At 43.8% G+C, this 115,343-nt stretch carries 97 protein-coding genes (2 of these 97 running past the window's edge); 57 read left to right on the forward strand and 40 right to left on the reverse strand.

Annotated features, from left to right (window positions below; translation table 11 throughout):
- On the forward strand, positions 1-442 hold the final stretch of the coding sequence (locus ACWIB3_RS03705; RefSeq protein ID WP_454290921.1) for a glutaminyl-peptide cyclotransferase. 611 nt of this gene lie to the left of the window's left edge; 442 of the gene's 1,053 nt are visible here — the last part of the coding sequence; the start codon falls outside the window, past its left edge; the stop codon is at positions 440-442.
- Here the strand turns inward: ACWIB3_RS03705 and ACWIB3_RS03710 are convergent.
- Positions 439-1,074 (reverse strand): response regulator transcription factor, encoded by a 636-nt coding sequence (locus tag ACWIB3_RS03710; RefSeq protein ID WP_185218686.1) that lies wholly within the window; start codon positions 1,072-1,074, stop codon positions 439-441. The genes ACWIB3_RS03705 and ACWIB3_RS03710 overlap by 4 nt on opposite strands.
- Before the next feature lie 112 nt (positions 1,075-1,186).
- Positions 1,187-2,407, reverse strand: coding sequence for a peptide deformylase (def, locus tag ACWIB3_RS03715; RefSeq protein WP_454290922.1), 1,221 nt, complete (start codon positions 2,405-2,407; stop codon positions 1,187-1,189).
- Between the two features lie 97 nt (positions 2,408-2,504).
- Here def and ruvX point away from each other — a divergent pair, with 97 nt between their 5' ends.
- Together ruvX and ybeY are read left to right on the forward strand one after the other, a co-directional pair.
- Positions 2,505-2,918 carry a Holliday junction resolvase RuvX gene (ruvX, locus tag ACWIB3_RS03720; RefSeq protein WP_313366834.1) on the forward strand — a complete coding sequence of 138 codons (414 nt, stop codon included), beginning with the start codon at positions 2,505-2,507 and terminating at the stop codon, positions 2,916-2,918.
- 1 nt (position 2,919) lies between these two features.
- Positions 2,920-3,354, forward strand: a complete 435-nt coding sequence (gene ybeY, locus ACWIB3_RS03725; protein WP_175486327.1) for an rRNA maturation RNase YbeY — start codon at positions 2,920-2,922, stop codon at positions 3,352-3,354.
- 18 nt (positions 3,355-3,372) lie between these two features.
- On the opposite strand, the gene ACWIB3_RS03730 is transcribed toward ybeY, so the two are convergent.
- Both ACWIB3_RS03730 and ACWIB3_RS03735 read right to left on the reverse strand, forming a co-directional pair.
- A complete protein-coding gene (locus ACWIB3_RS03730; RefSeq protein WP_454290923.1) occupies positions 3,373-4,407 on the reverse strand; it encodes a DUF6807 domain-containing protein in 1,035 nt (344 codons plus the stop codon).
- 9 nt (positions 4,408-4,416) lie between these two features.
- Positions 4,417-5,769: a Gfo/Idh/MocA family protein gene (locus ACWIB3_RS03735; RefSeq protein WP_454290924.1), complete on the reverse strand. Its 1,353-nt coding sequence runs from the start codon at positions 5,767-5,769 to the stop codon at positions 4,417-4,419.
- Positions 5,770-5,963: 194 nt separating this feature from the next.
- On the opposite strand from ACWIB3_RS03735, the gene ACWIB3_RS03740 reads away from it, so the two are divergent.
- Positions 5,964-7,901: a gamma-glutamyltransferase family protein gene (locus ACWIB3_RS03740; RefSeq protein ID WP_454290925.1), complete on the forward strand. Its 1,938-nt coding sequence runs from the start codon at positions 5,964-5,966 to the stop codon at positions 7,899-7,901.
- A gap of 93 nt (positions 7,902-7,994) precedes the next feature.
- The gene (locus ACWIB3_RS03745; protein ID WP_454290926.1) at positions 7,995-9,827 is read left to right on the forward strand and encodes a Xaa-Pro dipeptidyl-peptidase; all 1,833 of its coding nucleotides are present in this window, start codon (positions 7,995-7,997) and stop codon (positions 9,825-9,827) included.
- A gap of 92 nt (positions 9,828-9,919) precedes the next feature.
- On the opposite strand, the gene ACWIB3_RS03750 is transcribed toward ACWIB3_RS03745, so the two are convergent.
- Complete coding sequence (locus ACWIB3_RS03750) at positions 9,920-10,735, reverse strand: IS110 family transposase (RefSeq protein ID WP_454290927.1); 816 nt, start codon at positions 10,733-10,735, stop codon at positions 9,920-9,922.
- A 1,135-nt stretch (positions 10,736-11,870) separates the two neighbouring features.
- On the opposite strand from ACWIB3_RS03750, the gene ACWIB3_RS03755 reads away from it, so the two are divergent.
- From ACWIB3_RS03755 to ACWIB3_RS03780, 6 genes are all read left to right on the forward strand, one after another.
- Entirely contained in the window at positions 11,871-12,323 is a 453-nt protein-coding gene (locus ACWIB3_RS03755) for a lysozyme (protein ID WP_454290928.1), read from the forward strand.
- Positions 12,324-12,327: 4 nt separating this feature from the next.
- Entirely contained in the window at positions 12,328-12,666 is a 339-nt protein-coding gene (locus ACWIB3_RS03760; RefSeq protein ID WP_454290929.1) for a hypothetical protein, read from the forward strand.
- Positions 12,663-12,830 carry a hypothetical protein gene (locus ACWIB3_RS03765; protein WP_454290930.1) on the forward strand — a complete coding sequence of 56 codons (168 nt, stop codon included), beginning with the start codon at positions 12,663-12,665 and terminating at the stop codon, positions 12,828-12,830. The genes ACWIB3_RS03760 and ACWIB3_RS03765 overlap by 4 nt, the downstream gene beginning before the upstream one ends.
- The gene (locus tag ACWIB3_RS03770) at positions 12,827-13,351 is read left to right on the forward strand and encodes a hypothetical protein (protein ID WP_454290931.1); all 525 of its coding nucleotides are present in this window, start codon (positions 12,827-12,829) and stop codon (positions 13,349-13,351) included. Before ACWIB3_RS03765 ends, ACWIB3_RS03770 begins: the two co-directional genes overlap by 4 nt.
- A 74-nt stretch (positions 13,352-13,425) precedes the next feature.
- Entirely contained in the window at positions 13,426-14,346 is a 921-nt protein-coding gene (locus ACWIB3_RS03775; RefSeq protein ID WP_454290932.1) for a hypothetical protein, read from the forward strand.
- Positions 14,347-14,642: 296 nt separating this feature from the next.
- Entirely contained in the window at positions 14,643-14,963 is a 321-nt protein-coding gene (locus tag ACWIB3_RS03780) for a hypothetical protein (protein WP_454290933.1), read from the forward strand.
- Positions 14,964-14,995: 32 nt separating this feature from the next.
- Here the strand turns inward: ACWIB3_RS03780 and ACWIB3_RS03785 are convergent, their stop codons facing one another.
- From ACWIB3_RS03785 to ACWIB3_RS03810, 6 genes are all read right to left on the reverse strand, one after another.
- Positions 14,996-15,286: a hypothetical protein gene (locus ACWIB3_RS03785; RefSeq protein WP_093099387.1), complete on the reverse strand. Its 291-nt coding sequence runs from the start codon at positions 15,284-15,286 to the stop codon at positions 14,996-14,998.
- A gap of 84 nt (positions 15,287-15,370) precedes the next feature.
- Positions 15,371-15,754, reverse strand: a complete 384-nt coding sequence (locus tag ACWIB3_RS03790) for a hypothetical protein (RefSeq protein WP_093099385.1) — start codon at positions 15,752-15,754, stop codon at positions 15,371-15,373.
- Between the two features lie 511 nt (positions 15,755-16,265).
- Complete coding sequence (gene mobC / locus ACWIB3_RS03795; protein WP_093099383.1) at positions 16,266-18,239, reverse strand: conjugal transfer protein MobC; 1,974 nt, start codon at positions 18,237-18,239, stop codon at positions 16,266-16,268.
- A 19-nt stretch (positions 18,240-18,258) separates the two neighbouring features.
- Complete coding sequence (locus tag ACWIB3_RS03800) at positions 18,259-19,347, reverse strand: relaxase/mobilization nuclease domain-containing protein (RefSeq protein ID WP_454290934.1); 1,089 nt, start codon at positions 19,345-19,347, stop codon at positions 18,259-18,261.
- Positions 19,335-19,691: a hypothetical protein gene (locus ACWIB3_RS03805; RefSeq protein WP_454290935.1), complete on the reverse strand. Its 357-nt coding sequence runs from the start codon at positions 19,689-19,691 to the stop codon at positions 19,335-19,337. Before ACWIB3_RS03805 ends, ACWIB3_RS03800 begins: the two co-directional genes overlap by 13 nt.
- Before the next feature lie 18 nt (positions 19,692-19,709).
- Complete coding sequence (locus ACWIB3_RS03810; protein ID WP_454290936.1) at positions 19,710-20,618, reverse strand: toprim domain-containing protein; 909 nt, start codon at positions 20,616-20,618, stop codon at positions 19,710-19,712.
- Positions 20,619-20,920: 302 nt separating this feature from the next.
- Between ACWIB3_RS03810 and ACWIB3_RS03815 the strand changes: the two genes are divergently transcribed.
- From ACWIB3_RS03815 to ACWIB3_RS03870, 12 genes are all read left to right on the forward strand, one after another.
- Positions 20,921-21,367 carry a hypothetical protein gene (locus ACWIB3_RS03815; RefSeq protein ID WP_185213121.1) on the forward strand — a complete coding sequence of 149 codons (447 nt, stop codon included), beginning with the start codon at positions 20,921-20,923 and terminating at the stop codon, positions 21,365-21,367.
- A gap of 190 nt (positions 21,368-21,557) precedes the next feature.
- Positions 21,558-21,839 carry a DUF4134 domain-containing protein gene (locus ACWIB3_RS03820; protein WP_236736539.1) on the forward strand — a complete coding sequence of 94 codons (282 nt, stop codon included), beginning with the start codon at positions 21,558-21,560 and terminating at the stop codon, positions 21,837-21,839.
- A 2-nt stretch (positions 21,840-21,841) separates the two neighbouring features.
- Positions 21,842-22,183: a DUF4133 domain-containing protein gene (locus tag ACWIB3_RS03825; protein WP_454290937.1), complete on the forward strand. Its 342-nt coding sequence runs from the start codon at positions 21,842-21,844 to the stop codon at positions 22,181-22,183.
- Positions 22,174-24,651: a TraG family conjugative transposon ATPase gene (locus tag ACWIB3_RS03830; protein WP_454290938.1), complete on the forward strand. Its 2,478-nt coding sequence runs from the start codon at positions 22,174-22,176 to the stop codon at positions 24,649-24,651. The genes ACWIB3_RS03825 and ACWIB3_RS03830 overlap by 10 nt, the downstream gene beginning before the upstream one ends.
- A 5-nt stretch (positions 24,652-24,656) precedes the next feature.
- On the forward strand, positions 24,657-25,340 hold the full coding sequence (locus ACWIB3_RS03835; protein ID WP_185217456.1) for a conjugal transfer protein TraI: 684 nt from the start codon (positions 24,657-24,659) through the stop codon (positions 25,338-25,340).
- A gap of 5 nt (positions 25,341-25,345) precedes the next feature.
- Complete coding sequence (locus ACWIB3_RS03840) at positions 25,346-26,011, forward strand: hypothetical protein (protein WP_454290939.1); 666 nt, start codon at positions 25,346-25,348, stop codon at positions 26,009-26,011.
- Positions 26,008-26,658 (forward strand): TerB family tellurite resistance protein, encoded by a 651-nt coding sequence (locus tag ACWIB3_RS03845; RefSeq protein ID WP_185213116.1) that lies wholly within the window; start codon positions 26,008-26,010, stop codon positions 26,656-26,658. The genes ACWIB3_RS03840 and ACWIB3_RS03845 overlap by 4 nt, the downstream gene beginning before the upstream one ends.
- A gap of 12 nt (positions 26,659-26,670) precedes the next feature.
- Positions 26,671-27,870, forward strand: a complete 1,200-nt coding sequence (gene traJ, locus ACWIB3_RS03850; RefSeq protein ID WP_312695762.1) for a conjugative transposon protein TraJ — start codon at positions 26,671-26,673, stop codon at positions 27,868-27,870.
- 29 nt (positions 27,871-27,899) lie between these two features.
- Positions 27,900-28,508 carry a conjugative transposon protein TraK gene (traK, locus tag ACWIB3_RS03855; protein ID WP_454290940.1) on the forward strand — a complete coding sequence of 203 codons (609 nt, stop codon included), beginning with the start codon at positions 27,900-27,902 and terminating at the stop codon, positions 28,506-28,508.
- A gap of 388 nt (positions 28,509-28,896) precedes the next feature.
- Positions 28,897-30,201: a conjugative transposon protein TraM gene (gene traM / locus ACWIB3_RS03860; RefSeq protein ID WP_185217451.1), complete on the forward strand. Its 1,305-nt coding sequence runs from the start codon at positions 28,897-28,899 to the stop codon at positions 30,199-30,201.
- Positions 30,202-30,209: 8 nt separating this feature from the next.
- A complete protein-coding gene (traN, locus tag ACWIB3_RS03865) occupies positions 30,210-31,049 on the forward strand; it encodes a conjugative transposon protein TraN (RefSeq protein ID WP_185217450.1) in 840 nt (279 codons plus the stop codon).
- Between the two features lie 13 nt (positions 31,050-31,062).
- Positions 31,063-31,824, forward strand: coding sequence for a hypothetical protein (locus ACWIB3_RS03870; protein WP_454290941.1), 762 nt, complete (start codon positions 31,063-31,065; stop codon positions 31,822-31,824).
- Between the two features lie 720 nt (positions 31,825-32,544).
- Here ACWIB3_RS03870 and ACWIB3_RS03875 read toward each other — a convergent pair.
- The gene (locus ACWIB3_RS03875; protein WP_454290942.1) at positions 32,545-32,847 is read right to left on the reverse strand and encodes a hypothetical protein; all 303 of its coding nucleotides are present in this window, start codon (positions 32,845-32,847) and stop codon (positions 32,545-32,547) included.
- 192 nt (positions 32,848-33,039) lie between these two features.
- Here ACWIB3_RS03875 and ACWIB3_RS03880 point away from each other — a divergent pair, with 192 nt between their 5' ends.
- Complete coding sequence (locus ACWIB3_RS03880) at positions 33,040-33,297, forward strand: hypothetical protein (RefSeq protein ID WP_454290943.1); 258 nt, start codon at positions 33,040-33,042, stop codon at positions 33,295-33,297.
- Between the two features lie 86 nt (positions 33,298-33,383).
- Here ACWIB3_RS03880 and ACWIB3_RS03885 read toward each other — a convergent pair whose 3' ends face one another.
- Together ACWIB3_RS03885 and ACWIB3_RS03890 are read right to left on the reverse strand one after the other, a co-directional pair.
- Positions 33,384-33,803, reverse strand: a complete 420-nt coding sequence (locus ACWIB3_RS03885) for a nucleoside-diphosphate kinase (RefSeq protein WP_185217446.1) — start codon at positions 33,801-33,803, stop codon at positions 33,384-33,386.
- A 348-nt stretch (positions 33,804-34,151) separates the two neighbouring features.
- Positions 34,152-34,343 carry a hypothetical protein gene (locus ACWIB3_RS03890; protein ID WP_454290944.1) on the reverse strand — a complete coding sequence of 64 codons (192 nt, stop codon included), beginning with the start codon at positions 34,341-34,343 and terminating at the stop codon, positions 34,152-34,154.
- A gap of 381 nt (positions 34,344-34,724) precedes the next feature.
- Between ACWIB3_RS03890 and ACWIB3_RS03895 the strand changes: the two genes are divergently transcribed.
- Positions 34,725-35,213, forward strand: coding sequence for a CinA family protein (locus tag ACWIB3_RS03895; protein WP_185213107.1), 489 nt, complete (start codon positions 34,725-34,727; stop codon positions 35,211-35,213).
- A gap of 127 nt (positions 35,214-35,340) precedes the next feature.
- Here the strand turns inward: ACWIB3_RS03895 and ACWIB3_RS03900 are convergent, their stop codons facing one another.
- The 6 genes from ACWIB3_RS03900 to ACWIB3_RS03925 form a co-directional block, all read right to left on the reverse strand.
- Entirely contained in the window at positions 35,341-35,928 is a 588-nt protein-coding gene (locus ACWIB3_RS03900; RefSeq protein ID WP_454290945.1) for a YdeI/OmpD-associated family protein, read from the reverse strand.
- A gap of 11 nt (positions 35,929-35,939) precedes the next feature.
- The gene (locus ACWIB3_RS03905; RefSeq protein ID WP_093099347.1) at positions 35,940-36,323 is read right to left on the reverse strand and encodes a DoxX family protein; all 384 of its coding nucleotides are present in this window, start codon (positions 36,321-36,323) and stop codon (positions 35,940-35,942) included.
- 6 nt (positions 36,324-36,329) lie between these two features.
- Positions 36,330-36,794 carry an SRPBCC family protein gene (locus ACWIB3_RS03910; RefSeq protein WP_093099345.1) on the reverse strand — a complete coding sequence of 155 codons (465 nt, stop codon included), beginning with the start codon at positions 36,792-36,794 and terminating at the stop codon, positions 36,330-36,332.
- Between the two features lie 2 nt (positions 36,795-36,796).
- The gene (locus tag ACWIB3_RS03915; protein ID WP_093099344.1) at positions 36,797-37,117 is read right to left on the reverse strand and encodes an ArsR/SmtB family transcription factor; all 321 of its coding nucleotides are present in this window, start codon (positions 37,115-37,117) and stop codon (positions 36,797-36,799) included.
- A gap of 291 nt (positions 37,118-37,408) precedes the next feature.
- The gene (locus tag ACWIB3_RS03920) at positions 37,409-37,786 is read right to left on the reverse strand and encodes a response regulator (protein WP_093099342.1); all 378 of its coding nucleotides are present in this window, start codon (positions 37,784-37,786) and stop codon (positions 37,409-37,411) included.
- Entirely contained in the window at positions 37,755-40,265 is a 2,511-nt protein-coding gene (locus ACWIB3_RS03925; RefSeq protein WP_454290946.1) for a PAS domain-containing protein, read from the reverse strand. The genes ACWIB3_RS03920 and ACWIB3_RS03925 overlap by 32 nt, the downstream gene beginning before the upstream one ends.
- 240 nt (positions 40,266-40,505) lie before the next feature.
- Between ACWIB3_RS03925 and ACWIB3_RS03930 the strand changes: the two genes are divergently transcribed.
- The 4 genes from ACWIB3_RS03930 to ACWIB3_RS03945 all read left to right on the forward strand — a co-directional run bounded on the left by ACWIB3_RS03930 (position 40,506) and on the right by ACWIB3_RS03945 (position 44,284).
- Complete coding sequence (locus ACWIB3_RS03930) at positions 40,506-40,943, forward strand: hypothetical protein (RefSeq protein WP_093099339.1); 438 nt, start codon at positions 40,506-40,508, stop codon at positions 40,941-40,943.
- Between the two features lie 106 nt (positions 40,944-41,049).
- Positions 41,050-41,898, forward strand: coding sequence for a 4-hydroxy-3-methylbut-2-enyl diphosphate reductase (locus ACWIB3_RS03935; RefSeq protein WP_093099338.1), 849 nt, complete (start codon positions 41,050-41,052; stop codon positions 41,896-41,898).
- Positions 41,899-41,991: 93 nt separating this feature from the next.
- Positions 41,992-43,026: a ferrochelatase gene (hemH, locus tag ACWIB3_RS03940; protein WP_093099336.1), complete on the forward strand. Its 1,035-nt coding sequence runs from the start codon at positions 41,992-41,994 to the stop codon at positions 43,024-43,026.
- A 1-nt stretch (position 43,027) separates the two neighbouring features.
- Positions 43,028-44,284, forward strand: a complete 1,257-nt coding sequence (locus tag ACWIB3_RS03945; protein WP_093099334.1) for a metallophosphoesterase — start codon at positions 43,028-43,030, stop codon at positions 44,282-44,284.
- A gap of 12 nt (positions 44,285-44,296) precedes the next feature.
- Here ACWIB3_RS03945 and ACWIB3_RS03950 read toward each other — a convergent pair whose 3' ends face one another.
- Positions 44,297-45,004 (reverse strand): FadR/GntR family transcriptional regulator, encoded by a 708-nt coding sequence (locus ACWIB3_RS03950; protein WP_093099333.1) that lies wholly within the window; start codon positions 45,002-45,004, stop codon positions 44,297-44,299.
- Positions 45,005-45,132: 128 nt separating this feature from the next.
- Here ACWIB3_RS03950 and ACWIB3_RS03955 point away from each other — a divergent pair, with 128 nt between their 5' ends.
- The 16 genes from ACWIB3_RS03955 (at position 45,133) to ACWIB3_RS04030 (ending at position 69,154) form a co-directional block, all read left to right on the forward strand.
- Positions 45,133-48,420 (forward strand): SusC/RagA family TonB-linked outer membrane protein, encoded by a 3,288-nt coding sequence (locus ACWIB3_RS03955; RefSeq protein ID WP_454290947.1) that lies wholly within the window; start codon positions 45,133-45,135, stop codon positions 48,418-48,420.
- Positions 48,421-48,430: 10 nt separating this feature from the next.
- Complete coding sequence (locus tag ACWIB3_RS03960) at positions 48,431-50,002, forward strand: RagB/SusD family nutrient uptake outer membrane protein (RefSeq protein WP_093099330.1); 1,572 nt, start codon at positions 48,431-48,433, stop codon at positions 50,000-50,002.
- A 66-nt stretch (positions 50,003-50,068) separates the two neighbouring features.
- Complete coding sequence (locus ACWIB3_RS03965) at positions 50,069-50,992, forward strand: dihydrodipicolinate synthase family protein (RefSeq protein ID WP_093099328.1); 924 nt, start codon at positions 50,069-50,071, stop codon at positions 50,990-50,992.
- Positions 50,992-52,113 (forward strand): hypothetical protein, encoded by a 1,122-nt coding sequence (locus ACWIB3_RS03970; RefSeq protein WP_312695773.1) that lies wholly within the window; start codon positions 50,992-50,994, stop codon positions 52,111-52,113. Before ACWIB3_RS03965 ends, ACWIB3_RS03970 begins: the two co-directional genes overlap by 1 nt.
- Before the next feature lie 4 nt (positions 52,114-52,117).
- On the forward strand, positions 52,118-53,344 hold the full coding sequence (locus tag ACWIB3_RS03975) for an MFS transporter (RefSeq protein ID WP_185217439.1): 1,227 nt from the start codon (positions 52,118-52,120) through the stop codon (positions 53,342-53,344).
- Positions 53,328-55,406 carry a GDSL-type esterase/lipase family protein gene (locus ACWIB3_RS03980; RefSeq protein ID WP_454290948.1) on the forward strand — a complete coding sequence of 693 codons (2,079 nt, stop codon included), beginning with the start codon at positions 53,328-53,330 and terminating at the stop codon, positions 55,404-55,406. The genes ACWIB3_RS03975 and ACWIB3_RS03980 overlap by 17 nt, the downstream gene beginning before the upstream one ends.
- A 6-nt stretch (positions 55,407-55,412) precedes the next feature.
- Positions 55,413-56,606 carry an AGE family epimerase/isomerase gene (locus tag ACWIB3_RS03985; RefSeq protein WP_454290949.1) on the forward strand — a complete coding sequence of 398 codons (1,194 nt, stop codon included), beginning with the start codon at positions 55,413-55,415 and terminating at the stop codon, positions 56,604-56,606.
- Complete coding sequence (locus ACWIB3_RS03990) at positions 56,599-58,542, forward strand: family 20 glycosylhydrolase (RefSeq protein WP_454290950.1); 1,944 nt, start codon at positions 56,599-56,601, stop codon at positions 58,540-58,542. The genes ACWIB3_RS03985 and ACWIB3_RS03990 overlap by 8 nt, the downstream gene beginning before the upstream one ends.
- A 19-nt stretch (positions 58,543-58,561) precedes the next feature.
- Entirely contained in the window at positions 58,562-59,719 is a 1,158-nt protein-coding gene (locus ACWIB3_RS03995; protein WP_093099319.1) for a sialidase family protein, read from the forward strand.
- Positions 59,720-59,836: 117 nt separating this feature from the next.
- Positions 59,837-60,943 carry a family 43 glycosylhydrolase gene (locus ACWIB3_RS04000; protein WP_454290951.1) on the forward strand — a complete coding sequence of 369 codons (1,107 nt, stop codon included), beginning with the start codon at positions 59,837-59,839 and terminating at the stop codon, positions 60,941-60,943.
- Between the two features lie 9 nt (positions 60,944-60,952).
- A complete protein-coding gene (locus ACWIB3_RS04005; RefSeq protein ID WP_093099318.1) occupies positions 60,953-62,032 on the forward strand; it encodes a glycoside hydrolase family 43 protein in 1,080 nt (359 codons plus the stop codon).
- A gap of 40 nt (positions 62,033-62,072) precedes the next feature.
- A complete protein-coding gene (locus ACWIB3_RS04010) occupies positions 62,073-63,125 on the forward strand; it encodes a UDP-glucose--hexose-1-phosphate uridylyltransferase (protein ID WP_093099316.1) in 1,053 nt (350 codons plus the stop codon).
- Positions 63,122-64,279, forward strand: a complete 1,158-nt coding sequence (gene galK / locus ACWIB3_RS04015) for a galactokinase (RefSeq protein ID WP_454290952.1) — start codon at positions 63,122-63,124, stop codon at positions 64,277-64,279. The genes ACWIB3_RS04010 and galK overlap by 4 nt, the downstream gene beginning before the upstream one ends.
- 19 nt (positions 64,280-64,298) lie before the next feature.
- Positions 64,299-65,471: an aldose epimerase family protein gene (locus ACWIB3_RS04020; protein ID WP_093099313.1), complete on the forward strand. Its 1,173-nt coding sequence runs from the start codon at positions 64,299-64,301 to the stop codon at positions 65,469-65,471.
- A gap of 5 nt (positions 65,472-65,476) precedes the next feature.
- Positions 65,477-67,135 (forward strand): sodium/sugar symporter, encoded by a 1,659-nt coding sequence (locus ACWIB3_RS04025; protein WP_454290953.1) that lies wholly within the window; start codon positions 65,477-65,479, stop codon positions 67,133-67,135.
- 66 nt (positions 67,136-67,201) lie between these two features.
- Positions 67,202-69,154 (forward strand): glycoside hydrolase family 127 protein, encoded by a 1,953-nt coding sequence (locus ACWIB3_RS04030; RefSeq protein WP_454290954.1) that lies wholly within the window; start codon positions 67,202-67,204, stop codon positions 69,152-69,154.
- A gap of 43 nt (positions 69,155-69,197) precedes the next feature.
- Here the strand turns inward: ACWIB3_RS04030 and ACWIB3_RS04035 are convergent, their stop codons facing one another.
- Positions 69,198-70,385, reverse strand: coding sequence for a trans-sulfuration enzyme family protein (locus ACWIB3_RS04035; RefSeq protein WP_185217430.1), 1,188 nt, complete (start codon positions 70,383-70,385; stop codon positions 69,198-69,200).
- Between the two features lie 113 nt (positions 70,386-70,498).
- Here ACWIB3_RS04035 and ACWIB3_RS04040 point away from each other — a divergent pair, with 113 nt between their 5' ends.
- Positions 70,499-72,994: a M14 family zinc carboxypeptidase gene (locus tag ACWIB3_RS04040; protein WP_454290955.1), complete on the forward strand. Its 2,496-nt coding sequence runs from the start codon at positions 70,499-70,501 to the stop codon at positions 72,992-72,994.
- A gap of 187 nt (positions 72,995-73,181) precedes the next feature.
- On the opposite strand, the gene mfd is transcribed toward ACWIB3_RS04040, so the two are convergent.
- On the reverse strand, positions 73,182-76,517 hold the full coding sequence (gene mfd, locus ACWIB3_RS04045; protein WP_185217428.1) for a transcription-repair coupling factor: 3,336 nt from the start codon (positions 76,515-76,517) through the stop codon (positions 73,182-73,184).
- 57 nt (positions 76,518-76,574) lie between these two features.
- Positions 76,575-77,129, reverse strand: coding sequence for a hypothetical protein (locus tag ACWIB3_RS04050; RefSeq protein ID WP_093099306.1), 555 nt, complete (start codon positions 77,127-77,129; stop codon positions 76,575-76,577).
- 163 nt (positions 77,130-77,292) lie between these two features.
- Here ACWIB3_RS04050 and ACWIB3_RS04055 point away from each other — a divergent pair, with 163 nt between their 5' ends.
- Complete coding sequence (locus tag ACWIB3_RS04055; protein WP_185213085.1) at positions 77,293-78,153, forward strand: helix-turn-helix domain-containing protein; 861 nt, start codon at positions 77,293-77,295, stop codon at positions 78,151-78,153.
- Between the two features lie 8 nt (positions 78,154-78,161).
- Positions 78,162-78,581, forward strand: coding sequence for a DUF983 domain-containing protein (locus tag ACWIB3_RS04060; protein ID WP_454290956.1), 420 nt, complete (start codon positions 78,162-78,164; stop codon positions 78,579-78,581).
- A gap of 185 nt (positions 78,582-78,766) precedes the next feature.
- On the opposite strand, the gene galE is transcribed toward ACWIB3_RS04060, so the two are convergent.
- Complete coding sequence (gene galE, locus ACWIB3_RS04065; RefSeq protein ID WP_185217427.1) at positions 78,767-79,795, reverse strand: UDP-glucose 4-epimerase GalE; 1,029 nt, start codon at positions 79,793-79,795, stop codon at positions 78,767-78,769.
- A gap of 29 nt (positions 79,796-79,824) precedes the next feature.
- Entirely contained in the window at positions 79,825-80,772 is a 948-nt protein-coding gene (locus tag ACWIB3_RS04070; RefSeq protein ID WP_093099301.1) for a UDP-glucuronic acid decarboxylase family protein, read from the reverse strand.
- Positions 80,773-80,828: 56 nt separating this feature from the next.
- Here ACWIB3_RS04070 and ACWIB3_RS04075 point away from each other — a divergent pair, with 56 nt between their 5' ends.
- Complete coding sequence (locus ACWIB3_RS04075; protein ID WP_454290957.1) at positions 80,829-82,076, forward strand: 3-deoxy-D-manno-octulosonic acid transferase; 1,248 nt, start codon at positions 80,829-80,831, stop codon at positions 82,074-82,076.
- A gap of 11 nt (positions 82,077-82,087) precedes the next feature.
- Here ACWIB3_RS04075 and ACWIB3_RS04080 read toward each other — a convergent pair whose 3' ends face one another.
- From ACWIB3_RS04080 to ACWIB3_RS04110, 7 genes are all read right to left on the reverse strand, one after another.
- Positions 82,088-83,137, reverse strand: a complete 1,050-nt coding sequence (locus ACWIB3_RS04080; protein WP_454290958.1) for a ThuA domain-containing protein — start codon at positions 83,135-83,137, stop codon at positions 82,088-82,090.
- 23 nt (positions 83,138-83,160) lie between these two features.
- Complete coding sequence (locus ACWIB3_RS04085) at positions 83,161-84,420, reverse strand: MFS transporter (protein ID WP_093099298.1); 1,260 nt, start codon at positions 84,418-84,420, stop codon at positions 83,161-83,163.
- Positions 84,421-84,481: 61 nt separating this feature from the next.
- The gene (locus tag ACWIB3_RS04090) at positions 84,482-85,336 is read right to left on the reverse strand and encodes a sugar phosphate isomerase/epimerase family protein (protein WP_093099297.1); all 855 of its coding nucleotides are present in this window, start codon (positions 85,334-85,336) and stop codon (positions 84,482-84,484) included.
- Between the two features lie 27 nt (positions 85,337-85,363).
- The gene (locus ACWIB3_RS04095; protein WP_454290959.1) at positions 85,364-88,516 is read right to left on the reverse strand and encodes a PVC-type heme-binding CxxCH protein; all 3,153 of its coding nucleotides are present in this window, start codon (positions 88,514-88,516) and stop codon (positions 85,364-85,366) included.
- Between the two features lie 415 nt (positions 88,517-88,931).
- The gene (locus ACWIB3_RS04100) at positions 88,932-89,864 is read right to left on the reverse strand and encodes a ketopantoate reductase family protein (RefSeq protein ID WP_312695789.1); all 933 of its coding nucleotides are present in this window, start codon (positions 89,862-89,864) and stop codon (positions 88,932-88,934) included.
- A 161-nt stretch (positions 89,865-90,025) separates the two neighbouring features.
- Positions 90,026-90,382 (reverse strand): DUF488 domain-containing protein, encoded by a 357-nt coding sequence (locus tag ACWIB3_RS04105; protein ID WP_185213079.1) that lies wholly within the window; start codon positions 90,380-90,382, stop codon positions 90,026-90,028.
- 411 nt (positions 90,383-90,793) lie between these two features.
- Complete coding sequence (locus ACWIB3_RS04110; RefSeq protein WP_312695790.1) at positions 90,794-92,242, reverse strand: glyceraldehyde-3-phosphate dehydrogenase; 1,449 nt, start codon at positions 92,240-92,242, stop codon at positions 90,794-90,796.
- 430 nt (positions 92,243-92,672) lie between these two features.
- Here ACWIB3_RS04110 and ACWIB3_RS04115 point away from each other — a divergent pair, with 430 nt between their 5' ends.
- On the forward strand, positions 92,673-95,138 hold the full coding sequence (locus ACWIB3_RS04115; RefSeq protein ID WP_454290960.1) for a glutaminase domain-containing protein: 2,466 nt from the start codon (positions 92,673-92,675) through the stop codon (positions 95,136-95,138).
- Positions 95,139-95,197: 59 nt separating this feature from the next.
- On the opposite strand, the gene hemW is transcribed toward ACWIB3_RS04115, so the two are convergent.
- Both hemW and ACWIB3_RS04125 read right to left on the reverse strand, forming a co-directional pair.
- Positions 95,198-96,325 carry a radical SAM family heme chaperone HemW gene (hemW, locus tag ACWIB3_RS04120; RefSeq protein ID WP_312695792.1) on the reverse strand — a complete coding sequence of 376 codons (1,128 nt, stop codon included), beginning with the start codon at positions 96,323-96,325 and terminating at the stop codon, positions 95,198-95,200.
- Positions 96,326-97,532: 1,207 nt separating this feature from the next.
- Positions 97,533-98,693 (reverse strand): FG-GAP repeat domain-containing protein, encoded by a 1,161-nt coding sequence (locus ACWIB3_RS04125; RefSeq protein WP_454290961.1) that lies wholly within the window; start codon positions 98,691-98,693, stop codon positions 97,533-97,535.
- An 809-nt stretch (positions 98,694-99,502) separates the two neighbouring features.
- On the opposite strand from ACWIB3_RS04125, the gene ACWIB3_RS04130 reads away from it, so the two are divergent.
- Positions 99,503-99,652 carry a hypothetical protein gene (locus ACWIB3_RS04130; RefSeq protein WP_454290962.1) on the forward strand — a complete coding sequence of 50 codons (150 nt, stop codon included), beginning with the start codon at positions 99,503-99,505 and terminating at the stop codon, positions 99,650-99,652.
- Positions 99,653-99,938: 286 nt separating this feature from the next.
- Here the strand turns inward: ACWIB3_RS04130 and ACWIB3_RS04135 are convergent, their stop codons facing one another.
- Positions 99,939-101,429, reverse strand: coding sequence for a SusD/RagB family nutrient-binding outer membrane lipoprotein (locus ACWIB3_RS04135; protein ID WP_454290963.1), 1,491 nt, complete (start codon positions 101,427-101,429; stop codon positions 99,939-99,941).
- Positions 101,430-101,432: 3 nt separating this feature from the next.
- Positions 101,433-104,651 carry a SusC/RagA family TonB-linked outer membrane protein gene (locus ACWIB3_RS04140; protein WP_454290964.1) on the reverse strand — a complete coding sequence of 1,073 codons (3,219 nt, stop codon included), beginning with the start codon at positions 104,649-104,651 and terminating at the stop codon, positions 101,433-101,435.
- Between the two features lie 285 nt (positions 104,652-104,936).
- On the opposite strand from ACWIB3_RS04140, the gene ACWIB3_RS04145 reads away from it, so the two are divergent.
- The 6 genes from ACWIB3_RS04145 to ACWIB3_RS04170 all read left to right on the forward strand — a co-directional run bounded on the left by ACWIB3_RS04145 (position 104,937) and on the right by ACWIB3_RS04170 (position 111,877).
- Positions 104,937-105,425, forward strand: coding sequence for a hypothetical protein (locus ACWIB3_RS04145; protein WP_454290965.1), 489 nt, complete (start codon positions 104,937-104,939; stop codon positions 105,423-105,425).
- Between the two features lie 199 nt (positions 105,426-105,624).
- The gene (locus ACWIB3_RS04150; protein ID WP_254528908.1) at positions 105,625-106,044 is read left to right on the forward strand and encodes a hypothetical protein; all 420 of its coding nucleotides are present in this window, start codon (positions 105,625-105,627) and stop codon (positions 106,042-106,044) included.
- Between the two features lie 56 nt (positions 106,045-106,100).
- Complete coding sequence (locus ACWIB3_RS04155; RefSeq protein ID WP_454290966.1) at positions 106,101-107,171, forward strand: hypothetical protein; 1,071 nt, start codon at positions 106,101-106,103, stop codon at positions 107,169-107,171.
- A gap of 37 nt (positions 107,172-107,208) precedes the next feature.
- Complete coding sequence (locus ACWIB3_RS04160; RefSeq protein ID WP_454290967.1) at positions 107,209-107,763, forward strand: GNAT family N-acetyltransferase; 555 nt, start codon at positions 107,209-107,211, stop codon at positions 107,761-107,763.
- Positions 107,764-108,048: 285 nt separating this feature from the next.
- Positions 108,049-110,241 (forward strand): GH92 family glycosyl hydrolase, encoded by a 2,193-nt coding sequence (locus tag ACWIB3_RS04165; RefSeq protein ID WP_454290968.1) that lies wholly within the window; start codon positions 108,049-108,051, stop codon positions 110,239-110,241.
- Between the two features lie 121 nt (positions 110,242-110,362).
- Entirely contained in the window at positions 110,363-111,877 is a 1,515-nt protein-coding gene (locus ACWIB3_RS04170) for a sulfatase-like hydrolase/transferase (protein WP_454290969.1), read from the forward strand.
- A gap of 214 nt (positions 111,878-112,091) precedes the next feature.
- Here the strand turns inward: ACWIB3_RS04170 and ACWIB3_RS04175 are convergent, their stop codons facing one another.
- The 3 genes in view from ACWIB3_RS04175 to ACWIB3_RS04185 are tightly spaced (at most 41 nt apart) and all read right to left on the reverse strand, a layout consistent with a single transcriptional unit that may run on beyond the window.
- On the reverse strand, positions 112,092-113,960 hold the full coding sequence (locus ACWIB3_RS04175) for a M1 family metallopeptidase (RefSeq protein ID WP_454290970.1): 1,869 nt from the start codon (positions 113,958-113,960) through the stop codon (positions 112,092-112,094).
- 41 nt (positions 113,961-114,001) lie between these two features.
- The gene (locus ACWIB3_RS04180) at positions 114,002-114,430 is read right to left on the reverse strand and encodes a hypothetical protein (RefSeq protein ID WP_454290971.1); all 429 of its coding nucleotides are present in this window, start codon (positions 114,428-114,430) and stop codon (positions 114,002-114,004) included.
- 2 nt (positions 114,431-114,432) lie between these two features.
- Positions 114,433-115,343 carry the 3' portion of a WG repeat-containing protein gene (locus tag ACWIB3_RS04185; protein WP_454290972.1) on the reverse strand. 475 nt of this gene lie beyond the right edge of the window, so the window shows 911 of its 1,386 coding nt (coding positions 476-1,386); its start codon lies off the right edge, out of view; its stop codon occupies positions 114,433-114,435.

Here is a 115,343-nt window from a genome sequence, read left to right on the forward strand (position 1 = left end):
CAAGAACACGTTCAAGCTTTTGAAATCCTTTGATTACCAGAACAGCAAGGAAGGCTGGGGTTTGACCTACGATGGTAAACAGTTCATTAAATCCGACGGTTCCAATAAACTGTATTTCCTAGATCCAGCGACATTGGCTGAAACAGGTTCAATTGCTGTTTTTGATGATAATGGTCCTGTAGAAAAGTTAAATGAATTGGAATTCATTGACGGCAAGATCTATGCAAACCTCTATTACGGCGATAAAGACGAAATGGTGATCATCGATCCTAAGACTGGAATCGTTGAGGGTAGGATCAACTTTGTTGGCTTATATAGCGATAAACGTGCTCCTTATGATAATGAGATGAACGGTATAGCCTATAAACCGGACAGCAAAACCTTATTGGTAACAGGTAAGCACTGGACCAAGTTGTTCGAGGTCCGCTTAAGGGAGCGCTAGATCAATCTGTGCTCCGTCGTTATCTTGATCAGCGACATCATGTTTTTAGCTTTGAACTTGCTCATCATTCTTTTCCTATGGGTTTCGATGGTGAGTGGGGACAAAAACAACTCCTCCGCAATCTGAACTGAAGTCTTCCCCAATGCAATCAGTTTCAAAATCTCAGTCTCTCTTTTCGTAAGCTTGGGTAATAGGGGAAGGTCTGAACCTATCGGATTGGCAATGATCTCCTGTACCGCGGAGCTGAATACCATCTGTTTGTTCACCGCCTGGTCCAGGCATTTCTCCAATTCCACGATATCGATGTTCTTGAGCAGGTAGCCTGATGCCCCATTCTGCATGAGCTGCAGGATCACGCTGCGCTCGGTATGGTTGCTCAGGCCCAGGATGATCACATTTGGGGCGATCCTCTTTATCTCCAGGCAGAGGTCTATCCCATTAATATCAGGAAGTGAAATATCCAGGAGGACAATGTCCACAGGGTCGGTTTCTAGAAATTTCAGTAATTCATAACCTTTGGTAAATGTGGCGGTCACCTCATAGGGTTTTATGCGGTCCAAGAGACTGACCAACCCTTGTAGGATTAGCGAGTGATCATCGACAATAGCTATGCTATAGGCTGGATTGTACATGGTCTTTAGGAAAGTGGTCCAATATTAATCCTAAAGATAACCAAGTTTTCAGTAAAAAAAATGGCCAATTTGAAATATCCCTGTTTACGGGTACAGCGGTTTTATTCCTCAATTAAGGCCTGATACTCCCTTTATGGATCAAGAACTCCACTTTATCTCTCAATGGCTCAAATTCTGCCTTTTTCGCCTCTTCCATGCGGTCCGGGAACAGAATTCCGTAGAGATGGTCCACCTCATGCTGGAAGATAACAGCCGTAAAACCTTCGATCAATTCCTCTTTCACGTTCCCATGGCGATCAATGTGCTGCAATTTAATGGCATAGCTGCGCTTTACATCCTGCCTCAGATCAGGAATAGACAGACAGCCCTCGGCACCTTGGCGGGTGAGCTTCGAGCGCCAGATGATCTTAGGGTTCAGATAGAATTCGAAAGGTTCATCTTTCTTGTCGAATCGCTGGACCCAAATGACATTTTTGTTGATCCCTACCTGCGGACCAGCTATCCCTACACCTGTATGGTCCGGGTCTTTGACCGTAAGCAGCATCCTGGCGGCAAGTTTATCCAGCAGGGGATCATCAAATTTGATGTCCTCCGATGGTTTCTTTAATACTGCCAGTTCCTTTTCATCTGTAGTCTGGTATACATGCATCAAGCTGTTTTCATCAGCCCCATTGATCAAAGATCTCTCAAAATCGTTAAAGTTCTTTGCCGTACTCTTGTTCACGTTCCTTTCGTTTTTAGGTCCTTTGTACTTTTTCTCCCCAGCCTCGATGACTGCATTCAAAATATTATCCTTTGGAGGTTGTGGGCATCGGTATCCATTGCTGTAGGCACAGTAAGGATTATACGCCCTGTTGAAATCGATCTTGATCTTTCCATCCTTAATATCTGAAATGCTCAGATCCAGATATCGGCCACCTTCATAGGTAGTTTCACCAGTCGTATTATCCATAAAAGGTACGAATAGATGGTTTTTATAGGTCGCATTCTGGAACAGTGCAACACTTTGATAAGCCGTTAGCTTATATTTCTTCCCGTTCAATTCAAAATTCAAGAATCCATACCGCTTGTACTCGTTGGAGGTGCCATCATAAGTGGGCATCCTGAAGGTAGGTTCATTGAAAAGCTGCTCTACTGATGCTGTCACCACATAATCTTGCTTTGCAGGATAGAAGCTCACAAATTCAACCTGATCCTTTCTTAGTGGACCAAACTCGTCCTTCACCATTTCTTGGATCTGTTTGTCCCTATAGGACTGAATTTCCTGTTCCAAAGATTGGGCCATTAGTATTACCGGAGCAAAGAAGCTGATGAAGTAGATAAGTGCTTTCATTTTTTGAATTAATATCTATCAAATGTATAGATATTTTGCGATTATCGGATAGGGCTAATCTAAAGTTTAATTGTAATTTTGTGAAAATTGCAGAGACATGAGAATAATGGCGTTTGATTATGGGACCAAGAGAATTGGAATTGCTGTTTCCGACAGCATGCAGATCATTGCAAGCCCATTGACCACCATCCATCCCGAAGGGATCTGGAAATTCCTGTCCGATTACCTTGCCGGGGAACAGGTAGAAACCTTCGTCATTGGTAAGCCAAAGCAATTGGACGGAACTGCATCCGGATCTGACCAACATGTGGTAGGTTTCAGCAGGAAGCTCCGCAAAACTTATCCCAATATTCCGATTGTCGAAGTGGATGAAAGGTTCACTTCCAAGATCGCTTCCAGGGCGATTGCCCAGTCTGGAATGAAAAAAAGCAAAAGACAGGATAAGGGGTTGATTGATAAAGTTTCGGCAGTATTGATCCTGCAGACTTATATGGATAGCAAATCTTATTAATATGGCATTGAAGGACATTCAGTTTTTTTCTGAAGACATCGATTTTACACTCAAGGAAAAGCAAAAGGTTAGGCAGTGGATTGGCGCAACGATTAAAGCCGAAGGTTTTAAGCGGGTAGGGGAGCTGAGCTTTGTTCTATGCTCGGATGCATATCTCCTGGAAATCAATAAGCAATACCTTGACCACGATACCTTTACGGATATCGTGACCTTTGATTCGTCAGAAGATGAAGGTGTCATTGCCGGAGATATCTTTATTTCCGTGGAAAGGACCATGGAGAACGCTAAAAAATTCAATGTTTCCGAACGCGACGAACTGCATCGTGTCATCATCCATGGTATACTCCACCTTTGCGGCTATTACGACAAGAAAAAGGAAGACAAAACCTTGATGACCGAAAAAGAGGACTACTATCTCGCTAAACGCGAATTCTAGGGATCCTCTTCCTAATCCTTATTTCTTGCTGAATTCCTGAAAGGCGGCATTAGCCTCGGCATCACTCAATTCTGCACCAGAGCTGATGATGACCTTGTATCTAAAAGTAACGGACTCACCTGCCTTCAATTTGAAGTTCAAGGTCTCCTTGCCCTTGCTGAACTCTTTCTGTCCCAGTGGATTGGCAGCAAAAAGACCATAGCCCCTAGCATGCCAATAAGTTGGATAGCCAACATTTTTGGGATTATCTAAGATCAATAGTGATACCGGTTCATTTCCAATCTTCCCTATCAGATTGACCCATTTTCCTCGCGTTCCCCAAACTTCGTCACCTTCTATCCCTTCGCTGCTGCGATATTTCCCAGTAACTTTATCATTGTCCAATTTGGAGACAGTTGTTGGATTCCCGTTTGCATCAGTAAAGATCTCCGGTTTATCGGACGGGTGTTCTAGCTCTCGTGCAATCCGGATCCCAATCAGGCCCTCCTTATTATCTGAAAAAGAAACGTCCTTATCCAAAGCCGTCAATTTAGTAGTCATTTCAATCGATCTTTTCTGACCTTCTTCGGAAAAGACATATTGGGTGTTTTCCTTTAGCAGGCTTTTTCCATCAGGGCTTTGCCAATCTTTCAGCACGGCCAATTCCGCATTCTTGTTGCTGGCTTTTATTTTCTCAACAGCTACATGTTTGATCGTTCCAAAATCCTTTTTCCTTTCCGGAGGTATGGCGGTTGAATTGTTCCAGAAATCCAATCCATTGACATTTCCATAATTAAACCACATACCGACATGATGCGGATGGTCCACGCGTTCCTCAGGCCTTGGGTCCAGTGGCCAGCCACGGGTCACCAAAGTGCCCTTTGTCGTCCGAAGGGGATAAAGCACGGGCTTCATCAACACGCCGGGATAGATATAGGAGGTGAATGGTTTTCCATCAACAGCAATGTCGATCCGCTTTTCCGCTCTGTTTTCCACAATGGAATATTTAGTCTGTGCATGTGCCTGGAACAGCGAAAGTGCCAATAGCAGCACAGGGAATGTTTTAATAAGCATAATCTTCCATTAACTGGTTAGCACTTCTTGTTTGGCGTCGTCAAAGGTCACCCGTTTTCCGGTCTCCATGGCTGTCCTTGCCATAATATTAGCGATAGAATGGTTGTAACCGGCTTCTACCGATGCATTTGGCGTCTTCCTGTTACGGACACAGTCCATCCAATTGCGCATATGCAATGAGGTCATCGGGTCGCCACCCGTATTGGCCGAAGTTTCCATTTTTGCCGCATTATCAAGCGTAAATGGAGTCAATAAATTTGCTTTCATCCCCATTTCAGCAGCCGACCTTTCGCTCAATCCTCCTTCCGCACTTACCTGATTGGTATCCAGGTTCAGCATGCCGGCATTGGAATAGTAAAGCTCCTTGATCCCTCCAGCAGAATTGGTGAAGCGGGAGGAGTACAGCACTTGAAACCCCTTGCTCTTATCATTCTCGGGACCATAGTCCATCACTGCCGTTACGGTATCGGGATTCTCTCTGCCATCCTTCCAGGTATAGATGCCTCCATTGGCAACCACACTTCTCGGATGGTTTAATCCCGAAAACCAGTGCACCGTATCGATCTGATGCGCCATCCATTGCCCCCAGATCCCCGATGAATATGGCCAGAACAACCTAAACTCCAGGTATTTCCTCGGATCCCAGGCTACTTTAGGCCGGTCCATTAAAAAGCGATCCCAGTCCGTATCCTCTTGACGGATTTCCTTGACCAATTTCGGTAATCGCCAGCGTCCGGGCTGATTCACATTCCAGGTCATCTCCACCATGTTGATATCACCAAATTTCCCAGACTTGATGTACTCATCCGCAGCAATGTAGTTCGGGGCACTTCTGCGCTGAGAACCAACTTGTAATATCTTGCCTGTTTCCTTTACAGCTTTCAACAGTATCTTGGCATCTTCCAAGGTTTCAGCCATTGGCTTTTCGACATACACGTCCTTGCCATTGCGGACAGCTTCAGCGGCCATCAGAGCATGTTGGAAATCTGCCGTACTGATGATTACGGCATCAATTCCTTTATATGCATAGAGTTCATCGTTGTTGCGGTATTTCTTGATGGTATTATCCGATTTCTGCTTGATATAGGCCTCAGCCTCGTCTCGCCTTCGGTTCCAAATATCCGATACCGCAACAAATTCAAAGTTGAGTTCCTTAGCATGGTTTAGGAAGGAGGGAACAAGGGAATCCTTGAAACGGTTTGAAAACCCTACAATGCCTACCTGAACCCGATCGTTCGCACCCATGATCCGGCCATAGCTCTTGGCATCGATGCCCATTGCCGTTAGACCTATCACACCAGCGCCTATGCTAGCTTTTTTGATGAATTCCCTTCTTGAATAATCTGAATTAGGCTTTTCCATAATGGTTAAGTTTTATGTTCGTGAATGAAGCTGTTTGTAAGTTTAGGTTTGCTAAGTGCAGTTGCTTAATAAATAGTAAGTTACGATTTTGAATTTTAATTGTTGGAAAAACAATTGTAAAAAATCAAATAGCTATTTAACCTTTTAATAAAGCTCCAAAATCGGTAACTTGTTCCAATAAAAATTTCCTAATTATGAAATTCAAGCTTTTTTCGGCATACAGAGTATGGCTCCCAACCGTCTTACTTTGTTCTATAGGTATTTCCGCCTTTTCTCAAAGGACCCAAAAACCTCCACTCCATGGAAAACATTGGATGGCGATCACCGGAAAACCTTTGGCCGCCACTGCCGGAGCACAGCTTTTCCAGCAAGGGGGCAATGCAGTCGATGCAGCCTGCGCCATGTTGGCCGCGACCTGTACCATGTGGGATGTCCTGAGCTGGGGCGGAGAGACACAGGCCCTGATATATCACCCAAAACTTAAAAAAGTAATTGCCATCAATGCTCTCGGGGTAGCACCGACAGGGGCAACCGTTTCCTTTTTTAAGGGTAAAGGATACGATTTTCCGCCTGAATACGGCCCTCTTGCAGCATTGACCCCAGGTACGCCGGGAGGACTTTGCCACATGCTGGCAGAATATGGGACCAAAAGCCTTGCAGAGGTCCTAGCTCCAGCCATGGAAATGGCAAAAGGCTATCCTATTGATGCACAGACTGCCAATAGTATTGAACGCGGAAAGGATAGGATCAAACAATGGCCGTACAGTAAAAAGGTTTTCCTGGTCCATGAGGGAGAGGAAAGAGAGGCTCCAGAAGCTGGAGAGATCTTTGTCCAGGCCGATCTGTTGAATACCCTGACCAAGATGGTTGAAACCGAAAATGCAGCCCTAAAGGCAGGTAAAGGTAGAAAAGCAGCGATCATGGCGGCCAATGATAGATTCTATAAAGGGGATATCGCCGATGAATTTGTGCGAGGTAGTCAGGAACAAGGGGGGCTGATCACAAAAGAAGATTTGGCCAAGTGGAAACCCATCGAAGAGGAACCTTTGAAGATCAACTATAAGGGTATCGATGTTTACAAATTGCAGGAATGGACACAAGGGCCATCCATGCTCCAGGCTTTGCAGATCTTGAAGAATTATGACCTTCCCAGAATGGGATACAATTCAGTGGAGTATATCCATACCGTCTACCAAGCCATGAACTTAGCTTTTGCAGATCGCGACTTTTATTATGGGGACCCTTATTTCAGCCGAAATATTCCTATTAAAGGTTTGCTAAGTGAAGAATATGGAAAACAGAGAGCTGGAGAGATCGATCCCAAAAGAAACAACCCTGCAACAGCTCCGGGTGATCCCTATGTTTTTGAGGGAAAGAAAAATCCATTTTTGGCATTGCTGAAAGAGCGTCAGGAAAGATTTACACCGACTGAAAAAAATAAGGTTGAGTTTGTTCCTAAGCATGATGTAACTTCTTCATCAAACCATGAACAGTCAACTAACCCCTTGGACGGAGAATATATGGACCGTTTATGGCGTGGCACAACCACCGTTGAAGCGGCCGATGCCGACGGCTGGGTCGTTTCCATTACCCCCAGTGGTGGATGGCTACCGGCCACAATTGCCGGAAATACCGGGGTCGGAATGAGCCAAAGGCTACAGAGTTTCGTGTTGGACTCCCTGATCAATCCTTTCAATGTGGTGGAGCCGGGTAAACGGCCTAGGGTTACCCTTACGCCTTCCATGGCCCTGAAAGATGGCAAACCCTATCTTTCCTTTGCGGTACAAGGCGGAGATACCCAAGACCAGAATCTCCTTCAGTATTTCCTGAATATGGTTGAATTCAACATGACTGCCCAGCAAGCCAGCGAAGCCGCCAATATCAACAGTAACCAATTATGGCTTTCCCTAGGAGGAACCAAGATGGATGACCGGAAACCTCGTGTGGGTAGTTTGTTGCTGGATCGAAAGACCGATCCCAAAACTATTGAAGCATTAAAGACAATGGGTTACTCCATTCAATTAGGCGACCGAACCAGTGGTCCGATCAATGCCATCTTCTTCGACGAAAAGCACGGTAGCCTATGGGGAGGAAGCAGCAACAATGGCGAAGACTATGGTATTGGCTGGTAGTTATAGATTAACTGAGAAAATGTTTAATATTGTAGGATGATCGAGGAATCGGTGTTTTTTACCGACGATCCAATAACAAAAATTATTATTCCAATGATAAATAAATTATTCGCTTCCGTACTTCTTTCTACTTGTTTTGTGGCCTCTTCATCTGTTCTCCTTGCTCAGACGGTGCCCCTTATCAAAGAAGGCGAAGCTCAGATTGTAGAAGGTTTCAATACACCGGATAAATGGATCCGTGAGGACCTTTGGGTGGAAACCGAATTTGATACCGACGGTGACGGAAAACCGGACAGGATGCATGTCGATGTCACTCGGCCATACCAAACAGAAACCGAAAACCTTAAGCTCCCTGTTATCTACGAAACCAGTCCATACTATGCTGGTACAGCACAGATGGTCGATGGGATCATGTGGAATGTGGAGCATGAGCTAGGAGAGAAGGCCCCCACGGCAAGGGTTCACCCAGAGGTAAAGAGAACAGGTGAAAGACCTATTATTTCCAATAGCCTTATTCGTCAATGGGTAAAACGTGGTTTCATCGTTGTGCATTCTTCATCTCCAGGAACTGGCTTATCTGATGGTTCTCCAACAATTGGCGGCCCCAATGAGTCCCTTGCCCCGAAAGCTGTCATCGAATGGCTGTCTGGAAAGGACAACGGCTATACCAGCCGCGATGGAAATGAGAAGGTGAGGGCCTATTGGTCAACTGGAAAGGTAGGCATGACCGGAACTTCCTTTAACGGTACGCTACCTTTGGCTGCTGCAACCACAGGTGTGGAAGGCCTAAAAGCCATTATTCCCGTTGCACCTAATACTTCTTACTACCATTATTACCGTTCTAACGGACTGGTTCGCAGTCCCGGAGGCTATTTGGGTGAAGATATCGATGTATTATACGATTTTGTCCATAGTGGTGAGGAAGCAAAACGAGCTTATGGCAATAAAGTAATCCGAGATACAGAGATGGCCAACGGATTGGACCGTGAATCTGGTGATTATAATGATTTCTGGAAAGGACGCGATTATCTGAACCAAATGTCGGGAATGAAAGCAGCTCTTTTGATGTCCCATGGATTCAATGATTGGAATGTAATGCCTGAGCATAGCTATAGGATCTATAAAGCAGCTAAGGAATTGGGAATCCCAGCTCAGATCTATTACCATCAAGATGGACACGGTGGTCCTCCACCCATGAAAATGATGAACCGTTGGTTTACCCGCTATTTATATGGTGATCAAAATGGAGTTGAAAAAGACCCTAAGGCTTGGATCGTACGTGAAAATGACAGACAGTTCAACCCTACCCCCTATGCCGACTATCCTAACCCGGCAGCATCCAATGTGAAACTTTATCTAGCTGCAGGTGCTCCTAATCATGGTTCTTTATCGACCAAGCAAAACTCTGGAAAAGTTAAGGAGACTTTGATCGATGATGTATCCTTTACTGGTGATTCCTTGGCACAATTAGGAACATCTAAGCATAGATTGCTTTATCTGAGTCCAAAACTGACCAAAGATCTCCATATTTCGGGATTGTCCCGGATCAATATCCGCTTAGCAAGCAGTAAACCAGCAGCAAACCTATCGGTTTGGTTGGTGGCATTGCCCTGGGAAAAGGGAAAGGGAGCGAAGATCACGGATAACATCATTACCCGCGGTTGGGCTGACCCGCAAAACCATGAGTCATTGACCAAAAGCAGTCCGCTGAAACCAGGCAAGTTCTATGACCTGGCTTTCGACCTTCAGCCCGATGACCAGATCATTCCTGCCGGGCAACAGATCGGACTGATGATATTCTCCTCTGATCGGGAGTTTACCCTCTGGCCAGATGCCGGAACGGAACTCACGCTTGATCTAAACGGAACCAGTTTGACCCTGCCTGTGGTAGGCGGAGTCCAGGCATTTGAAGATGCGGTAAATTAAATCAATACCCAGAAATATTGCTCAAGATCTCCTTCTGTAGGGCAGATAGCTTTGGTTGGATGGACAATTCTATACTGTACCTTCTGTCGGCATCACGGGCCTTCCGGTACCGTATTCCGGCCATAGAGAGGTATTTTTGATACTCCAGGTACAGATGACATCCCCATTTTGCAGATACTGGCCTTTCCCCTTACGCTCGATCCCGACTCATAGATCCTGGGGGCCAGTCCGAAATAGGAGATGACCTGCTTGTGGCTTTCAAAATCCTGGAACCCATTTGTTGTTACGATCATCAGCACAGCGCTTTTTGGACCTATACCAGGTATACTCCTTAGGTTCCTGTGCAGTTCACGGAAGGTGTCCTGGATCAAGGTGTGGATCTTGTCTTCAATCTGCTGGATATCCAGCTCATAACCCTGTAGTTGACCTTCCATTTTCTCACGGATATAACCGATGAAATTACCTCCGTGTTCAAATGCATGGAACTGGTTCATCAGTACCTGCCTGCGCTTGACCGCACCTTTCAGATAGGTCTCCAATTGCCTGATCTCCTGTATCTTTTCATTGGGAACGCTCCATAACGGGGGTTGGTACATCGTGCCATATTCCGCTATGGTCAGGGCGTCCTTGCGGTCTGTCTTGGCCCTGTTCATCTTGGTCTGTGAAAACCTCCGGATGATCAGCGGGTTCACTATGGATACCCGGACTTGGGATTCGCAGAGGAAGCATGCCAGGGAAAAATAGTACGGACCCGTGTGCTCCATGACAACATGCGAATGCTGGATATAGGGGAGCAACTCCTGGAATCCCTTTGGATTGTTGGCAAACCTGCCTTCAAAAACTTTCCTGTTCCCGTCTAAAAGAACAACATCAAAATAATCCTTTGAACAATCGATACCTGTTACCATATTTGTAGATATTATTTTTGTGATCACAGCAGTTCTTATCGTAACTTATCAATCGTAAAAACAGGCTCTGCGGGCCTAATGAACTGTCCAAGTTTGAATAAGGATAAGAGAGGGGGACTAACATCCTCCGGGGTCTTTATGACCAATGACAGGTTAAAGTCTTGTTCCCTCTCTCGGCTGGATCATCAAATAGACCAACAAAATAATATTCTGTCGATTGATCTCCAATTATACTTTCTCAAACTTACGATGATGCTTTCATTATAAATGAATCTGATTATAGTGGAAGAAGGTTTATAGATAAGCCTAATGCAAATGAATACCAAATAATCGATTTTAAAGACTATATAAAATCAGTTAAAGCGGGATATATTCATAATTCCTTGAGGGTTTAAATTCCAGAAAAGCCCAATAGGCATTAAACCATTGGGCTAAAAATCGAGTAACGACATGTGTGGTGTCGTATACGAAATAAAGGTAGGACATAAAATCCACAGACCCCTATTTCGGTAGGGGCCTAAAAAAAGGCCCAGCGATATGGATAACTGGGCCACCTGATATGTAAACCCTTTGAGAGGTCTGCATGTTGCGATGGTCAAGATAGGCAATAAAAACAAGAAACCCAACGGCCACTACTCCATTGGGTTCCAAAAACTACTCATTTACCTTTTAACTTTTATCCAAAGTTAATTGAAATATGATTAACAAAAAAGCCCAGTCCATGGAAAAACTGGGCCCGGAAAATGAAAACCTTATGTTAGGTTTTGCATGGTTAAACATGAATTTACGAAAAAGAAACAAAAAACCCAACAGCGGGAGGGTTGCCATTGGTTCATGAATGTATTATAGAATTAAATGTTCTTAAATATAATGATTTAAAGCAACAAACCCAATGGACTCACCCTATCCATTGGGAATGATTATCAATAAACTATCTATGTTGGTTAAATATAGCAAAAAGGAACTGAATAAAAAACCCAGCGCTTTCCTAACGCTGGGTACAATTTAAACAATGCACCAATATGAAAATGCATACAGTAAATATAATAAAAAAAAGCCCAACGGGTCGCATTCCATTGGGCTATAACCAATTATTGTAATGAGAAAATACAATGACTTAAATGTAGGAAAAAAAATGAAAACAGGAGAAAAGGGATTGGCATTGATAAAGAGCTTTGAGGGATTCAACCCAAAGCCGTACAGGGACCCGATTGGTGTTCCTACCATTGGATATGGTTTTACTTACTATCTGCCCGATAGACGTAAGGTAACGATGCAGGACAGGCCATTGACGGAGTACCAGGCCACATGCATGCTACAGGAAATATTGAAGGGATATGAGAATGACGTTCTTCGGTTGGTAAAGGTACCATTGACACAGAACCAGTTCGATGCCCTGGTGAGCTTTACCTTCAATCTGGGAGCTACAAACCTTGGTAAGTCTACACTGTTGCGAAAGCTCAATGTAAACCCAAACGATCCTTCAATCCGTGATGAGTTCGCAAAATGGAACAAGGCCGGGGGAAAGGTGTTTGCAGGATTGGTAAGGAGAAGAAAAGCAGAAGCGGATTTATATTTCAGTAAGTAAGGGGATGAATGAGTTAGAAAAAGAGCAACAGCCACAACCAAAAGGTAGCAAACAGCCAACTTTCATGCAGATAGTTAGCCATCCTGTTACCTATGCATTGATGGTTGTGGTGTCGGTATTCTGGTTTGTCCTCTATTGGGTAACCGATAGGGGCGACAGCCAGAACGATAAGATGATCCAGATGCAGGACAGGCTTTACCAGCAGATGATCGAGGAAGTAAGGAAACAGGTCACGCCTGCAGTTGACAGGGTAAATGAAGCCGCTACCAAAGTGGACAGTGCTGCAATCCGTGTGGATAGTGTTGCTCAACAGCAGAAACTAAGGAAAGGAGTAAAGAAATGAGATGGTTTTTATTGATGTTCTTGGTGATAACCGTAAGCTATCATCCAAAGAGTGAGCCAAGCAAAAGGAATGAACTGGCTGAGCCTATTGAAAACATTGTTATCAAACTCGATACGATTTCCAATAAGCTAGATAGTATTTCACAGAAGATCCAACAGTTATGAGAATATTTATAATGGTAATGGTCTGCGCTCTATTGACCGGGTGCGGACTTTTCAAGAAATCAAAGAAGATTGATAAAACGCTCACGAGCATAGAGGTGAGCAAAGATGTCAAGGTCAGTACAGACACTAAAAAGGAGCAAGTGGACAGATCCAAAACTGATGTCAAATCGAGCGTTCAGAGCGATGAAAGCACAAAGGTCTATCCAACTAAAGGAACTGAAGTAAAGATTAATCCTGATGGCTCCATGACCTTCCAGGCGGATAGTATTATCCAAAAGGCAAGAAGGAACAGCAATGAGGCCAAGAATATTGCCAATGACATAAAGAATACATTAGATCAGAAGGCAGACAGTGTCGCTGAAGAAAAAGGAAAGAAAGAAGAAAAGAAGCAGTCAGAGGAAAGGACCAGTATACCGGATAAAGGGGCGATATTCGTTAATAAGATTGGATGGTCGGTAGCAATCTTAATTATATTGATGGTCGGTGCTTGGTGGTTCTTTGGGATTGGCAGGAGGAAGTGAGGATTACGGGAACCCGTAATTTTATATTTGTTGAAAAATAATATATTTGCACATTACCAAAATCAATTATTAAAATGAAAAAATCTTTAATTATCCTTGCATTATTGCCATTGCTGTTTTTTGGATGTAAAAAAGGTGGATCTACAGATGAACCTAAACCTGAAGAAAAGTTGTATGAGGTAAAATTTTCAGCAAATCCGTTCGATCAGGAAATTAAACCAATGAATTTAAAATCTACAACATCAAATAATATTATTAACCAAGATAATTTCAAAGATATGTTTGGTGGATTATATTATTTTATCTACGATGAGAGTGGTAAAAATGTCGCAAGTGGAGCTAGTGAAGCAATTGGGCCAAACTATAATGATATTTTAAACTTTAACGTAAAGCTACCTAAAGGAAAATTTTCATTAGCTGTAGTCGGTGCCCCAGCCCTGCAATCGGTAGATCCTAGTAAGCTAGAAAATGTTTTTTTTACTGAATTAGGTACTAATACATTTTCTAGTGAAATCAAAACAATTAATGTTGAAAAAGACTCCACATATTCTCCGATAAAATTGTCAAGGATATCCTCATCAATAAAGGTGAACATAAAGGATATTTCACCAAATGAAGAGGTTACTTTAGAATTAAGGGGTAATGTTTATGGACGCATCTATCCTTTTTCCACGAATTATTCGCAAACTCCAGTATTGAAATCTTTTGGCAAAATAAAGACAACACCGAACTCAGCAAATCATTTTTTTGATATTATACTTTTCCCGCAAAAGCCTGGAACTACAACATCTATCAATTTAGAAGTATTAATATTCAATAATAGTAATGTCCTAATTGGAACTAAATCAATTCCAGGAGTTGTGATAAAAAGTAACCATAAAACTATTTTAACAGGCAATGTTTTTGATGTTTTAGATTCCCCAGAAAAGAAAAGTATATTTAAAGCTGAAATAGTCGGAGATTTTTCACCAGAAATTATAAATCAGACCTTTTAAAACACGCTATTAATAATTTTAAAGCCACTCTAACCAGTGGCTTTTTTAATAAATAACCACAGTTGAAATGCTGAAAACAACCGGGGCATTTAACGAAAATTACCATGCAAAAGCATGATCCTCCAATATACAAAAAAAATTCCCCAGGACCATGACGAACTGGGGAAAGATACTACCCCGATAAATAAATCAGGATTATTTAGCTATTTATGAATTAGGATAACAATTAAAATAAGGAATTGTTTAAATATATAATCAGGAATATTATTTACTAAAAATATTAGTAATTTTGTTCCGTGTCAGCACCAGCATGGATAAACAGGAACAAGCAAACTCCCAGTGACGTTGTCTCTCTCATTAAGACAGCGAAGGTAAACGGTTGCTGGATATTCCATGAGAGGCGCCAGAGATTCTATACTCCGGACGAATTTGAAGAGAATTGGGAAAAGGTAGTTCACTCAGACGGCAAGGTCAATAACTTCAAGGAATTCAAGATCGTTAACCCTATGTATGCAGTACGCTTGTGTGCAAGATGGGTAGATATAGCCAATCAAAGGCAGCAGGAGATCCTAAAGAAGCTGGAAGGGTATAATGGGGAGTTTAAGAGAAATGCCTAACCAATCAAGATAGATCGAATTCTATGATGTATTTATTGGAGTCCCAGTTTATTACGATTGTAAATATCATTCTTAATTCTCTCAGTAACTTTTTCGATTTGACGGTCAATAACCATATTTATGGCTTCTTTTACAACGTACATCTTATGGATATATAGGTCTGATTTAAAGAATCCACTTATGATATATACATCAGTGCCAATTGGCCATCCCTCATTAATGTGGACGCTGGCATCTGCAAAGGAGTGGTTAATATGATAAGTATCAAATAATGTCTTCAATACTGGTTCAAGTTTATCATAGATATAATCATTCCTGGTCATGTCCTATAGGTTTTACGTTAATGTAAACATTTTGGCCACCTAAAGTTAGGAAAGGAAAATGAGAAAGCCTAACGGTGGGTTAGGCTATAGAACATCCTTTTGGGTCGGAGAAGGTGGCGTGTAAGAAACTGTTACTGTTTCTAGATATCTACTTGTTTCATGAGATGCCTTTATTGAAAAATCATTTAGAGACCAAATGTATAATTTTTCATTATCCCTAATTGTAGGGTCTCCATATTTCTGCTGTATATTTTTATAAGTTTTTACCCAAACCGCTGTTTGATTTTCTTTGGTCCTTTCCTTTACGACAGGAGTGAATATGTACTTGATTTCAACAAGTTTGTTTTTTGCAAAAATATATTCCATTTCACAATTCAGATCAGTTATATCAAGTGAGTAAGTTAAATCTCCATTGTATTCTCTGACTAATTTTGATGTTTCTATTTTTTTTACTTCTTCTGCTTTCATTCCCCATGAAGTATTACGTAACTGAGAAAATGAGGAAAGAGAAAATAGAAGTAATAATGTTGACAATGCAATTTTCATAATTTCTATAGTTTGGTTATATCAAATATAGTAAAAAAGCCTAACGGTTGGTTAGGCTTGAATGAGTTAATTGATATCGACTTTATACATAAAAATCAAGGAATCTTCTTCTTGAATTTCAGGATAAACCGTAGTTTCACAGGTATTCTTTTCTAAAAAAAATCCGTCATACCTAGGAAAGATTGTTGTACTTTAGAGGAATCAAGCATTTATATAATTCCGCTGGGAAAACCCATCGGAATAAAACAGGAAGGACAGGATGCTAAGCAGAAGGAATTCTCTCATGGCGGGTAAATAAAGGTTTCTGGACCTAAATTTAAGGAATATTGAAATAATTTCCATTAACGGTCCGACAATTTGCGGTCCGTTGCCAGGAATTTCGACAGCGCCGCCTCTCAGGCATGTGCACAGGGATATAGGCCTGGTAACGGGGTCATTTCCCGGAGATGACCAGGTGCCTTGTGGTGGGATCGGAAATCAGCCTGTCCATTTCCGAGTATGTGATGTCCTGGATGTCGCGTTTGATCTGCTGATAGTTCTTGGAGACTATCCCTTCGTTGGGCCTGGTGAGCTCCTGGGCACCCAGGTAACTGGATTCTTCCCTGGCGATCTCACGGTGGTTGTTTATTATCTTGCCATGGAAGGCCTTGAGGGACACCGGCATCTTGGGCTCGTCCGCCACCATTCCCACAAATTCCCCGGAGGAAAGGCTCGAGATCACCGATGGTGGGATTGCCGAATCTAGCTGACTGGACAGACCGATGGACGTGTCGCTGGAATTTATCGATAGGCTCTGCCTGTCCTGCATGATCTTCCCAAACCTTTCGGAAAGCTGTTTTGCAGTCTCCCCTGAGACCTGTCCGCTGATCACGTTTCCCACTATGTTCAATATGACGTCGGCCTGGTCCCTGCCATAGTCCTTTCGGAGCTGGGAAATGTCCTGCACGCAAAGACTGGTGGCCACTTTGTTGCTCCTGGCCGTAGCGATCAGGCTATCAATATTGTTCAGGTAGATGGTCGGGAACTCATCGAAGATAAGGCTGCACTTGAGCATCCCCTTTCTGTTGACCTGCTTGATCAAACGGTTTACGAAAAGCGATATCACGGCCCCATAGATCTGGACCTTCTGGGGATTGTTGCCCATGCAGACTATCTTTGGCGATTCGGGGTTGTTGATGTCAAGGCTGAAATCGTTCCCCGAAAGAACGTAGTAGAGCTGGGGCGAGGACAGTCGGGCCAGGGCGATCTTTGCCGAGGCGACCTGGCCTTCGAGCTGTTCCATGACATTGTTCAGGTAGGCATTGACAAAGGGGTTTATCAGTACCTGGATCTCCTCTTGGCTCCGCAGCAGGGAGAACAGCCTGTCATAGTCCTGCTGCATGAGCTCAATTACGTGCGGAAGGGTGCAGAACTCTCCGTTACGGTAGCACCTGAGGTACCAGATCACGGCGGTCAAGAGGTTGATAGCTGATTCCACGAAGAAATCACCCTGCCGCTTTACCCATTCCCTGTTCAGGCCCAACAGAATGGTCCTGGCAGATTCCGCTGCATCGGTGATGTCGCTCATTGCCGAGGGTTCCAGGGGATTGCACCTGTGGGTCCTGGAGAGGTTGTCAAAGTCAATACGGAAGAAGCTCATTTTCTTTCCTCCCCTTAACCAGTGATGGTATGCTATTTTGGAGAGATCATCGTACTTAAAGTCGTACACCAGCATGGAAAAACCTTTTTTAATGTGCTGGGAGATGATATGGCGGATTACGTAATATGATTTGCCCGATCCGGGGTTTCCCAGGACCAGGGTCGCCCTGAATGGATTGATTATGTTGATCCAGCCCGTTCTCCTTCGGTCACCTAAACGGTACTGGTAGGGAAGGTTGATGGAATATTCGTTTTCCAGCAGGTCCTCCTGTTGGGGAAAGGTCTGGTTCCGCAGGTTGAATATGTCCTGGCCTGACAGACCGGTCCAGAGTATCCGGGCAATGGTGGTCATCCCCTTGATAACGGCCAGGACGCCCGCCGTGCTCAGCACATAGTATACCGACAGTACCGCAGGGGTGGCACCTAACAGGCGGAAAATGAGGCCGCTGGAGAAAAAAAGGCAGATTCCCGAGAGCAGCCAGGCAAATGCTCCGGTAAGATGGAACCGGGTGCCCTTCTTTCCCCTGGTTCCCACCATGGAAACGAGCAGGAACAATAGGCAAAAGAACTTGCAGCGGTTAAAGGTGTCCAGGAGCCCCGTGCCCGCAATGGAGTTCAGGATCCTATCGGTCAAGGGCCAGCTCATACCTATCCTGCTGAACCAGTGATAACCCACATGGTAGAAGTGCAGAACGAGCAAGGACACGGCAATCAGCCTGCCCATGTCCGATATTTTTTTCAGTGCCTGTATATTTTCGGTATTGTTCATTTCGGTTGGGATTTGGGTATCATAGTTTAAGTGACCAGTGCGTGGGAACTTTGTGTTTTTTTACCGAGGTGGATTCCTCCCGCTGGCCCATCCGGAGGGCGCTGATGTCTAGGCCCAGCCTGTTCTCGTGGAGCGCGCACCGCATCAGGTGGTCGACCACCACGATCTCGCAGGGACCCTTGGGCTTACCGGGTGACTCGACAAGTTCGATCCCCTGTCTCCGGAGCCGATCTGCAAGAGAGTTTTCCCTATTTCCGGAATTCTCCAGTTCCCGCTGCAGGATGGTGCGTATACGTGAACGGGAGGTAAGTGCCCCTGGGGAGTCCTTCAGGCTGTATGGGTTGGGGGAACGGAGTCCGGGCGAGAGGTGGGAGCCGGGGATCCCTTTGCTTATGGCCCTTTGGCATTTGTCGGTCATGTAGTAGATCAGGCCTTTTTTCGCTTCGCCCGGACAGTCCCTGGGGCTCAGCGCAAGTATATTGAAAGGCCTTAGCAGGGCGTTCCATTCCTGTAAATCTGAAAAGCTATATGTTTCCTGGAGATAGAGCAATATGTCACGGAGAGCCTTTGTGAGGGGCTGACCGGCCTGGAGGAGCTCTTTCCTGGGCAAGGGACGCTCCTGCTGGTCACGTGTATATCCCATTGCGCTGACCAGTCCGAAATCATCTTCCAGTCGTTTTGCAGCGGGGAAGGAAAGCCGCTGCCCCAGCCTGTGCGTATAGATTTGGCTCCCATCGCTGCGTATGTTCGTTGATACGATGTGCAAATGGGGGTGGAAGGTGTCCGTATGCCTATATACCAAAAAGGGCTGATGTCCAAACCCAATAAGGTCCATATAGCGTTCGGCAATCTCGCTGAACTGGGCATTGGAGAGCCTTCCGTCAAGAGGGTGGAACCCAAGGATGGCGTGCAGGCAGGGAAGCTTGATGTTTGCATTGAGCGTACACCGGTTGACCATGTACCATTTCTTCTGCCTGGAGCTAAGGTCCACTGAGGAAAGTGGCATGTTGGCTGCCAGTAGGCACTCTGCTATCCCAGAGGATACCTTGTTCTCGTGGTAGGCGATTATCCTGGATACGTCCGCCAGATCGTGGGTCAGGGCAACCATAACGAGAGGAGTTTTTTTACCAATGAGGTCTGCTTTCGCATCTCCAGGTCGATCCGATCCGTGATTTCCAATAGATATGCCCTCTCCGGACTTTCCTTTAGCGCATGGGCCAGCTGGGCCCTGGCACTCTCCAGGCATCTCCTGGACCGCGAGATCTCCTCGAGGATGTCGTCCTGTGAACGGTTCCGGAACGTGGTGACGATCTTGCGGGAATAGAGCCTCTTTCTGAGGTAAAGTGCCATGTTCGGGCAGGTGCTGTTCTCTTTCCGTTTCTGCAGTTCGTCATACTCCTCCTGCGTGAAATTGATTGTGATGGCCTTGGTGCGCAACTGATCGCTTGTCATATCGAGTGGTCTATGGGGTTATCTGGATATTCTGCGGGCCTGGGCAGGTGCCGCCAACCTCCCCGGATTCATGGCCCAGTCATTAAGGTCCTTGTGGTTCTTGTACAGGATGCTCTGGTCCCTGTACCTATCGTCCAGGGACAGGGCGTACATGGTCAGCTCGGACCCTGCCCTGTCACGGTCCAGGTATAGGGAGATCTGCTGGTGTGTTTCCATTTTTTCCCTTGCCCTTTCGAAGAAGGATACGGAGTTGAGGACCATGAAGTCCACCCTTGATTCGTCTATTTCCGGATGTAGGGTCCTGAATGTCAGGAAATCCATGAAACCCTCAAAGACCAGGATCTCGCTGCTGCCCGTCCCATGGCTTGAGATGTCCTTGGGTGAGCTGCCCAATTTATAATCGGGGCTACGGATCTCAAAGCCTCCTCCATCATTGGGAAACCCTATTCCCAGGTACCTGTTCCCCGATATTTCATAATTTAACTCCCGACAGTACCTGTCGGCCATATGTACGGAAACCCTGCGTTCCTGGATGTACCGGAGCAGCGAGTCGGACCTCAGGGACCTCTGCTCGACTATTTTGATCCCGCTCTCGGGCCGGGCCGGCCGTTGGCGCAAGGCCCTTGTTGAGGTCATCGTGACCGGTGATCCGTTCCTGAACCCTGCTAGGAATTCGGAAAGGCTGCAGTTTTTGTAGAGGATGGCAAAATCTATCAGGTTCCCTCCCCGGCCCATACCATGGTCGTACCACCTGTTGATCCTGCGGTTCACCTTAAAGGAGGGGACGGTCTCGTCCCGAAGCGGGGAGAGGTACCAAAAATCATTGTTCCGGATCTTAGAGGGTTCATGGCCAAGGTTAGCCAGGTAGCTCACCAGGTCCATGTCCCGGATTTCCTGTAGGGAAACATTCCTTCTGTTGTCTTCCATGTCCAAGTTGTTTTTAGTGTTGGCAAAATAATCCTTCGGTCCAAAGGTAATCGGTCGGGGTCCAGAAAACCCCTCCTGAAAAAAATCGTAGGTAGGTCAGAACATTAATGTTGCGTCCAGTGGTATCCAGGGGGCTGAAATGCGGAAAACGGTATGTAACGCCCCCCCCAGGGTACAACCTGGGTACAGCCAATAGTTGTACTTGTGCCAAAAAATCCTTCCATCTTATTTTGTGGAACAATTGGGCTGCTGTCCGCATAGAAGGGACGGCCCCGTGTTATAAACCATTTAAAGGAGAAAAAATGTTAGAAAAGCTGACGTGGTCGCAGGTCCTGCTCCCACTTATGATCGCCCTGGCCATATATTATGGATGGGCCCTATCGAGCCTTTACGGGAAGAGATTTCTGGGCCGGTCCAAAAGGGGTAATGGATTTTCAAGCCTTCAAAGGGAGAGCAGGGACATCCTGCATATCGGTTCGCGCGAAAGCTCCGAGGATGGCCCGGGTAGCGATCACGAGCTCTCCGAGGAATTCCTTGAGCAGCTGCGCCTTTACCTTGTGCCATATCGCAACTCGGAAGGCCGGCCGGAAATCCAATGGGATTCCCTGCGTGACCTGTTGGAAAAGTTCAATCCCACCAAGGACTGGGCGCGCCATGGAAGCCTGATTGAGGCGCTCCTCGTTGAGCTGGCAAACTTCGGTGTCCAGGTCCCCGAATCGACAGTAAGGGAGAGGATAGGTCAATTGTAGAATAAGTTGAGAGTTGGCCTGTGCTCCCGGAACCTGCATGGTGAAAACACCTTCTTTATATTGTATCACAGGTGTCACGGGACCACAAGCCATCCTTTCAATAACATAAAAAATTATTTGTTTCATGAAAAAAGCTATAGAAATGGTCCATAGCGCGACCATAGGGTTGAACCTGCGTGCAGGTGCAGTGATGTTGGCTGTCTATTCCCTGGTCCCTGGAATCTGCCTTGGCCAGGATGGAAATGCCGGAATCGAAGCGGCAAATTCCCAGATAAGGAGTTATTTTGGTGCCGGTACCCAGCTCATGTACGGTGTCGGTGCACTCTTGGGGCTCATCGGAGCGGTCAAGGTATTCCAGAAATGGAACAATGGAGATCCCGATACGGGAAAGGTAGCCGCTGCCTGGTTCGGGAGCTGTGTTTTCCTTGTGGTGGTAACAACCGTAATCGAATCGTTTTTTGGAATCAGTTGACCATGGGAAATTCAATATACAGGATCCATAGGGATATCAACAGGCCAATCGAGTTCCATGGGCTCCAGTCCCAGTACATCGGCTTGCTTGCCCTGGGATTCGTTCTTTTGCTGGGGCTGTTCCTGGTACTGTACTATTCGGGGACACCCAGGATCATGAGCCTTTCTGGTCTTGTCCTGATTGGCCTCGCCTGGACCGCCCAGGTCCAAAAATGGAGCAAGCGATATGGACGTCATGGTCTTCTAAAGTCGTATGCGCGGAGAAAACTGCCGAGCTCAGTCCGTTTGAGGGACAGAAGGACCTTTATCTTCATCAAGCCTTTGGAGGGAAAGAAATGGACATAGACTTCAACTTGGCCTTCCCCCTGCTGGACATTGAGCACGACTGCATCCTTAGCAAGATGGGCGACCTCACCCTTGTCTTTCGCGCCAAAATGTCGGAGATATTCAGTTTATCGGACGCAGAGTTCGAGACGTTCCACCAGAGCTGGATAAGTGCCATCAAGGCCCTGCCCAAGGGCAGCATCCTGCATAAACAGGACTGGTTCGAGAAAAAACGCTACCGAGCGGGCCTTGGGGACCTGGAAGCAGGTTTCCTGGAAAGGGCAAGCGAGCTCCACTTTAACGAAAGGAGCTACCTTGACCATCAATGCTATATCATGTTGACCAAACCGCCCGCACACAGGAAGGGGGCGAGCAGCCTTTTCTCTAGCTTGGTACGGGGAAACCTGGTGCCGCAGGAAACCATTGAAGCGGAAGCCCTGAAGGGATTTCTTGGGGCCTGCGGACAGTTCCAGAGGATCTTGGAGGATTCCGGCCTGGTCCGGCTTACTAGGGTGCCCGAAGGTGAGCTAAAGAGCTCCGGCGTCCGAACGGGCCTGATCGAACGTTATTTTGGCCTGGGAGACGGACAGGGCCCTCCTGTGATCAGGGATATTGATTTTTCCAATGGGATCAAGGTCGGGGACCGCCACTGCCAGCTGTTTACCCTGAGCGATGCCCAGGATCTCCCCCCGCTGAGCGGGAGCAGGCTTGACTACGAGAGGTACTCCACGGAAAGGACGCGCTTCAGTGTGGGGTTCAGCTCTCCCTTGGGACTGCTTCTCAACTGCGACCACGTCTATAACCAGTACATAATGGTGTCCGACAAGCAGGAGGCTATCAAGCGGTTGGAGCGCAAGCGCCTGAGACTTCAGTCCCTATCGGCATACAGCCGAGCGAACAGGGTTGCCAGGGATTCCACAGAAGATTTCCTGCATGAGGCACTCACGCAGCAACGCCTGCCCGTAAGGGCACATTTCAACGTCCTTGCCTGGACGTGTGACCATAAGGAGCTCCCTTCACTCGTGAACATGGTTACCTCGGCCATGTCCAAGATGGGCGCACTTTGCAAGCACGAAAGCGTAGGTGCACCACAGATCTTCTGGGCCGGTGTCCCCGGTAATGCGGCCGACCTTCCGGTAAACGAGACCTTTGAGACCTTTGCAGAACAGGCGAGCTGCTTTCTCAACCTGGAGACCGGCAGCGAGACTTCAATTAGCCCAACCGGGATCCGGCTCGGAGAACGCCTTTCGGGAAGGCCTCTCCATGTGGATATCTCCGATGAGCCGATCCTCAAGGGGATATGTACCAACCGCAATAAATTTGTCCTTGGACCTACAGGGAGCGGAAAATCCTTCTTTACCAACCACATGCTACGCAGTTACCACCAACAGGGCAGCCATGTTGTACTGGTGGATGTCGGGCACAGTTACCGTGGATTGTGCCAATTGGTCGGAGGAAGATATTTTACCTATAGCGATGAGCATCCAGTGAGTTTCAACCCTTTCTTCATCAGTCAGGGAGATAACCTGGATACCGAGAAAAAGGAAAGCATCAAGACCCTTCTCCTTGCCCTTTGGAAAAGGGATGACGAGGCCTTCAGGCGTTCGGAATACGTCGCACTCTCCAATGCCATCTCAGGTTACTTCGGATACCTGGCGGCGGGAACTGAGATATGGCCATGTTTTGACAGTTTCTATGAGTATCTACGGGACCTGTACGTACCCTCTCTGCGGGAAGAGGGGGTCAGGCAGAGCGACTTTGACATCGAAAACTTCCTATATGTGCTCAGGCCATTCTATAGAGGGGGCGAATTTGATTACCTGCTCAATTCCCGTGAGGAGCTCAACCTTCTCGAGGAGAGGTTCATAGTCTTTGAGCTGGACAGCATCAAGGAGCATCCCATCCTTTTTCCAGTGGTAACCATCATCATCATGGAGGTCTTCATAGGCAAGATGAGAAAACTGGAAGGGGTCCGAAAGGTCATCCTGATCGAGGAAGCCTGGAAGGCGTTGATGAAGGAAGGTTTCGCCCAGTACATTAAATACCTATTCAAGACGGTGCGCAAATTCTTCGGTGAGGCAATCGTGGTAACCCAGGATATCGAGGATATCATATCCTCACCCATTGTCAAACAGGCCATAGTCAATAACAGCGACTGCAAAATCCTGTTGGACCAGCGGAAGTTCCTGAACAGGTTCGACCAGGTCCAGCAGTTGTTAGGCCTGACAGACAAGGAAAAGGCGATGGTGCTCTCGGTTAACCGGGACAACGATCCCGCCCAGAAATATAAGGAAGTTTTCATTTCACTGGGAGGTGTCCATTCCAGGGTATACCGTACCCAAGTGTCCCTGGAGGAATACCTATGCTATACAACAGAGGAATCGGAACGGGTGAAACTATCGGAATATACCCGACGACAGCAGGGGGACCTTTCCCGGGCAATTGCCGATATGGCAAGGGACATCCGGAGCGGATTAATTAAAATATGAGGACGATGAAAAGATATACCAGAAAATGTATAGCCCTTACGGTGGTGATCCTTGCGGTTGGCGGCTTTCTTCGCACAAACGCCCAGATCGGACTGGCCGAGGTCATCAGGGCAGGTATAAAACGGGTGGTACGAGCAGTGGACCTAAAGGTACAGAGGTTACAGAACCGTACCATCTGGCTACAGAACGCACAGAAGGTACTGGAGAATTCCCTGAGCAGGCTAAGGCTACAGGAAATTTCCGAATGGACCCAGAGACATACCGAGCAATACCAAGACCATTACCAACAGTTTAGCAAGGTCAGGTCCGCCATTGCCAATTTCCAGCAGGTCCGCCAGATGATTCGGCTCCAATTAGGACTGGTCAGGGAATACCAAAGGGTCTGGGAGCTTTTGAAAGGGGATCCGGTGTTCAGCTCAGAAGAGATCGGTCATATGGAGAAGGTCTATGCTGGGATCCTGGACAGGAGTATCTCCAACCTAGATCAGATCCGAACGGTAATGATGTCCTTTCACCTGGCCATGACCGATAGGCAGCGAATGGAACTCATCAACAATGTAGGTAGCGACATTTACAGGAACTATATGGACCTGGTGGGTTTCAACCGACAGAATCTAATCCTTAGGACCCAGAGGGCCGGAGAAAGGGGACGGATCGAGAATATCAAAAAACTGTATAATTTACAATAGCTCATATGAAAGAGACGAAAATATCCATTTGGTTATTTGGGGTGCTTTCCCTGCTTGCCCAAAACGGCAGTTGCCAAACCCTCAGGGAGTGGATCCACCAAAAAAAGGTACAGAAGGAATACCTCACCCAGCAGCTTACCGCCCAGCGGGCTTATTTGGACCTTCTGGAGGATGGCTCACGGCTACTCCGGACAGGCTGGGGAAATATCCAGGGATCCAGGAGCAGGGAACTTGACCTTCACGGGCTGTTCTTCAGTTCCCGTGGCATTGTCAGTCCGGGCCTGAGGGAACATCCGCTGGTCCCAGAGATCCTTGGCATGCATTACAGCATCCTGTTGCACTATCGGCAGGTAAATGGGCTTTTTCGGTCGACCGATATGTTCTCTGCCCAGGAGGAGCATTTGATGGACAGGGCATACTCGGGGATTCTGGCAAAATGTGATGGGGTACTTGAGGATCTGGGTGCCCTTCTGGTAAACGATCGGCTCCAGATGGATGATTTCCAGCGGATGTACCGGATCCGGGGAATTTATGACCAGATGCTGGAGCTCCTGGCAACCTCGAAGGGATGGCTGGATGATTCATACACCACTTCCAGGATCAGGGAACGCATGCGATCGGAGGTGAGCTCCGGTCAACAGCTCTTTGGACCCATAAAATCTGAAAAATGAAAAAACATTGGCTCATGTTACTAATATCCCTTTGCCTGTCCATTCCAGCAAAAAGGCTGTTCGGACAAAGCGCAGATGTTTCCCAGTTGGTCCTTAACGTAGAGAAATTGGCGCAATTGAAAAAAATCCTACTTCAGATGAAGCAAAGCTATTCGATTCTGTCAAAAGGTTACGGAATGGTCAGCCAGCTGTCCCAGGGGAACTTTAACCTCCACAGGGTCTTTTTGGAAGGTCTTATGGAAGCCAGCCCCTCGGTCCGGAAATACCGCAAGGTAAAGGAGGTCGTAAACATCCAGCTCCATCTGGTCTCCCTATGCAATACATCCATTAAGCGGTACCGGAATTCAGGGGCCTTTTCGATCGGCGAACTCCGCTATCTCGCCTCTGTCCAGCAAAAGGTCCTTTCGGAATCTCTGGGGAACCTAGAAGAACTTGCCGTCCTGGTAACGGGCGGACTTGTACAGATGGACGACGGGGAGCGGCTATCGGCAATCGACGGGATACACAGAAAAATGGAAGAGACCATAGGGTTCCTTCGCCGTTTCCTGGTGTCAACCGACATACTGAGGCTCCAGCGAATCCGCCATGGCAGGGACCTGGGCCAGCGGGAGAGCCTTTTCAGGACCGAACAGATGAACCCCAAATAAACAGTTAATACGATGAAGAAAAATATTAGATATGGACTGGTCTGTCTGCCTTTCCTTGGCCCCATGCAGGCCATTGGGCAGGATCACTCCGAAAATTTCACGAATTTCCACCTCGTCCTCGAACGGCTGTACGAAGAAATGATGCCCCTGTGCTCAAGCCTAATCGGAGTGGGCCAAGGCCTTGCGGGGTTTGCTGCCCTTTGGTACATTTCATATAGGGTATGGAAACATATCTCTGCGGCGGAGGCCATTGACTTCTTTCCACTTTTCCGGCCTTTTGTGATAGGTTTCTGCATCTCCATCTTTCCTTCCCTGATGGGGCTGGTGAACAGCGTCCTGTCACCCGTGGTCCAGGTTACCTCGGCCATGGTGGGCGACTCAAACCAGGCGATCTCGGAGCTCCTGAAACAAAAGCGTGAAGCTCTCGAGCGGACCGAGTTGTTCCAGATATACGTAGGTCAGGACGGAGAGGGCGATCGGAGCAAATGGTACCGGTACACCAACCAGGATGCCGATCCAGAGGCTGAGGGCTTTTGGGAAGGCCTTGGCAATGATTATAAGTTTGCCATGTCCAAGGCAGCCTACAACTTCAGGAATTCGATCAAGGAATGGATGAGCGAGGTGCTGACCGTTCTTTTCCAGGCCGCGGCCCTTTGTATAGACTGCCTACGGACCTTCCAGCTGGTTGTCCTCTCCGTCATGGGGCCCATCGTGTTCGGCCTCTCGGTCTTCGATGGTTTCCAGCACAGCCTTGTGATATGGCTTGCCCGGTACATAAACATATTCCTTTGGTTGCCGGTTGCCAATATTTTTGGGAGCCTGATCGGCATGGTCCAGCAGAATATGCTAAGACTGGACATCTCCCAGATCGAGGACGGAGGCTATACCCTTTTCTCACCTACGGACAGCGCGTACCTCATTTTCCTGATCATTGGGATCGTGGGCTATTTTGCCGTTCCCAGCATTGCCAACTATATCGTCAATGCCTCGGAGAACGGTGCTTTCGTCAGGAACGTTACCAATATCTTCCTTAGCACAACCACAAGCATTCCGACCAGGATGGTCCAACAGGCCTCCATGGCAGGAGATGCCATGGGCGATCCACCTGCAAGGAACTCGAGCAACATGGCCCAAAGGTCCCAAAGCGAACCATACTTCAAAGATCCTCCCCAGACAAGCTTTATGGAGGATAAACTGAAGGGTAACCCTTAACCATGAATATATGTACGATGTTTAGAAAGATGAAAAATATAGATTCTGCCTTTCGCTATATCAGGACTTTTACGATACTGGTAGTCCTGCTGAGCAGCTCTATAAGCTGTCTGTGCCTGTACTGGTGCTTCAGCTCGATCAGTAGGCAACAGCAAACGGTCTATGTACTTGGAAACGGCCAGGCCTTTCTGGCCAGTTCCTCCACACGGAAGGATAACCTATCGGCAGAGGCCAGGGACCACGTCCAGCGGTTCCACGAGCTCTTTTTCACGCTGGATCCCGACGACGCCTCCATACGCGAGCATACCACGAAGGCTCTCTACCTGGCAGACCAGAGTGCAAAGAAGATATATGACAATCTCAGGGAGAGGGATTTCTATTCACAGCTCGTTGCGGCAAATGTCAACCAGAGCCTCAGGGTGGACAGCATAGAGGTTGACCTTTCGGAATATCCCTACAGATTCCGTTTCTACGGCACCCAGCTGGTAACAAGACCCACAACCCAGACCACGCGCAGCCTGCTGTGCCAGGGGATGCTAAGGGAGGTCTCCAGGAGCGAAAATAACTCCCATGGACTTCTCATCGAACGGTGGGAGATCCTTGAGAACAGGGATATCAGGACACGAAACCGTAAATAACGTAAAAATGGAAGCTAAAAGAAACAATAAACCTTTACCGCTGCAAAGAGCGTTTTCCTCTAGGCTGGGGAAGGCCGCGGATGGATTGTCCAGACGGACCTTGACTATCTGTCTGTCCATCTTCGTCCTGGCCGGGAGCATCTGCTGCCTCACAAGGATATTCCTTGCGGTCTGGTTTCCAGGATCCCCGCCGTTGTCCCGACCGAGTGCTGTGGGAATGCCTGTGATCCAGCGGGATTCCGGTACTGTACAGGAAAGGGGAAAGGGGCGGGGGACAGTTTTCGGCCAGGGGGACAAAGATACCCTCGATGCAAAAACAAACAGGGAGGCAGGACCAGAAAGCCGCACCAGACCTGATTGATCCGTTAAAACCAATAAAAAAAATGCCATGCAGACAAGCAATTCAATTATGAGTAAACAGGTGAGGGGAAGGTTCCTCTTGCTGGCACCTGTGGTTGCAATACCTTTTGTGCTCCTGTTTTTCTGGAAAATGGGGGTCGGAAAAGATCTGTCCGAAGCCCCAAGGACGGAGGGAAATCCCGTTTTTCCTGCAGGTCTCCCAGATATCGGTGCACATAAGGGAGAAAACCTTAATAAGCTGGAACACTACGAAAAGGCCGATCGGGATTCCCAAAGGCTCAAGGAGCTCATTAGGCACGATCCGTACTACCTAGAGCCGCAGGGGCCCATCGGATACCCCGATGGTGATCCCGAGGTCCTTGCCGGACATGAAGCCTATGAGTTCACGCCCATTGGCCGGCAATCCGGAGAGCAGCTTTCCCAAGAGATCTTTAAAAAGCTTTCGGACCTCCAGCAGGAGCTGGAATCGCCCGCGACCAGAAGGGACGCTGACCGGCTTTTCCCCTTCGACGGCCATCAGGGGGCAACCAATGCCCCAAAAAAGGAAATGCTGGACCTTCTGGATGCCCATGAGGCGCATCTGGACTCACTTTCCAGTGATCCAAGCCAGGACATGGAAATCCTGCAGCTCAATGCCATGCTCGACAAGGTCCTTGATATCCAGCATCCGGACAGGTTAAGGTCCCGGGCACAGCAGGAGGAAAACTTAGAAGGTGTGGGTGCCTTACCGGTCGGCCATCCATTGGAAAGGGCCCAAATCTCGGTCCTGGCAGCCCATGGGCACGAAAGGGACACATTTCGGAGAGCCTTCAGGTTCTATTCGCTAAATGACCAGGGAAAGCTTCCACCAGAGCAAGGGGCGATCCCTGCAGCGGTCCATGGTCGGCAGGAACTTATCGATGGTTCGTACATCAAGCTGCACCTTATGGAAACGGTGAACGTTGCCGGTAAGGAGGTCCCAAAGGGTGCCCTTGTGTTCGGCCAGGTCAGGTTTTCGCCACAGCGGATGGACATCAAGATCAAGCACCTCAGGGTCGGACGGTCCATATTGCCGGTCGATATGCAGGTGCATGACCTAGATGGTTTGCCGGGGGTTCATGTGCCGGGCGACATTTTGCGGCAGGGTATCCAGGAATCGGCCGATAGATCGGTCCAAGAACTGGGAATGCCATCCCTGGACCCTTCATGGGAGACCAAGGCGGCCTCCTTGGGGGTACAGGCAGCAAAGAGACTTATGGCAAAGAGGATTAAGGTGAAAAAAGTGATCATGCCCGCTGATTATAGAGTGCTATTATTTGATAAAAAGAAAACAGAAAAGATAAATAAACAGTAAAATAAATCATGGATAAATTACCACATTGCATAATATTATCGGTATTCCTGCTGGCCTTTGCCGCTTTCGCAAATGGACAGTACGCTCCCATGCCCCAGCGCATAAGGGTTAGCGAAAATATGACGACCAACCTCATTTTCTCCATGCCCATCCTGAGCGTGGACCTGGGAAGTTTCGATATCCTGGCCCAAAAGGCTAGCGGGGTACAGAACGTCCTGCAGGTAAAGGCCGCCAGCAAGGAGCTGATACAGACGAACCTCACCGTGATCACACAAGACGGAAAGTTACATTCATTCCTGGCTAGCTATGCTGAATTTGCAGACCCCATCAACCTGATCGTCGGGGAGAACCTGCCCGAAGGTACCTATGTTCCCTCCATCCCGAACCGCACAAAGGTTCCTCCCATCCAGGTGGGGCAAGGTATGGATTGGGTGCGGAATACGGACCTTGTTCCCGTTAGGTTGATGAAGAAATCGGACGGGATCAGCTTTAGCCTTGACGGCATATTTATACAAGGGAAAAGGATGTACCTGCGCTTCCGGTTCTACAACGAATCCCATATCCCTTTCAAGGTCGACCAGTTCAGGCTTTTCCTCAAGGATAACAGAACGGCGAAAAGGACGGCTGCCCAGGAAATTGAAATCATACCGGAATATGTGGACGGGCAGCAGGACAAATTGCATGAACATGTGCCGTATACCTGGATTGTTTCCCTACCGAGCTTTACCATTCCAGAGGGCAAGCACCTGTGGGTTGAACTCATTGAGCTTTCCGGAGGAAGGGATTTGGGGCTAAAGGTCAGGAACAGACATGTCCTAAAGACCCTTCCGGTTCCATTCATCCAATAAAAAAACAGACATCATGAACATACAAAACTTTGAATACCTCAGGAATCAGCTCTTCTACTGCGGTTTCGGACACAAACTTGAAGATGCCCTAAGATCGAAGATGGCAAAGGACAAACAGGAGTTCCAGTTGCAGTACAGGGGACAGATAGATTCCGAGCCTGTAAGGGCAGAACTGCACTTTTCCAGGAGTAGGCAGACGGATAGGTACTACTTCAATTCCTTTCGGGTCGAACTCCCCCAAAACAGTGCCCGGGTAACGGGATCGAGAAGGTTCCAGGTGAACGGAAGTAACAGGTTTACCTTAAAGGAAGCATATAACCTTCTCAACGGAAGGTCGGTTCACAAGGAGCTGACCAATGTCCAGGGGGAACGGTACAGGGCATGGTTCCAACTGGATGGCAAGACCTTGGATATCCATGGCAACCATAAACTGCTGCAGTTCCATGAAAACTATGGATATGACATCGAAAACCAGCTAGGGCGTTTTCCGATCATGGAACTTAGGGAGGAACAGAGCAAAAAGAGGTTGCTGGAATCACTTGGCAGGGGCAACCGTCAGCTGGTGACCTTTGAGCTGAGCTCAGGGCCCCATAAACTGTACGTAGAGGCCCTGCCAAGGTTCAAGGCAGTCTGCATATACAATGAACAGGGCATAAGGCAGGAATTCATTGATGACCGTTCCAAATTGGACCAGCGGCCAAGTGCCAAGCTTCAGGAGCAGCAGAGGCAGATCCAGATACGGAGCAGGGGGGGAAGGAAGGGACACAGCTTATGAGACCCGATACCTTCAATGCCCTGGCCAAGGTGCTTCCCGATTTCTTTCAGGCCATGGACCGTGACCCCAGGTTGTCAAGTACGCACGTTTCACTCTATTTCTCACTGATAAGGCAGTGGGCGAGATCAGACTTCAAGGGGTGCATACGGGTCTATGCCAGGCATGGTGCCCACAGGGCCAAGATTTCGATGGTAAGTTACATTAAGTGCCTGAAGGACATGCATGAATTTGGGTATATCCGTTACGTGCCATCCTATAACAGCGCTGAGCCCAGTTCGATCTACCTCTTCTGCAGGGGAGAGCTACGCGCAAATGAAGCGCAGAAGGTGGTTGATTCCCCGTTGATCCCCGCGAAAAAGGGAAACTAATGGATGCTATTGATGTTATCTTCAGGCATAATTGAGCCTTTTCGCCAGGTTATACCCAGTTCCCATGGGAAAGGTCCCAAAAAGCCTTTGGTGAGTGGCGTCACTCTCCGGCACTCACCAAAGGATTCCTAAGGCAATTATGTTTTAGGGAACACAGTACTTGGAATCCCTTGGTCCATTATGTTTTAAAAGGTTCCCTATTGGGTATCAGGCAGCTCGTTTCCAGTAGCTCATTGGATATTGCACTGAACATGTCCTGTAGAGAGGTCGGTTTGGGAGCTACGATGCCACCATTTCTACCCAGGACAAGTGAAACCCCGATCTTGGTGACTCAGGAGCCCATATGGTTGTCTTAGAACCAGTCCGCAGCTTTTTCCCAGTTCCCGCACAGATCTGCACCGGACCCCATTCCTTTCTCCCCATTTCCTTCACTCTGCACTGACCGGTCGGTAAAACCGTAATATCCGATAGCCGATGCCGATACGAAACCCGGAATTCTCTGGCTGTGACCTTTCAATCTCCCCATCAAAAAATCCCCTGCTCCGATGCTAGTTTCATAAACCAATCTTTTTCGATCCCCTGTAAGCGGAGTCCCGTCGTCCAGCTCTGACCGAGAGGTGGACGATATGGTCTGCTCCGTCCAGGGCTTTCTCATCCATGGTCCAGTTTTCCATGTCCCAATGGTATTTATCTTCAGATCATGGTGCCCTTTTTAATGGATTATTCTATTACTTTCCCTGGAGCGACTTTAGGTGTTCTTCAATAAAGCTGTCAGCCCCTGTTATTAATGCGGGTGGTACCATGAAGCCTAAAATGAATAGTCAATTAAACAAAGATATGGACCTTCGTGCCAATATTAGTTTTGGGGATATTACGGATGAGTGGTTACCTTCAGGTTAGCGTTATGGTAAAATGCCCAAGAGCGACCCACCAAAGTGTTTGGCGACATCGTAGCTATAATGGATACATCTGGGATATTTGGAACCAAATGGAGTTTGCTAATAGAGCATTGCCTGTCGGTACGGGAAAGCGAGGTCAATACATTCAAGAAGATCGAAAAGGACATTGGTGGAATCTCAGCAAGGATGCTTCCAAAAGGCCCTAAGGTACTAGAAAGGGACAAAATCCTTGCCGCATCGTCCGCAACAAGGATTTTGGGGGCTTAAATCAAGGACAAGCCGAGCCAGGTTCTTAGAACCTCTCGAACTGAGAGAAAAAGAAACTTCCTTCGATCTCAGCATTTTCATCAGAATCGGACCCGTGGATAGCATTAGCATCGATAGATTTAGCGTATTTGCTACGGATAGTTCCTTCACTGGCTTTAGAAGGGTCAGTGGCACCGATTAATGTACGGAAATCCTCAACGGCGTTGTCCTTTTCCAGGATTGCTGCGACGATAGGTCCCGAAGACATGAAATTGACCAGGTCTCCGTAAAAAGGACGTTCCTTGTGAACCTCATAAAACTTGCCTGCATTTACTTCGCTAAGCTGAATGTACTTCATTGCAACGATCTTGAAGCCGCCAGCAATGATGTCATTCAAGATGGCGCCTGTGTGGCCATTTGCAACTGCATCTGGCTTGATCATTGTAAAAGTTCTGTTTGTTGCCATTTTACTCTAAAATTTTTGCAAAGGTAATAAATTTATGCAAGTTGGAAAAGTTTTGGACCGAGGTCACCTTTAGGAGGTTGACAATAAAAATCCATATCCTGGTGGAGGACCGTTGTCTCTATCTAAATTCTTGGATCTTTCCTATTTGTAAGGGTGAAAGTCCACATGGTGGCAGGGCATTTCAAGGGGATAAAAATACAAGGGATTATATTGTTCCCTATTCCTGGTTGTGAAACAGTCGATCCCTACGGACCTAAACAGTTACCTTGGCAGGCCAACCTGCTGTTTTCCCTATGTTTCCCTTTTCCTTAACAGTATGAGTCAGGACCGTCATTGGAAACTGACCTTTTATTTGTCTTTGTGGGTGCCATTGGCTCTATTGCCCTTTGGATGGAACTCTTTGGGTATGTTTGATTCCTCTCCCTTGGGAATGAATGGGGGCAATGTCTCCGGACCCCTACTGCTATCTGTTTTTTTCCTGTTGCTGCCTGCTGCCTTGTCATCTTGGGGCATTTTTGCTCTTTTGTTGTCTGATTTCATGTCCATCACGTTTAGCGTTTGCCTTTGAACAATCGGAAGGAGGATAAAGTTTTTAATTGTCCATTTATTCATCATGGAAAATATAATGGGAATGTGATCATTTCTATTCTTTGAAAACCGATATTCCATTCCTCGGTCAGGTTAACCTCTTTTAGCGTACTTTGGGATGGGAGGGGAATCAATTTGGATGAAAAGAAGTTTAGGACGGTGTCTTCTGTCCGGCTTTCCCCGTATTTAAGGGAGCCATTTTGGGTCGATCCTGAAGTGACCTTTCGGATATTAAGGAGGACCGGTGTGCTGTTTGGGAAAATATCCAAAGGGATCTTCCAACAAATGGTTTTTGCGATTGTTCTAGGTAAAATGTGTTTTTAGTGTATTCATATGAAAATAAATGAAAAGAAATTGAACCGGCTTGGGGAACTAATAAGTCTAGGCGGGTATAAACTGTCGTTGGCAGAAAGCATGCCCGGAGGCTTTTTTACGAGCATATGGAGTTTACAGACTGAATCCGGGGACTATTTGGAAGGTTCTATCGTATGCTATTCCGAAAATGTTAAAAAAGAGGTCCTGGGTGTTCCTGGTTCCTTGATTGACCGGTTCTCTGCAGAGTCAGAGCGTGTTACGGAATCCATGTTACAGGGTTTGGAGACCGTCATTCCTGCTGATATTCACATAGCTGTGACGGGGAAGGCTTTCAGTGATTCAGAAGGGAGTGCCAATGCCGTTAGGGGCGATGTATTCCTCTGTGTTTCTTGTCAAAACAATGTGATATCCCAGAAGTTCCATTTTTCCTCACTTAATGCCGCGCACATATTTATTTCAGCTTTCAACGCGAGCCTGGACATGTTGGAATCTCTCCTTTGCGATTAAATGTTTGGCTCCATATTACCCGGCATTCCCAGCCCGAATCCGTCAATGCAGGGACAAGTCTTTTGGACTGCCATCCCTCTGTTGATTTTGATCAGTTAGTACCGAACGGATGCCGGGGCAATACATCCTATTTTTCATCCAAACCCTTTCCGTCCAGAATCTGCTGATAGTGTTTTTCTATTCGTGCCTCTCTGGTCCTGGATTGTTTAGCTTGATTGAAATAAAACAAATACCCCTTTTGCCGGCCCGGCGTTAAGGAATAGAAAGCTTTTTTTAGGTCCCGGTCCTCTCCAATTGCCCTTTGGAATTCTTCAGGGACTGGATAGTCACTTGCTTTCTTCAACTCTACCTTCTTCCCCGACATTTCAATCTCTATGGCTTCAGCTATAAAGGCCTTGAGGATGGGCAGGAGTGCTTCGATCTGCTCAATACTGGTAAATCTAATCTGCCTCGCCGATTGTACGTTTTCGGTTTGCTGGATAAGTACCTTCTGCGGATCTTTCAGTAAAGCTCCCTTGAGGAAAAGTAGTGCACAATAATCTTTAAATCCGTGTATCAGTACAATGTTTTTCCCATGAAATGTGTAGCAGGGGTGCTTCCATTTGTAGGTTTCTTCAAGAGAGGTGTTTTCAAGAACGATCTCGCGCAACAATTGGAACTCCTCTTTCCATCTATCTGCCTCCGCAAAATAATGGTCAATTATCTTCTGGTCCATGGGTAACTTCTTTAGGTTTTTTGAGGGGTGATTTTTCTGCTTTCTGGCCTGAAGTACCATGACAGCACGGTTGCCGAAACCAATATTAATGATGGTACAGCTTCTCCGAATGGCTGTCCAACCGCAAGGTGGGACGCGAAGGCACCTGACATTGCAAAGAAGAAACCTGCATAGGCCCATTCCTTGAGTATCGGAAATTTCGGGATCAGGATAGCCGCTACGCCCAATAATTTCCAGGCTCCGAGGATGCTCAATAGATAGAGAGGGTATCCCAATGAACTCACGATCGCATTATAGCCACCTACCTGCAACAATTGCTGTATACCCCCGGCGGTCATCCCAATTGACAGGAATATGGTTGCCGCCCAATAGATAATTCTTCGTTTCCTTGCCATATCCAGCTATTTTAAGCGATTAACCTTTTCCTGTAGCCTGTCGTGTGCCATGTTGAGGCCATGTGCGAACGGCATCTGCAATAATCGGTTCCTGAATTCAACGGACCTGAACACTATCTGCATGGTCAGTTTGCTCGTCTGGTTTGTCAGTTCCTCAAACTCCAAAAATTCTAACTGAACGGGAAAAGGGGTGTCCTCCATTTCAAATGTTCGTGTGATCCTCTTCTGCGGTACAAATTCGTGGAAAGTCCCGTTAGCCCGAAATACCACCTTTCCGTTATGCCAAGTTTCAAAAGCATAAGAGCCGTGGTCCCTGTTGTCCATTTTCAGTACTTTGGCGTTCATCCATTCTTCAAAGAGCCCGGGTTCTTCGTATGCTTTGAAAAGCAGTTCCAAGGGCAGGTCAAAAACCCTCGTGATCAGGATTTCCTGTGTGCCATCCTCGGCACTTACTACTGTCTTGTTTTCCATTTTTATTTCCTGTTATACTTTTTCATCACTGTCTCCAGTCTGTTGAACCTGTCGTCCCACATCTGGCGGAACTGTTCAATATAATCTGCGACCTCCTTCATCTTTGAGGCGCTGGCATGGTAATAAATCTCCCTCCCTATTTGCTCTTGTGTCAGCAATTCACACTCAATCAGGATCTGTATGTGTTTGGATACTGTTGGTCTTGCGGTGGCAAAATTTGAAGCGATGGCACCTGCCGTCATGGCTTTTGTAGCCACCAGCAATAGGATTGCTCGCCTCGATGGATCTGAAATGGCTTGGAATACGTCCCTTCTTAAGTTCATAATGAAGTCATTTGGCTACAAATATAAACGAAGCCATTCGGTTACGCAATGTTTTCGGAAAATATTTCTGCTCTGTTGATCCGGAATAAGGACTGGGCCCATTGACCGGCTGTTTTGGATCAGGGGGTCGCAAACCACCTGGCACTTCTCCTTGGTCGTGGAAAGCGCCGGTATTGGGACATAAGGGTCATTTGGAATATTCTTAACTAGCCCTCTGTTCCGGGACTTTCTAGAACAGGCCCGCGGAGGTGTGTGCAGGTATCGATTCCCGAACCCGATTGCACATGGATATCACAGTCTTGACCTCAGGGCAAGGAGCCCTGCCCTGCTCAGGGGCTTGGCCAGGTAGGAGACCACGAGCTCATCGCTTGAGGACCTCTCTATGTCCCTAGAGTCAACAGATGAGGTAAGGATGTGGATGGACAGGTCGAGGCTTCCCCCTTGGGACCTTATGGCATCCAGGAACTCCCAACCGTTCATGACTGGCATGTTTATGTCCAAAAAGACCAGGTATGGGCGGTCAGGCTCCTCTTTGATGAGCTCAAGGGCCAATTGGCCGTTCTCCACGGTAAGTATCCTGTTCTCCGGGAAAACGCTTGAAATGATCGTCCTGTGAATGAAATTGATGACGGGGTCGTCATCGATCAAGAGTATCGTCCTTTGTTCCATTTTCTATTGAGTTTGCCTTTTCTGTCATTGTTCTGATTATCATGTCCAGTTCCTCGGCCGATCCCCGGATGAGCTCCATGATCCTTACCGCTTGGAGGCCACCGCCCTCATGGTGAATCGATATGTCCGCAAGTCCCATCAACCTGGTAAGTGGTGCCCTGAGCAGGTGCGATTGAGACCATGCAATGTCCCTTAGGATTCTGTTCTGTTCCTCGATCATCTCAACGTGCCGCCGGGAAATGGTCACGTCCAGTGCTGCCCCGACCAACTGGACTGCATTGCCCTCCGGGTCTCGCAGGACGTGGCACCTGTCCTGGTAGTGGTGGACCGAGCCATCTGCTGCGACTGTTCGGTATTCGGCACACCATGCATTCTGTTCCTTGTCGGCAATCACCTTCCATAGCGAATCCCAGACCCTTTCCCTGTCGCTGGGGGAAATGGTGGTGAACCAAGAATTGTCTATGGAGAACTCTTCGGGACTATCTTGTTCGATGGGCCGCAGTCCCCCTCCCCCTCGGGTATGGGTTTTCCCTTGCACGTCTACGTGCCAGATCATCTCGTTGCTCGCCAGCATGGCAAGCCGGAAGATCTCGTTGCTCATGGATAGCCTTTCCTCGTACGATTTCCTTTCGGTAATGTCCTGGATGGTACCCTCTAGCTTCTGGGGCGTGCCGTCCTCTGAGGTGACCATCCTTACCTCCTGCCTTACCCATTTGATCCTTCCCTCGGGAGTAACTATCCTGTGTTCAAATCCCTTGGCGGCATTTGGTTCCAGAAGGAGCGCAGGGTCCTTCTCTATCAGGTGGCGGTCATCGGGAAAGAAGGTGTTTCTTAGGTTCTCCATGGTGGGTACGAATGTGCCGGGGGCGCGCTCATAGATACTGTAGGTCTCCTCGCTCCAATTCGAGATCTGGGAGTCGACCGGCCGGAACCAATAGCCCAGCTTAGCTATCTTCTGGGCATTTTGGAGCTTCTTGAGGGCCCCATGGAGTTCCTGCTCTGCTCTGTCCTGATCGGTAACGTCCTTTCCTACGGCGACGATCCGCATGGACTCTCGCGAGATGGCAGCAGACCAGAGCAATGTGCGCAAATGGCCCTCAGCGGTGGCGACCCTGCAGCGGTATGGACCGGTGCTCCATCCGTTGACCATGGAAATGAAATCCCTCTTTGCTCGCATGATGTCCTCGGGGTGCACAAATTGAAGGACGGTGCTGCCAGTGGAAATTGCCCCATCGGTCGTTACCAGTGCGGAAAAGGCGCTGTTGCACATCTCTATTTGGCCGTCCCGACCGATGATACAGTGCGGGTCGGGGGATATGTCGAAGAGCATCCGGTATTCGCTCTCCTTCAATTTATGGGCAATCGGTTCAGCAATCCGGGTAGCTGCCCTTTCCAAGAAAGGTCCAGTGGCCTCCAGCCTTTCCAGCGGTCCGGTTGAGTAGCATATCAGGCATCCCAGGAACTTTCCCTCGGCTAGGATCGGGACCCCAAAGGCAGTCTGGTTTCCCGGAGGGGCGTATCGCGCGGTGACAGGCCCCATTTCCATCCAAACCCTTCCGGGCATGCCCTCCCCCTTCCTGCAACTGAAGCTCGGTGAAAACCCCTCTAACAGGTACTGACCATCCCGCCTGCTTGCCCTGCCCCTCAGGCCAAGGGAGGAAGGATCCGAGGACACGATCCAGATCTCTGCCGTTCTGACCTCCTGCAGTCCAAGAATGGCCTGGATGGCCTTATCGACGAGTGTCTCTAACGATGTAGCTTCGGTGATCCCCCTCTCGATCCGCTCGAGGGCCTGTTCGTGCAGCTGGCGTTCGGTCTTTTCGGTCACGTCCCAGAGCACGACCTTGACGGCCTTTCCCTTTCCAGTCGAAACAACAGAAAGGTCGCATGCCATCCACCTCCGCTCACCGTCCTCACGGATGAGTGCATAGGTCCCCGATGGGAACGATCCCCCTTGCATGAGACTTTCAAGGAGCCCTGAGAAGAGCCTTCTTTCCTCCGGATGTAAAAAATCGAGGAGTTTACGGCCCAATAGCTCCCCCGGGGCACATCCCAACAACCTGCAGTGGTCGAGGTCCGCGAACATGAATTTTCCTGCACCGTCGAGCAACGAATGGGCGCCAAGGTCCTTGTTCTGGTCTATAAGTGGACGAGGGTCCTGTTCGACCTCTACTGCGGCTACCAGAATTGCCGCCCTGCCAGCATATGTGACTGGGGCAGTGTTGAGCCTAAGATAGAAGGTCCCCCCATCCCGGTTTCGGTGCCTTTGGACAATCCCTTCGGCAATTCCGGTGCTATGATCCTTTATCTCGGTGTCCGGATCCGCAAGGACGTCCTTCAGGGCCATGCTCGTGAGCTGATTGAGGGAAAACCCATAGAGCCCCTGGGCCTCCCTGTTTGCTGCAAGGAAACAATGGTCTGCTCTGTCTAATATCCACATGGGGATAGGGGAAAGGTCAAAGAGATCGTCACGTTCCATTGGTTTGTCGAATTAGGTGTCTGGCAATTTAGTCTCTTCCATAGTGCGATTTGCCCCATGGAGGATACGAATTTACGTTTTTTTTCCGAGCCCAGTGCCAGCCGACCTGCATTTTCTCGAACTTGACGGAAGAGGTAATTGCAGGTCGGCACTGCGGTATTTCTACTCTAAATGTGGCCCATATGAACAAATGTGCAAATTAAATGTTTATTCCTTGACAGAAACTGTACTTTTAAAGTCATGCCAGAACTCGAAAAAAGGTTGAAACTTCTGGTCCAGGCCATCTCAGCGAACGCGACCAGGCTAGAGGGTTATAGATGGGCCTCTGAGCACGCAGTCAGCAAGGGACATGTTGGACTTAGGAAGGTCTTTTTGGACAAAATGCAAAAATCGATTGATTTCAGGCTCCAGTTCAATGCCCTTGCCATGGCGTTGGGCTCACTTGAGGAAGTTTGCGCGCCTGGGGAGGGAGAGATGGCAAGAAAGTTCTTTGCGATGGGGAGCAATGTTGGAAAGGAGGACATAAACGATGTTCTCCTGCACTGTAGGAGGATTGAGCGGGGTTTCACCGAATCCTACCTCTCCATTATGGCCCAGAGCCATGGGTTCTTCCCGGCGCTTGTGGAGGTTCTACATGAACAGCTCATCGTGCAACAGGCTCAGGACCAGAAGCTCTAGCTGGACTTTTATTGGGCCCCATGGCCAGCCCGAATAGCTTGCTGAGGCTATGTAAAAACTGCCGCCAATCACAAGGAGTGTTAACAAAATTACTTAACTTTGTACCATGTCAAAGAACCTGCAAGTAACTATAGACAAGGACTCGGGCTTTTGTTTCGGGGTCGTCTATGCGATTGATATGGCAGAAGAGATCCTGGACAGGGATGGCTATCTGTATTGTCTCGGGGACATCGTCCACAATGACGAGGAGGTCGCCAGGCTCAAAGCCAAGGGCTTGCGCATTATTTCGCATGGTGAACTGCAAGGCCTAAAGAACGAGAAGGTGCTGATCCGTGCACATGGGGAAGCTCCGGAAACCTACAGGACGGCCCTGGAGAACAGTATCACCCTTATCGATGCCTCTTGCCCTGTTGTGCTGAAGTTGCAGAACCGTATCAAGACTTCACACGATGAAAACGAGAAGATCTTGATCTTCGGGAAGCATGGACATGCCGAGGTCATCGGTCTGCAGGGACAGACCAACAATGAGGCCCTCGTTTTCCAGGATATAGATGAGCTTGATGGAGCGGACCTGCCAGCTCAATTCACCCTTTACAGCCAGACCACAAAGAGCGTCGATCGTTTCTATGCGATCAAGGAAGAGCTTATCAACAGGGGGTATGAGGTAAAGGCCAATGACACCATCTGTAGGCAGGTTTCCAACAGGTATGAAGATCTGGGGACATTCGCCGCGCAGTTTGAAAAGGTCATATTTGTTTCTGGAAAGAAATCCTCGAACGGTAAGGTCCTATTTGATGTCTGTAAAAAGGTCAACCCGAATACCTACTTTATATCCGGCCCCGAGGAATTGGATGCCCGCACATTTGCGGACAATGAGACTATCGGGATCTGCGGGGCCACATCTACCCCGATGTGGCTGATGAGGAAGGTAAAGGAAACCCTTGAATCCTATTAATCGTCATTTCAATTTAAAATTCATTGATGCTGGCCGTTGAAATCTACCATTGCGCCTGTTTTGCTATAAATATTGCCTAATTTTGTGTTCAGAATGAGTAAAAAAGCTAAAAAGGGTGTATTGTTGGTCCAGTTGGGTACCCCCAATTCACCGACTACCGGCGAAGTAAAGAAATACCTGACAGAGTTCTTAATGGACCCACGCGTGATGGACATCCCTTTTGTTTCAAGGACCTTGTTGGTCAAGGGAATCATCGTTCCTAAAAGGGCTTCAAAATCCGCTCATACCTATTCAACCATATGGAGTGAGGAAACCGGGTCCCCGTTAATGTACTACAGTGTTTTGCAGCAACAGATGTTGCAGCAGGAACTAGGTGAAGAATACCATGTGGAATTGGCCATGCGATACCAGGAACCTTCGATTCCCAATGCATTGAAAAACTTGGAAAGCATGTTCCTGGATTCCATTATCGTCATCCCGCTTTTTCCACAATATGCCTCGGCAACGACCGGTTCGGTCATCGACCGTGTCATGGAACTGATGCGCGGCTGGCAATACTTTCCCAAGGTAAGTTTCGTCAGCAGTTATTGCGACAACCCTTTAATGGTCGAGGTCATCGCAGATAATGCCCATAAACATGACCTGAGCGAATATGACCATTTCCTGTTCAGTTACCATGGGCTGCCCGTTCGACAGTTGGGAAAGGTTGACCCAAAGGGAGAATTGGAGTGTCCTGATTTTGGGTGCGATTCTTGCAAGAGAGAAATGAAATCCTTTTGCTATCTGTCACAATGCTATGCAACCACGCGCGCTATCGTAGAAAAGTTGAACATACCTGAGGAGAAATATACGGTCTGTTTCCAGTCACGATTGGGAAAAACCCCATGGATCCAGCCATATACCTCAGACACACTGCATGATTTAGCAAAACAAGGGAAGAAAAAGCTCTTGGTGTTCAGTCCTGCATTCGTAGCCGATTGCATCGAAACTTTGGATGAGATACAGGTTGAATACGCTAATGAATTTAAGGAAATGGGCGGAGAGGAGGTCCATATGGTGGAAAGCCTGAACGGTAGCCCGAAATGGATCGAAGCCCTGAAACGAATGGTGTTGGAAAACGGGAATTAAGATGTTAAAATTAAATGCAGTAATATTATTCTTACTAGACTTCTATATATTTTTTGCGCTTAGGGCGACGAATATCAGATTTGTCAAGACGAGATGGTTCACCATCCTATGGTGGGGCTATTCACTGTCTTTGCTGGTAGGATTATTTATTTCATTCCAATATAGCATTCCGCTTTCGGTTCGTTCCATTATCCTGGTGGCCTTTTTCCTGACTGCGGTCAGCAAGTTTGTCTATGCCATCGTCTTGATCGTCGATGATCTGCGAAGAGGGGGGATTTGGGTTGGACGTCTGTTCTCCAGGGGCAAGGGCAAGGACCTGGAAGAGAGATTGGAGACTTTGGAAGAACCTTTGCCAGAAGTCCCTAAAAAGGGTATTTCCCGTTCTGACTTCCTGTTGAAATCAGGGATAATAGTTGCTGCCCTTCCAATGGTCCCATTGGCTTGGGGCGTAATTTCCACAGCTTATGATTATCGGGTGAGACGCCAGAAATTGGTGCTTCCGAACTTACCGAAGGAATTCCATGGAATGACCATCGGGCAGATCTCAGATGTTCACTCCGGTTCATTTTATAATAAAAAAGCCGTCATGGGCGGAGTAGAGCTCCTGCTGGCACAAAAGCCCGATGTTATCTTCTTTACCGGTGATCTGGTGAACAATGTTGCCTCGGAGATGCGTGATTATCAAGATATCTTTGCCCATGTCAAAGCGGATCTAGGGGTGTATTCTACCTTGGGCAACCATGATTATGGCGATTATTACTTTGGTCCGGGCGACTCGCCAGCCAAACGTAAAAACCTGCAGGATTTGATCGAAACCCATAAGATTATGGGTTGGGACCTTTTGATGGACGAGAACCGGACCTTGAAAGTAGGCAATGGGGAAATCTCCATTGTCGGGGTACAGAACTGGGGAACGGGCCGTTTCCCTAAAAAAGGAGACCTTCCTAAAGCACTATTGGGAACAGAAGAAAAAGCTGTTAAATTATTATTGTCGCATGATCCATCCCATTGGCGCGCACAGGTACTGGAAACCGATGTGGACGTCATGTTTGCAGGTCATACCCATGGAATGCAATTCGGAGTCCGAGGGGAAAACTTCCAATGGAGCCCAGCCAAATATATCTATAAGGAATGGGCAGGACTCTATAAACAGGGAACCTCCCAACTTTATGTCAATACAGGTTATGGTTTCTTGGGCTATCCTGGTAGGGTCGGTATTGCACCAGAGATCACCATTTTTGAACTGGTTAAAGGTTAATTACACCTTTTCTCAACCAAGGATCCTTGCAAAATGATTGTTCAGGTGTTTTCTGATAGCATCTCGATAAGCTTCAGCGTCCCTTAATTTCAATACCTGGACCAGCTCTTTGTGCGAAATAAAATCACCTTTCATGATGTCCTTTTCCAATAATCCACTTTGATGTACATATTGGAAAATAGGGAAGAGCATCTCCTGCAGTTCCAACAGTATCTTGTTTTTGGAGATCTTATATAGCTTCCCATGGAAACGGATCTCATCCTCTACATGCCAAGGATTTGCGGTATCCCCGGAAACAATCTCGCTTGCTATCTTTTCAAGTTCTACAATATCCTCATCCGTGATATTGTTGACAATAAAATCAGCCATGCCCACTTCCAGCGCCAATCTCATTTCAAACATTTCCTTCAAGGTCTCATTATCTAAAATAGAAGGGTGGAATACCTTTCTCAATGAACCCAAGACATCGGGATTCCTAAGCACGGCACCTTTATGCTTGATGGATTCTATCAGACCAATGGTCTTTAACCTGAGTAAGGCCTCCCGGACAACGGTCCTGCTCACACCTAGGCTATCTGCTAAATCCAATTCTTTTGGAAGTACGTCCCCTACGCCCATGTTCCGTTCCTGGATGAACTGTATGATCCTTGCTTCTGCCCGGTCCACCAAACTCGAGGTGTCTATTGTTCCAAGTTTTTCCATATTTCTATCTGGTCCCATTTTCACAATATCGTCATAATGGCCACGGTACAATAATATTAAAAAAAAATTTGGAAGTAAAACATTATGTATTACATTTGGTAATTATTATGTTATACATAATCCAATTTTTTTTAAATCATTAAATTATGACAAACCTTTTTTACCATTCATTGCGGGGGAGCCTGTTGCTTGCGATTCTGTGCTGCATCCATTTTGCCGCATTTTCGCAGACCGCTTTAAAGGGAACGGTTACAGATCCTTTGGGGAATCCATTGGAGGGGGTGACCGTTTCAAACCAGACACAAGGGCATGTTACAAAGACCGATGAACAGGGAGGATTTAGCGTACAGGCTAAAGTGTCGGATGTAATTTCATTTTCTTCAATCGGATATCAATCACACAAGCTCACCTTAGAGAACCTGGCTTCAGTAAGGATTTCCCTTGATCCTTCTGGGGAAGACTTAGAGGAAGTCGTGGTATTGGGATACGGTAGTATCAAGAAATCGAACCTGACGGGATCTGTGTCCAGATTGGACAAACGCGTCTTAGAGACTGGGGTCCGTTCAAACCCTGCATCCGCATTGGCTGGAACAATTCCCGGCTTGAGGGTTCAACAGACTTCCGGTCGTCCGGGTTCTGTTCCGAACATTGTATTGCGTGGTGGAACTACCTACGGCGGCGGCGGATCGCCTTTGGTGATCGTGGATGGTTTGATCCGTTCAGGATTCTCGGATATCAACCAAGACGATATCGAGTCCATCGATGTATTAAAGGATGCTTCTGCCACGGCTATCTATGGCGCTAGGGCATCTAACGGGGTAGTCTTGATTACCACAAAACGCGGTAAAGATGGCGTGTCCAATATTTCGCTGAAATCTAAGATCGGTGTCAATTCCTTGAATATTCCGTTTGAGTTCCTGGATGCAAAGGACTATTTGTACTGGTCTAGAAAAGGGGTACAGACCTCTGGGATGTACCAACCAAACCAGTTGAACCAATTGACCTCTGTGGGTCCTTTTGGAACCGGCAACAAATACAAGGATGACCAGGGCAATATATTGGATGGGAACAAAGTGAGCAATGCCGTTTGGAGCACCATGTTCTTGGATGATTCCAATAGGGAATTATTGGGACAAGGCTACCAAACAATGATCGACCCTGTAACGGGGAAAGAATTGATCTACAAGGATTTCGATTATACCGATTATGCATTGCGCAAAAATGCCCTGACCCAAGACTATAACCTTGCGGTACAAGGGGGTAATGATAAGAGTAAATACTATGCAAGTTTGGGTAAATACTATGAACAAGGGGTACCAATTGGAACCAATTACGATCGTTTGACCTTTATCCTAAATGGAGATTACAAGATCAAGCCTTGGATTACCTCCAATTCAGGATTGAACTTTGCGAATACGAAATGGAGAGATGCCATCAATGGGGAGGGCAATTATATGACCCGTGCTTTGGGTGCTCCTCCAACCATGCGAGGCTATAACGCAAATGGAGACCTATTGGTAGGACGTGACTGGCAAGATGGTAACCCCGCGGTAAACAATGACCGTTTTATCCGCAATAACCAAAACCAGAAATTTACGATGTCCCAAGCTTTTGTAATTGATCTATATGAAGGATTGAGCTTGAGAGCAAGTGGAAACTGGTTTATCAACCAAACCAATAATGAGTCCTTCAACAGAGATTATTTGGCCAGCCCGGGAAACTGGGTAAGGACTCGTAACTCATCGGCAAGCTATGATAAGACCTTGAACCAAACCTATAATGCGGTTTTAAACTATAAAAACACTTTTGGCGAGAAACATAATTTTGATGCCATGGCAGGATGGGAGTTCTTTGATTCCTATAATACCGGATTTTCGGCATCGGGTTCAGGCGCGCCATCGGATGATTTCATGGATCTAGGCTTGACCAGTACCGAGGCAAACCGCCGAGGTATCGATTCTTACCATGTCCGAAATAGGATCACATCCTTTTTCGGACGTTTGAACTATGATTATGATGGGCGCTATCTAATGACCTTGACCTTGCGTCGTGATGGTTATTCAAACCTATTGAATAATCGTTGGGGAACTTTCCCAGGGGTATCCTTGGGTTGGAACCTACATAATGAAGACTTCTTCGCCAATATTATGGGCGCTGACCAGGTGATCAATTCCTTAAAATTAAGGGCTAGTTATGGTGCGAACGGAAATATCGGAAGCATAGGTGCATATACTTTGCAAGGGACCTATGGAACTTCAAAATATGATGGTAATGTAGGCTATGGCATGACCAGCTTAAGTATTCCAAACCTGAGATGGGAAAGTTTGATTACCAAAGAAGTAGGATTAGAGACCAGATTGTTGAATAGGCTAGATCTTTCTGTGGCTTATTACCATAGAACAACTTCAGATAAAATTGCTACACTTGAATTACCTGCTTCAGCTGGCTTTACATCCATTAGCACCAATAATGGCGACATGCAAAACCAAGGGGTAGAGATTGACCTGAATTACCAAGAAGTCCGTGCGAATGACTTTACCCTGAGCTTCAATTGGAATACGGCATACAACGAGAACAAGATCTTAAAGCTGCCATATAACGGTGTTGAAAACAACCGCCAGAATGGTTTCCAAGTATATAATCCGAGTACCATGGAACTAGAATGGGTTGGCGGTTTGCAAGAAGGACAGGATCCAAACGTGGCTTATGCATACGAAGCATTAGGTATCATCCGTAACCAACAGGACTTGGATAATTATGCTCTACAGTTAAAGGATTTGATCGGCGCGAGAACCTTGGTGCATCCAGATGTATTCAATGCGATGACCGCTTCAGAGAAATCCCTGCATTATCCATTGGCTTTGGGGGACGTGATGTGGAGAGATGTCAATAAAGATGGCATCATCAATTCCTACGATAGGGTTTACATGGGGAATACCGTTCCGCGTTGGACCGGAGGATTTGGCCTTTACTCCACCTACAAAGATTTCTCCTTGAGTGCTAGGTTCGACTATGCATTGGGATATGTTGCCTATGATGGACCTAGAGCTTGGTTTTTGGGAATGATGCAGGGAACGTTCAATACCACAACTGAAGTATTGGATACCTATACGCCTGAGAACACGAATGCAAAATACCCAACCTATTACTGGGCAGATCAATTGTTTAAGAACAATACCAGCCGCGAAAGCAGCATGTTCTATAACAAGGGTAATTATTTGGCATTCCGTGAGATCTCCTTGGCGTATCGCTTACCAAGGTCTTTGGCCAACAAGATCAAGATGGAAGATTTAAGCGTTTCAGTAACCGGGCAGAACCTCCAATACTGGACAGCCAATACCCTGTTTTCTGCAGAAAGCGGATCCATAGGACAGGGCGGGGGTGGTTACCCATTGCCAAGAACGGTCATATTCGGTCTTCAATTAACCTTTTAAACCTTAAATCATGAAAAAGATATTTATAGCCTTAGCGATAGCGGCAACGAGCATAACATTTTCATCTTGTAGCAAGATGGATTTAGAATTAACCCCAGAAGATTATTTTGCAAGTGGATCGTTCTGGAAAACACCGGACCAGGTGAAAGGAGCAATGGTCGGGATCCACAGCCAATTAAGGAATGCCCAGCAAACTCTATGGAATTTCGGTGAATTGAGAGGTGGGACTTTAAGGGACGGAACCAGTTTTACCGGAACCGCATCCTTGAATTCGAGTTCCATTATCATCCAAGATATCCGTGAGAGCAGTCCCGGCTTTAGCAGTTGGGCGAACCTGTACGGGCAGATCTTTCAGATCAATAACTTTATTTTCCAGGTGGAATCGGCTACCTACCTGTCGGCATCGGAGAAGGGATATTATTTAGGTCAGGCCTATGGGTTGAGAGCCTATTATTATTTCAACCTTTTCAGGACTTGGGGAAGGGTCCCTTTGGTGGCTGAGGCCAAGGTAGCCAATCAAACACCTAGTTCAGCTGAAGAACTGTACACTGCCCGCAGTAAAACGGAAAAAGAGACTTTGGACTTTATAAAAGCAGATGTTGAAAAATCAGTTTCTAGTTTCAACAACGACTATAATATCCTGAGCCAAAAAGCGCAATGGTCATTAGCAGCGACACAGATGTTGAAAACGGAGGTGTACCTATGGTCGGCAAAGGTGAAGATCGATGGGGCCGTTCCTGCAAGTACAGCGCAGGATCTGCAGACTGCCAAGGCCGCTGTAGAGAGCATTATCCCAAAGTTCACATTGGTCAATGACTATGCGAATGTCTTTGCTACGGCAAGTTCGGCTACAAATAAAGGAAATTCAGAAACCATTTTTGCCTTGAGGTACCAATATGGTGAAGCGACCAACTTCTTCAATAACTTCCTGTATGCGCAGAGTGATGATATTTCAGGCTATGTTGATGATAAAGGGGAGCCAATTCCGGCAGATCCTTTGAAGATTTCCAATACTGGTATTATCCGATATGAATATAAATATGGCTTGTACCAATTGTATGATGCTGCAGATAGCAGAGCCAATGCCACTTTCTTAAACTTCAACAAGGGCGATGTGCATGCTGTGGTGCTACGTAAATTCTTAGGGACCATTGTAGAAGGTGTAAGGAATTATTCAGATGACTATCCGATCTATCGCTTAGCTGATGCATATCTGTTATTGGCAGAGATCAAGAATAAGTTAGGTCAAGACCCGAGCAATGAAATCATGTTGGTGAGGAACAGGGCCTATAAAGGTTCGGCACCGCAATTTGTAAGGGGAGGGTTTGAAGCCAATGAACTTGCCATTTTCTATGAAAGGACCAAGGAGTTTGTCTCGGAAGGCAAGCGTTGGTTTGATCTGCGCCGCATGCAAGATGCTTCAGGAAACCCACTGGTTTTCCGCAAGGACCTGAACATGGTCGGGGTATTGGACAACAATGAATCCCAAAAACATAAAATCCTTTGGCCTATTGACCTTGGAACCCTATCAGCGGATCCAAAGTTAAATGGAGACCAAAATCCTGGATATTCAGGAACTTAATGTTAAATTTAATATAAGCCTGTCCTGCCCAGCAGGATAGGTTATCTAGTTTTTAATAATTTGTATATGCTAACAAACAAAATTGAAGGATTAATTGCTGCTCCATTTACGGCATTTGATCCAAATGGTGAACTGAACCTGGATCTGATCCCTGCTTATTATCGGTCACTTAAAAAGAATAATGTAAAAGGAGCTTTTATATGTGGCTCGACAGGAGAAGGGGTATCGTTGACTTTTGATGAGAAAGTGCAAGTATTGAAGGCTTGGGCAGCGTTGACCAAGGCGGACCCAGATTTCGCCCTGATGATGTTTTTAGGCGGTACGAATGTGAAGGAATGTAAACAATTGGCAGCGATCTCCGAACAAGAAGGAGCAGATGCCATATCCTTTACTTCCCCTTATTATTTCAAACCTGCAAATGTGCAGCAATTGGCGAAATGCTGTCAGGAAATAGCTGCCTCGGCGCCAAATACTGCATTTTACTATTACCATATCCCTGTGCTTACCGGTGGAAACTACAGTATGATCGATCTATTGGGCGCCGTGGATAATGTGATCCCAACCTTCAGAGGCATCAAATATACGCATGAAGATTTTATGGATTTCTTGTCCTGTTTGAATCATAAAAACGGGAAGTACGATATGCTTTGGGGACGTGATGAAAACATGCTGTCCTCCTTGGTATTAGGAACAAAGGGCGCAGTAGGCAGTACCTATAATTATGCGGCTCCATTATACAATGATCTAATGGCAGCTTATGTGCAGGGCAATTTTGAGGAAGCCAATAAATTGCAGCAGAAATCCATTGATATGATCCGTCTGTTAGGTAAATATGGTGGTATTGCAACCGGAAAAGCTTACATGAAATTAGTGGACCTGGATTGTGGCGAATTCCGATTGCCGATAGCCAATATGTCAAAAGAGAATTTCGAACTGTTCAAGGCTGATGTTGCGGCATTGGGCTTTGACTCCTTTAAGTCAATCAATTAATGCGGATTAAGGCAATTTTATCTATGGCGGTTTTAGTGGTTGGTTGTTCTGGTTCGCAGAGCAAGTCTGGATTAGTATGGGAAGAAGCAATTCATTTGCCTGCGGTTTCTGGAAAAAAAAATATAGGTGTCGCAGGGCCAATATCCGGTATCATTCAGGACAAACTGATTGTAGCCGCTGGTGCTAATTTCCCGGATGGATTGCCTTGGGATGGAGGAAAGAAAGTTTACCAATCTCAGGGATATATCTATTCCATTTCAGGGTCAGGCTTAAAGCTGGATAACATAATTAACCTTGAAGACGGGATTGCCTATACTGCCAATCTCAGTCTTTCAAACTCCATCTATATCGCTGGCGGAGAAAATGAAAACGGTCCAATTGATCAGGTTGCCAAATATGAACTGTCCGAAAGGGGTAAACTGGAGAAGGAAATCCTAAAACCCTTGCCAGTAGCTTTGACCAATGCCGGCTTAGCAGCGGGGACCAATGAAATCTTCTTTATCGGCGGTGAAAATGCAGAATCGGTCTCTGATCAGGTTTATTCCCTGAAATTGGATGATTCAACGGCAAATTGGATGGAATATTTGAAACTGCCCTATCCAGTGAGCCATGCTGTTGTGCTTGGCAATGGCAAGGACAAAATCTATGTCATTGGGGGAAGGAAGAAAAATCCAAATGCCATCAGTGATATCTATGATTGGCTGTTGGAATTGGACCTAAATACCAAAAGTATCCGTGAGCTTACTAAGCTCCCTAAGGCTTTGGCTGCAGGGACCGGAATCTATAAAGATGGGAAAATCTATGTTTTCGGAGGGGATGATGGGAGCACGTTTTCAAAGGTTGAGGAGGCTATAGCCAATATAGCCAAGGAAAATGATCCTCTGAAAAATGATGAGTTGACCCAAGCAAAGAATAAGCTTCAGGCAGGACATCCCGGATTCTCAAGAGAGAATTGGGTCTATGAGCTGAAGACAGGTTCTTGGTCACAATTGGAAGGAATGGAAACAGAGAGTCCAGTGACCACAAGCGCAGTTATAAAAGAAAATCTATTTTTTATTCCAACAGGGGAGGTTCGAGCGGGGGTTCGTACCGATCGGATCCTGGTTGGACAGATAAAATAAACCTATGAAAAACAGTAAAAGATATCCTTGGATCGTTGTAGGCTTGTTATGGTTTGTGGCACTCCTGAATTATATGGACCGCCAGATCTTATCAACCATGCGACCTGCAATGGCCATCGATATTTTGGAATTGGAAAGTGCTGCGGTATTTGGTAACCTGATGGCCGTATTTCTTTGGATATATGGTTTTATGAGTCCAGTAGCAGGAATTGTTGCCGATAAGTGGAACCGGAAATGGTTGATCGTAGGGAGTTTGTTTGTATGGTCGGCAGTTACCCTAGCGATGGGCTATGCCGATACTTATGAGCAACTGTATGCCTTACGGGCGATCATGGGCGTCAGTGAAGCCTTGTACATTCCGGCAGGACTTTCATTGATTGCGGATTACCATTCGGACAGATCAAGGTCCCTAGCCGTTGGGATCCACATGACCGGTTTTTATTTTGGACAGGCCTTGGGCGGTTTTGGTGCCACCGTTGCTGCATCCTATTCCTGGCATTATACCTTTATCCTGTTTGGATTGATAGGAATCATCTATTCCGTCGTCCTTATTCTATTTTTACATGAAACTGATCATCGATCTGATGCCAAGAAGCTAGTGGAAACCAAGGTTCCTTTGTTGAAAGGGCTTTCCATCTTGTTCTCCAATATTGCTTTCTGGGTCATCCTATTATATTTTGCTGTTCCAAGTTTGCCTGGCTGGGCAACCAAGAACTGGCTACCTACCTTATTCTCGGAAAACCTGCATATCCCTATGGAAAAAGCAGGTCCATTGGCAACCATTACCATAGCCCTGTCCTCATTCTTTGGAGTAATCCTAGGAGGGATTATTTCCGATAAATGGATACAAAAGAATGTGCGCGGAAGGATCTATACCAGTGCCATAGGATTGGCATTGACCATTCCGGCAGTTATATTGATCGGATATGGACACAGTGTCTTTGCGATCGTTGCTGCAGGACTGATGTTCGGCTTCGGTTTTGGGATGTTTGATGCCAATAATATGCCGATCCTTTGTCAGTTTGTGTCTTCAAAATACAGGGCAACTGCCTATGGGATCATGAATATGGTCGGTGTATTTGCAGGTGCTTATATCACGAAGATTCTTGGAGCCTCTGCAGATGAGGGACAACTTGGAAGTGATTTTGCTTTATTGGCGGGAATTGTGTTGATCGTTTTGATCATTCAATTGGCCGTACTAAAACCGAAGGGAAATGAGGCTATCGATTAAATTACTTTTCTTGTTCATTCTATCGTTCAACTTTCTTTTTGCCCAACAAAAGAAGAGGGTGGCCTGTATTGGTGATTCAGTGACCAAAGGATCCAATTTAGCCAAAGGGAAAACCTATCCGGATCAATTGCAGCAATTACTGGGCGATGGCTATGAAGTAGGCAATTTTGGGAGAAATGGTGCAACGCTACTGGAAAAAGGGCATAATCCTTATCTGAAATCAGAGGAACTGGAGGCTGCGCTAGCCTTTAAACCTGATTTGGTTGTCATTAATTTAGGCTTGAATGATACAGATCCAAGAAATTGGCCTAATTACCAAATGGACTTTCAAAAAGATTATAATAAACTGATCTCTCTTTTTAAAAACGGAAATCCGAAGGTGGAAGTCTATGTATGTGAAAATACGCCAATTTTTAGTGGACATCCTCGATTCCTTTCGGGAACTCGAGATTGGTACTGGGATATCAAGGGAGAAATTGGTGCTGTGGCGGTGAGACATTACCATAAGCTCGTGGATCTCTATCCGCCCTTAGCTTTTCGTATCGATCTATTTGATGATTATCTACACCCTTCTGAACAAGGAGCCGAAATTATTGCAAAGACCATTTTCGACAGAATAGTTCCCGTTAGGCAAAAGCTTTCCGTAAATGAAAGTATAGGATCGCATATGGTATTGCAACGGGATCAAACTAATCGAATAAAAGGCAAAGCGAATGCTAGACAGGCTGTAGTTATTGAAATGGATGGAGGAACTTACTTATCCATTGCTGAAGTCAGTGGGGAGTGGGGAATTGATATACCTACCATGCCTGCGGGTGGACCATATAGGATGAAAATCTATACGGATCAGGATACGATAATTTTAGAAGATATATTGTTTGGGGATGTGTTCTTGGCATCAGGGCAGTCCAATATGGCTTTTCCGTTAAAGGATGCCAATGGATCAAAGGAATTGATCAAGGAGGCTTCCAAACACAATGGTATTCGGATTTTTAAGAACAAGGTCCTTAAGGAAACGAATAATGAAGAGTGGGATGAAGCTACTTTAAAGAAAGTAAATGACCTGGAATACTTTTCTGGGAAATGGGAGAAGTTAACAGCAGAAAATGCCGCCAACTTTTCAGCGATTGCCTACAGTTTTGCAGAAGCATTGGAACAAGAAACGAAGGTTCCGATCGGCATTATTGAACTTGCCGTGGGCGGTTCGAATACCGAGTCTTGGATTCCGAGAAGAAGCTTGGAGGAAGATCCGCTTTTGGCGACTTATATCCACGGGTGGCGAAAATCTGATTTCATCCAGGATTTCTGTAAGAACAGAGCGAAGGTTAACCTGAAGAAATCCATGGTCAAGAACCAAAGACATCCCTATGAACCGGCCTATAATTTTGAAGCTGGGTATAATAAGTGGAATGATGCCTCATTAAAGGGGATTCTATGGTATCAGGGGGAAAGTAATGCACATAACGTTGAACTGCACGAACACTTATTCAAGACATTAATAGCTTCTTGGAGAGAGAATTATAAGCCTTTTTTGGGTAAAAGGGAAAGGTTGCCATTTTATACGGTTCAGCTTTCCAGTTTAGATCGGCCCTCCTTGCCAAAATTCAGGGATAGCCAAAGAAAGCTCAGCAATGAATTGAAGGATGTCTATATGGCTGTCAGTTCTGATCTTGGTGATTCCTTGGATGTACATCCAAGGGAGAAGTTAATCATCGGGAAGCGATTGGCAAACCTGGTCTTGAAGCATGAATTTGGGAAAGATAATAATGCAGACAGTCCCCAACCTATATATTCTTATGAAAATGAAGATATACATGAAATAAGGTTCAGTCATGCCAAGCAATTAAGTGCAATGGGATCAAAAGAAGTTACAGGTTTTCAGGCTAAGGATGAAGACGGAAATTTGGTCGATCTCAAGGTCGTGGAAATAAAAGGGAATTCGGTTTTCCTGGAAAATCCCAGGGGTTTAATGGAGATATATTATGGATACAAGCCTTTTTCAAGGGCAAATTTAGTGAATGAGGAGGGAGTGCCTGTTTCCACATTTTCGATCAAAAGATAAAAAAGTATGTACAATAACGAAGAGCTAACTGCACTAGCAGATTTTTATAATGATCAATTGGTCAATGATACGGTTCCTTTTTGGTTTCCGCGGTCATTTGATCATGAGTATGGCGGGTACCTATTGATGCGAGACCAAGATGGTTCCCTGATTGATACCGATAAGGCCGTTTGGATTCAAGGTCGTGCTTGTTGGTTGCTTTCTACCCTTTATAATACGGTGGAACCAAGGGAAGAATGGTTGGAAGGTGCGCGTTTGGGCTATGAATTCTTGAAAAACAAATGCTTTGATGCAGAAGGAAAAATGTATTTCCATGTGGATCAGGAAGGCAATCCAATCCGTATGCGCCGTTATTTTTTCTCTGAGACTTTTGCCGTGATTGCCAGTGCTGCTTATGCTAAGGCTTCAGGTGATCAGGAAGCTGCTCAGCTAGCCCGTGATCTGTTTGGGATTTGTTTGGAGTATGCCAATGGTGAACGGAGAATTGAACCTAAGTTTGAGGAAACCCGGCCAAGCCGCGGGATAGGTATTCCGATGATCATGTGCAATACAGCCCAGCAATTAAGGGAGACCATTGGCGACCCTCGATGTGATGATGCGATTGCAAATTGGATCCAAGAGATAGAAAAGTATTTTGTAAAAGATGATATCCGCTGTGTGATGGAGCAGGTAGCTCCTGATGGCAGTATCATCGATCATATCGATGGGCGGACGCTTAACCCGGGCCATGCTATTGAGGGTGCTTGGTTTATCCTACATGAAGCTGTCCATAGAAATATGGATGAGAAATTGATCAACCTCGGGTTGCGGATGCTGGACTATATGTGGGAAAGAGGTTGGGACAGGGAATTTGGGGGCATTCTGTATTTTAGGGATGTCTATAACAAGCCTGTCCAAGAGTATTGGCAGGACATGAAATTTTGGTGGCCACAGAATGAAGCCATCATAGCTACCTTATTGGCTTATCTGATAACCAAGGATGAAAAGTATGCTAATATGCACAAGCAGATCCATGAATATGCCTATACCCATTTCCATGATAAAGAACATGGGGAATGGTACGGTTATCTACATCGTGATGGGGGAATAGCCCAAACCGCTAAAGGGAACCTATTTAAGGGTCCATTCCATTTGCCTAGGCAAGAATGGTACTGTTGGTCCATTATCAATCAATTTAAGAACAAGGACAATTATGAATAAGATAGGCCATTATATTTTATTGTTATGGAGCTTTTTTGCTGTCGATAGCCTGAACGCTCAGGAGGCTTTGATTCCAATGCCTCTAAATGTGCAGTGGTCGGAAAATAAACTTGACCTGTCCAAAGGGGTCCATCTTGAAATTGACAAATCCATTGAAAAGAATGAGGTAAGCCTGCTTAAAAATATATTAGAAAGTCAATCGATAAGCATTTCTAAGAATAAGAAATTACCTTCAATTTCATTGAAGATGGTTTCAAGCCTAGAAGGAATTGATTCTGATGAAGGATATGAATTAAATATCGATGCTAAAGGAATCTATATTCAGGCCTTAGCAAGTAAAGGGATTTTCTCTGCTCTTCAGACCTTGGTGCAAATGGATTTTCATGAGAAGCAAGTTGCTCTAGTGAACATCAAGGACCAGCCTGCTTATTCCTTTAGGGGATTCTTGTTGGATGTGGGAAGGAACTATCAGCCTATGTCCATGGTGAAAGAGCAGATCGATGTTATGGCTAAGTATAAGCTCAATGTTCTGCATTTCCATTTCACGGAGGATATTGCTTGGCGCTTGGAAAGTAAAAAATATCCTGGTCTAACCGCTGCGGAGAACATGACCCGTTGGGCAGGGAAATATTATACGGTAGCAGAGTTTCAGGAGTTGATCGACTATTGTAGGGATAGACATATTTTATTCCTGCCAGAGATTGATATGCCGGGGCATTCAGCTGCTTTTGAACGGTTCTTTAAGGTCAATATGCAGAGTGAAGAAGGCATTGTGTACATCAAGGAATTGCTCAAGGAGTTTGCTGAAACCTTTCCTACACTCAAGCAATTGCATATTGGTGGGGATGAGGTGAAGATCAGTAATGAGCAGTTCATGCCGGAAATCACGAAATATGTGGAATCCTTAGGTTTCAAGACCTATGGCTGGGATCCGGGAAGTAATTTGGAATCCTCTACGGTCCGTCAAATGTGGATGGGTGGTCCCAAAGCCATTGATCCTGATACTAAACTCCAGTATTTGGATTCCAAGCATCTTTATATCAACCACATGGATCCTTTGGAGACTGTTACAACCTTGTTTTTCAGAAGGTTTGCTGAGCAGGAAAAGGAAAGTCTACAGCTTCGCGGTGCCATCCTATGTTCTTGGCCGGACCGCGCCGTTGAAAAGCCTGAAGATATGTTCCTGCAGAGTGCGGTATATCCAGGGATGATAACATTTGCGGAAAGAATATGGCGAGGAGGCGGTGAATTAGGTTGGAAGGCATTTCTGCCGGAAAGAAAAACAGAAGCTTTCCATGAATTTGCAGCATTTGAGAAAAGACTCTTGTCCCATAAATCAAAATATTTCGCCAACCTTCCATTTCCATATCAGAGGCAGACTGAAATGTCCTGGGATATGATCGGCCCTTATGATAATGCAGGCGATTTAACGAAGGAGTTTCCTATTGAAAAGGATCCTTTTAGCGATCAATTCGCAGTTTATAAGAATCAAGTCGGCGGGACCATAGTCTTGAGACATTGGTGGGCTGATATTATTCCGGGGGTGATAGATTCGCCTAAGCCTAATAGTACCTTTTATGCGAGATCTAGGGTCTGGAGTGAAAAGGCAGAAGAAAAGCCATTTTGGATAGGTTTTGCGAACCTGTCCCGTTCTTATGCCAGTGATTCACCAGCTGAAGGGACTTGGGATGGTCTGCACAGCCAGGTTTTCGTCAATGGCGTGAAGATCCCTGCTCCGAAATGGAAACATCCGGGACAGAAAGGTGGTCTGGAATTGCCGTTGAGCGATGAAGGTTATTCTTTTAGGGAGCCAAGCATGATCCAGCTGAAAGAAGGCTGGAACGATATATTGATCAAATTGCCAGTCGGAGATTTTAAGGGGAAAGATTGGCAGAATCCAAGGAAATGGATGTTTACATTTATCCCTTATCATTAGAAATCAATACACACTATATATGAAAAAACTATTTTTATCAGTATTTGCCGCATGCTTAATATCAGCTGTTTCCGCTCAGGAAACGGTGGTTTTCCGTTCAGGGGAGGATGGCTATGCCAGCTATAGGATTCCTGCCATTATCAAAAATAAGAATGGAGACCTGATCGCTTTCTCCGAGGGCCGTGTGGACCATGCCGGGGATTATGGCAACGTAGATATCGTCTATAAGATCAGTCAGGACCAAGGTAAGACTTGGGGGAAACTGAATGTTGCTGCGGATTATGATAAGCTTCAAGCTGGGAATGTTGCTCCAGTTGTTGATTTAACCGATCCGGCTTATCCATCAGGAAGGATTTTCCTCTTTTATAATACGGGGAATAACCATGAGGGTGAAGTGAGAAAAGGGAAGGGCTTGCGCGAGGTATGGTACATCACATCAACAGATGGAGCCAAGACATGGTCCGAACCGGTGAACATCACGAGCCAAACGCATAGACCAAATCAGCCACAGGTTAATGCTGCTTATACCTTTACAGAAGATTGGAGAACCTATGCGAATACTCCTGGACATGGATTCCAGTTTGTTTCAGGGCCGAACAAAGGAAGGATTTACATTGCTGCCAACCATAGTGCTGGAGATCCAAGTGCGCAGGGTAAGGACTGGAATGCACATGCTTTCTATTCGGATGACCATGGAAAGACCTTTAAGTTGAGCCAGAATGTGCCTTATCCAGGTACTAATGAGTCTACTGCTGCACAGATTGGAGAAAATGAGGTATACATGAGCTCAAGGAACCAACAGTTGAATCCAAAGCAACGTGTCATTTCTGTTTCCAATGATGGTGGTGAAAGCTGGCAGAGTTCTGCTCCAGATCCTAACCTTCCGGATCCAATCAACCAAGGGTCAGTATTGTCCTGGAAGAAAGGAAAGAATTTTGTGCTGGCCCATATCAATGCAGCGGATGAAAAGAATAGAGATAACCTGACTTTGAGACTTTCCAAGGACAAAGGCAAGACCTGGTATTTCACTAAACTGATCGCCAAAGCTCCAGAAGGGTATAAAGGTGCCTATTCGGCCTATTCGGATATCGTTCTGATGAAGCCTAAGCTTGTCGGTATTTTGTATGAAAAAGATAATTACAAAGACATTGTCTTCCTCACGGAAAAGATCAAATAAAGGAAAACCCTAAGCCAAAAAAGCTTAGGGTTTTCTTTTTTATTCCCATGATTCTCAGAAAATTCCTGTAAATTGAACTTTATCTACTTGTTTAACCTGTTTAAACTCAATCAAATTATGTTTCTGAAAGGTGTGGTCTATATAAAAACATTTATCGGTGTTCCTTCGGTGCGCAATTCAATGCTCGTGTCTATTTTGTTGTTGTCGGCTTCTGTTCTTGATTCCTGTGCGAGGAAAAATGCTGCAGTTACAAGCCCAATAAATGGTACCTATCAGAATCCTGTATTTGAACCGGTGCTCGCTGATCCCACGGTCATTCAAGATCCGAAAACAAAACTTTTCTATGCCTACGGCACCCAGGATAATTGGGATGACGGAAAAGGATCTCGCCTTGTGCCGATTCTGGAGTCCAAGGATATGGTAAACTGGTCCTACGTTGGTCCTGCTTTTAAAACTAAACCAAATTGGAAAGAGGCTGGGGGTATTTGGGCGCCAGACATTAACCTTGTCAATGGAAAGTATTACCTCTATTATTCCTTCTCTACTTGGGGCGATAAGAATCCAGGTCTTGGATTGGCGATTTCGGACTCCCCTAAAGGTCCTTTTATTGACCAGGGGAAATTGCTTGATTCCAAATCTGCCAATGTGCCAAATTCCATTGATCCCTTTTTTATGGAAGATAAGGGCAAGAAATATATTTTCTGGGGTAGTTTCTCCGATAGCCCTGAACAAGGGACATTTGCCTTGGAACTGACAGCTGATGGGAAAAAGATCTTGAATGGGCAGAAGCATAAAATAGCTGCCGGAGACTATGAAGCGGTGACCATCTTTAAGAAAAACGGTTATTTCTATTTCTTGGGTTCTAAAGGAAGTTGTTGCGAGGGCGCAAATAGCAAATACCATGTGCTGACTGCACGATCGAAGAATCTATTGGGACCCTATCTGGATAAAGATGGACGGGATATCAAGGAAAGAAATCATGGAAGTTTGATCCTAGAAGGATCAGAGTCTATTGTTGGACCGGGTCATACTTCAGGGGTCATCAAAGACTCCAAAGGGAAGGATTGGATTTTCTACCATGCCATCGATAAAAACAATGGAAAGCTAGGGAATGGAACGAGCAGAAGGATGTTAATGCTAGATCCGCTGAATTGGAAAGACGGCTGGCCAGTAATCGGGACAGGGAAGCCAGAAAGAAATAAAACTCAGAAACCTATTATTTAATACTCAGAGATGAACATACGATTTTTGCTATTAGGATTGTCATTCTTGTTCTGTTTGCTTGGCAAGGCACAGGAATTACCAGGAAATCCGCTGTCAGTTGCTTTAGGGGATCCTTATATCATATATGATGATCAGAGCGATCTTTATTATTTATATGGAACTGGGGGTACAAAGAATGGTTTTGTGGTCTATTCTTCCAAAGATTTGAAAGATTGGAAAAATGAAGGCGTAATCTACAATAACCAACAAGAGAAATCTTGGGGGACCAAGGATTTTTGGGCTCCTGAGGTCTATAAATGGGACGATAAGTTTTATTTGTTCTATAGCGCCCATTGGAAGGAAAACCCAAACAATGAACTGGAAAACTATAAGATTGGGGTTGCGGTTTCGGATAAACCAACGGGTCCATTTGTAGATATTGAATCTCATCCGCTATTTGATCCCGGATATCCCATTATTGATGCCAATGTCTATGTCGCTGAAGATGGTAAAAAATACCTCTATTATTCCAGATGTTGTTACAAACATCCTGTGGAATCCGAAATTGCTGATTGGGCAAAAAAGAATGGCATTTATGATGAAATTGAGGAGAGTTGGGTGTATGGTATTGAGTTGAAACCGGATCTAAGTGGGGTGATTGGAAAGCCCAGGCTTTTGCTGAGACCTCCAATGAAAATAAACGATAAACAAGCGGAATGGGAAAGCCGTTCTGTCAATAATAAGGAAATCAACCGACGTTGGACGGAAGGTTCCTATCTGTTCAAGCATAATGGTCTTTTTTATATGATGTATTCTGCGAATCATTATGCAGGGCCATATTATGCGGTGGGTTACGCAATATCGGAAAGTCCTCTGGGTCCTTTTGTTAAATCGGAGTTCAATCCGGTATTGGAAAAGAATACTGAAAAAGGGGGCGATGTTACAGGAACGGGGCATAATTCGGTATTTGTTGGTAAGGATGGCAAAATGTACTGTGTGTACCATGGGAGGACCACAAAAACAGGGAATGACCGGGTCGTTTTCATTGATCCAATAGAAATAGATTCCAAGGGTGTGTTAAAAGTACACGGACCCACTACAATTAATTGATGGAATTTGTATCTTAGGAAAACTAATTTAAGCGCAACCTATGCCTAATTTTGCTATAAATGATGTTCCACACAGGCGTTTGAACCTGTTGACAGGCGAAAGTATCCTTGTTTCTCCCCATCGCAGTAAGCGACCTTGGCAGGGACAAGTAGAAGATTTGCCTGCTGACAATAGGCCTGAATATGACCCAACGTGTTACCTCTGCCCCAGAAATCCAAGAGCCGATGGAAGTGTCAATCCCGATTACAAAGAGAGCTTTGTATTTGTGAATGACTTTTCCGCCCTGTTGAAAGATTCAGAGGAAGGGGAAATGAACGAGGCAGGTCTTTTGGTAGCAGAAACAGAAAGAGGGATCTGTAAAGTAATTGCCTTTACTCCTCGGCATGATCTGACCTTACCTGAAATGGACATCCCTGCAATCAGGAAGGTTGTGGATGTTTGGCAAAGTGAATTTTCTTCTTTAGCAGAGAATGATTGGATAAAATATATACAGATCTTTGAAAACAAAGGCTCCATCATGGGTTGCAGCAATCCTCATCCGCATGGACAGATCTGGGCAGAGAGCAAACTCCCAATGGAGATCCAAAAGGAGGAAAAGCAGCAGAAAGAATACTTTGAAAAAAATGGACATTCATTGCTTTCGGATTATTTAGCCTTAGAGCTCAAGAAAAAAGAAAGAATAATCGTAGATAATGAACATTTTGTCGCCTTGGTGCCATTCTGGGCAGGATGGCCTTTTGAAACCTTGGTCATCAGCAAAAGACAGGTAAAGGACATCAGGGAATTTACCGATGCTGAAAAAACCGACCTCGCCAAGACCTTACAAGAACTGACCATCCGTTACGATAATATCTTTTCTACTTCTTTTCCCTATTCTGCAGGAATGCATCAGGCCCCTGTAAATAGTGGAAATCAAGACTTTTGGCATTGGCACATGCATTTTTATCCACCCTTGCTGCGTTCAGCAACAGTGAAGAAATTCATGGTCGGATATGAAATGTTGGCTAATCCGCAACGTGATATTACAGCTGAAAAAGCTGCGGAAATAATCAGAAATCAACCCACAGTACATTATAAATCAAATACCAAATGATTGAAAGAGACCAAATTAGTGCTAGGTTCAAGGAATTGTATGGAACAGAGCCTACATTAGTTTCGAAATCCCCGGGAAGGATCAATATCATCGGGGAACATACCGATTACAACGAAGGGTTCGTCCTTCCAACTGCTATTGACAAGGCTGTTTATGTAGCGCTTTCAAAGCGGACGGATTCGGAAATACACCTATATGCCGAAGACTTTAAAGAGCCTTATTCAGTTGACTTAAAAGAGGTGGCTCCTTCGGATAAAGGTTGGCCTAACTATATTCTAGGGGTAGTCAACCAATTAAAAAATAGAGGATTGGAACTTTCGGGTTTTAATCTTTACATCGATGGGGATATCCCGGTTGGAGCCGGATTATCTTCTTCAGCGGCCGTTGAATGTGCTACTGGATATGGGCTGAACGAGTTGTTCGGTCTGGGACTGGACAAAGTCGAAATCGCAAAGATCGGTCAACTTGCTGAACATACCTATGCAGGTGTGAAATGTGGGATCATGGACCAATTTGCTTCTGTTTTGAGCAAAGCAAAGCATGTTGTCCGCTTAGACTGTCGGGATCTCAGCTATACCTATGTTCCTTTGGAATTAGGAGAGTATGAGATCGTATTGTTAAATACCAATGTTAAGCATTCCTTGGCGTCTTCTGCATATAATGATAGAAGGTATGCCTGTGAGCATGCTGTTTCCTTGATCCAAAAGAAACATGCCGAGGTAAAGAGCTTAAGAGATGTTGATATAATTATGTTGGATGAATTGGTCAGGCCGTTTGATGAGGATAGTTATATCAAGGCTAGGTTTGTTGTGGAAGAAAACGAGAGGCTAGCGAAAGCCTGTGATGCCATGGAAAGTGGCGATATCGTAGAAATGGGAAGGCAGATGTTCCGAGCACACGAAGGCTTGAGCAAGGAATATGATGTGAGTTGTCAGGAATTGGACTTTCTTGTAGAAAAAGCGAAGCACTTTCCTGAAGTGCTGGGAGCGAGGATGATGGGTGGAGGATTTGGTGGTTGCACGATCAATATTGTCAAAAAAGGCTTTGGTCAGCAGCTTGTGGAAGCGCTTGCCCCAGCCTATAAAAATGAGTTTAACCTTGAGCTGACACCTATTTTCGTGAAAACTGATAATGGCTCAGAATTAGTATATTAGAATCAATTATAAACAGAAAATGAAAAGATCAATCCTTAGACTTATGCTAGCATGCGGCCTATTTACGGTCGTGGCATGTCAGCAAAATAGTAAGCAAGAAAGCAATCAGACCACTGATTCCAGCAGCAATACTGTTACTACCTTAGACTCCAGTACTTTCACGTCAGATATTGATGGTAAAGAAGCTAAACTTTACATGTTAAAGAATGCTTCGGGTGCCAAGGCGTATTTTACCAACTTTGGAGCAAGGGTTGTTTCCTTACAGGTTCCGGATAAGAACGGAACCCTTACTGATGTGGTATTGGGTTTCAACAAGGCTTCTGATTATAACAATCCAAAAGAACCCTATTTCGGGCCTATCGTAGGGCCATTTGGGAACCGAATCGCCAAAGGTAAGTTTACTCTGGATGGTGAAAACTTCACCCTTCCGACCAATAACGGAGCCAATACACTCCATGGTGGACTAAAAGGTGTCCATTTTGCTAATTGGGAAGTGACATCAGCTAATGATAAGGCCATTACCTTTGCATATACCCTTCCAGATAAACAAGAAGGCTTTCCAGGCCCTATCCATATCGAAGTGACCTACAGCCTTTCTGATAACAATGAATTGGCAATAGATTACAAAGCAACAGCTGACAAGAAAACTGTGGTCAACTTTACCAACCATGCTTATTTCAATCTTAACGGTGAAGGCAGTGGAACGATTACCGACCACAGCCTAAAGCTATATGCGGATAAATTTACTCCGGTAGATAGCACCTTGATTCCAACTGGCGAGTTGAAGGACGTTAAAGGGACTCCATTTGATTTTACAACTTCAAAAACTATCGGTAAGGACATTCAACTAGATGATGAGCAATTGAAATTTGGAAAAGGTTATGACCATAACTGGGTACTTAACGGGACTAAGGTTGATGGATTGAACCATGCTGCCACATTAACTGGAGATAAATCCGGTATTGTGATGGATGTATATACCGAAGAGCCAGGGATACAGTTTTACAGTGGAAACTTCATGGCAGATAATGTAACCCTAAAAAGTGGTGTAAAGGATAGCTTCCGTACTGGTTTATGCTTGGAAACACAACATTTCCCAGATTCCCCAAACCAACCGAACTTCCCTTCGACTACCTTGAATCCAGGAGATACCTATACCAGCAAATCTATTTATAAGTTTACGACTAATTAATCTCAATGGAAACCAAAGACTATATTGTATTCCTGTGCTACTTCATCATTGTTGCAGGATATGGACTTTATATTTATTATAAAAAGAAATCAGCCTCTGGAGATTCCAAAGACTACTTCCTAGCAGAAGGTTCTTTGACTTGGTGGGCCATTGGAGCCTCCCTGATCGCCTCGAACATCTCTGCGGAGCAATTCATCGGGATGAGCGGTTCAGGCTTTAAGATCGGTCTTGCAATTGCTACCTATGAATGGATGGCAGCGGTGACCTTGGTGGTAGTAGCGGTGTTCTTTCTCCCGGTATACCTCAAGAACAAGATCTTTACCATGCCGCAGTTCCTGAATCAGCGGTACAATGGCACGGTGGCCATGATCATGGCTGTTTTCTGGTTGCTGTTGTATATTGTGGTCAACCTTACTTCGATCCTCTTCCTAGGAGCGCTGGCCGTATCCAGTATCTCTGGCATTGACTTCCAGGCTTGTATGATCGGACTTGCTGTTTTCGCTATCTTCATTACCCTAGGTGGTATGAAAGTAATTGGATATACGGATGTTATCCAGGTATTCTTCTTGATCCTAGGAGGTTTGGCGACGACTTACCTGGCGTTAAACCTAGTGTCTGACCATTTCGGTGGTGGAGGCGTATTGGATGGTTTGGGAATCGTTCATAACAAAGCCCAAGATCACTTCCATATGATCTTGAAACCAGACAATCCGAATTATATCGATCTACCGGGGCTTTCAGTTCTAATTGGGGGTATGTGGATCATCAACCTGAATTACTGGGGCTGTAATCAGTACATTACCCAACGTGCATTAGGAGCGGACCTTCCAACAGCTAGAAACGGACTGTTATTCGCTGCTGGATTAAAGTTGTTGATGCCTTTGATCGTTGTGTTACCAGGTATTGCTGCCTTTGTATTGTACAATGATGGCCTATTCCAACAAGAAATGTTAGCGGGAGGGGAGTTGAACCCCGATAGGGCATACCCGGTTCTGCTGAATCTATTGCCAACCGGATTGAAAGGTCTGTCATTTGCAGCCTTGACCGCTGCGGTGGTAGCTTCATTAGCAGGAAAAGCAAACTCGGTGGCAACGATATTTACCTTGGATATCTACAAAAAGATCTTCGATAAAGATGCTTCTGAAAGGAAATTGGTGAATGTAGGAAAGATCACGATCGTGGTATCCATGATCTTGGCTATCTTCATCGCTCCTTACCTAGGTATTGATAAAAAAGGTGGATTCCAATATATCCAAGAGTATACAGGATTTGTATCTCCGGGGGTATTTGCGATGTTCCTTTTGGGATTCTTCTGGAAGAAAACGACTTCCAATGCAGCGCTTTTTGCAACCATCGTTGGTTTCCTATTGTCGATCGTATTGAAGTTCCTTCCGGGCTATATGGACCTTTCATTTTTGGCATCCACAGGATTTGCAATCCCTGTGGACGGCGTGTATGAAATCCCATTCATCGATAGGATCGGTTTTGTGTTTATATTCTGTCTTATCGGAATGTACATTATCAGTATGTACGAGCACAAAAAAGGCGTGGTTACCCACGGACTTGAAATCGATGCTACGATGTTCAAAACAAAAACGGGCTTTGCCGTTGGTGCCTTAATTGTTATCGGTATCACTGCAGCGCTTTATGCCATATTCTGGTAATAACCAAAGCTAGAAGGGGACAAATCCTCTTCTGGCTTTTTTCATAATTAACCCAACCCTACCATTATGAGAAGCTTTCTGATTTGTTCAGCGGGACTGTTGTTTTCCGCGAGCCTTTGGGCACAAAGCCCTTCACAAAGGATTTATCCTATTAATTTTTCCAAGGTTGCCATCGAAGATAATTTCTGGTCACCCCAATTGGAAAAGGTCGCCAATGCTACCATTGATGCCTGTGTAACCTATACGGAGGACAAAACGGGGCGTATCAGGAATTTTGAGAAGGTGGCCCAGGGTTCTGGCAAACATGAAGGGATTTATTATGATGATTCCGATGTCTATAAAGCGATCGAAGCCATCGCGTATTCACTGAAGAACTATCCAGACAAAGAACTTGAAGCCAATACGGATGTATGGATCGATAAAATAGCCGCTGCTCAACAACCTGATGGCTATTTGAATACCTATTACACCCTAAATGGCCTGCAAGATCGCTGGAAAGATATGGAAAGGCATGAGGATTATTGTGCCGGACACCTCATTGAAGCGGGTATAGCCTATTACAATACCACCGGCAAGGATAAATTGCTGAAGGTAGCGACCAAGTTTGCAGATCATATTGATAATTACTTCAGAGTGCCCAATAAACCTTGGGTGTCAGGCCATGAGGGAATTGAATTGGCTTTGATGAAATTATATCATCATACCAATGAAAAACGCTATTTGCAATTGGCAGATTGGTTTGTTGAACAGAGAGGAAGAGGTCATGGAGTAGGCAAGATCTGGGATGAATGGAAAGACCCTGATTATGCACAGGATGCTATTCCAGTTCGTGATCAAAGAAAGATAACCGGCCATGCCGTACGTGCGATGTACCTCTATACTGGGGTTGCAGATATTGCCTCTGAAACCAAAGATGCAGGTTATGTAAAGACCATGGATGCCATTTGGGACGATGTGGTAAACAAGCATTATTATATCACCGGTGGGATCGGAGCCCAAGGTTCCAATGAAGGATTCGGAAAACCTTATGACCTTCCGAATGAATCCGCCTATTGTGAAACCTGTGCATCCGTAGGAATGGTCTTTTGGAACCAGAGGATGAACATGCTTTCTGCACAGGCAAAATACATCGATGTCCTGGAAAGAACGCTGTACAATGCTGCCATTGATGGAATCAGCCTTTCTGGAAACCGTTTCTTCTATGGGAACCCACTGGCTTCAGATGGCAATTACGAACGCAGTGAGTGGTTTGGGACAGCCTGCTGTCCATCCAATATTGCCAGGTTGGTATCTTCCTTAGGTTCATATATCTACAGCCGCTCGGCAACTGACCTCTATGTCAACCTATTTGTTGGCAGTGAAACGACGGTAGACCTGAATAAAAACGAGGTCTTTGTGAAACAGACAGGGAATTATCCTTGGAACGGACAAATAAGTATCGAAGTGAGTCCTAAGAAATCCAAAGAATTTGCAGTCTTTGTTCGTATTCCAGGTTGGCTAAAGGAACCTGTTCCAAGCTCTTTATATCATTATAAAAACAACAAAACCAATAATTATACAGTAACGGTAAACGGCAAGCCGGTTAATGCTGCAGTAGAAGATGGTTATTTGAAGATTGATAGAAAGTGGAAAAAAGGCGATAAGATCGATATGCTGATGAACATGGAAGTCCAGCGCATTGTATCATCCGATGAGTTGAAACAGAATCAAAACCGCATTGCCTTACAATATGGCCCCTTAGTCTATGCGGTGGAGGATGTGGATAATCCAAATGCAAAGAATGGACTGTTTATTCCGGAGAATACCCAGTTTCAGGTGAGCTTTAAGCCTGATTTATTTGGAGGAGCCAACGTGATCCAATTCAAAGCCCCTATCGTTGCTATCGATCAGGCAAGCAATCAAGTGTTGCAACAAGAAAAGGAAATTACAGCAATTCCATATTTCCTTTGGAACAACAGAGGAAAGAGCGCGATGCAGGTCTGGATACCAGAGAAGTTGACTTCCGTTAGGATTGACTAAAGAATAAGATCAAAATAGAAGAAGCGGGCTTAACCCGCTTCTTCTATTTAATTCCTTCTAGTGCATGTTCAAAATCTGCAATCAGATCGTCTATATGTTCAATCCCGACTGAAATCCGGAGCATGCCATTGCTTATTCCGGAAACGGATTTCTGTGTTTTATCATGATGCGAACCCCACATACTGGCCGGATGGACCACCAAGGATTCCACACCGCCTAAACTGGCTGCATTGGCAAATACTTCCAGTTTGTTCAATACCGATTGCGCATTTTTATAAGCATCGTCTTCATTCGCCCCTATGACCTCTATGCAAAGCATGCCCGTGCCACCGCGCATCTGTTTTTTGACCAGTTCATATTGAGGGTGAGAAGGAAGCCCAACATAGCCAGCATATTTAATTGCCGGATGTTTTTCAAAGTATTCGGCCAAAGCCAATGCATTGCTGTTGATTTGCTTCACCCGCATAGAAAGCGTTTTAAGCCCACGCAATAACAACCAAGAGTCAAAAGGACTCAACGATCCGCCCAGCATCAACGATCTTTTCCATACCCTTTCAATAAATTCCTTGCTTCCACAGACTACCCCGGCAGTTAGGTCACTGTGACCACCCAAGTATTTGGTCGCAGAATGAACCACGACATCAATCCCGAACTCCGTAGGAGTCTGGTTGATAGGCGAAGCAAAGGTATTGTCCGCCATCGTGGTCAGTTGGTGCTTCTTTCCGAGCTCAGCGATAAACTTCAGGTCGGTGACATCTAAGTTTGGATTCGAGGGCGTTTCAATATAGATCAATTTAGTATTGGCTTTAATGGCCTTCTCAAAGGCTTCGTTGTCTTTTTGGTCCACGTGGGTTACTTCCACTCCATACTCGGTCAAGAAGTTCTTAAAGAAGAGCATAGCGCCAGAATATAGGGAGTTTTGTGTCACCACATGATCGCCAGCCTTCACAACTGATAATATGGCCGTGCTGATAGCTGCCATCCCCGTTGCCAAAACCAGGGCATCTTCCGTTTTCTCCAAACTCGCTACAATTGCCGCAGCCTGTGAGTTGGTCGGATTACCATGCCGATGGTAAAAATTAGGATTCTTGGTCTCTGTAGCAGAAATGATATAGTTCTTTAAATCTTCATCTGCAAAATAGGTAGATGTCTGATAAATGGGTGTTACAACAGCTTTACTACTGTTGAATTCTTGGCCTTTATGGATGAGGTCGGTTTCTAAATGAGCCATAGTAGGTTGGGTTTAAAAAATAAAGGACTGAAAATTAAAAAAATAACTTGTAAATACTTAATTTCAGCAACGAATTATTTTAAATTATTAAACCCTAATTAACCTCTAATACTATGAAAAAAATACTGGCCATCCTGGCTTGTTTTATTTCCACACTTTCTTTTGCGCAAATCAAATCCCCCGCTGAATATCTAGGCTATCAGGTGGGAACCAAAGTAACGCCGCATTGGAAGGTTTTGGAATATTATCAGTATGTGGCAGATCAGGTCCCAAACCAAGTGAAAATGGAATCTTATGGAGAAACCCCTGAAGGTAGACCCTTAAAGGTTTTCTATATTTCTTCTGCCCAAAACATCGGAAACCTTGAAAATATCCGTACCAATAACTTGAAGCTTGCTCATGCTACGCAAGGCGAGGGAAACAGTAATGGTCCTGCCATTGTCTGGATCAGCAATAACATCCATGGGAATGAAACTTCTTCTATTGAAGCTTCCATGATGACCTTATTCGAATTGGTAAATCCCAACAACAGCAAGAGCAAAGGTTGGTTGGATAACACCCTGGTTATCCTAGACCCTTGCTTGAATCCTGATGGAACCGAACGTTATAACAATTGGTACAACGGAACCGTGGGCATCAAGTACAATCCGGAGATCTATGCTAGAGAGCACCGCGAACCTTGGCCGGGAGGTCGATATAATCATTATTATTTCGATATGAACCGTGATTGGGCTTGGCAAACGCAGAAGGAAAGTACTTTCCGTGCAGCCATCTACAACAGGTGGTTGCCTCATATCCATGCTGATTTCCACGAACAGGGAATTAACTCGCCATACTATTTTCCACCGGCAGCTGAGCCCTTCCATGAGGTGATCACGCCATGGCAAAGGGAGTTTCAGACCACCATTGGAAAACATAATGCAAAATATTTTGATTCCAAAGGCTGGCTTTACTTCACCAAGGAACGCTTCGACTTGTTTTACCCCTCCTATGGGGACACCTATCCCATCTATTCTGGAGCCATCGGTATGACCTTTGAAAAAGCAGGAAATGGTTCTGCAGGATTAGGAGTCTATACCGATGAAAAAGATACATTGACATTGGTGGACCGTGCTATCCAGCACCATGCTTCAGGAATGAACATTATTGAAGTGGTTTCCCAAAACTCAGCTAAGGTGGTTTCTGAATTCAAGAAATTCGGAGATGATGCCGCAGCGGGTAAACTTTCTTCTTACCAAACCTATGTGATCAAGTACGATTCTTCCCGTGATAAGACCATGCGCTCCCTAATAGAACTATTGGACAAGAATAAGATCAATTATTACTCTTCCTCAGGTTCTGTAAAAGGCTTTGATTATTTCAGTAAGAAGGAACAGAACCATAGCCTGACTGAAAAGGATTTGGTCATTCCGGGCAATCAATCCAAAGCGGCCTTGATTCGCGTACTGTTTGAACCGGAAGCGAAATTAACGGATTCCATTACCTACGATATTACCGCTTGGTCTTTGCCTTATGTTTATGGTCTTCCAGCTATAGCTTCCCAAACGAAAATCAGCAACCTTAATCCTTACCAATTAGAGACTATCAGCAATGCGACTGGTTCTAATTTTGGATATGCGGTAAAATGGGATGGTTTTTCTTCAGCAAAATTATTGGCTGCCCTATTACGCCATAAGATCACCGTTAAAGTCTCAGATCAGAGCTTCAAGATCGGTTCGGATGAATTTCCAAAAGGATCACTCTTGGTCATGAAGAACGGCAATAAACAAGCGAATGTAGAAAAGATCATGAAAGAAGAGGCGGACAAGTTACAGGTGAAAACCTATGCTATCCAATCTGGAATTGTAGAAGGAGGAAAGGATTTGGGAAGTTCCGATGTGAAGACCATCAAGGCTCCAAAGGTCATGATGATGGCTGGCGAAGGTCTTAGAGCGACCAATGTGGGCGAGGTGTGGCATTTCTTTGATCAGCAATTGCAGTATCCAATTATCCTGATCAATCCTACCGATTTTGCTAGGGTAGACTGGGATGAGATCGATGTATTCATTATGCCTAATGGGAATTACTCTTTCCTAAAGGACAAAGGCCAGAGCGAGGAGTTTGCAAGTTGGATTAGAAAAGGTGGAAAGGTCATTGCTCTTGAAAGTGCAGTAAGTCAATTGGCTGCACAATCTTGGTCCGAATTGAAAACGGTAAAACAAGATACCTCTGCTAAATCTAAACCAAGTCCATTGAAGAAATATGGAGATCGTGAAAGAGGTGCAATGGAGAATTATACCTCTGGAGCCATCTTCAAACTGACCTTCGATAATTCCCACCCATTGATGTTCGGTGTTAAAGATTACTTCACCCTGAAACAGGATGACAATCTATTTCAATATTTCGAACCAAACAAAGGTTGGAATGTGGGCTACATCACAGAAAACTCAAAGATGAGCGGGTTTGTAGGTCATAACTTGAACAAAAAACTGAAAAATGGAATGGTCTTCGGAACGCAGAACCTTGGTAGGGGTTCGGTTATCTATTTGACGGACAATGTGTTGTTCAGGAATTTTTGGGAAAGCGGTAAGCTGATCATGGCTAATGCGACCTTCCTAACGGTTGAATAAAAATACCCTATATCGGGGATTGTATCATGTCCTAATGTGGGTTACTTTTGGGTAACAACATTAGGACATTTTATGTACGTTCATTCGAAAAGAAAATCAAAAAGAAAGTATAGGTTACTATATGTATTAAAATTTATTGGAGGTTATTTTGTCTTCCTCTATAAATTAGCCATTCGACCTTAAAGTCTTATCGCATCTGTTTCAACAATTCAATAGCATATTCAATACTGTTCACATTATTGATAGCTATACGCAATTGACCTTTTACTTCTTTCATATTGGAATTGTTGGCATGTTGCTGAACGAAGCCCAGTACTTTTCCAAAACTATCCGACTGATAGTAGCTAGATTTCGGATTTTTAACGAAATACCCTTTCAAAACATGTTTCTTGTAGGATATTTTCTCCAAACCGATCTCCTTACCCAGCCACTGCAGCCTTAAGGTATTGAACAGTTCAAACACCGGCTCAGGTATTGGCCCAAAGCGATCTATCAATTCCTTCTCAAATTTCTGTAACTGTCCTTCATCCTTCAACTTCGAAATATCGTTGTACAGATTGTAGCGCTCAGAAACATTGGTCACATATTCATCCGGAATCATCACCTCCAGATCCGTATCGATCTGCGTAAAGCTTACGTATTTTCTGTTTTCCTCATCGGCAAATAGTTCGCCGAACTCATCATCTTTCAGCTCCTGTACGGCCTCATCCAAGATCTTATTGTACATTTCAAAACCGATCTCGGCAATGAATCCCGACTGTTCGGCACCCAATAGGTTACCTGATCCACGGATATCCAAATCTCGCATCGCAACATTGAAACCGGACCCTAATTCAGAGAACTCCTCGATAGCCGATAGACGTTTATATGCTTCGGTGGTCAAGGTTGATAATGGCGGGCTCAAGAGATAACAGAAGGCCTTTTTGTTCGACCTTCCTACACGGCCTCGCATTTGATGGAGGTCACTCAGACCAAACATGTGCGCCTGATTGATAATAATGGTATTCGCATTAGGAATATCCAAACCCGCTTCAATAATGGTTGTCGCAATCAATACATCATATTCATGGTTGATGAACTTCAACATGACATCTTCCAGGTCGTCCCCTTCCAATTGTCCGTGGGCAATTCCCACACGTGCCCCAGGAACCAATTTGCGGATCAGCATGCCCAATTGAGGAAGGTCTGCAACCCGATTATGGATAAAGAAAATCTGACCGCCACGATCGATCTCGAAGCTCACCGCTTCTTGTATTAAACTCTCATTGAAGACGTGTAATTCAGTCTGTACGGGCTGCCTATTAGGTGGAGGGGTCGAGATAATACTCAAATCCCGCGCTCCCATCAGGGAGAAGTGTAAAGTCCTTGGGATCGGTGTTGCCGTCAAGGTCAATGAGTCCACATTGGCACGCATGACCTTTAACTTCTCTTTTACCGATACCCCAAATTTTTGCTCCTCATCGATGATCATCAAGCCTAGATCTTTGAATTTCACATCCTTGCTGACCAAGCGGTGGGTCCCGATTATGATATCTATTTTACCTTCTTCTAGTTTCTTAAGGGTTTCTTTGATCTGCTTGCTGCTTTTGAAACGATTGATATAATCAATGTTTGCCGGCATGCCTTTCAATCTTTCCGAGAAAGTACGGTAATGTTGCAGCGCCAAAATGGTCGTAGGAACCAATACCGCTACCTGTTTGCTATCTGCTACAGCTTTAAAGGCAGCACGCATAGCGACCTCGGTCTTACCGAAACCCACATCCCCGCAGACCAATCTATCCATTGGATGCGGCGATTCCATGTCCTTTTTCAGGTCAGCCGTAGCCTTTTCCTGGTCTGGTGTATCCTCATAGATAAAGGAGGCTTCCAATTCCCGTTGCAAATAGGTATCCGGACTGAAAGCATTTCCCGTTTGGGCTTTTCGCTTAGCATAGAGCATGATCAAGTCCCGGGCTATATCCTTAACCTTTTTCTTGGTCGTCCTTTTCAGTTTCTCCCAAGCGTCCGTTCCCAATTTATTCATCTTCGGAACAGTTCCTTCCTTCCCAGAATATTTGGAAATACGGTTTAAGGAGTTGATATTGACATACAGTAAATCATTGTCTGCATAGACCAAGCGGATCATTTCCTGGCTCTTGCCGTTCACATCCACCTTTTCCAGACCGGCATATTTTCCTACACCGTGGTCGATATGGGTAATGTAATCACCCGGCTTCAATTCACTCAATTCCTTCAGGGTGATCGCCTGGGAGCGCTCATATCCCTTTCTACGTTTATATTTATAGTATCGATCGAATATTTGGTGGTCGGTATAACAGGCTACTTTCAGCTTGTCATCCCTGAAACCCTCTCTTAAGGCCTTGTATATAGGCGTGAAGGTTACGGTCTTGTCCAGATCCTCTAATATGGCATAAATACGTTCAATCTGCTTGGTGGAATCCGAAAAGATATAATTATGGATGGCATGCTTTTCATTTTCCTTAAAGTTATGGATCAATAGATTGAAATCTTTATTGAAAGAAGGTTGTGGGTGGGTATCAAAACTGAATTCTTCATCCGGTTTATAGAAAAATTGCTTTCCAAATTCCACCAATGGGTACTCAAAGAGCATGGCATTGAAGTTTTTGTCATCTGTAAAGGTAAATCTCGGATCCACCCAATCCGGATTATCCTTGATTTCCTTTTCTGTCAAGGCTTTCCAATATTTGGAAGCCTTTTTATAGCCTTCTTGCAGGATGTCCAGCGTAAACTGAACATCCTTGATCCAGATAATGGAATCTCTCTCAATATATTCCAATAATGAAATATGGTTATTGCTCAGGAATTTTGCTTGTACATTCGGAACAATAGTTACCGAATTGATCTTGTTGACTGAAAGTTGGGATTCAATCTCAAAGGTCCGGATGCTATCGATTTCATCGCCAAAGAACTCAATCCGATAGGGGAGGTCATTTGAAAAAGAGAAGATGTCCACGATGCCACCGCGGATTGCAAACTGTCCCGGTTCATAAACAAAATCGACGCGTTCAAAATCATATTCATACAAGAACTCATTGATGAAATCAATGCTCAGCTTAGTGCCAACCCGGATTTCCAATGTATTTTTTTCGAGGTCCTTTTTGTTGATTACCTTTTCCGAAATGGCTTCAGGATAGGTAACCACGATTTTTGGCAATTCAGAATTTCGGTTCAGTGAACTCAGCGTTTCCGCCCGTTGCAGAACATTGGCGCTGTCCAAGATGGTAAAATCGAAGGCCTTCCTGTAAGATGCCGGAAAGAACAGGATTTGATTATCAAATAAGCTCTCCAGGTCACTCAAGAAATAAGAGGCCTCCTCATGGGTAGGCAAAATAAAGACGTTCAACCGTTTTTCTATCTGGTAGCAGGCGGCAGCGACCATGGCATCGGACGAACCTACCAATCCCTTTAAATGGACCTTCGGTTTGCCGTTCTGGATACTACTGGTAAATCGCTTGACTTGTTCGGATAGGATGTATTTATCTAATATTTCTTGGATGTTCACGCTAGTATATTTTTGCAAATTTACAAAAATGCTTGGGTAATAGGAATGGATATCAACCTATAAGCTCTGATCGAGCTTATGCTGTTCAGCAAATTCAAGCACATATTCCATTTGGTCTTTCAAGTCAAATTGTAGATCCTCATGAAGATTGCCATATATTTTTACGGCATTTTTGATCCTCGCACCCACATAGCTATGCAGTTTGAATGCAGGAGATAATGCGGATGGACCAAATAGGGAGGGATACCGGTCAAAGGCCTCCTGTAAGATCAAGAGCCTACATTCCACCACGGAAAACTTATCCTTAGTGATCTTCTCATGCTCATTGATCATGCCGCTCGCTTGGCGCAAGCTGCTGTTCAGGCCTTTGTAATTGGAATACATGGGCAGGTTTTTGACCTTATTGCTATTCACATCAAACAAAGATTCCAACGCATTCTTCAGATCGAAAATCCGATCCTCCAAATCGGCCTCATCCTCTAAGAGCTCATAGTGCAATTGCTTCAAAAGCATCTTGTCCTTATTGATTAACCTGACCAATAACTTGTCCTTTTCCTTTGCCGGTAAATTGAGTACCGCTTCCTTGAGCTCCTGATCCTTGTGTAATGACATAAATAAAGATAAATAATATTACAAATAATACCATTCTCAATTTAGGCAATGGTATTAATTATCCCCGATTATAAGGGGTAAATAAATCCAATAAGTAAATAACACCATTGATGGCTGTTTTTATACCATTATTCATGGTAGTTATTGGTTACCTTTGTATCGTATGGGCAAGATACCTGTTTTAGAGCAATGTACAGTATCCTACAAGGAGGATAAAAACTTTTTGGCAGACCGTCTGGAGGTTTACCTAGGTAAGAACAATAACCTGGTTTTTCCACATCGACACAATTTCTACCAAATGTTGTTATTCCTTTCAGGAGAGGGGATGCATGAGATTGATTTCAAACAATACCCCATCGAGCGTGGTCAGGTATATTTCATGGGACCAGGACAAGTGCACTCCTGGATGTTTGAAGGGAAAATGACTGGCTATATCGTCAATTTCGATATCGACTATTTCAAGTCCCTTTTGATCCAACCTGATTATGTGGAGAATCTAGACTTGTTTTCTTCCTTGAATGAAGGTGTTTTCACACTAGAAGAATATCAGGTCCGCGAAATTTCCCGCTTATTCGATCAATTGATCGAACTGAGCAGTCTACCTGTAGCAAAAGATCTAAAGCGTTCTTTACTTCTTTATATTCTGCTGCGGTTTGACCAGGCATATATCCCCAATTTCCCGGCGAAGAGCATCGACTATCATCTGGTGTTGATCAAGAACTTTATTTCCCTGGTCGACCAGAATTTTAAAGAGCTGCATTTGCCAAAGGAATATGCGGAGTTATTATTTGTCACTCCAAACCACCTCAATTCGGTATGTAAGGAATACCTGGGGACCCAAGCTGGGGAAGTAATCCGAAACAGGATCATGTTGGAGGCCAAGCGATTGCTGATCTTGCCAGACTGGACCATCTCACAGGTGGCCTATGAATTGAGTTTTAATGATAATTCATATTTTACAAAATTTTTTAAAAAAGTAGAGGGTAAGACCCCCGAAGAATTCAGAAAATCACAATGGACATAAATATCAATATGGAAACAAAATATACCATACCTTCGGAATTAAAGAGTGCAATAGATGGTAAATGCCCGAGATGCAGAACCGGTAATATGTTCGCAGCACCTCTTTTGAGTTTTAAATCTAAGAGAATGTTGGAAAGATGTCCAGCATGTGAGTTGAAATTTGAAAAAGAACCCGGCTATTTCTATGTTGCCATGTATGTCAGTTATGCCCTTAGCGTTGCTGAATTGGTAACAGCCTGTGTATTGACCTATTTCCTATCCGGTAATTTGGAAAGCCCTTGGTTATATGTCATCGTTGCCCTAGCAGTCACCTTGATCATGGCGCCATTCAACAACCGCTATTCCAGAATCATCTTATTATACTTGATGACACCATCCTTCAAATTCATCCCTAAAATTTTCCAAAGGGTCAAAGAAGAAGGTAAGTAGCATTACCCCATAAAAAGGCGGGTTTTGTTTAACAAAAGCCCGCCTTTTTATGGGGGTAGATATGAGATTTGAGATATGAGTATTGAGATAGAAAGTGTGTCAAAAAATTATCTTTTTTAAAGGATAGATATGAGATGTACAGATATCAAATTTAATATCTCCCATCTCATATCTCAAATCCCTTCCTACCTAATCGGATTATCTTTCAAATATTTTTCCCATTCCCAAGCTGATGACATCATTTCGTCTATTCCTAGCTCGGCTTTCCAACCCAATTCTTTTGTTGATTTAGTTACATCGCCCCAAACTTTGATGATATCACCTTCACGACGTGGGCCAACCTCGAAGTTCAATGGTTGTCCGGATGCTTTTTCGAAAGCTTTGATGGCTTCTAATACCGAATAGCCATTACCTGTTCCGATATTGAAAACATCGTAATTGCCATTAGGATTTCCTTTTTCCAGTAATTTAATGGCAGCAACATGCGCTTTCGCTAGATCCACAACATGGATGTAGTCACGAACTGCTGAACCATCTGGAGTCTCATAGTCATCGCCAAATACGGTCAGTTTCTCTCTCTTGCCGATGGCAGTTTGCGTAATGAAAGGTAATAAGTTTTGCGGAACACCAATTGGTAATTCACCGATCAGTGCCGAACTATGGGCACCTACTGGATTGAAGTAGCGCAAAGCAACAAATTGATAGTTTGAAGCTGCTTTAGCCGTTTCCTCTAATATTTCCTCTGCGATCTGTTTGGTGTTTCCATAAGGAGAAGTAGCTTTCTTTACTGGAGCACTTTCCGTTACTGGAAGGGTATCTGGTTCTCCATAAACGGTACAGCTTGATGAGAAAACGAAATTGATCGGTTTCTCACGGTAAGCTTCTAGTAAATTGATTAAGGAGAAGAAGTTGTTATGATAGTATTTTAATGGGTTCTGAACAGATTCACCAACTGCTTTGGAAGCTGCAAAATGAATAATACCCGTGATATCAGGATTTGCTTTGACAAATTCGTTTACTTTATCGGTATCACATAGGTCAAATTGATGGAATTCTGGTTTTACGCCAATGATTTTTTCAATCTGGTCCAAGATCTTGATATTGGAATTGGAAAGGTTATCAACTAGAACAGGTGTATATCCAGCATTATGCAATTCTACTACGGTATGTGATCCAATGAATCCGGTTCCGCCGGTGACAAGTATTTTGCTCATTTTATTTATAATTATATAGTTGGGTGTTCTTAAAATAATGTTCTATAGTATTCAATTGTTTTCTCAAGACCTTCTTTTCTTCCGATTTTTGGCTCCCACTGCAGAATCTCCCTAGCCTTGCTGATATCGGGGCGTCTTTTCTTAGGGTCATCAATCGGTAAAGGCTCATAGATTATTTTCGACTTACTGTTGGTCAATTGGATGATTTCGTTCGCCATGTCGATCAAGGTCATCTCATCTGGATTACCGATGTTGATCGGTAAATGGTAATCGCTGAAAAGCAGTTTGCAGATCCCTTCTACCTGATCTGAAACGTAAATAAAGGACCTTGTCTGTTTTCCATCTCCAAAAACGGTTACATCCTTGTCCTGTAAAGCTTGGGAGATAAAAGTTGGTAATGCCCGACCATCTTCCAGCCTCATTCGCGGGCCAAAGGTGTTAAAGATCCGTGCAATGCGAGTTTCCATCCCATGGAAATTATGATAAGCCATGGTCATGGCTTCCTGGAAACGCTTGGCTTCGTCGTAAACGCCTCTTGGGCCAACTGGATTTACATTTCCCCAGTATTCTTCATTCTGCGGAGAGACCAAAGGATCCCCATAGACCTCAGAAGTCGATGCAACCAAGATCCGCGCATTTTTGCTCTTCGCCAATCCCAGAAGGTTATGTGTGCCCAAAGAACCTACTTTGAGGGTCTGGATAGGGATCTTTAAATAATCAATGGGACTTGCCGGCGAGGCAAAATGTAAGATATAATGTAACTCTCCGGGTACATGGACAAACTTGGAGACATCATGATGGTAAAATTCGAAATTGGAAAGATGAAAAAGATGTTCAATGTTCTGAAGATCTCCTGTCACGAGATTGTCCATTCCGATGACATGAAAGCCTTGATCAATAAAATGGTCGCAAAGATGAGATCCTAAGAATCCAGCTGCTCCGGTTATTAATATTCGTTTGCGCTTGTTTTCTTGCACAATAGTGAATTTGAAAAGGTTTAAATATCTTTGACGAAGATAAGTAATATTTTAACATGATGCGTTTTCTTTACGACCTAGGGATTTTAATTTACGGCTTGCTGCTTCGCGTATTCGCATTGTTCAATGCGAAAGCCAAGTTGCTTGTTGATGGTCGTGATGGACTGTTGCAGCATATAGAACAATCGGTTGAAAAAGGGCAGCAATACATTTGGTTTCACTTTGCTTCATTAGGCGAATTTGAGCAAGGTAGGTCAGTTATGGAGCAAATAAAAAGTCGCCATCCTCAGGAAAAAATTATTGTAACATTTTTTTCCCCATCCGGATATGAGATCAGAAAAAACAGTCCTTTAGCCGATCATGTGTTTTATCTTCCAGCAGATACCGCTAGCAATGCGCGTCGATTTATCGATATCATCAACCCGAAGTTGGCCATCTTTACCAAGTATGAATACTGGTACCATTACTTCAAGGAACTCGATAAAAGAAAGATCAGGTTATTGATGATCTCGGCGATTTTTAGGGAAAACCAAGTATTCTTCAAACAATATGGGGGCTTCTTCCGCTCAATTCTCAAGAAGGTTTCCTATTTCTTTACGCAGAATACCGAAAGTGTGAATATGCTGAAATGGATTGGGGTTACGAAGGCAGGCTTGGCGGGAGATACACGCTTCGATAGGGTCGTGGAATTGCCGAAAGAACATAAACTGATCCCTGAAGCACAAACTTTCGCCGGGACCGAGGATATTTTAGTCGCAGGAAGTACTTGGCCAGCAGATGAAGCCCTGTTAAAAGTGTTGCTTGAAAACAATAAGGATTTGAAGGCTATTATTGCGCCACATGAAATCCATAAAGACCATATCGATGCCATGTTGAAGCTCTTTCCGCATGCATTGCTGTTCTCAAAATTCAATACCTATACCGATCAGCAAATTGCTGCTTCTAGGCAATTGATCATTGATAATATTGGAATGCTTTCTTCTTTGTACCATTATGGCCGTATGGCCTATATTGGAGGAGGCTTTGGTGCCGGTATACACAATACGTTGGAAGCAGCAACCTATGGGATGCCCGTGATATTTGGTCCGAAGTATGAGAAGTTTCAGGAGGCCATCGACCTGATGGAAATAGGAGCTGGTTTCTCCATTTCCAATGAACAGGAATTGCAAGATGTCTATAATGCCTTGTGTATAAGTGAAAAGCTGGTGCAGGCCAGTATTGCTGCCAAAAACTATGTCCAACAGCGATCTGGAGCTACACAAATCATTATGAAATACCTGGAAACTGAAAAATTATTGGGTTAATAATCCTGCTACTATAGGTAATCCTTAGGATATTTCCCTTTCACATGGGTTCCGAAACCAAACATAATAGGTTTGAATTCTCCTACAGGATCCACATTGGAATCCGCTTTGATTTCATTTTCCAAACCAACCGCCCAGTAAGAGGCATTCACGATCAGCCTTCTTAGGTTCTTGTCCAATAGGTCAATGGAAGATCCCATGGTCGTGGTGAAAACTTTACCTTTTTTACCACCAGGGATTTGGTAATCCTTGGTCCAAGCAACCGGCATAATTGATTTCTTTCTATTGATAGGGCTTTCTGCGGTCATTCGCAAGGTCGGTTGACCGAAAACCAGGATTTCTGAATTCTTTAAGCTGTTTTTGATCCCATACACATCTGAAGGCACCCAAATGTCCTCAACACCCAAAAGGATAGGGTTTTTGGCATTGATCTGTAGACCATTCATCAAACCTAAAGAGCCTTCTGTGCCATGGTCTCCATGGTGATTGATCCAGGTTTCCCCTAAAATAAATCCACCAAATCCACCTTTCCAATCTCCTTCTTGATTACTGAATCCATAATGCTTATATGCACTTTTAGATTCTTTCGGGAAGTTGAATGCATGGGTTGCTGTACGTAATCCGATAACTGGTTTTCCAGCTTTAAGGAAATTGTCAACATGTTTCATCTGTTCATCTGGCAATTCTCTGAACCGACTTGCTATGATCATTAAATCTGCATTCTCCAGGTTTTCAAGTCCGGGGATGTTCTTTTGGTATTCAGGGTCAATCTGTTTCGTCTCTGGGTTTATGGCAAAGAGAACGAAAGTTTCAAACCCATGCTTTTGAGTTAGGATTTTCGCCAGCATGGGTAAGCTTTCCTCAGAACGGTATTCTTCATCTCCAGAAATCAGCACCACTTTCTTGCCTTTGGCCTGCGCCTTTTCAGGGGTAAAGTGTAACCAATTATTTTGCTGGGCAATACAATTGCTTAGGCCAAAACTGAAGGATAGAAAGGCTATCAACAGGAGTTTATTGGTCCAAAATGAAAGAATAGAGGTGGTTCTGAGTTGATGTGTCATTATTTCTTATGAATGTTTTCGAGTTATATAGTCTCTACCTGTGCATTTGAGGTCCCTTCTTCGGTTTCGTGCTGACCTTTGTAGGCTCTCTTTTGCCAGAAATGGAAGAACAAGAACAAGACAATTAAAATACCTGGGAAGATAGCCAATTTAGCAAGGGTCACCTGACCTACTAATAAATCTAAATTTTCTATCACTTCTCCTGATTGTTGTACAGCAGCTTTAGAACTATCAATCCAACGACCGATTATTGGTTGGAAGATGGAAGTCGAGAACATTCCTACACCACCGATCACGGACATGCCGATGGCACCGCTCAATGGTACGCGCTGTGCTGTTGTGGCAATCATGGTAGGCCAGAAGTAACATACCCCAATCGCAAATAATATGGCTGCTACGTAGACCATTCCTCCTGTTGCAACAGAGAATAGGTAAACACCAATGGTGGCAAAGATGGCTCCGCCCAGTAATACACCGGTTTGGCCTAAAGCTTTGACAACTGGTCCAGCAAAGAATCTGCCTACTGCCATTAGACCTGTAACCAAGGCTAATACCAACATAGGACTGGCACCACTATTTGCCATAATGATTCCTACCCATTGTTGTGGTCCAAATTCAGAGATAGCCGTTAATGCCATACAGCAGAACAAGAAGATAAAGGTAAGCGAGAACATGGCCTTGAAATTATTGGAAAGAGAGGTTGCACTTTCTTCTTTTGGTTTAGGGAATGCTTTTCCGTAAAAGATGATCGCATATAAAATTGTTGGGATCATAATGATCCACATCTGAGTTTGCCAAGTTGCACCCATTTTAGTCATGACCAAGGAAATCAAACTTCCCAATACGATACCACCGGGGAACCACATATGGAACCTGTTCAGCATCTTATCCATTTTCTTGCCCGAATATAGATCGGCAATCAAAGGATTACAAGCCGCTTCGGTACAGCCATTTCCTAAACCGATAAATAAAGTTGAAATCAATAAGGTCGAATAACCAGTCGCAAAGATGGTCAACAATATCCCAAGGGTATGGGAAACGAATGCAAAGCGCATAATATTGCTAGGGCCAATTTTGTAATAGAAAATTCCTCCCAAGATCATGGAGATCGGGAAGCCGAGAAACCACATGGAATTGATAAATCCCAGTTGTTCGGCAGATAAATTGAAGCTTTGACCTAGCTGAGGTAATATCCCAGCACGAATTGAAAAGGTAAGACCTGTAGTGATTAGGGCTAGACAGCTTCCTAAAAACAAGGCACTAGGGTTAACTTGTTTACTCATAATGTGGTTTATTTGTGGTTAAATTATTTTGTGTTGATTTTAAATCAATCAACAAGATAACTTATTTTTTCTCAAAATTCACTAGATTATTTTTGATAAAATGATATCCATGTTCTGCAATCTCCCATGGATCGGAGTATTCTCGCCATACATTGATGGCGTTCGCAAAATCCGGATCCGCTCTTGAGAAGGCCTCAATCGTGTACCAGCCAGAATAATTGACCTCATTAAGGGTTTGAAAAACCTCATCCCAATGCACCAATCCTCTTCCAGGAGTACCACGGTCATTTTCGCTGATATGGACATGCGCCAAAACTGGAGCAATTTTCTGGATAGAATTTCGCATACTTTTTTCCTCAATATTGGCGTGGTGGGTGTCATACATTCCCTTTACATGCGGATGGTCGGTCAGGTCGATCAAATAAGCTAAATGATCGATACAGCTTGCCAGATAGTTTTCAAATCGATTGACCGCTTCAGGCGTAAGGGTTATTCCAGCCTGCTGGGCATGGTCGCCGGCTGCGCGCAAGGTTTCTGCTGCCCAATGGTATTCCTGGTCTGTAGGTGCCGCCCTGGAAAAATAACCATGAGCAGAATGAAAGGGTCCGCATAAAATCGTCGAACCCAAATCATGTGCTCGGTCAATTGCCCACTTTATTCTATCTAATCCTCGACTTCGACTTGCCGTGTCTGTCGAGATGGGACTTTCATTTTCGCCAAGTGTAGTTACCGCGTTGACTTCCAAACCTAGGTCATGGGCATGTTTTGCCAATGCCCTATATTCTTCTTCATCGGGAGATCCTATAAAGACTTCAACACCATCATAACCTATTTTCTTTAATCGATCTAAAATGGGGAATGCCTTTTCGGTAACTCCTGCAGTCCATGGTAAAATGTTAAATCCTATTTTGTTCATTCTTTATATATCTTTTTACAATTAATCTTAGTTTTCTAATGGATGTTCTTTTAATAGATCTTCTGGCGAATAGAAGCCCTTTTTATCTTTAATGGACTCCCGGATTTCCTTTACCTTAGCTGCAGAGATTGGATTTGCCTCATTGGTAAATGAATTCCTGACATAAGTCAGTACGTCTGCAATCTCTTGGTCGTTCAGCATCATTCCAAATGGAGTCATCGGTACCTGACCTGGATACTTCTTGCCATTGACCTCAATTGGTCCCAATAGACCATTCAAGGTTAATTTGATCAATCGATCTTCACTTCCGGTAACCCATTTGCTCGCATTCAACGGCGGGAAGCCAGAGGCATCCAATCCTTTGCCGTTCGGTTGGTGGCAGGTAACACAGAAGCCTTCTTTCGCATAGATCACAGCGCCTCGTCTGTATTGCTCTAAGGCAGGGCCAGTCAATTTCGTTGCCGTTTTACTGGTTTCCGATTTCTCCTTCACCGATTTGTTGTTCAGATGAGCTACGGATGTCAAGTATGCTGGTTTGTTCCACTTGTCAAGACTGCTGGTATCGATCGCATTCATCAAGTCTATGCCTTCACTTGGCTTCAGCCATGATGCTGCTGCAATCAACTCTAATTTTACACGACCACTTTCATCTTTTGTTGCCTTGGCCATCAAATCTTTATAATTCTTGATCTTATCGGTATTATAGCGAATGGCGTGGATTGCTGCAGCTCTCGCATGATAGTCGTTAGATTCCAATAATTTTTGGACAAGGTCTGCATTGATCTTATTTGCCCCCCAAGTAACCCACATCGCTTCCAATAGGTTGTGCAGGTATTTCGGATCTTTAGTATCCAATTTCTCAGCCCAAGCGGTTGCTTTCTTGGCAACTTCATCATCATCGCGCATTCTCAGTTCCGTACGCGTTCTATAACGGGTCCTGATTTCAGGGAATTTTAGGTTCTCCAGCAATTCATCGATGGATGCACCATCTATCTTCGCTGGTTTTACCAACGGCCTAGACGGATAGGTAATTCTATAGATACGTCCGTGAACGTGGTCACGCAGTGGATCGCGTGCGTTGTGCTGCATATGTCCAATCAGCATATTGTGCCAGTCAACGATGTACAGCGAACCATCTGGGGCAATCTCTGCATCAACAGGACGAAAGTTCTTGTCATCGGACCAAAATAGATCCTGCCTGTGCTTAGATTTATAGCCGGTTCCATCATCTACAAAGGTATGTTGCTTGCCTCCTAAGAAGCCGATGGTATTGTTCAATAGGTAATCGCCTTGAACTGAATCAGGGAAATGGCTTGATGAAATAAACTCCAGTCCTGAAGTAGGACGCACACGATGATTTTCGTCCACTAAAGAAAAGGACTTGTCGTTGGATTCCCCATATCTCGGTTTGATACTTCCGGGAAGCATCCATCTCACATCTGGTCCAGAAGTTTCCAGATAGATGGTTTGTCCCCATTCATCCGTAGCGATTCCCCATGGATTAGGAATAGATACTTGGGCTACACGCTCCAATTTCTTGGTTTGCGGAGCGTATCTGTAAAATCCGCCATTGACTCCTCGAACTGGTCCATAGGAAGTCTCTACATTGGTATGTAGGAATACACCCTCTGCCATGAAGATCGCCCCTGAAGGATCCATGCTATAGGCACTGTGGGCATGATGGGTATCATGATCATCAAATCCGCTTAAAATAACCTCTTTATGATCAGCTTTGCCATCATTGTCGGTGTCTTTCAATAGAACCAAATTCTTTCCTTGGGATAGATAAACCCCTTCTGGAGCAAATTCAAAACCAATCGGAAGATGTAAATGGTCTGCAAAGATGGATTGTTTATCAGCTTTGCCATCGCCATCGGTATCCTCTAGGATAATGATCTTGTCATTTGGTTTTCCATCACCAGCTTTATAATGTGGATAGCTAGGCATGGTTGCTACCCAAAGCCTACCTTTGGAATCAAAGGATATCTGAACTGGGTTTGCCAAATCTGGGAATTCCTTTTCCGAAGCAAATAGATCAATCTTATAGCCCGGTGCCGTATGGAATTTGGCTAATGCTTCTTCTCCATACAGGTATCTAGAATTTGGATCTTGTCCAAAGTCATAATTCGTTTTTACTTCAGGTAGCTTTAGGGTGTTTTTATCCATCGCTGCCAAATCATAGGATTCACCTTTTGCGGCCTTCCAGATTGCAGTATCACGGATATAGCCCATTTCGCGGAGTTTCTTGATTTCAAAAGGATAATTCTCTGGACCAAACGGATTAAAGCGACGGCCGTATGCATGCACGCCATTTGGGATCTTGAAGTCCTGAGTCCAGATCCAGTCTTTTTCTAAAACCGCATTCTTGATTTCATCTTTATGGATTGAAGCCTTTCCTTCGCCTTTACCGAATATGCTGGTCACCAAGTAATCAGCGAATATTCCATAGGCTTTTTCCGAAAGCTGTGAACCATCGATGGTCAGATAATCAGAGCTCTGATCATACCATTTTTGGCTGATGTCAAAAACATCAAGGAAAGGGACTTTCTTGTCTTTCGCCACCTGTTCCATCGCATCCGCATAGAGCTGGATGTTTTTGTTGAATTCTTTTCCGTCTGGTAGGTCATATGTATCGGTCAAATCCTCAAAAGCAATAGGGGAGATCAGCACTAGAGTAGTGCCCTTACCACCATTGTAATCTTGGCTGTTGGTATGGTCAATAAACGCTGCTATTTCGCCCTTGAAGTCCTCAATGCCTTCAGGTCCTCGGAAGGATTCATTATAGCCGAAGAAACCAAGGATCACATCAGGTTTCAATTCTATCAACCATTCATCTTCCGTAGGGAAATGTCCTTCACTGCCTGTATTGATATCAAATTCAGGATTGAACTTTTCCGCTCCCGGGAATGCCCAAGGGGAGTTCCTGGAAGGGTGGGGTCTAAAGCCAGGGGTATTGCCGGGGCTACAGATATTTCGGATAAATAAATTATAGTCAGGGAATCTTGTTTGAAGTTCGGTGTCAAAATCACCATATTCCATCATCCTTGAACCCAAATTGTTTCCAATTAGGACGATGCGGGAATCTTTTTGGATCTTCACTGGCTCCATGGTTGGCTTGTGCGTACAACTGGATAGGACTAAGATTAAAGAGAACAAAATAAATTGCCTAAAACTGTTCATATTAATTGTTATAGCGGTCTGTTTAGATTTATGAGAATCGATACAATTCTGGTTAACCAAATATAACCTTATAATCAATGTTGGGTGTCATGTACTGTCCTGTTGTACAAAAATTTTACAATAACCCTGTTTTTGTGGAAAGAAAATGGTTTTGGTATTATCTTTTAAAGTAATACCAATGGGTTGAACTATAAAATTATGGTGGATAATCGGGGAAATAGGTGTTAAATCTTCAATTTCTAAATCCCATTTCCTCAAAAAGAACAAAAAATAGATAGACCTCGAAAGATGGATATGAGTACGGTGTTAGGCATTCAGAGCACAATTGTCAAGGTATGGGCATGGTCCAAAATAGATGGTCCGATCAAGGTAGGACTGGCATTTGGGTTTGGTTGGAGGTCTTCGGTGTCCAACTTTATTTCTTTTTGAGACTTTCATAAACCATTTGGTGGTAAGGCATTCCAATTCCCATCTCTTTTGATTTAGCCTCGAAGAAACCTATAAGCTCTTCCATTTCGTTCCTAGGGTTGTTACCCTGTAAATCCGAATGAAGGGAAGTGGTGGCGTCAATAGGTGTCGCCATCAGCATACCAATGATATTTTCCTTGGTTCCTAGATTTAGTCTCACGTTCATTTTTAAAGCCAAATCAATACCTTCGTCCAGGAGCGCCAGAAACGTATCGAAAAAATCCCGGTTACTTCTAATCTGTCCAAATGTGGCGTTAAAGTAACATGTCGATGCGGCAGCCGAAGAAATAAAGAGAAATTTGGTCCAGATCACAGGTTCAATCTCTTCTGTAAGTCCAGCATCAATCCCAGCTGAACGTAGCAACTGGTAAAAATATGTAAGGCGATCGTCCGTCTGGCTGGGTATCCCAAAATGCAGTTTTTCAAATTCTGAAAATTTTTCCACAGCACCGTCCCCCACCTTCCTCACGACTATGTTTGTACATCCGTAACATACCAGGGCAGAGGGGAACCTTTCCTTGATTTGCAAGACCGATTGAACCCCGTTCATCAGGGGTATGATAACAGTACGCTCGCCCACGGATTGCGAAATGCAATCCAAAATGCCCAATAAGTCTGGGGTCTTGGTGCAGATCAATATATAATCGTAGGTTCCCTTTCCCCTTGCATCGTGGAACACATCATCAGGTTTACCGGTAATCTCCAATCCTCCATCTCTTACCATCAAACCTTGTTCCTGAACAAAGGAAACTGATTTTTCCCTCACTAAGAATTCTATTGACAGACTTCCATCATTTGGGTTGGAGGCACAGAGCTTGCAACCAAAATATCCTCCAATTGCACCAAGTCCAGCTATCAATACTTTTGTTTTTTCTATCATGTCCGTTTTTGTTTAGATGATTACCAGTCTTTGGGGTTTTCAGTCACCATGTTATGATATAGTCATAAAGATAATATACATTCGTAGAAAAGGAGGCTCAGAACAATAAACACGCTAATTTATACCCTTGTGTTTCCAGTCACGTCCCAGGAATGCTTAAATTATCCATTGGTCAATTTGGATAAAAAGTTCCTTAAGACTATCGCTTGGTTGTGTAGGGGATCCCTGGCACTATAGAGAAGGCAAAGGTTTTCTTTTTGCGCAATGTTTCCTAATCTTAAAAGGTCGTTTTTTTGACTATCTAATTCTGTTTGATACCTAAGGGAGAACTCATCAAATCTTTCGGGTATATGTCCGAACCATTTTCTCAATTCAGTTGAAGGAGCGATATCCTTGTTCCATTCATCCAATTTGGCGCCATTTTTCTTTACTCCTCTGGGCCAAATCCGATCAATTAAAACCCTATACCCATCAAGGGGTGACGGGGGCTCATATATCCTTTTAATTTGGATTTCCATAATATTATATGTTAATATAAGGAATATGAAAGGTTTTTGTTTTGATTTTTCAAAATTTCATCTTGGATTGCCAAATGAATTGTCTTCTTTCCAGTTTATGCATACATTAGTTGTCAAATATTCGGTTTTAAAACGGGTTCATGTACTTTGATAGAGAAATCTTCTCTGGACAAGTTCCGATGAACGCTAATATTTGTTGAGAATAAATTGTATTGACTTAGAACAGTTATACAATAAATGTTATGAATTATAAGGATTTCGTAATTATTTGATTTGTTCCCATCCTCCGTTTTTGTCTCAGATTATTATGTTTGGATGGTTGTTATGGGAATGAACCTGTTAAAAGCAGGAATGAGATTTGAAAAAGAAAAAAGAAAAGGGGCAATTTGGTCAAAATGCCCCTTTTCATTATTAATAATAAGTATATCTCCTTACACCAGCGATATGTCTTGCCAATCGCATGACTTGGTGAGAATAACCATATTCATTATCATACCATACATAGATAATGGCTGTTTTTCCATCTTCCGAAACGATATTTGCAGGAGCATCGATAACTGAAGCTGCTGAAGTTCCGATGATATCTGAAGAAACGAGTTCCGAATTGTTGGTATAGCTTATCTGTTCAACCAGGTCGCCATCCAATGCAGCCTTTTTCAGGAGATCATTCAGTTGGTTCAAGGTTGTTTTGTTATTTAATTCTAAGTTGAGGATTGCCAATGATCCATTTGGTACAGGAACGCGGATGGCATTGGAGGTGAGCTTTCCAGCCAAGGCAGGCAATACTTGTGCCACTGCTGAGCCAGCACCGGTTTCTGTGATCACCATGTTCAATGCAGCTGCACGGCCCCTTCTGGATTTCTTGTGCATGTTATCGACTAGGTTTTGGTCATTGGTATAGGAGTGAATGGTCTCGATATGACCTTTACTGATGCCCAATTCTTTTTCTAAAACTGCCAATACCGGTGAGATGGCATTGGTTGTACAAGAAGCTGCTGAGAAAATATGGTCCTTTTTAGGATCTGCATCCAATTCATTTACTCCGTAGACGACATTAGGAACACCTTTTCCAGGGGCGGTCAATAAGACCATTGCAGCTCCTTTGGATGTCAGATGCCTAGCCAATTCTTTATCATCACGGAAAGCACCTGTATTATCAATAACTAAGGCATCTTTGATACCGTATTTACCATAGTCGATATCTTCAGGGTTTTTGGCAGAGATAATGTACACGGGAATCCCATTGATGATCAATGCCCCGTTTATAGCATCAACTGCAACTTCGCCATCAAAGTTTCCATGGATGGAATCTTGTCTTAGCAAAGCTGCTCTTTTCTCCAATGTTTTTTTATCAACCTCATCTCGTGTTACGATGGCTCTTAAACGCAATTGTCTGCCTGCTCCAGCCTTGCTAATGAGTTCGCGAGAAAGGAGCCTTCCTATCCTTCCGAAACCATAAAGAACCACATCTTTTGGCTGGAAAGGTAAGTGTTGATTGGCTGGTTCCAACTCTTTGCGGACAAATTCTTGGACGTCAGCTTCTTGGATGCGTTGTTTGCGGATGTTCAATGCCAATTTTCCGATATCTAACCTTGAAGGATTGAGATCTAGGGCATAGATAGCCTCGGCAACCTTTAAGGTTTCCATAATATTCAACTCAACACCGGTATACTCTTTTGTTTCTTGATGTAGATTCAGAATAAAACTAACTCGGCGATCGATCAATTGGTTTCTGAAGAGCACGAGTTCTATGGATTGGTTAAACCATAAGTCGCTTATTATTTGAATAAGCTTAACGCATGCATTTTGGTTTGATTTGTAACTTTTGATCTGGTCCTCAAAAGTAGAATTGTGTATCATAATTATTGAATGAAGAAATTTCACACAAACTTAGAGCTTTTGTATTGCTTAAAAAATTAAAATTGAAAATTTGGCAAGGAAAAGCTATTTAAGGTTTGTTATTTTTGTTATTTTTTAAAAATGGCAATGATATTTTGGGAATATATCAACATTCTTCTCTTGTTTGCTAAACGCTTTTTGCTTATTTTACTTAATAAAGTGCTGTTTGGGATAAATATTTAATAATCTAGGTTTATTACACATTTTAATGAATTGTAAAGAATTCCTTACAGAAGTTGCTTAAAACGTTTTAGTTGCTATCTTTAAGCTAATCGATAAGAGATAATAAACCTTTAATCCAGAAAATATTTCATGAGGAATACCTAGAATTCAGTTTTTTTGAGTCTTGGACCTCCGCTATATCTATCACAGACGATTTACAGAATTACCTATGATTAATAAAACAAATGTCCTTGGGGTTTTTATATTGCTGCTGACACAAATGTTGTCAGCGCAACATATCAAGAATGATTTACGAGCACCAGCTTTTCCCCTGATTACCTTAGACCCAAATACCAGCGCATGGTCTTATACCAATAACCTATATGATTCCAATCCTTCACATTGGTCGGATAAGAACTTGCCTTTTATGGGAGTGTTGAAAGTGGACGGACAGTTCTATCGATTTATGGGAGCCGAGGATGTAGAGATGCTAACGGTAATCCCGAACGGAGAGGACAAGGCATGGGATGGAAAGTATGTAACCACGGAACCAGCAAAAGATTGGTCTGCCAAGGGTTTCGATGCTTCTAAATGGCAAGCTGGGAAAGGTGCATTTGGTACAACTGAAAATGAATCGCTGAGCAAGACCAATTGGACCACAGATAAGATCTGGGTAAGGAGAGAAGTGGTACTTGCAGAAGATCTAAGCAATAAATCCGTGTACCTGGAATATTCGCATGATGATGATGTCAAGATCTATATGAATGGCATTGAAGTAGTCAACCATGGTGGAACTGGAAAGAATAAACGAGTTAAATTATCTGAGGAGGTAGTAAAGACCTTAAAGAAAGGCAAGAATAGTATTGCCGCCTACTGTTTCAACGGAGGCGCAAATGGCTTTCTGGATTTTGGACTGTTGGTGGAGCGTAGTGATAAGGCCTTTTTTGCAAATACAGCAAAGCAGATTTCTGTAGATGTACAGCCTATGCAGACTCTATATACCTTCCAATGTGGAGATGTGGAATTGAAAGTGACCTTTACGGCTCCAGTATTTTTGGATAATCTGGAATTATTGTCTAGGCCGATCAACTATTTGAGTTATGAAATCAAATCGCCACAACCGAAAGAAATTGAGCTGTATTTTGAAGCCTCCCCAAATTGGGCATTGAACCTTCCGACCCAGGAATCGGTTTCAAGTAGCTTTGAAAAAAATGGAATTACCTATTTAAAGACAGGGTCAACATCGCAAAAGATATTGGGCAGGACGGGAGACCATGTGAAAAACGATTGGGGATATTTCTATTTGGCCAGTGAAAGTGCCGGAACAACGGCAAAGGTAGCCCCGAGCATGACATTGCGTTCTGCATTTGCTTTAGGAGCTGCTACCGATGCTGATCAAAAGGGCGGAGTAAAGCAATTGGCATTGACCAAGAAATTGAAGGTCAATGGTACGGCAAAAGGCAAAATTGCCATTGGCTATGATGATTTGTATGCCATTCAATATTTTAATACCAACCTAAGGCCTTATTGGAACCGTAAAGAAAACAGCAGCATTGAACAGCAGTTTGAAATCGCCTTTAAGGAGTATGATCAATTGATGGCGGCGAGCAAGAAGTTTGATGATAGATTCATGCAAGAATATCAGCAATATGGAAAAGAATATGCTGAGCTGTGTGCTTTGGCTTATAGACAATCCATTGCTGCCCATAAACTGGTAGAAGCGCCTAATGGTGACCTGCTTTGGTTGTCAAAAGAAAACGACAGTAATGGTTCTATCGGTACGGTGGACATTACCTATCCTTCATCACCTCTGTTCTTGATCTATAATCCAGAACTTGCAAAGGGCCTGGCCAACTTTATCTTTTATTATTCAGAGTCTGGAAAATGGCAGAAACCATTCCCTTCGCATGATATCGGTACCTATCCTGTTGGAAACGGTCAGACATACGGTGGGGATATGCCGATCGAAGAAGGTGGAAATATGTTGATCTTGACTTACGCCATTGCAAGGGCAGAAGGAAATGCTGATTATGCGAACAAGCATTGGGCTACATTGACCACTTGGGCAGATTATTTGGTCGAAAAAGGCCTAGACCCGGAAAATCAGCTTTGTACAGATGATTTTGCAGGTCATTTCGCCCATAATGCGAACCTTTCAGTCAAGGCTATTATGGGAATAGCATCCTATGGTCATTTAGCAAAGATGTTGGGGCAGGATGAAGTAGGCACGAAATATATTAATAAGGCTAAGCAAATGGCGAAAGAGTGGGAGCAGATGGCAAAGGATGGCGATCATTACAAGCTTACTTTTGATAAATCAGGAACCTGGAGCCAGAAATACAACATGGTTTGGGACAAGATCTTTGATATGGGGATTTTTGATCCGAAGATCAGGGAAACGGAGATCAAGTACTACTTGACCAAACAGAATAAATACGGGCTTCCTTTGGACAGCCGTGAAGCCTATACCAAGACGGATTGGATTTTTTGGACAGCTACAATGGCGGATAAACATGAGGACTTCCTTAAGTTCCTAAAGCCTGTTTATCTGTTCATGAACGAGTCAACAACACGGGTGCCGATGTCGGATTGGATTTGGACAGATCGTCCTGAACGCAGAGGATTTAAGGCAAGAGCGGTTGTAGGTGGGTATTACATCAAACGTTTTGAGGATTTGATTAAAAAAGGAAATTAAGATCAGGTTATATATTAGGTTAATTAGAGAGGGGGGTGCGAAAGCATCCTCCTTTGTTTTTAATCGACGATAAATAATTCGGCTGCTATCTGATCCGCCAGTAATTTTCCGGATGGGCTTAAGCTTATAATGCCTTCTTCAGAGATTAAAACTAGCTCCTTGTGAAAATATTCCTCGATGTTCTTAAGGATGCTGCTCAGGTAATCGTTTCCAAATTCCTTTTCCACGTAGTTTTTGTCGATTCCCCATTTGGTTCTTAAAGAGGTCATGACATATTCATTGAATCGGTCTTTCTTGCTCAGTTGTTCAGTTTCAAACGGGAGTTCTTTGGTTAGGATACCTTTGATGTACAGGGCATTATTGGCAATATTCCAGGACCTGGAAGTTCCGTTGAAGGAATGTGCTGAAGGGCCTATGCCTAAGTACGGTTTTCCTTTCCAGTAATTGCTGTTGTGACGGGCGTAACGATCCGGCTTAGCAAAATTGGAAATCTCATAATGTTCATATCCCAAGGAAGTCAATGTATCGATAAGCATCAGCATCTGTTCGGCGCTCTGTTCTTCATTGAGAGCAGGGGTTTTTCCCTTGTTGATCAGATGCGCCAATGCGGTTTTCTTTTCCACTGTCATGGAATAGGATGAGATATGTGGGACTTCCAGGTCAATCAGGGATTGCATATTAGATTTCCATTTGCTATTGGTCAATAGGGGATAGCCATAGATAAGGTCGCAGGTAATGTTTTCAAAACCTGCATCTTGAACGCGCATGATCGATGATCTGGCTTCTTCGGAATTATGGGCACGGTTCATCCATTTGAGGTCCTCCTCGAAGAAAGATTGAATGCCGATGCTAAAGCGGTTGATTTCGGTGTTGCGGAGTTCCTGGACTCTCTTTTTATCCAAGTCGTCAGGATTTGCTTCAAGGGTGATCTCTGCATCCGAACTGATTTCAAAGTATTTGGCAACTTTGCCGATTAAGGCGTCGATTTCCTTTGCTTGGAGGATGGAAGGGGTTCCGCCGCCAAAGTATATGGATTCTACTTTTTTGTTCTCGAGGTAGGAGGCTCGGAGTTCAATTTCCTGATGCATGGCTTGGAGCAGGTCTTCCTTGTACTTTAGGGAAGTGCTAAAGTGGAAGTCACAGTAGTGACAAGCTTGTTTGCAAAATGGAATGTGGAAATAGAACATGGGTGCAAATATAAGTATAGATAAATTATGATAGAAATTAATAGATTTTAAAATTAAAAACCTTATTTTCAGATTATTAATTCGATTAAAACTATATTTTTTTTATAAGTTTATGTGAGGATTTTTGGAAGTTTTGTTACTTACCTTGTTACTTCTATATTACAAAAAATAACAAAAGTAAAACATGATTAAAGTACGTTTTATACCATTAAATCAGGTGTGTTCAGTACATATCTAGATATTTAGTACAAGACTTCAGATAATAAATCTGAGCGAAGTTATGAATTTTTAGGCATCCATGTCCATAAAGATTATTCAAGCTCGCGGGTTCGGATCATGGAAAAGGATTCTGAGAATATTAAGTTAGTACTATAATAAATAAACGTGAAACTGATCTCAATTTTGCAAAACATGGATATGAGAAAAAATCGGGGCCAATCATCAAAGAAGAAAAACAAAATATTAGCTGGGGGGGTATAAGTTTAGAAGATAGTATTATGTCAAATTAAAAATTACTTACTAATCATCAATTAAGCAATTGATTTATAATACAATTACACATTCTGGGTGCTCGCTCAGTTTGGCATGAGGTAAGGATATTTATCAGATAGATTTGATATAAATTATTTGAACTTCTTTGTAAATAGTCAAAAATATCTAAACTGTTGCAAAGATATTTGATATATTTTTTTGCGCACCAAAATCCTTAGGTAATCAAAACCATCGAAATTGATTAACAAATCCATTTGTGATAAATTTATACACATCTACCCAACTAGATAATCAAAAACCAGAAAAATTGATTAACAAAACTATTTGTTATAAATTTATTTTTAAGGTTATTTAATAATAATTATTGATCTAGAATCATAGATCTGCCATTATGTACCTCAAGGTACATTTTCGGAGCGATGGGTAGTTTAGCTGCTTTTTGGTTTATTGAATTTTGATCTCAGTAGCTAACAAAATTATTATTGGAGTTTGCCATTGAAAGCGGAGAGAATTCTATTCTCGAATCCCCAATTGAAGGACGCCAAGTGCTATTAGAGGTTTCAAGTGTAGAAATTGGGAAAGCTGTTGCTAATTATGTGGAGGCAAGGGGGTAGGGTTGAGGTGTCAAAATACTGAGATTAAACAAAATAGGGGATCCAGGTATGTGTGATTGGTTTAAAAATCATCAAGGAAAACTAAGTTTATTAATCTATACTTATTTCCTGCCTTCATTATAGAAAATATATAATCCATCCTTCCCGGCAACTATTATATCTTTTCGCCCAGTGTTCATGAGATCAGTTACAGAAAAGTAAATCCCAGCACCTTTACCTTGATCAAAGGGGCCATAACTAATGATATTCTTTGTGAAGGACTCCCCATTCCATTTGAAATAATATAAACCTATCGGGTCGTTAGCTCCGGGGTCTTTTCCGTTGTGGGCTCTATATCGCTTACCGGTGATGAGCTCTTCTTCTCCATCGCCATCAATATCAATCCATTCCATGGTATGGTATTGCGAATTGTTGAGATCAATAGGATGTTCTATCCAATCTCGTTTACCGTCAGAATCTATCTTTTGTTCATACCAACGAAGGCCATAGGAGTGGCCTTGACCAACGATAAGGTCATTTATACCATCTTTTTTGATTTCCAATACTAACACTGGAATGCTTGCATCTCCAAAATCAAACTCCTGGTGTAAGGTCCATTTCCCCTTAAGATCTTTTGGAGCCTCTAGCCAACCATTATTGACAATGATATCTATCCGTTTATCGCCATTTACATCTCCAAAACCCATTCCATGTCCTTGAGTTGGAGCCACATCGACCTTACTGAATTTTCCAGTCCCTTTACCATTGGAGTCGGTGATTAATTTATAGTACTTCAAGGGGTGCCCAGGATTGTTTGGAATGATTTCTAGGTTCCCATCTCCGTCAAGGTCAAACCCCCTTGCCGTCTCAATATTGCCGGTTGAATCAATCCTATGTTTCTTCCAATGCCCATTGTCTCCAGGATTCTCCATCCAATATAACGTCCCGGCAAACCATCCTCCGGTTATATAATCCATCTTACCATCTCCATTGACATCCATTGGGATATGCATAAATTCATCCCAGTATTCATCTACGCGTTTTACCTCGGAGATAAAATGTCTTTGCACATAGTCTGGTCCTTCATACCAAAAGGCTCCAGACACCAGATCTGGCTTCCCGTCTCCATTCACATCAAATACGCCTACAGATTCATAGGTTTCCGATGAAACCTTCACTTTTTTGAAGTGAACAGGCCCGACAAAGTTGTCCTTTTTTTGATCCTGACCAGAAGAGGATAGTATAAATCCTAGGCTTAGAATGGTTAATAGTGTTAATCTCATATCTTCAATTTAACCAATTGGCAATATAGGTCCATCATGGGCTGTCATGGTTTTAGGAGATTAATCAAAAAGCTGTAAGCAGTTAGTGATAGCCTTTCCAAGACATGCTTGATAATAAACGAGAAAGACATAAGGTCGCCTGTTCAATTCCTGTAAGATCATATTTTTATCTTTTGGTATTCAAAATGATTTGTGATTCATACTTCCAACAATAAAATACGCTTAAAGAGAAATTAATGTTAATCACAAGTTAATTACCGCTATATGAGTGGGGCTGTTATTTATGGCCTCATGTTCCACCTCCAATCAAGATAAGTCCAATGGACAGATTGCAAGGATACCGTTAATCAGGGTGTACTTGATACCAAAGTGGTTATTGAGGATGTAGAGAAAACAAAACCTGCTCAATCATCACGAGCTGCAATCGCATCAAAATAAGTGAATGATGGCACATTGAGCTTTACCAAAGCGAAAGTTGTCGGAGGCTTCCTAAATGTGAGTTAAGATTAGACAACACTGAAAAAAATGTAATAAGCATCAACTTTCCTGGTGAAAACTTTTATCAATTCGATGAACCAAATGCAAAAAAGTACAGTCTACTGAAAGAGGACGCCGGAAAATTTATGTCTATTCCTCGCAAAGAAAAAGGTAAGTAGCTTTTGTACTTAGGATCAGATAAGATGGCGTTGATCTGCTAGAAATTTGCTGTTCTGTCCCCAGATACCAAAACCATTAGTTTGACACTAAGTGATTACGGTAGCTTTGACGCCTTACCAATAATCAGGTAATATGAGAAAAATAGAAATCTTATGCGAACTATCTTTCATGGTTTGGTTACACCCTGTAATTCGGAAGCAAAGAAAGTAACGCTGCAAAACTCAGCAGAATTGACCGCTACTGAAGATTCCATTGAAGATAATGAGAAAATGAGGAGGTTGAGCAACGCTCCTGGGGGTTGAAGTGAAATACCTATATCCACAAGTGTCAGTAAATAAAAAAGAAGGCCACAAATATACACGAGGGCACTGAAAAACTATCCATTAAAAAAGGGCTTATGAATTTTTATGTTCATAAGCCCTTATCTTTTGTCTATTTGAATGCTTCTATATTTTAAGTCGCAAATACTCGATTCTCAAAGGGTTTAACACATGGTTTTCAAGCATTTTGAAACCTCTAAATTTTTAAGAAGACTTTTTCAGTGCCCTCATATACACTTCCGGCCTTTTCTATGATTAATTTAGAGTACTATTTCAACCACCAAGGTTTGGCTGTAATTGCATCAGAACCAGAGAACTGGCTAGCTATTGCAGCGGCTACATTGGTTGCATTGGAGTTGTATTCCGCTTGCGGATACATCCATCTGTATGCAAAATGATTCGGGTTAGTCTTTGCAAAACTTGGATACCCCGTACGTAGATGGTCAAAATATGCCGACCAGCCTCCTTGATGGAAGGAACGGAGATATCTTTGCATCATAATACGCTCAATTTGTTCTTCCTTCCCACTAACTGCAGAAAGTTTTACCGTGTTTTGTGCCAAGTAGGTATTCGCTATACCCTCATTTATATAGCTGCCAAGACCTTTTGCATAAGTTTCATAGAACTTGAATCCAGCCTTCACACCCTCATTATAAAAAGTGTCAGCATTCCCAGATATCCAACCTCTAACAACCGCTTCAGCCAAGATTAGCTGTTGCTCGCTGTAGCCCAACAATACCGATGGTTCATTGGTAGGATCCTTCGTAAAGCGATCGGCAACCTTTGAAACATTACCATTGGTCGCTTTCTTGTTGACCTCATCATAAGGTCTGATCGGGTTCCCACCTTCATATGCCGTGAAATCGTTCACTGCTTTACCAGCCTTGGCTGCGTTTGGAGTCCTGGTGAACAATACGAATAAACGAGCGTCTTTAAGATCTTGTAATCTTTTGATAAAAGTCGAATCCACGTACATACCAGAACCATAACCACTAGAGTTGAATTCAGGATATCGGTTTCCGATCTGATCTAAGTACAATAATTTAGCATCATCAGTACCCGAAGTGAATAAAGGTTCGCTGCTAACGATCTGGCTGAACTTAGCTTTCGGAGAAATTGTTCCATCTGCCTCTTTTGGCGATAAAGTCATTAAAACCTTCAACCTGAAAGCATTCACCAATTTGCGCCATTGCGAAGCCGTTCCGCCGTAAATGATATCTCCTTCGATTCTGTTTTCAACTTTTGATAACAAGGTATTTGCCTCTTCCAACTCCTTCAAAATCCCTACAAATACATCGTTTTGGCTATCGTATTTAGGAGAATAGTTGTTTTCTTTTTCACCTTTCAATGCATCAGAATAAGGAACATCTCCAAAAGTCATCGTTAGGTTATAGAAATAATACGCTCTGAAGAATTTACCTAAGGCGATATAGTCTTGCAAGTTTCTTTTCTCAGCTTCCTCGATCATTTTCGTTACATCACGCAATTTTCCGTAAGCACTGAAATCGCCACGTTGCCATGCATAGATCTGATTAGAGTTCTCACCATCAGTCTGCACAATCATTTTCAGGGCGTATAAAGGACCAGTTCCTTTAAAGGCATTGAATGCTTCCCATTGTATTTTTGTCAATAAAAACTGTGGGTGTGTTGTAGACGATTCGTTGGGATTGATATTGATCTCTTCCAATTTTTTACAAGAAGAGGTTAAGCTCACAAAGAGAGCAAGAAATCCCAATATGATAATATGTTTGATATTCATGGTTTAGAATTTAAAGTTTAAGGATGCTCCAATGTAACGTGCAGACGGATCTTGAAGGTTGTTGTCATCACCATAGTCAGGATCCAAGAATGGAATGTTTTGCCACATCAATAGGTTGTAACCAAAAACAGTTGCATTGATTGACTTCACTTTTGAAGTTTTGATGAATTTATTGATGTCATAAGCTACAGATAAGCGGCGAAGCTTAACAAATGAGCGGTCAAAGGTATTTGCAAAGAATTTGTTCTCATCCTCAGTTACCCTTGCTTGGTAAGGATAGATCTGGCTCCATGTCTGCCAGCTCACAGCCTGTGTGTTTTTCTCGTAGGTACGGGTATCAGAAACCACCTTCCCGTTCACATCCCTTACCAGCTCACCACCTGTTACGATTACACCTTCCGGCACATAAACATATTTTCCAGCAGTGTATTCCGCATCTCTATACTTGGTTGAAGATGGGTGTTTGCCACCCCACCACATTTTTTCATGGGTTACAGAGTTGATCAATCCTCCAACAGATCCATCAATATCTAGGTTTAATGAGAATCCATGGATATTGAATCTATTTTGGAAACCAAATCTCCAATTAGGATCCAAGTGACCTACGTTCTTAGCATAACTGTCACGGATTGGCATCCTAGTCGCATTGTTCAGGATCACTTGACCATCAGCAGATTTTTGCCAAATGGTAGCATAATAGGCATCAGCACGGTCACCCACCATATAGTTGCCAAATTTCTCAGAGCCATGGATCGCAGCGAATTTTTTCACCTGTCTGCTCCAGTTAACCGAGAAATCCCAGCTGAAGTTCTCATTCTTGATCGGATAGATATTCAACATCAACTCTACACCTTGGGTTTTGAAATCCAGCACATTGGACTTTCTCAATGGGAATCCAGAAGCTTCTGAGATCGCTAAATCCCTGATCTGGAACTCATCGTAAACATTGTAATAAGTTGCTTCGGCATTTACTTTATTGTTCAGGAAAGAAAGCGCTAAACCTGCTTCGATAGCCGTAGACTGCTCAGGTAAAATAGCAGGATTCGCAAGAACATCCCTATAAGAAACAGATGGAGTCGATCCATAAGTTAAGTTCTTTCCATAAGTCAAATAAGTACTATATGGATCTAAGTCGTTTGATACCTGTGCTAATGAGGAGTACACCTTCAAATAGTCAATTCCAGCAGGTAATTTGAAGTAATCAGATAAGATTGAACTCAATGAAACCGCAGGGTAGAAGTAAGAGTTATTTCCTTGTGGCAATGAAGAAGACCAGTCATTTCTTCCGGAGAAGTTGATGTACGTCGATTTAAATAAATCCAAGTTCACTGATCCGTATACCGAGCGGGTCACCTTTTCAGAGTTGAAGGTCGAAGCCGAAGCGGGACCCTGCGTATTAGCCAAACTGTATAGTTTTGGTACGATCAATCCATCTGTTGCCAAGTAAGAATTGTTCATTCTACGTTGGTATACAGATGAACCAGCATTTACGCTGATACCAAAGTTCTCACCAAATTCTTCATGGTAAGTTGCCAAAACGTCCGCGTCAAAATCAACTCTCTTGTTATTCCAAACCTTATAATCACCATTTCTTGAATCACCATAGTTCATATAAGATTTCGGACTTTGCATATTTTCAAAAGACGAATTCTGTCTTGCCGAAGCACGTCCCTGAACGGTAAAGTTTGGAGATACCTGCCAGTTCAAGGTAGATTGACCTTGCAGAACATCGCGGTTATGTTGTTGGTTCAGTTCATTTGCCGCAAAATAGGGGTTGTTGTACCAAGCATAGTTATAGTTCGCTTGGCGGAACCCCTCCTGACCAGGAACATAGTAATGCTCGCTCAGGTCCTTACCATTTACGTCATTACCCATCCATAATAAGATGGTGTACATGTGGTTTTTAGGTCCGTAGCCATATCTTGGGTAATTTGGAGAATAGACCTTGTTATACGATAGATTCACGTCCAATTTCAAGGACGGATTGAACATATAGGAAGTGTTCATCGTCGCACCGCCAGATTGCAATTGCGAATTAGGGACCTGTCCTTGTTGGATAGCATATTTACCGGTAAAGAATACAGCGGCTTTCTGCCCTTTATAAGCGATGCTTACATTGTTGTCATTGACAAAACCTGTTCTTAGGAAGTCCTGAAGGTTATTGTGGCTCACAAAATCCATCGGAACACGTTCGTATAAGGAGCGGTCATCATAGATCGTTCCTTTCACATCACCCCACCAAGGAATGATTTCGCCAGTCTTTTTATTTTTTATTGGACTGTTCCATTGCGGAACTTTCACCCCTGCATTCAGTTTTGGTCCCCAGGTCATATCACCATCTGAGATACCACCGTCGGCACCATCCCAGAATTCATATTTCCCATTCGATCCCGAACCGTATTCAGTCTGTGTTTCTGGAAATACCGTGAAGCCTGCAGTCACCATGTTCGTTGTGGTGAAGCTCACTTCCAATCCATCTTCTTTGGCTGATTTTGTCGTGATCAAGATAGCGCCATCTCTACCTCTAGATCCATATAGTGTAGAGGCTGCGGTACCTTTCAGTACGTTGATGTTGGCAATGTTCTCGCTAGGGACATCGAAGAAATCCGTTTCTACAACGATACCATCGATTACGATGATAGGATTCTTGCCACGCAGGGAGAAATTAGGTTTTTGGAAAATACCTGTCGGATTGGTTACGGTCAATCCGGCAACCTGTCCTGATAAGGCATTCCCGATATTCATGGTTTTAGATTGATCCAACACCTCTGTTTTAACTTCCTGTGTTGCATAACCTAACTTACGTTTTTGTTGTTTGATACCGATTGCGGTTACAACCACTTCTTCCAATGCCGATTCATCCTTCAACATCACGATGTTGACCGGAGAGCCCGAGTAGGTAATGGTCTGTGTCACATAACCTAGTGAGGTGAACTCCAATACATCGCCTTGTTTAGCCTCGATTTGGAATGAACCATCTAGTTTACTTGCTGTACTTAACTTGTTGGTCAGGTTTCGGATGGTGGTACCAACTAGGACTTCGTTGGTTTCGTTTTTTATCTTACCAGTTGCTTGGGTCTGGATGGATAGGGTAGCGGTTTCATAGAAATGGGCTTCATCAAGACTACTTGCAGAAGCGGATTTTCCAATGAGCGCGCAGCACAAAAGGGCATAGCCAATTTTGCTGAATTTCCGAGATTTTCGGACGGTTAATAAATCCATAAGTAATATTTAGATTAATAATAGAACCCCTGTTCTATATATTTCTGCAAAAGAAGCAAAGCTATTTTAAGGTAGTTTTAAGCAAATATTAAATTATTACTTATAATTCATTAATTAATTGTGAACTAAAATCAGTGATAGCTAACCTTTTCTTTAAATAAAAAATATTAATCAATGGTTGTTTAAACATATAGATTTAGGAGCTCTATCTGTGGACCAATAAAACCAAATGATGGATCGGTGTTTGAAACTGGGATGGAAAATCAATCACCTAAACTATTTCAAATGAGAAAATTAGTATTTGCTGCATCCATTTTAATGCTAAGTTTAGACGCTAATGCGCAGAGCCCAGGTCAATTCAAGATCGGAGCCAACATCGGACTTCCAGTTGGCGATGTGGCCGATGTTTCCTCCTTTACTGCTGGTGTAGATGCAGCGTATCTTTGGAGCGTAGGCGAAAAGATCCAAGTCGGACCAACTGTCGGATTCCAGAACTATTTCCTGAAATCTGATTATAAGGACGCTGGCTTTTCAGATTTTAACTACATCCCTTTGGCGGCTTCTGGACAATATTCTATCGTTCCTGAATTCTTCATCGGAGCTGATCTGGGATATGCCTTGACTACTTCAGGTGGTGAAGATGCTGGAGGTTTCTACTATATGCCGAAAATTGGTTACCAACAACAGAAATGGGAACTTTTCGGCGGTTACCGTGCCGTGAATAATGATGTCAATTTCGGAGCAATTAACCTTGGTTTTAACTTCAAGTTTTAATAATTAGACATTTGTGGAAAGCCGGTAAAACATTGGGTTTTGCCGGCTTTCTTATTGCCCAAACCTTCCTCCACAGCACTGCAATCACCCGCAGAATCTCATCAATAACCTTATTATATTATTGTTAACTTATTGCTATTCCTGAAAATATTAATAAATTTAGTCTATATTTTATCCAAACTTATTAACACTAGATACTATGAGTAATATCAAAGAGAGAGTACTATTGATTGCCGAATCAAAGGGTATACACAAAGTCGAGTTTTTTAAAGGATTGGGTCTTTCCTATGCAAATTTTAAGGGCGTACAAAAAAACTCCGCCCTAGGCTCCGATGCAATAGCCACTATTCTATCTAGCTATGCCGATATTTCTCCTGAATGGTTAGTTTCTGGTGCCGGCGAGATGTTGAGAGAAGATAATCATCAACTTCATGAAGTCGCCATTACCCTTCCTTCTAAAATCGATAAACCTATCGATAATGGTACCTTGTCCGCTGCCCTGGAAAAAGTAATCAGCGCTCAACAGTCTACCATTCAATCACAAGAAATAACCATTGCAGCCTTAACGGCAAGGATTGACCAATTGGAAAAAAAGAAGAAAAACAAGAAAAAACGTTAATGCATTTTCAATAAAAGTTCTTTCACAGAAAGCTGGTTTTTTCTTATCTTTTCTGTATGAAACTGCTATTGATTTTATGTGCTTTCCTGCTTCCTAATGTCCTTTTTGCGCAAGTCAGTAGAAACCTAAAGGCATTCTACAATGCTGATTCTACCTTGGTCGGCTATCAAGATCGGCAAGGAAAAGTTATTGTTCCACTCTCCCTACAAGCTGTCAGTAGGATCCCAAGTTCTTTTGACAATATCATTTCGGTAACAGAGGTCAACGATCAGGAAGAATTTCGTTCTTATTTCCTGACCAAGACCGGAAGAAAGGTTGGCATTGACAGCCTCTACTATTTTGACAATGTTCCGGATTGCGAGAGTGAAGGTTTTATCCGTTTCTATGACCAAGCAAATGACCTGGTAGGGTTGCTTAATGCCGAAGGCGAAATTCAAATTCCTGCCATCTATAATGGCCTAGGGCGTGTCAATAATGGAATGATTCCTGCCTTAAAGGGCGCCCAAAGAAAAAGGGATAGTCCAGATGACGAACATTCCTATTTTGTGGGCGGAAAAAGTATGTTGATCGATACGAATAATCAGGTCCTTATTGAGGATTTCCCATACAATGATAACCTGAATTTTTACCAAGTAAGTATCAATGGCTCTTTGCCTGAGGATGGGACATGGGAAAAATTTAAGGGGAAAAATGGTAATACTTATGCCTTTATGGACTATGTAAAGGAGTTTGAACAGCTTTTTCCTAAATTATTTTCCAAAGAAATAACAAAAGAACAATTGATCTCGCATTCCTATGACAGCATCGCCTATTGGCATGAGGACCAAAATCAATGGGTATTTGAGGAAAGTCCTAAATACATCAACCGTCAAGGTGATATATTAAAGGAACTGTTCGAGTCTGTTATCAGCGGATCGAAAAAATACGATATCTCTAAATCCAGCTTAAATTATTTCATATTTGAAGGCGAATCCTATAGTATGTATCTCGATCAATGTGGTGATTCATTAGATGCAAAGTATCCGGTCATATCCCTGTCTTTGTACGACGAATTCCCATATGTATCAAAGACATTTGAGTTTCTCCGGACGGATGAGGGATACAAGCTCATCCTCGTCAATTTTTAGATTAATTTTTATCTTAGGGCAAAATATTATTTTAACAATGAATATTAGAAGAGGATTAAAGCAGGATTCGGAACAAATAGCAAGTTATTTATTGTTGGCCATGGAAGAGATTGCCTACCGTTTTATTGGACAAAGAGACCAGCAGCAAGCCTTACATTTTTTGACAGAATTGGTCAAACAAGAAGGTAATCAATATTCCTATAATAATAATTGGGTAATCGAGGAGGAGGGAGAAGTTGTGGCTACTGCCCTAGTTTACGATGGTGCAAAATTACATGAATTAAGAAAGCCGGTTGCACAATATGTAGAATCTCAATTCCAACGTGATTTCAACCCTGAAGACGAAACACAAGCAGGCGAATTCTATATTGATTGCATCGGGGTCAATCCCAATCAACAAGGTAAAGGTCTAGGGTCGAAAATTATTGAATTCCTGATCGGGGAGTATGTTACCGAGAATAAAACGGTACTAGGGTTGCTTGTCGATGATGATAACCCGAAAGCTAAAAAACTATATGAACGTCTAGGCTTCCAAGTGGTCGGCGAAAAATGGTTGATGGGAAAACATCTGGAACATATGCAGATTAAATAATCGCTTAAAAATACTGGAAACGCCCATGCCCTCGCATAGGCGTTTTTTTATGGGTTATTATTCCCTAAATTATTAGCTAAAACCTTTTTACTACCTATCTTTTTTGTGAATTTTTTTATTAAATTTGATAGTGGACCTGTTGTAAACCAATCAATCTAATGCTTATTTCGAAGTCGGTATAACAGTAAACGGTGTTTTTTCACATTACATTACTAGATCACTATGTTCAAGAGTCAAATTCCGCGAATTGGGAAAATTTGGAGCAAAGGGAAGAGCTTTGCAGCCATGGCAATGATTTTTATCTCTGCAACCCAAGCCCAGGCCCAAAAGTCAGAGGTAGATTATGTCAATCCTTATATGGGAAATATTTCCCACCTGTTGGTGCCAACTTACCCAACCGTTCATTTACCAAATTCCCTGTTACGTGTCTATCCTGAAAGGGCTGACTATACCTCGGATCGCATCAAAGGCCTTCCTTTGATCGTCACCAGTCACCGCGGAAGCTCTGCCTTTAACCTGAGCCCAATTGTCTCGGGAACCCGAGGTTTAAAACCGGTATTGAACTATAGCTATGATCAGGAAATCATCAATCCATATAGCTATTCCGTTTATTTGGATGAGGATAATATTCAGGTTGACTTTGCTGTTTCCCATCAGGCCGCCATCTATGAATTGGGCTTTGAAAAAACAGGGCAGCCACAACTGATCTTTAATTCTCGCAAGGGCGATGTGAAATGGGATGGAAACGGTGTATCTGGAAGTCAGGATATCGGGAACAATACAAAGGTCTATATCTATGCAGAATTTGACCAAAAACCTACCGAAGTTGGTAGCTTAAACAATGGTCAGGTCAGCAAGTCCACGGAAGCCTCAGGCGATCAGGCGAATTTAGTCTTGACATTCCCAACAGCGGCTAAGACTTTAAAGGTTCGTTATGGTATTTCCTTTATCGATGCAGCTCAGGCTAAAGCAAACCTAAACCGTGAAATCAAGAACTTCGATTTGGAAAAAGTGAAGACAGATGGAAAAGCAACCTGGAATAAGGCACTCGGCAAATTGAAGGTGGAAGGGAAAAATGAAAATGATAAGAACATCTTCTATACTTCCCTGTACAGAACCTTTGAAAGACCAGTCAATATTTCTGAAGATGGTCGCTACTTCAGTGCCTTTGACGGCAAGGTCCATTCAGATGAGGGAGTCCCATTCTTTACAGATGACTGGATTTGGGATTCATATCGTGCCCATCATCCTCTCAATGTCTTGATCGATACCAAGAAGGAAGGCAATATCCTGCAATCATTCGTCCGGATGTCTGAACAGATGCCTAACTTCTGGTTGCCTACCTTCCCGGAGATTACTGGCGATAGCCGTAGAATGAACTCCAACCATGGGGTGGCAGCTCTTTTAGATGCTTATGAGAAGGGTGTTCGTTCATTCAATGTAGAAGAGGCCTATCGTGCCGCAAAAGGAGCGATTACCGAAAAGACCTTGGCTCCTTGGTCTGGTAAACCTGCCGGAAAGATGGACCAATTTTTCTTTGAAAAAGGTTATATCCCAGCTCTGCATCCAGGTGAAAAGGAAACTTATCCAGAGGTACACAGCTTTGAGCGACGCCAACCTGTGGCCGTTACTTTAGGTACTTCCTACGACCTGTGGTGTTTGGCGCAATTGGCTAAGCATTTAGGCAAGACTGAAGACTATGAGAAATTCATGAAACAGTCTTTCAATTATAGAAACCTATTCAACCAAGAAACGAAATTCTTCCACCCTAAAGATGAGAAAGGGAAATTCTTGGAACCATTCGATTATGTGTTTTCAGGAGGCCAAGGCGCTAGGGAATATTATGGAGAGAACAATGCTTGGATCTATCGTTGGGATGTTCAGCACAATATCCCTGATTTGATCAATCTGATGGGTGGGAATGAACAATTCGTGAACTACCTAGATGAAATGTTCGTGCAGCCTTTGGGCAAGTCCAAATTTGATTTTTACCAACAGTTACCCGATCACACCGGAAATGTTGGACAATTCTCTATGGCAAATGAACCCTCACTACATATACCATATTTGTACAATTATGCAGGACAACCATGGAAGACTCAAAAAAGGATCAAAACCCTGATCAAGCAATGGTTCCGCAATGACCTCATGGGGGTTCCAGGAGATGAAGATGGAGGTGGACTTTCCTCTTTTGTCGTGTTCTCCCAACTGGGTTTCTATCCGGTTACTCCAGGCTCTGGAATGTATAGCATCGGTTCGCCATTCTTTGAAAAGGCAGTCATCCAATTGGAAAACGGAAAGACCTTTACGGTCATTGCAAAAAATGCTTCGGACAGATTTAAATATATACAATCCGCTAAATTGAACGGCAAACCATTGAATAAAGCCGAGATCTCCCATAAAGATGTTTTAAATGGCGGAGTCCTAGAATTCGTCATGGGCGAAAAAGCCAATAGAAACTGGGGTTCCGATAATTAATAAAAATTTAGAAAAAGCTGGAAGGCTGCCCCATAACGGGCAGCCTTTATTATTTGCCTCCTTTTCTGCTCATTTCAATAAAATCAGTATATTCGGGTATATTCTAAACCCAATCATTTCTATGAAAACCCTTTTGTTAAAGCTCACTCAAGCTTTATTCTTGCTATTATTCCTTCCATCAATAAGTTTCGGCCAACAGAAACCAAATGTTGTGATGATCTATGCGGATGACTTAGGCTATGGTGATTTGAGTGCTTATGGCGCTAGCAAGATCCACACGCCACATATAGATGCCTTGGCTAATCAAGGGGTCAGGTTTACCAATGGACATTCCTCCGCTGCAACCTGTACACCTTCCAGATATTCCCTGATGACAGGCAAATATCCATTCCGAAAGACAGGAACTGGCGTGCTGCCCGGTGATGCAGCTTTGATCATCGATCAAGGTCAGATGACCCTGCCAGAACTTTTTAAGCAACAAGGATATGAAACCGCAATAATCGGGAAATGGCACCTAGGCTTAGGTAGCCAGGTAGAAAAAAATTGGAATGAAACTATAAAACCAGGACCATTGGAAGTAGGCTACAATTACTCCTATATCTTCCCTGCCACGGCAGACCGAGTACCAACCGTTTTCTTGGAAGGACATCGTGTAGTCGGTGTCGATCCTAATGATCCTATTGAGGTTTCCTATAAACAGAAGATCGGGAACGAACCGACAGGGCTTGAAAATCCGGAACTATTAAAAATGAAAGCTAGTCCCAACCATGGACATAACCAAACCATTATCAATGGAATTGGAAGGATAGGCTGGATGACTGGCGGCCTGCAGGCCAGATGGGTGGATGAGGAAGTAACCATGACTTTTGCCGATAAGACCATTCAATATATCCGTGAAAATGCCAGGAAACCATTCTTCTTGAGCTACCATGCTACCGAACCTCATGTCCCAAGAATGCCTTCTACCATGTTCAAGGGGAAGAGTGGCTTAGGTTACAGAGGCGATGCGATCCTACAATTGGACCATACCGTAGGCGAGATAGTCCAAGCTTTAAAGGATAAGGGGATCTATGAAAACACGATCATTATCTTTACCAGTGATAATGGAGCCGTATTGGACGACGGCTATGTAGACGGAGCGGTGACCCAGCTGAATGGACATAATCCATTTGGTCCATATAGAGGAGGTAAATATTCGGCTTTTGAAGGCGGTACCCGTGTTCCCTTTATTATCAGCTGGCCAAAAGGCATCAAGAAGCAGCTGGTGTCAGACGCTTTAGTCTGTCAGATGGATCTTCTTTCCAGTTTTGCCAATTTCTTTAAAAAACCGCTGCCCAATCAAGACGAATTGGATAGTGAGAATATCTGGAATGCATTTATCGGGAAAGATAAAAAAGGAAGGGAATTCCTTGTTCAATCTGCAGGAACCTTCTCTATTACAAAAGAAAATTTGAAATACATCAAGCCTAGCAAGGGGAGAGCTTTCAATGAACTGACCGGAACTGAACTGGGCAATCATGCCGAAGATCAATTATTTGATCTGTCAAAAGATCCGGGAGAAAAAGATAATATTGCTAAACAAAATCCAAAAGCAGTCGCAGAGTTAAAGGAACTGTTGGAAAAAGTACTGAAATAATATTTGTGGAGCCTGAAGTTCAAAAATTTTGGCATGGGCTTCGAGATTCGTTTTAGTCTTGTTCGAGACATATTCGGAAAATTCGGAATGTGTCTCGAATGAGACTAAAACAAGGTCAAAGAAAAGTTTCTAATAAACTGACCATGGAAATTAAGTAAAAAGGCTGTTCCCCATCATGGGGAACAGCCTTTTTACTTGCTAGATTTTTTAATATTTATAAACCGTAGGCATTGTCATCGTAGTTGATGTCAGCAAGCCTTTGAGTAGGGTCAATCCAAGCTTTTTTCACTTTCTTGGTAACTGGCACTGAATAAGTTGGTTTTGTCCAGAACCAATCCGTAAGGACCGTGCGCTTTACACCTTGGTAAATATCATATTGCTCAGCCGGTTTTTCACCGCGCATTTCACGTAATGGGATGTAGAAAAGTTCCTTGCTTCCATCTTCATATTCTACCAATAGGTCGATAGGCATAGCCAAGTTCGATTTATTTTGGATTTCAATGCTGTTTTCAGAAACATTGGCAATGGCATAGTCAATCGTTCTCGTAGTATTGATAAACAAGTTGAAATACCATTTCAAATTGATTCCAGAGGTCTCTTCCGCTACCCTTTTAAAGTCATTAGGAGTTGGGTGTTTGAATTTCCAGATATCATAGAAATTCAAGAAGGTCTTTTGCAAGTTTTGCTTTCCAATGATATAGCCCATTTGTTCTGCCAATACTCCACCTTTACTATAGGCTTCAATGCTATAGGCAAAGTTGGTATTGTAATAGTCTGCTAATAGACTCATTGGTTCCTCTTTTCCAGATTTAGCCAAGCGATAGTAAGAATTATAAGCTGAACCGATAGGGTTAAGTGCTCTTGCTTTTGGTTTTTCAAACAGTTCAGTGTATGCCAGTTCTTCAATATAACTGGTGAAACCTTCATCCATCCATTCATCGACTGTTTCATTCACACCAAACAACTGTTGGTACCAGGAATGCGCTGCTTCATGGAAGATTACTCCCACTAAGCCTTTCAAGTTTCTACCACCTGTGATCAAGGTTGCTGTTCCATATTCCATTCCACCATCACCACCTTGTACGATCGAGTAGGTTTTCCAAGGATAGGCACCGAAGTTCTCACTGGTAAAATCAAAGAATTCCGTAGCTAATCCTAATGCTGTTTTCCAATTATCCTTAACCTCTTGGTCTGTAGGTAGGTAAATCGTATAGATAGTAGTTCCCAATTTTGTTTTGGCAGAATCCACTTCGAATTTAGGATCTGCTGCCCAAGCAAAATCATGGATATTCTCGGCTTTATAATGCCAAGAAGCTTTGTTGTTTTTGGTTTTGATCTTGGCATTTTTTACATAGCCCTTTACTTCAGCAGGGTTCTGTAATTTTCCAGAAGATCCGATCACGTAATCTTTGTTGATATGGATGGTAACATCGAAATTTCCGAAAGGGGCAATAAATTCACGGCCAATGTATTCGTCCAGGTGCCAGCCGAATTCATCGAATTGGGCCATTTTAGGATACCATTGGGTCATGGAGAATGCTACACCTTCTTTTGAATTACGACCGCTTCTGCGGATCTGTTCAGGCACCTGAGCTTGCCATGTCAATTCAAACTCTACCGTACTGCCATCTTTGATCGCTGTAGGCAAGGTTACCTCGAGGATGGTGCCATCTTCTTTGAAGGTTACATCCGTACCATTGTATTTTACCGATTTGATTTTTTGATATCCGATCTGTTCTGGTGACAGGACAGAAATACGGCTTTGACGAACAGGTTGTTCTTTAGTGCCTATATTGGTGACCATTCTTGCATCCGGGTCAGGAATGGTTTTCAAACGCTCATCCATCATGCTTCCAGGTTGGAAGGCATTGAAATAGAGGTGAAAGTAGACCTTGCTCAATTCTTGTCCAGAATTATTGCTGTATTTCAGGTTCATCTTACCATCGTATTGGAATGTCTTTTCGTTGACATCAATATCCATGGTATAATCGACTTTCTGATCCCAATACGTTTTGCGCTGTGCAAAGGATGTTAGGGAACAAAGAGCCAAGACTAGTAAGCCAAGAGTGTTTTTTAGATTCATAATGCCAAATATATAAAATTTAACATTTGAAAATGACAGGCTTATCCGATGACGATTTCGATTCCGAGGTCTTTGATTGTTTGGATCAATTGTTCGAATTGATCATTGTTGGCAAAAATCTTGTTTCTCCAGATCCGTACGGTGCTCATTTTTCCCTTTTTATGAAAGGCTAAAAGGTTTCCTCCGGATCGGATATGGTTCTTGAGATAGGTGATTTCTGCGATGGGGATCTGGATTTCCTGGCCAAACTTGGTAATGTTAATGTTACTCTTATCGATTACCCAAGTAGAGTTCTGTTTGCTGAAACGGACCGCTGCCCACATGATGGCAGGTATACAGAACAATAGGATCAAGATCTTATAGATTTCTTGTAGGGTGCTAAGTGATAAAAAATACCCAACCACAAAAAGGGAGCCTAGCAATATCCAGATAAATCTCCCTCGATGTAGGGTGTTGATTTGGTAAGTCATGTTTACGGGTTGTTAATGAATTTTCCTTTGGTATTGATGACCCTTTCTTCGGATTCACCATTTTTTAAAACGATAGCCTTCCCATTTTCAAAAGGATTTATATAGCTATATTCCAAAGGAAGAATAGTTTCACCTTTTGAATTAATCAATCCGAAGTTTTCGCTATCTTTTGATATGATGAATAGGTCATCCTCATTGGATAATCCTAAATAGTAATTTCCTGAAGTAATCAGTTTATTGCCTTCAATTTGATATATTTCGTATAGTTCATCCTTTTCTGAAACATAGTATTTGTTGTCATTACTTAAGATGACGTTCTCCCCTAAGGGCAATACGATATTACCTTTTTGATCTGCAAGTCCAAACTTAAGCGAAGTCATTACAATGGTGTAATTCGCTGAGAAAGGAGTGATATATTCAAATTCATTGTTCCAGATTTTATTTCCTTTTGTATCCATCACACTCATCATTCCTTCCAATGAGAAAAGATAAGCATCAAGAACGGGGTCATACTGGATATTATCAAATTTGAATTCAGTCAGGTTCTTACCGTTAGCATCGATCAATCCTGCAAAGTTTCCTTCGTCTACTGCCACAGCTATTCCATTGTTAAATGGTGCTATTGTCAAATAATTCGGTTGGGTGATGATTTCGCCATTAGGATTTTTTAAGCCAAATAAAAAACTTGTTGAATCGTAATATGCGGTCATTCCATCGCCTAGATCCATTTCCGTTAATTCTTCATCGGAATAATCTGAAGGGACTTCAAAGAAATTATCGGGAACCTGGGTTTTTGATATTTCCATCACCTGATACGCAGCACCTAACGCATTTACCCTCAGAGCTAGACCTGGTATTTTATCCAGGTATTGGTATTTACCCCAAAAAATTGCAGGTATCTTATCCGTATACC

The organism is Sphingobacterium sp. NPDC055431 (assembly GCF_053644255.1).

Bases quoted from the DNA above. Each gene is read 5' to 3' on its own strand.
- ACWIB3_RS03710 (WP_185218686.1), bottom strand. From the start codon at position 1,074: ATGTACAATCCAGCCTATAGCATAGCTATTGTCGATGATCACTCGCTA.
- def (WP_454290922.1), bottom strand. From the start codon at position 2,407: ATGAAAGCACTTATCTACTTCATCAGCTTCTTTGCTCCGGTAATACTA.
- ruvX (WP_313366834.1), top strand. From the start codon at position 2,505: ATGAGAATAATGGCGTTTGATTATGGGACCAAGAGAATTGGAATTGCT.
- ybeY (WP_175486327.1), top strand. From the start codon at position 2,920: ATGGCATTGAAGGACATTCAGTTTTTTTCTGAAGACATCGATTTTACA.
- ACWIB3_RS03730 (WP_454290923.1), bottom strand. From the start codon at position 4,407: ATGCTTATTAAAACATTCCCTGTGCTGCTATTGGCACTTTCGCTGTTC.
- ACWIB3_RS03735 (WP_454290924.1), bottom strand. From the start codon at position 5,769: ATGGAAAAGCCTAATTCAGATTATTCAAGAAGGGAATTCATCAAAAAA.
- ACWIB3_RS03740 (WP_454290925.1), top strand. From the start codon at position 5,964: ATGAAATTCAAGCTTTTTTCGGCATACAGAGTATGGCTCCCAACCGTC.
- ACWIB3_RS03745 (WP_454290926.1), top strand. From the start codon at position 7,995: ATGATAAATAAATTATTCGCTTCCGTACTTCTTTCTACTTGTTTTGTG.
- ACWIB3_RS03750 (WP_454290927.1), bottom strand. From the start codon at position 10,735: ATGGTAACAGGTATCGATTGTTCAAAGGATTATTTTGATGTTGTTCTT.
- ACWIB3_RS03755 (WP_454290928.1), top strand. From the start codon at position 11,871: ATGAAAACAGGAGAAAAGGGATTGGCATTGATAAAGAGCTTTGAGGGA.
- ACWIB3_RS03760 (WP_454290929.1), top strand. From the start codon at position 12,328: ATGAATGAGTTAGAAAAAGAGCAACAGCCACAACCAAAAGGTAGCAAA.
- ACWIB3_RS03765 (WP_454290930.1), top strand. From the start codon at position 12,663: ATGAGATGGTTTTTATTGATGTTCTTGGTGATAACCGTAAGCTATCAT.
- ACWIB3_RS03770 (WP_454290931.1), top strand. From the start codon at position 12,827: ATGAGAATATTTATAATGGTAATGGTCTGCGCTCTATTGACCGGGTGC.
- ACWIB3_RS03775 (WP_454290932.1), top strand. From the start codon at position 13,426: ATGAAAAAATCTTTAATTATCCTTGCATTATTGCCATTGCTGTTTTTT.
- ACWIB3_RS03785 (WP_093099387.1), bottom strand. From the start codon at position 15,286: ATGACCAGGAATGATTATATCTATGATAAACTTGAACCAGTATTGAAG.
- ACWIB3_RS03790 (WP_093099385.1), bottom strand. From the start codon at position 15,754: ATGAAAGCAGAAGAAGTAAAAAAAATAGAAACATCAAAATTAGTCAGA.
- mobC (WP_093099383.1), bottom strand. From the start codon at position 18,239: ATGAACAATACCGAAAATATACAGGCACTGAAAAAAATATCGGACATG.
- ACWIB3_RS03800 (WP_454290934.1), bottom strand. From the start codon at position 19,347: ATGGTTGCCCTGACCCACGATCTGGCGGACGTATCCAGGATAATCGCC.
- ACWIB3_RS03805 (WP_454290935.1), bottom strand. From the start codon at position 19,691: ATGACAAGCGATCAGTTGCGCACCAAGGCCATCACAATCAATTTCACG.
- ACWIB3_RS03810 (WP_454290936.1), bottom strand. From the start codon at position 20,618: ATGGAAGACAACAGAAGGAATGTTTCCCTACAGGAAATCCGGGACATG.
- ACWIB3_RS03815 (WP_185213121.1), top strand. From the start codon at position 20,921: ATGTTAGAAAAGCTGACGTGGTCGCAGGTCCTGCTCCCACTTATGATC.
- ACWIB3_RS03820 (WP_236736539.1), top strand. From the start codon at position 21,558: ATGTTGGCTGTCTATTCCCTGGTCCCTGGAATCTGCCTTGGCCAGGAT.
- ACWIB3_RS03825 (WP_454290937.1), top strand. From the start codon at position 21,842: ATGGGAAATTCAATATACAGGATCCATAGGGATATCAACAGGCCAATC.
- ACWIB3_RS03830 (WP_454290938.1), top strand. From the start codon at position 22,174: ATGGACATAGACTTCAACTTGGCCTTCCCCCTGCTGGACATTGAGCAC.
- ACWIB3_RS03835 (WP_185217456.1), top strand. From the start codon at position 24,657: ATGAAAAGATATACCAGAAAATGTATAGCCCTTACGGTGGTGATCCTT.
- ACWIB3_RS03840 (WP_454290939.1), top strand. From the start codon at position 25,346: ATGAAAGAGACGAAAATATCCATTTGGTTATTTGGGGTGCTTTCCCTG.
- ACWIB3_RS03845 (WP_185213116.1), top strand. From the start codon at position 26,008: ATGAAAAAACATTGGCTCATGTTACTAATATCCCTTTGCCTGTCCATT.
- traJ (WP_312695762.1), top strand. From the start codon at position 26,671: ATGAAGAAAAATATTAGATATGGACTGGTCTGTCTGCCTTTCCTTGGC.
- traK (WP_454290940.1), top strand. From the start codon at position 27,900: ATGAAAAATATAGATTCTGCCTTTCGCTATATCAGGACTTTTACGATA.
- traM (WP_185217451.1), top strand. From the start codon at position 28,897: ATGCAGACAAGCAATTCAATTATGAGTAAACAGGTGAGGGGAAGGTTC.
- traN (WP_185217450.1), top strand. From the start codon at position 30,210: ATGGATAAATTACCACATTGCATAATATTATCGGTATTCCTGCTGGCC.
- ACWIB3_RS03870 (WP_454290941.1), top strand. From the start codon at position 31,063: ATGAACATACAAAACTTTGAATACCTCAGGAATCAGCTCTTCTACTGC.
- ACWIB3_RS03875 (WP_454290942.1), bottom strand. From the start codon at position 32,847: ATGAGAAAGCCCTGGACGGAGCAGACCATATCGTCCACCTCTCGGTCA.
- ACWIB3_RS03885 (WP_185217446.1), bottom strand. From the start codon at position 33,803: ATGGCAACAAACAGAACTTTTACAATGATCAAGCCAGATGCAGTTGCA.
- ACWIB3_RS03890 (WP_454290944.1), bottom strand. From the start codon at position 34,343: ATGAAATCAGACAACAAAAGAGCAAAAATGCCCCAAGATGACAAGGCA.
- ACWIB3_RS03895 (WP_185213107.1), top strand. From the start codon at position 34,725: ATGAAAATAAATGAAAAGAAATTGAACCGGCTTGGGGAACTAATAAGT.
- ACWIB3_RS03900 (WP_454290945.1), bottom strand. From the start codon at position 35,928: ATGGACCAGAAGATAATTGACCATTATTTTGCGGAGGCAGATAGATGG.
- ACWIB3_RS03905 (WP_093099347.1), bottom strand. From the start codon at position 36,323: ATGGCAAGGAAACGAAGAATTATCTATTGGGCGGCAACCATATTCCTG.
- ACWIB3_RS03910 (WP_093099345.1), bottom strand. From the start codon at position 36,794: ATGGAAAACAAGACAGTAGTAAGTGCCGAGGATGGCACACAGGAAATC.
- ACWIB3_RS03915 (WP_093099344.1), bottom strand. From the start codon at position 37,117: ATGAACTTAAGAAGGGACGTATTCCAAGCCATTTCAGATCCATCGAGG.
- ACWIB3_RS03920 (WP_093099342.1), bottom strand. From the start codon at position 37,786: ATGGAACAAAGGACGATACTCTTGATCGATGACGACCCCGTCATCAAT.
- ACWIB3_RS03925 (WP_454290946.1), bottom strand. From the start codon at position 40,265: ATGGAACGTGACGATCTCTTTGACCTTTCCCCTATCCCCATGTGGATA.
- ACWIB3_RS03930 (WP_093099339.1), top strand. From the start codon at position 40,506: ATGCCAGAACTCGAAAAAAGGTTGAAACTTCTGGTCCAGGCCATCTCA.
- ACWIB3_RS03935 (WP_093099338.1), top strand. From the start codon at position 41,050: ATGTCAAAGAACCTGCAAGTAACTATAGACAAGGACTCGGGCTTTTGT.
- hemH (WP_093099336.1), top strand. From the start codon at position 41,992: ATGAGTAAAAAAGCTAAAAAGGGTGTATTGTTGGTCCAGTTGGGTACC.
- ACWIB3_RS03945 (WP_093099334.1), top strand. From the start codon at position 43,028: ATGTTAAAATTAAATGCAGTAATATTATTCTTACTAGACTTCTATATA.
- ACWIB3_RS03950 (WP_093099333.1), bottom strand. From the start codon at position 45,004: ATGGGACCAGATAGAAATATGGAAAAACTTGGAACAATAGACACCTCG.
- ACWIB3_RS03955 (WP_454290947.1), top strand. From the start codon at position 45,133: ATGACAAACCTTTTTTACCATTCATTGCGGGGGAGCCTGTTGCTTGCG.
- ACWIB3_RS03960 (WP_093099330.1), top strand. From the start codon at position 48,431: ATGAAAAAGATATTTATAGCCTTAGCGATAGCGGCAACGAGCATAACA.
- ACWIB3_RS03965 (WP_093099328.1), top strand. From the start codon at position 50,069: ATGCTAACAAACAAAATTGAAGGATTAATTGCTGCTCCATTTACGGCA.
- ACWIB3_RS03970 (WP_312695773.1), top strand. From the start codon at position 50,992: ATGCGGATTAAGGCAATTTTATCTATGGCGGTTTTAGTGGTTGGTTGT.
- ACWIB3_RS03975 (WP_185217439.1), top strand. From the start codon at position 52,118: ATGAAAAACAGTAAAAGATATCCTTGGATCGTTGTAGGCTTGTTATGG.
- ACWIB3_RS03980 (WP_454290948.1), top strand. From the start codon at position 53,328: ATGAGGCTATCGATTAAATTACTTTTCTTGTTCATTCTATCGTTCAAC.
- ACWIB3_RS03985 (WP_454290949.1), top strand. From the start codon at position 55,413: ATGTACAATAACGAAGAGCTAACTGCACTAGCAGATTTTTATAATGAT.
- ACWIB3_RS03990 (WP_454290950.1), top strand. From the start codon at position 56,599: ATGAATAAGATAGGCCATTATATTTTATTGTTATGGAGCTTTTTTGCT.
- ACWIB3_RS03995 (WP_093099319.1), top strand. From the start codon at position 58,562: ATGAAAAAACTATTTTTATCAGTATTTGCCGCATGCTTAATATCAGCT.
- ACWIB3_RS04000 (WP_454290951.1), top strand. From the start codon at position 59,837: ATGTTTCTGAAAGGTGTGGTCTATATAAAAACATTTATCGGTGTTCCT.
- ACWIB3_RS04005 (WP_093099318.1), top strand. From the start codon at position 60,953: ATGAACATACGATTTTTGCTATTAGGATTGTCATTCTTGTTCTGTTTG.
- ACWIB3_RS04010 (WP_093099316.1), top strand. From the start codon at position 62,073: ATGCCTAATTTTGCTATAAATGATGTTCCACACAGGCGTTTGAACCTG.
- galK (WP_454290952.1), top strand. From the start codon at position 63,122: ATGATTGAAAGAGACCAAATTAGTGCTAGGTTCAAGGAATTGTATGGA.
- ACWIB3_RS04020 (WP_093099313.1), top strand. From the start codon at position 64,299: ATGAAAAGATCAATCCTTAGACTTATGCTAGCATGCGGCCTATTTACG.
- ACWIB3_RS04025 (WP_454290953.1), top strand. From the start codon at position 65,477: ATGGAAACCAAAGACTATATTGTATTCCTGTGCTACTTCATCATTGTT.
- ACWIB3_RS04030 (WP_454290954.1), top strand. From the start codon at position 67,202: ATGAGAAGCTTTCTGATTTGTTCAGCGGGACTGTTGTTTTCCGCGAGC.
- ACWIB3_RS04035 (WP_185217430.1), bottom strand. From the start codon at position 70,385: ATGGCTCATTTAGAAACCGACCTCATCCATAAAGGCCAAGAATTCAAC.
- ACWIB3_RS04040 (WP_454290955.1), top strand. From the start codon at position 70,499: ATGAAAAAAATACTGGCCATCCTGGCTTGTTTTATTTCCACACTTTCT.
- ACWIB3_RS04050 (WP_093099306.1), bottom strand. From the start codon at position 77,129: ATGTCATTACACAAGGATCAGGAGCTCAAGGAAGCGGTACTCAATTTA.
- ACWIB3_RS04055 (WP_185213085.1), top strand. From the start codon at position 77,293: ATGGGCAAGATACCTGTTTTAGAGCAATGTACAGTATCCTACAAGGAG.
- ACWIB3_RS04060 (WP_454290956.1), top strand. From the start codon at position 78,162: ATGGAAACAAAATATACCATACCTTCGGAATTAAAGAGTGCAATAGAT.
- galE (WP_185217427.1), bottom strand. From the start codon at position 79,795: ATGAGCAAAATACTTGTCACCGGCGGAACCGGATTCATTGGATCACAT.
- ACWIB3_RS04075 (WP_454290957.1), top strand. From the start codon at position 80,829: ATGATGCGTTTTCTTTACGACCTAGGGATTTTAATTTACGGCTTGCTG.
- ACWIB3_RS04080 (WP_454290958.1), bottom strand. From the start codon at position 83,137: ATGACACATCAACTCAGAACCACCTCTATTCTTTCATTTTGGACCAAT.
- ACWIB3_RS04085 (WP_093099298.1), bottom strand. From the start codon at position 84,420: ATGAGTAAACAAGTTAACCCTAGTGCCTTGTTTTTAGGAAGCTGTCTA.
- ACWIB3_RS04090 (WP_093099297.1), bottom strand. From the start codon at position 85,336: ATGAACAAAATAGGATTTAACATTTTACCATGGACTGCAGGAGTTACC.
- ACWIB3_RS04095 (WP_454290959.1), bottom strand. From the start codon at position 88,516: ATGAACAGTTTTAGGCAATTTATTTTGTTCTCTTTAATCTTAGTCCTA.
- ACWIB3_RS04100 (WP_312695789.1), bottom strand. From the start codon at position 89,864: ATGATAGAAAAAACAAAAGTATTGATAGCTGGACTTGGTGCAATTGGA.
- ACWIB3_RS04105 (WP_185213079.1), bottom strand. From the start codon at position 90,382: ATGGAAATCCAAATTAAAAGGATATATGAGCCCCCGTCACCCCTTGAT.
- ACWIB3_RS04110 (WP_312695790.1), bottom strand. From the start codon at position 92,242: ATGATACACAATTCTACTTTTGAGGACCAGATCAAAAGTTACAAATCA.
- ACWIB3_RS04115 (WP_454290960.1), top strand. From the start codon at position 92,673: ATGATTAATAAAACAAATGTCCTTGGGGTTTTTATATTGCTGCTGACA.
- hemW (WP_312695792.1), bottom strand. From the start codon at position 96,325: ATGTTCTATTTCCACATTCCATTTTGCAAACAAGCTTGTCACTACTGT.
- ACWIB3_RS04125 (WP_454290961.1), bottom strand. From the start codon at position 98,693: ATGAGATTAACACTATTAACCATTCTAAGCCTAGGATTTATACTATCC.
- ACWIB3_RS04130 (WP_454290962.1), top strand. From the start codon at position 99,503: ATGCGAACTATCTTTCATGGTTTGGTTACACCCTGTAATTCGGAAGCA.
- ACWIB3_RS04135 (WP_454290963.1), bottom strand. From the start codon at position 101,429: ATGAATATCAAACATATTATCATATTGGGATTTCTTGCTCTCTTTGTG.
- ACWIB3_RS04140 (WP_454290964.1), bottom strand. From the start codon at position 104,651: ATGGATTTATTAACCGTCCGAAAATCTCGGAAATTCAGCAAAATTGGC.
- ACWIB3_RS04145 (WP_454290965.1), top strand. From the start codon at position 104,937: ATGAGAAAATTAGTATTTGCTGCATCCATTTTAATGCTAAGTTTAGAC.
- ACWIB3_RS04150 (WP_254528908.1), top strand. From the start codon at position 105,625: ATGAGTAATATCAAAGAGAGAGTACTATTGATTGCCGAATCAAAGGGT.
- ACWIB3_RS04155 (WP_454290966.1), top strand. From the start codon at position 106,101: ATGAAACTGCTATTGATTTTATGTGCTTTCCTGCTTCCTAATGTCCTT.
- ACWIB3_RS04160 (WP_454290967.1), top strand. From the start codon at position 107,209: ATGAATATTAGAAGAGGATTAAAGCAGGATTCGGAACAAATAGCAAGT.
- ACWIB3_RS04165 (WP_454290968.1), top strand. From the start codon at position 108,049: ATGGCAATGATTTTTATCTCTGCAACCCAAGCCCAGGCCCAAAAGTCA.
- ACWIB3_RS04170 (WP_454290969.1), top strand. From the start codon at position 110,363: ATGAAAACCCTTTTGTTAAAGCTCACTCAAGCTTTATTCTTGCTATTA.
- ACWIB3_RS04175 (WP_454290970.1), bottom strand. From the start codon at position 113,960: ATGAATCTAAAAAACACTCTTGGCTTACTAGTCTTGGCTCTTTGTTCC.
- ACWIB3_RS04180 (WP_454290971.1), bottom strand. From the start codon at position 114,430: ATGACTTACCAAATCAACACCCTACATCGAGGGAGATTTATCTGGATA.